The organism is Streptomyces sp. NPDC059255 (assembly GCF_042752355.1).
Classification (GTDB): domain Bacteria; phylum Actinomycetota; class Actinomycetes; order Streptomycetales; family Streptomycetaceae; genus Streptomyces.
In genome coordinates this window covers 1-115343 of the sequence record NZ_JBHYZP010000008.1, presented here as the reverse complement: position 1 = coordinate 115343, position 115343 = coordinate 1, and the positions used below count along the sequence as shown (strand labels likewise).

The window sequence follows — 115343 nt, the reverse complement described above, 5'->3', positions numbered from 1 at the left end:
GGAGCGGTCACGGCCCGGCTCCTCGCCGCCCCCACCGCCGCCGTGAAGCAACGGGAGCACGCGCCGCGATGACGCCCGGATCCGGGCACGCCCTGCCGCGTACGATGATGAAGGGATGGAGACCCAACCGACCGGCACCGCACGGCAGATGCCCCCCCGGACTCGTCGCGCTCGCGTTCGGCGGCTTCGGGATCGGCCTGACCGAGTTCGTGATCGCGGGACTGCTTCCCCAGGTGGGCCGCGACCTCGCGGTGTCCGAGGCCGCGGCGGGGTGGCTGATCTCCGGCTACGCCTGACGGTCGCGGTCGGCGCGATCGTGGTGACCGCCGCCACCGCCGGACTGCCCGGCAAGGCGGTCCTCACCGGGCTGGTGGTGCTCTTCGTCGTCGGCAACCTCCTGTCCGCGGTCGCGCCGAACTATCCGGTGATGCTGCTCGGGCGGGTGGTGGCGGCGCTCTGCCACGGCTCGTTCTTCGGTCTCGGCTCGCTGGTCGCCCGGCGCATGGTCGCCCCCGAGCGGGCGTCGCGGGCGGTGGCGGTGATGTTCGCCGGGCTGACGGTCGCGAACGTACTGGGCGTGCCGTTCGGCGCCCTGATCGGTGAACGCTGGGGCTGGCGTGCCACGTTCTGGGCGATCACCGGCATCGGTGTCATCGCCGCGGTCGCCATCGCCGTGCTGGTGCCGGGCTGGGCCGGCGCGGTGAACGGGCCGCGTTCCGCCAAGGATTCCGGCGCGGCCCCCGGCCGGGCGGCGGGGCTCCGTACCCAACTGCGGGCCTTCCGCTCCGGGCAGGTCTGGGGGACCCTCGCGGCCACCGCGCTCGGTTACGGCGGGATGTTCGGCGCGTTCAGCTACCTCGCCTACACCTTCACCCGGGTCACCGGCTTCTCCAGCACGGATGTCGCCTGGCTGCTCGTCGTGTACGGCAGCGGCCTCGTGCTCGGGAACATGGCCGGCGGACGGGCCGCCGACCGCCATCGCGACCTCACCCTGATCGTGTCCCTGGCCGGACTCACCGTCACACTCACCCTGTTCGGGCTGCTGGCCGCCGACCCCACCGCGTCGGTGGTCCTGGTCTTCCTGACGGGGCTGTTCGGCTTCGCGAGCGTTCCGGGCCTGATCACCCGGGTCACCGACCACGCCCACGGGGTGCCGCTCGCCGCCAGTGCCAACGTTTCCGCCTCCAACGTCGGCAACGCACTGGGCGCCTGGCTCGGCGGCCTCGCCATCAGCGCCGGCCTGGGCTATACGGCTCCGCTGTACGTCGGCGCCGCCATCGTCCTGGCCGGGCTCGCCGTGATGTCGGTCGCCGCCCACCGGGCGGGCCGGCCGGCGCCCGGAGTCACGGAACGGGGACTCGCCGAAGGTCCGGCGTCCGCGGGCTGAGGGCCGGTCCGCGGACGCCGGGAACGCGCGGACCGGGCGCCGGCCTGGTCACCGGCAGACTCTAGGCCGTCCCGGTGACGCGCCGGCGGCCGCGGGCGCGCTGGACGAGCAGGCCGGTGATGCCGAGGGCGAGGAGGACGTAGAGGGTGATGGTGATCGGGCTGGAGACCAGGGCCGTGGGGTCGTTCTCGCTGACCGCCATGGCGCGGCGGAACTCGGTCTCGGCGAGGGGGCCGAGGATGACCGCGATGAGGACGGGGGCGACGGGCAGTCCGTAGCGGCGCATGGCGAAGCCGAGAAGCCCGATGGCGAGGACGAGGACCAGATCGAGGATCTTGCTGCTGGTCGCGTAGACGCCGAGCATGGCGAACACGGTGATCCCGCTGTAGAGGTAGTGGCGGGGGATCTTGAGGAGTTTGGCCCAGAGCGGCGCGAACGGCAGGTTGAGTACGAGCAGCACGGTCATGGCGATGAAGAAGCTGGCCAGCAGGGCCCATACGAGGTCACTGGCGCGTTCGAAGAGCAGCGGACCGGGCTGCAGACCGTACTGGCGGAACGCGGCCAGCATCACGGCGGCCGTCGCCGAGGTGGGCAGGCCCAGAGCGAGCAGGGCGCCCATCGCGGTGCCCGCGGTGGCGTTGCCCGCCGCCTCCGGGCCGGCCACACCCTGGATGGCGCCCTTGCCGAACATCGAGCCGGGGCGGCGCGAGCCGAGCCGGCGTTCGGTGCCGTAGGCCAGGAAGGTGGGCACCTCGGATCCGCCGACGGGGATGATGCCGAACGGGACACCTATCGCGGTGCCGCGCAGCCAGGCGGGCATGGCCTGGCGGATCTCCTGGCGGGAGAGCCACAGCCGGCCGGTGGACGGCATGACCCGCAGGTCCTCGTCGGTTCCGCGGCGGGCGGCGACGGAGATGACCTCGCCGAGGGCGAGCAGACCGACGGTGATCACCACGATGTTGATGCCGTCGAAGAGTTCGGGCAGTCCTCCGGTGAAGCGTGCGGCGCCGGACATGCCGTCGATGCCGACCAGCGCGATGGCGAGGCCGATGACCAGGGCGGCCAGACCGCGCAGGATCGAGTCGCTGACCACGGCGGAGATCGCGACGAACGCGAACACGGCGAGCGCCAGGTACTCGGCGGGGCCGAAGAGGGTGGCGAGTTCGGCCAGCGAGGGCGCGAAGAACACCACGAGCACGGAGGAGAGGATGCCGCCCGTGAAGGCACCGATGGCGGCGGTCGCGAGGGCCTGGGCCGCGCGTCCGGACTTCGCCATCCGGTGGCCCTCGATGGATCCGGCGATCGCGGTGCTGTTGCCGGGGGTGTTCATCAGGATTCCGGCGGTCGAGTCGCCGAACAGGCCGCCGAACAGCACACCCGCGAACATGATGAACGCGCCGATGGGGTCGAGCGAGAACGTCACCGGCAGCAGCAGTGCCACCGCCATCGCCGAGCCGAGGCCGGGCAGTACGCCGACGGCCGTGCCCAGCAGGGCGCCGACCAGCACCCACAGCATGTTCATGGGTGTCAGGATCGTCAGGAACCCGTCACCGAGGTTGCCGAGTGATTCCATCAGAGCACTCCTGCCAGGATGCCCGGGGGAAGGCTGAGGCCCAGTCCCGCGGAGAAGGCCAGTTGGACGGTGGACGAGATGGCCACCGACAGGAAGATGTCGAACACCGGACGGCGGCTGCCGAGCGCCCGGGCCACGCCCCAGAAGAGCAGTGCGCCCGAGAGCAGCCAGCCGAGCGGGACGAGCAGGGCGATGAAGGCCCCGATCGTGCCGACCAGTCCGGCCACCGCCCATCGGTTGCTGCGGGTCCGGACCGCCGCGGGGGTCTCATCGGCCGTGGTGCCGGTGGCGTCCGTGGGAGTGGTGGCGTCCGTGGCCGCGGTGGTGTCCGCGGAGGAGACGGAGAGCGCGGCGGCCTGCTCGGGCTCCGGGCGGCGCAGTACGTCGACGCCCAGAAGGACGGCGAACACCAGACACGCGACCGCGACCACGGTGGGGAACATCTGCGGGCCCGGCGAGGCGACGTTGGCCGGCACGTCCATGGTGAGGGTTCCGGCGCCCAGCACGATGCCGGTGACGAGCAGCAGCAGCGGAATGATCAGGCCGGTGCGGCGGCGCAGGAAGGCGGCCGGGCCCGGGTCCGGCGCGGGGTGGGTGGTCACAGACCCAGCTCCTTGATGATCGTGTTGACTCGCGCCTGGTCCTGGCGGATGAAGTCGGCGAACTCGTCACCGGTCAGGAGGCTCTTCACCCACTTGTTGCGGGTGAGCGCGTCCTCCCACTCGGGGGTACGGGTCGCCTCGGTGACGATGTCGGTCAGTTCGCGGCGCTGTGCGTCGCTGATGCCGGGCGGCGCGACCAGGCCGCGCCAGTTGGGCAGCGACACGTCGACGCCCTGCTCGATGAAGGTGGGTGTGTCGATGCCCGGCACCGGCTTGTCGGCCGAGACGGCCAGCGCCCGCAGGTTGCCCGCCTCGATCTGGTCGCGGAAGTCGTTGTAGCTGCTGACCCCGATCTCGACGGTGTTCGACAGCAGCGCCGTGAGCACTTCGCCGCCGCCCGCGAACGAGATGTAGTTGACCTCCTTCGGGTCGATGCCGGCTTCCCGCGCGGCGAGCCCGGCGAGCAGGTGGTCGGTGCCGCCGAGCCCGCCGCCGCCGACGGCGTGGCCGTGCGGATTCTTCTGCCACGCCGCCATGAAGTCCTGGAGCGTCCGGTACGGGGAGTCCGCGGGGACGATGAAGACCTGGTAGTCCTCGGCGAGCCGGGCGATCGGTGTGGTGTTCTCCAGGTCCACCCGCGACTTGTTGACCGTGATGGCGCCTTCCATCACGGTGCCGGTCATCATCAGCCGTGTCGGATCGTCGCCGAGCTGGACGAACTGCCCGAGCCCGATGGTGCCGCCGGCACCGGGCACATTGACGACCTGGACGTTGTTGACGATCGAACCGGCCCGCACTGCCTGCTGGAACTCGCGTGACGCGAGGTCCCAGCCGCCGCCGGGTGCGGCCGGGGCCGTGACCGTCAGTTTCGACCTCGCAGTGGCGCCCGAGGTGGAGTTGCTGGCGTCCACGACGGCGGCCCCGGCGAGCACCGCGGTGCTCAGAGCGCCGGCGACGCCGAGCATGAAACGTTTCCTCTGCACGACCACTCCCTTGTGATCTCGTACCGAGCTGATTCCGAGATGGCCGGTTACCCCGGTGTGTCCATCTGGTGGATATTCATGACCGCCAGATGGTAAACATCATCTCCGGGACGAAGCAATGGAGACGACACGGCGAAGAAAGGAAACCGATGTCCGCGACGACCGACGGCGGCGGCATCCGGGCGGTGAACCGGGCGTGGCAGGTGCTTCGCGCGTTCACCCCGGAGCGCATGTCACTCACACTGACCGACCTCGTCCGTGAGACGGGCCTGCCGAGGACGACCGTCCTGCGGCTCGTGGAGACGCTGGCCGGGGAAGGACTGGTGGAGTCCGGGGCGGACGGGCGGGTCCGGGTCGGCACCAGCCTGATCGCCTTCGCCGCCTTCGCCGAGACGGCCTGGACGGTCCCGCCCGCCTCGCTGGCACGCATGCGGGCCCTCGCTGCCGAGACCGGTGAGACGGTGAGCCTTTACGTCCGCCAGGGCACGCGGCGGGTCGTGGTCGGCCAGGCCCCCAGCCCCAACAGCCTGCGCCATGTGGTGGAGCCGGGCGACTCGCTCACCATGTCCGTGGGGTCCGCCTCCTACGTGCTGCTCAGCCTCGAACCGCCCGAGGAGCGGGACGTACTCGTCACGCGCATCGCCGCGGAGTGCGGCAGTGACCCCGAGGCGCTGCGCGCCGGAGCGCGGGCCGCGGCGGAGCGGGGCTGGTGCGTCACCCACGGCGAGCGCGAACCGGGCAACAGCGGTCTGGCGGTTCCCGTCCCGTTCCCCGGCGGTGCCGCACCCGCCCGCCCGCCGGTCCTCGCCGTCGGCGGCCCCACCGTGCGGTTCACCGAGGAGAAGATCCCCGGCTTCGTCCACGCGGTCCGCCGCTGCGCGGAGGACATCGCCCGGACCGGTCTGCCGCCCGCGCTGTACTGACCCGGCCGGTCCCACGCTGACCCGGCCGGTCCCGCACCGACCCGGCCGGTCCCGAACGCACACCGCGCCGACTGAACCACACCGCGCCGACTCGACCACACAACGCACCGACTCGACCACACAACGCACCGACTCAATCACTCCGCACTGACTCGACCGAAGGAGAACCGTGCACGACTATCCGCCCCCCGGGGCGTTCCCCGTCGCCACCGTGTCCGACGCGATGGACCGGTTCGGCGTCGCCGACGGCATCCGCCCGCTGTGGCCTGGGGCCGTCCTGTCCGGCCCCGCCTTCACGGTGTGGACCCGGCCGGGTGACAACAAGGGCCTGCACGCCGCGTTCGAGACGATCCGGCGCGGGGAGGTGCTCGTCGTCAACGGGGGCGGGGACACGACCCGCGCGCTGATCGGGGAACTCGTGGCGCAGAAGGCGAAGGCGCTGGAGATCGGCGGCATCGTCCTCGACGGCGCGGCCCGGGACGTCGTCGAGCTGGCGCAGCTCGGCGTCCCGGTGTTCGCCCGCGCCGTCACCCCCGCCGGACCGTGGAAGACCGGCCCGTACCGCATAGCGGGCCCGATCGCCGTCGGCGGGGTGCCCGTCGCCCCCGGGGACTGGGTGCTCGGTGACGACGACGGGGTGGCCGTCGTCCCGGCCGCCCAGGCCGAGGACGTCGTCGCGGGGACGCGCCGGCTCATCGAGGGCGAGGCCGAGCGCCGCGCCGCCAACCAGAGGCTGGTGCCCCGTGACTGACCGCCCGCTCGTCTGGATCCCCCGGCCGGTCCACGCCGACGCCCTGGCCCGCCTGCGCCCGCACGCCGACGTACGTCCCGGATACGGCGCCGACGGGGCCGCGTTCGACGAGATCAGCGACCGGGTCGCGGCCATTCTGCTGCGCACCGAACGCGTCGACGGCGCGATGATGCGCCGCGCTCCCCGTCTGCGCATCGTGGCACGGCACGGCGTCGGCCTCGACACCGTGGACGTCGACACCGCGCGGGAGCTGGGGATCACCGTCACCACCACCCCGGCGGCCAACAGCCGGTCCGTCGCCGAGCACGCCATGACGCTGCTGCTGGCGGTGCGCCGGGGCATCGGCATCGCGATCCGCGACGAGGGGGACACCCGCGCGGCGATCCGCGGCCGGGAGCTCTCCGGCGGGGTGCTCGGGCTGGTCGGCTTCGGCCGTATCGCCCGCGAGGTCGCCGCGATCGCGGCCCACGGTTTCGGCATGCGCGTCCTGGCCCACGACCCGATGGTGCCCGTCTCCGTCATGACGGACGCCGGTGTCGAACCCGCGGACCTCCCGACGCTGCTCTCCCTCGCCGAGAACCTCAGCCTGCACATCCCGCTGGTCGAGGAGACCCGCAACCTCATCGGGCTGCCCGAACTCATGGCGCTGCCCGAGGGCGCGGTGGTGGTGAACACCTCGCGCGGGGGCATCCTCGACGAGTCCGCCCTGCTCGACGCCGTCCGGCGGGGCCATCTCGCGGGCGCCGGCCTCGACGTCACGACGGTCGAACCGCTCCCGTCCGACCACCCCCTGCGCGCCGAGCCGTCGGTCGTCATCACCCCCCACATCGGAGCGCAGACCACACAGGCGCTGCGCCGCATGGCGACCGAGGCCGCCGACCACATCATCGCCCGCATCACCTGACCCCCCCGTGCACCCAGGGCCCACGCCTGCCCACAGCGAACCACCAGGTGGTTCGCTTGTGCCGCTGGATGGTTCCGTGATGTGATGAAACGGCCCACTCACCGGCGAGGCGTCCGCCTCGCCGTGTGCCGAGACACGAAGGAAACGGCATGCCCGAATCCGACGCAGGCGGCGTCCGCAGTGTGCAGCGCGCGGTGGAGCTGCTCGCCCTCTTCGACGCCGACCACCCCAGCCGGCCCGTACGCGAACTGGTCGACGCGACCGGACTGCCGAAGACCACCGTGGTACGGCTGGTCCACACACTGGAGCAGTGCGGCCTGCTCTGGAGCCGGGGGGACGGCCACCTCGTCCCCGGCACCGGACTCCTGCGCTGGGCCGAACTCGCCGGCCGGACCTGGCGGTTGCCGGAAGAGGCACTGCGCCGCCTCGCCGAGCTGAGCGAGGCGAGCGGCGGGGAGACGGTGTCGGTCTACGTCCGCCAGCAGAACACCCGTGTCTGCATCGCCCGCCACGAAGGCACCCGTACGTTGCGCCACGTCGTCCACATCGGGGCGGAGATGCCGCTCTGGTCGGGGGCCGCGAGCCACGTCCTCCTCTCGCGTTCGGACCGCGCCGACATCGCCGCCGTGGCCGCCCGCGCACCGGGCGGTGACACGGACGACCGGCTCGGGGAGCGCGTCCGGAGGGCCGCCGAGGACGGCATGGCCGTCAGCCACGGCGAACGCGAGCCCGGCGTCTCCGGCGTCGCGGCCCCGGTCTTCGCCCCCGCGTCGGGCCGTCTCACCGCGGCGGTCGCGCTCGGCGGCCCGACCACCCGCTTCACCGACGAGGCCATCGCCGGTTTCACCCCGGCCCTGCTGGACACCGCACGGGCCCTCACCGCGCTCGACTGCATCGGAGGCAGCGCCTGATGACGACCCCTCTCCTGGAGGGCGTACGGATCCTCGATCTGACCAACGTCCTCGCCGGCCCCTTCGCCGGCTATCAGCTCGCTCTGCACGGCGCCGACGTCATCAAGGTCGAGCTGCCCGCATCAGGCGATCTCGCCCGCCAGTTGGGCGCGGACCGCGAACTCGGGGAGGAGCTGCTGGGCGCGTCCTTCCTCGCCCAGAACGCCGGCAAGCGCTCACTCACCCTCAACCTGAAGGACCCGGACGGACGGGAGGCACTTCTGCGCGCCGTCCGTGAGGCGGACGTCCTGCTGGAGAACTTCCGCCCCGGCGTGATGGACCGGCTCGGTGTCGGCTGGAAGACGCTGAGCGCCGAGAACCCCCGGCTCGTCTACTGCGCCATCTCCGGCTTCGGACAGACGGGCCCGTTGCGGGACCGCCCGGCGTACGACCAGATCATCCAGGGCCTCAGCGGGATGATGAGCGTCACCGGCACCCCGGGGACCGCTCCGCTGCGGGCCGGATTCCCCGTCGCCGACACCCTCGGCGGCATGGCGGCCGCGTACGCGGTCGCGGCCGCGCTCGTACGCCGCGGACGCACCGGGGAGGGCGCCTTCGTCGACGTCTCGATGCTGGAGTCCGCGCTCACCGCCATGGGCTGGGTCACGTCCAACTATCTGATCAGCGGGCGCGTACCTCACCCCATGGGCAACGAGAACTTCACCGCGGCCCCCTCGGGCACCTTCCGCACCGCCGACGGCCACCTCAACATCGCCGCCAACCGGCAGCAGCAGTTCACGACCCTGTGCCGGCTCATCGGACGCGAGGACCTGACGACCGACCCGCGCTTCACCCACCCCGCCGACCGCAAGACGCATCGCGACGCCCTGCGCGACGAGGTCGAAGCGGGGCTGGCCGCCCGGCCGGCGGCGGAGTGGGAGGAGATCCTCTCCGACGCCGGAGTCCCGGCGGCGCGCGTCCTGTCGGTACCGGACGCGCTGGGCCTCGACCACCTGGCCACGCGCGGCTTCGTACACGACCTGCCCTTCCCCGACGGCCGCGAGCGCCCCCTGCGCGTTCTCGGCAGCCCGGTGCGCGTGGACGGTGAACCCGCCGTGACGCCTTCCCCGCCACCGCTGCTGGGGGAACACACCGACACCGTGCTGGGGGAACTCGGCTACACCGCGGCGGAGATCACCGCGCTGCGCGAAGGCGGTGCCGTATGACCGGGGCACCGGTACCCGCGGGCGACGGGCAGGCGCGGGACACCGCCGACGGGGGAGAGAAACTGATCGCCGAACGCACCGTGACCGACTGGTGGTCCACGGCGGTGAGCGAGATCCACCCCGGCGAGATCCGGCTGCGCGGCTATCCGGTGGAGGAATTGATCGGCCGGGTCACCTTCGCCGAACAGATCTGGCTGATGCTCCGCGGCGAACTGCCCACGCCCCGCCAGGGACGCCTCCTGGAAGCCGCGCTGGTCGCCGCCGTCGACCACGGCCCGCAGGCCCCCTCGATCGCCGCGGCCCGGATGGCGGCCACCTGCGGCGTGGGACTCAACAGCGCCGTCGCGACCGGCGCCGGCCTGCTCGGCGACGTCCACGGGGGAGCGGGGCAGCAGTGCATGGAGGTACTGGAGCGGGTCGCCGACGGTGAACCGGCCTCCGACGTCGTCGCCGAATACCGCCGTCGCCGCGCCTACATCCCCGGGTTCGGCCACCGCTTCCACCCCCGCGACCCGCGCCGGGACCCGCTGCTCACGCTGGTCCGGGAGACCGTCGAGGCCGGCGAGGTCCCCGGCCGGGCCCTCGCCGCCGGACTGGCGCTGGAGGCCGCGCTCGCCGAGGGCCGGGAGCGTCCGGTCCCGATGAACATCGACGGGGCCACCGCGATCATCTACGCGGAACTCGGCTTCCCGTCCCAGCTCGGCCGGGGCCTGTTCGTCCTCTCCCGCAGCGTGGGTATCCTCGCCCACGCGTGGGAGGAGACGGAGAACGGAACCCGCATCAAGGGGCCGCTGCCCCGGCCACTCCTCGCGGGCTACCACGGCACACCCGAGCGCCACCTGGACCGGGACGCCTGACCCGTGGACGGGGGGAAGCCGGAGGAGGGCCCTAGCCGGTGGTGGCCGGGGCACGTGCGGTGAGGAGCCCGTCCTCGTAGGTGTGATGGCGGCGGGTGGCGGTGCGGTGGTGCAGCAGCGCGGCCGCGCGCACGTGCTCGCCGGCGTCGACGAGGGCGCGCGCGAGGGTGTCCTGGATGATCTCGCGTTCCACCCGCACTCCGCCGATGCGCTCCGCGTGCTCGCCCAGACCGCTCAGCAGCTCCGCCGCCGCGCGGGGGCGGCCCGCGGTGATCTCGGCCAGCGCGTCGACCACGGGGGCCAGCACCTCGCGGTAGTCGGGGCGTTCGTCGGCGGCGGCCCGGCGGGCGAGGACGCGCAGGTCGTCGGTGGCGGCCTCCACGGCCAGGGCCAGGGCGAGGTTGAAGGTGTGGAAGATCTCCGCCATCCCGCCCGGCGCGGCAAGCAGTTCACGCACCTGGTCCGGATCGCTGCGGCCGGCCGGCGACTGCCCGATCAGGAGCAGGCGCCAGTTCGTCGCGGCCCGCATGCCGACATCCGTACGGGCCAGTGCCGTGTCCGCCCGGCGGCGCGCGTCCGGGAAGTCGCCGCAGGTGAGGGACTGCAGCGCGGCATGCCAGTTCAGGTGGCGTGACTGCACCGCCTGCGGGTCCTCCTGGAGCCACTGGTCCAGGAAGCCGACGCAGGCGCGGCCGGCGCCCAGCTCGTGTTCGGCGTGCGCGAGGGCGTGTGCGGCCACACCCGAGCGCGGGTGCAGGGCCAGGGCCCGTCCGGCCAGCTCGTGCGCCTCCCGCACCCGGCCCTGCTCCGCCCGGGCCGACGCCAGCCAGCCCGTCCACGGCCAGCTCTCCGGGCCCGCCACCGCCGCCTGTTCCTCCGTCAGGGCGTCCCCCCGTGCGCGGTAGCCGGCGTCCTCGCAGGCGTGGAACGCGCCAAGGAGGAGACCGGCCGGCTCATCGGCGGGCCAGCGGGCGAAGTGTCCCACCAGGTGATCGGCCGTCAGCCGGTACTGCCGGTGCGTGTGGAGGAACACCCCGTACACCAGACTCGCCTCGCGCTCACCGGCGGCCAGCGCGTCCCGGTGCGCGATCGCCAACTGCTCCTTCAGTACGGCGTCGTCCCACCGGTCCCCGGTCGCCAGCGACAGGAGCGCCCGCGCCACACCACAGCCCGGATCCGCCCCGACCCACTGGCGCAGCAGGGGCAGCGTCCGCCCGCTCAGGGACAGCAGCGCGTCCACCGCCCGCTCCCGCACCGGCACATCCGTCGTCCCGCTCATCGCCGCCCCGCTCACCGTCGTCCCGCCGGTCACCCGCCGCTCACCGTCCCGTTCAGTACGCTGCCCTGAACACGGCGGTGCAGACGATGCCGCTGTTGCCGCAGTGGTTACGCGGCAGGCTCAACGGCAGGCCGACCTGGTTGCCGCTCGCCACCCCGCTCCCGGCCACCGTGGCGCCCACGGCCCGGGCGCCGCCCTGGTTGACGCAGGTGTTGCCGAACACCGCGTTCCCCACCCCGACGACGTTCGCGTGCGCGGTCCCGGCCGGAAGCAGCGCCACCCCGGCCACCGCGCCCAGCACCGCGACCCGTACGCCCTGGCTTCTCGTACCGTGCGTCTCCACGCCCATCGCGTTCCTCCCTCATCCGGGACCGTTCCCCGGTGCCCGTGCGGATCGCGCCCGGCCCGGACGGACCAGGACGCACTCCTCTAACGACAGAACCCCGCTCCCGACACGAGGACACCGCACGGGCCTGTCCGGTGTGACCGGCGTCGCCGCCGACGACCGGCCGGCGGCCGCCGGGTCAGGACGGTTCCGGCCAGGGACCCACGGTCAGCACCGCCCCGGTCGTACGGTCGGCGGACGGGCCCGTCGCGATCTCGAACGTCCCCGGTTCCACGGCCTGTTCCAGGGAGCGGGTGACCGAGGCCAGGGTCTGCGCGCCGATGGTGAAGGAGACCTCGGCCCGTTCACCCGGCGCCAGCGCCGTCCGTACGAAGCCGCGCAGTTCGCGCACGCGCGGCCACGACGAGCCGCCCAGCACCCGGCGCACGTACAGCTGCACCGTCTCGTCCACCGGCCGCGCCCCGGTGTTGGCGACCTCCACCACACAGGTCAGCGGAGGGACGGCGCCGGACGGGGACACGGTGACCGCGTCCCGGGAGAGCCGGGGCGCGCCGTACTCGACCGTCGTGTAGGACAGGCCGTGCCCGAACGGGTGGCGGGCGGTGGCCGGCTGGTCGACGTATCCCCGGTAGCCGTGGTCCTTCCCGTTGTAGAACACCGGCAGTTGCGCCGCCGAGCGTGGTACGGAGACCGGCAGCCGGCCCACGGGTCCGGCCGCGCCGAAGAGCACCTCGGCGATCGCGCGCCCGCCCCAGGGACCCGGATACCAGGCGCTGAGCACCGCCCCCGCCCGTGCGGCGAGGTCCTCCGGCACGGCGTGCGGACGGCCCTGCACCAGCACGACCACGACCGGCGTCCCGGTGGCGGTCACGGCGCTCAGCAGCGCCGACTGGCCCTCGGGAAGCCCGAGTTCGGCGAGGTCGACGCCCTCGCCGCAGGTCATGTCCACCGGAAGGCCGGAGCTGACCACCGCCGCGCCGTTGGAGTCGAAGCGGGTGGCGGACTCCCGCGCGCTCGATCCGCCGAGCACCAGGACCGCCACCTCGCAGGAGGCGGCCAGCGCGACCGCCGCCGGGATGCCGGACCGGTCGCCGCCGACGAGTTCGCAGCCGCGCGCGTACGAGACCTCGCCGATCGCCGCCGCCCTGATCCCGTCCAGGACGGTGACCCCGGCCCCCGGGCGCTGGGGCGCCGTGTAGTCGCCGATCTGCTGCGGTACGGAGTCGGCGTTCGGGCCGATGACGGCGATCCTGCGGAGATGCTCCGACAGGGGCAGTGTGGCGCCGTCGTGCCGCAGCAGCACCACCGACTCCCGCGCGATCCGCTCGCTCAGCTCACGCAGCCCGGCGGGCGCCCGCCGCTCGCCGGTGTACGGCCGCTCGAACAGGCCGAGCCGGAACTTGAGCGCGAGCACCCGGCCGACCGCCGCGTCCAGCACGCTCTCGCGGACCAGACCACGCCGTACCGCCTCGGCCAGCCGGGGGAAGCTCTCGTCCCACAGGCTCAGATCCGTCCCCGCCGCCAGGGCGAGCGCCCCCGCCGCCACCGGATCACCCGCGAGCCGCGTCAGCCGGTCGAGCGCGCACCCGTCCGCCATCACCAGGCCCTCGAACCCCCAGCGTTCGCGCAGCAGCCCGGTCAGCAGCTCACGGTTGGCCGCGCAGGGCACCCCGTCGAACTCGTTGTACGCCGCCATGACGCCCGCCGCTCCGGCCCTGACCCCCGCCAGCGCGGCCGGGAGATGGATCTCGTGCAGCTCACGGGCACCGAGTTCGGTGGCCGCGCTGTTGCGCCCGCCCACAGTGGCGCCCTGGCCCGCGAAGTGCTTGAGGACCACCGCCGCCCGGTCCGCGCCGTACGACACGGGCCCGCGCCCGGGCGCCTCGCCGGGGCCCTGCGCGCCGCGCACCAGCGCCTCGGTGAACCGGGCCGCCAGATAGGGGTCCTCGCCGAAGCACTCCTCGGCGCGCCCCCAGCGCGGGTCCCGTACGAGATCCAGCGCGGAGACGAGCGCGACATGGCCGCCGCGCGCCCGCAGTTCGGCCGCCGCGAGCGCCGCCGCCTCCTCGTACAGCCCGGGGTCCCAGGTCGCGCCCACCGCCAGGTTCACCGGCAGCACCGTGCCGTCCAGCGCCTGATGGCCGTGCGGCATCTCCTCCACCATGAGCACGGGGATGCCGAGCCGGGTGTTCTCCACGACATGCCGCTGCACCGCGTCGGACACCCGGGCGCCCTCGGCGGCTCCGATGCCCGTCCCGAACGTCACCCCCGACCAGGGATCGGCCCGTTGGAGCCCGTAGAGCGCGCCCATGCCGTCGTACGCGGCGACCTCGGCCCGGAACGCCTCGGTGAGGCGGTGGCCGGCGGGGGTGCGCTCGTACGCCTGCCAGCCGTACATGCGCTGGTTGACCTGGCCCACCTTCTCCGTGAGCGTCATCCGGGAGAGCAGGTCGCGCACCCGGTCCGCGACGGGCGCGGCGGGATCCCGGTACCGGGGCTGGGGCATGGGACGGATCTCCTCGACTGCTTCGACGGGACTGGCGGGACTGACGGGACTGACCGAACGGGCGGGACTGGCCGAACGGGCGGGACTGACAGGACTGACGGAACGGGCGGGATCGGCGGGGCTGACCGGACTGCGCGATGCGGTCAGTCCAGCTCCAGGACGCGCACCCCGTACGGGGCGATCACCACGTCCCGCACCGGCTCCCCGCCGTCCAGGTCGCGCAGTTCACCCTCCGCGCGGGGGCGCACGGTCAGCTCCCGCTCCGCCTGGCTCACCAGCCAGACGAAACGCTTCCCGTCCTCCCGTACCAGCGTGTCCGCCGAGACGTACGGCGTGTCGACGGTCACCGGCCGCGCCGCGCCGGCGATCCCCGCGAGCGCCGCGTACAGCCGGTGGGTCTGCTCCGGATTGACGCGGGCGGTGCGGGCCGCCATGTGCTCCAGCGGATACGTGGCCAGGACAGTACGGCCCCGCCCCGTCTCGTGGACCAGCAGCGCCGGGCGGCCGTGCGCGTCGGTGGCGACGACCCGCGCCCCGGCCGGGACGACCGGCAGATAGGCGCGGCTGTCCTCGTTCCCCGCGACCGGGAAGCGCAGTGTCTCGCCCGCCGCGACCGAGCCGAAGTCCTCGGTGAACGTCATCTCCAGCACCTCGTCCTCGATGGGCTCGGCCACCCCGTACGAGAGCTGGAGCTCCACCCCGAAGAGCCCGTCCAGGTCGTGGAACCACGGGCCGCGCGTCGTCGGGTGCTCGCCCGAGCAGAACGACAGGTACACCGTCGCGCCCTCCCGCGCCCGCCGTTCCAGCTCCCGCCGGGTGCGCGTGGTCAACTGCCGCGTGGCGGGCAGCAGATAGAGCGAGGCGTCACCGGGCAGCCCGTCCGCCTCGCGGACCAGGGCGACGGGCAGATCGGCGCCGCGCGCGGCCACGTACCCCTGGTGCAGCGAGGTGAAGATCAGCGGGCGGTCGGCGGGCCGGCTGTAGGGGTAGCCGCGTTCCAGGAACGCGGGCACCACCAGCGCCGCGTCGGCGTCGCCCCGGCGGCAGCGCGCGAAGTCGACGCGCTCCAGTACCTGTGCGAAGGCGGCCAGTTCACGCAGCGGTTCCTTGGGACGCCCGGTGTGATCGGTGATGCCGAAGTGCATCTCGAAGGGGTGGTGGTCGTACGGCGACCGCTCCCACAGGTCGTCGTAGTCCGTGTTGTTCCAGGCGATCCAGCCGGTGGCACCGCCGAGCAGCGAGTTGTGCAGCGTCTGCCGGTAGAAGACCCCCGCGTTCGCCGCCGAGACCGTGTCGGTGGACAGGCCGAACTCCTCCAGTACCACCGGCTGCCCGGTGACGGCGGCGAGTTCGCACTCGAAGGCGGCGCGGTAGTGCTGGCGCGGCCGGTCCGTGTCCGAGCGGTACACGTGCGGTCCGACGAAGTCGACGTACTCGGCGGTGTCGCGCAGCGAGAAGCCGTTGTCCCGGCCGGTCACCTCGATGCCCCAGGCGCCGTCGCCCAGCGACACCGGCTGGGTGCCGCCCGCGGCGCGCACCGCGTCGCACATGAACTGCGCCCAGGCGGTGACGACGTCGGAGGAGGGCGGGTCGACCTGGTAGATCCGGCCGTACCCCGGCATCTCGTTGGTGATCAGCCAGCCGGTGACGGCGGGATGGTCCTTGAAGCGCCGGGTCATCTGCGAGACGAACCAGGCCTGGCGGCCGACGAGCCAGACGTCCTCGTACAGGTCCCGGCCGCCGCGCCACGCCGGGTCCCAGTTCTCCCCGGACATGTGGCCGACGATGAAGGTGGGGACCGTGCCCATGCCCGCCTCGGTGTGGGCGTCGAGGAAGTCACGGAAGTGCTCGCACAGTTCCTCGTCGATCCGGTGCGGCTCCGGGTGGAAGTCCGGCCAGTAGAAGAAGGACCGGGTCATCGTCAGGCCGTGGTCGCGCAGGACGGCCAGTTCCTCGCGGACCGTCTTCGGCTGATAGTCCCGCCACATCAGCGGACCGCCGCTACGGGACCAGAAGTTGGCGCCGAGCCAGGGCAGAACGGCGGAGTCATGGGTGAGCTGGGCGCTGTGGCGTCGCATGGGGTCTTTCTCTGGATCTCGGCGGGTGGACAGTTCAGGACGGGGCGGGGTGGGTGAGGCGAGAGGCGGTCAGGGCGCTGTCGGCGCCGGGCCCGTGGTCTCCCGTACGACCAGCCGGGGCCGGCCGTCGAGCACGGGCGCCGGTACGTCCTCACCGCACTCGGCGAGCAGGGCCCGGGCCGCGGCGGCGCCGACGGCCTGCACCTGCTGGTCCACCGTGGTCAGCCGGGGGTACATCCAGCGGCCGAGCGGCAGGTTGTCGTACCCGACGACGGACAGGTCGCGCGGCACCCGGAGCCCGGCGCGCTGGGCCGTGCCGATCCCGCAGACGGCCATCGAGTCGTTGGAGTACACGACGGCCGTGGGCCGGTCGGCCAGGGCCAGCAGTTCCTCGGTGGCGGCGACCGCCGCCGCCTCCGTGAAATCGGTCTCGCACACGGCGACCGGCCGTACCCCGGCCTCGGCGAGCGCGTCCTCGAAGGCCGCGCGGCGCAGCCGGGTGTGTATCAGCTCGGCGGGGCCCGTGACAGAGGCGATCCGACGGTGGCCCAGATCCAGCAGGTGCGTGACGGCTTCGCGCACCCCCGCGCCCTGCCGGCCGAGTCCCACGTTCACCACCGGGGAGGCGGGGTCGGGCGCGCTCAGCAGGACGGCCGGCAGCCCGAGCCCGCGCAGCAGCGGCGGGCGCGGATCGTCGGCGCGCGCGTCGGTCAGCACCGCTCCGTCGACCCGGCCCTCGGCGACCAGCCGTTCGTACAGCGCGCTCTCCTGCGTCATGTCGGCGACCAGGTGGAGCAGCAGACCGTAGCCGCGCGGGGCCAGTTCGCCCTCCAGGCCCGTGATCAGCTCGCCGAAGTGCGGGTCGGCGCCGAGCACATCGGTGGCGCGGCGCACGACGAGCGCGATCGTACGGGTCCGGGCCCGGCGCAGCGCGGTCGCGGACGCGCTCGGTGACCAGCCCAGCTCGGCGACGGCGTCGAGCACGCGGCGCCGGGTGGCCTCGGTGATCCGGCCGGTGCCGTTGACGGTCTGGGAGACCGTGGCGGTGGAGACGCCGGCCGCGGCGGCCACGGCCTTGATGGTGGGGCGTTCCCGGGCGAGCGGGGTGTCCCGTTGCCGGGGTGCCCTCTCGGGATGCTGGGTCACATCTTCACCGCCCCGTTGACGAGAGCCTGTTGCATCCGCTTCTGGAGCACGGTGTAGACGATCCACACCGGCACCAGTGTCAATACCGTACCGGCGGTCAGGATCCCGTAGTCGGTGCCGGTCACGGACTTGAGGGTGGGCAGTGCCACCTGCACCGTGCGCTGCGCGGGATCCGGGCCGATGATCACGAGCGAGTAGAGGTACTCGTTCCAGAAGGTCAGGAAGTTCAGCAGCAGCACCGTCGCGATGCCCGGCATGCACATCGGTGTGTAGACGTGCCGCAGTACCGCGAACGTGGACGCGCCGTCGATCCGCGCGGCCTCCTCCATCTCGCGCGGGATGGTCCGCATGAACTGGACGAGGATGACGACGGAGAGCGGCATCGCCGTGGCCGGGAGGAACAGCACCATGAAGGAGCGTGTGTGGAACAGCCCGGTGGCCGCGGAGAGCAGGAACGTCGGGAAGAGCGCGGCGAACGTGGGCACCAGGAACCCGAGGGAGAACACCCGCTCCACCAGCAGCCCCAGTGGCCCCTGCGCGCGAGCGATCGCGAAGGCCGCGGGGATGGCGAGCAGCAGGGTCAGAACGAGCGCGAACACGGTGACGAGCGCCGAGTTGACCACGGCCAGGCCCAGGTCGGCGGAGGAGAACGCCTCGTCGAAGTTGTCGAAGGAGAAGGAGGTGGGCAGCGCGAAGGGGCTGCCGAAGACCTCGTCGTTCGTCTTGAACGCCGAGACCAGCAGGTAGTAGAGGGGGACCACCAGCAGCACCGCGTACAGCCACGCGAGGATGTGCGCGGGCAGCCAGGACTTTCCGAGTTTCGTGGCACTGGGCTTCATGGCACGGGCTCCAGATCTGCGGATCGGTTCAGTAGTTCTGGCGGAAGACACGGCGGATGACCAGCAGACCGGCCAGCCCGACCAGGAAGAGGATCACACCGACGGTCTGGCTGTAGCCGAGGTCCGCCGCGATGAACGCCTTCTGGTACACGAGGAAGGACAACGTTGTCGACGAGCTTCCCGGGCCGCCCAGCGTGAGCAGCAGTACGTTCTGGGCGGAGCCGAACAGCGTCCACAGGAACTGGAGCATCGTCACGACGCCCACGAAGTCCCGGATGACGGGGAAGTGGACGCGCCACATCGTGCGCCAGTGCCCGGCGCCGTCGAGCTGCGCGGCCTCGCCGATCTCGTCCGGCACACTGCCCAGGCGCGCGGCGAACAGGACCGCCGTGAACCCGATGCCGCTCCACACGTCCACCACGATCAGGCAGAGCAGCGCGGTGGAGGGCGAGGCCAGCCAGGCGTCGGCGAGCGAGCCCAGACCGACCTTGGCCAGGGCCCCGTTGAACAGCCCGTCCGGGGAGAGGACCGCGTAGAACACCATGGCCTTGGCCGGGGTCGAGATCAGACCGGGGATGAAGAGGAGGTAGCGCAGCACGCGGTGGCCCGGCGGCCGCTGCGCCACGTAGTAGCCCAGCATGTACGCGGCCACGATCATCACCGGCAGCGCGACGGCGAGCTGGACGGCCGTGTTGGCCACGGCGTCCCGGAAGACCGGGTCGGCGAGGACCGTACGGACGTTGCCCAGCCCGGCGAAGGAGACCGGCTGGAGCATGCCGGGCCAGTGCAGGGCCGCGATGACGAAGATGGCGACCAGCGGGCCGACCATGAAGACCAGGTACCAGAGCAGCGCCGGAACGGCCAGGATGACGCCGCCCTGGTGACGGCGGTCGCGGCCGGCGGGGGAGGGGGACGGACGGGCGGGGGTGCGGTGGGCCGTGGTGCCGCCTGGGGTGGCGGACGAGAGCATCGTCATGGCCTGACTTTCCGGAGGCTCGGGCGAGGGATTCGGAGGCCGCTCGGACGGGCGGGACGCCGCTGCGCCCGTCCGCGTCACCTCTCAGGCCCCGCGGTACGCGGATTCGAGGGCGGAGCGTACGGAGGCGGCGCTCGTGCCCCGGGTGAAGGCGGTACTGGTCGCGGTGATCAGCGGCTGGGTGGCCGTCGGGGGCACGTACAGATCGGGCAGCAGCACCTGGCCGACCCGGTCGCCGAGCCGCTGCGCCGCGGCCACGAGCGGGAAGTCCGTGCTGACCGTGTCCGTCACCAGCGCCATGTCCCGGCCGCTCTCGGTGATGAAGCGGGAGACCACGTCGGGCCGGTACATGAAGCGCAGGAATTTCTCCACGGCGGGCAGTTTCCTCGTGCCGTTGGGGCTGATCCAGAAGCCGATGAGGGTGAAGGCGCGCATGATCGTCGGCTTGTCGTGCGCGGCGCCGGGCGCGAGCGGCCAGCCGCCGACCTCGGTGTGCGCGGCCACCTCCGCCGGCACCTTCGCGAGGGCCGAGGACATCGCGGACGCCATCGCGGCGGCCTGCGTGTTGTACTGCGTGGTCATCGTGTCGGAGGTGAGCCCCTGCGCCTTGTCGGCGAAGACCCCGGCGTCCCGCAGGGAGACGAAGTACTCGATGCCCTCGCGGACGCCCCTGCCGCCGAAGTCGCCGGTCGCGTAGACCTGTTGGGCCTCCTCCTGGGTGAGGAAGGTCTGGATGATCTGGGCGAGCAGCTTCTGCCCCGTCCAGTCGTTGCCGCCGACGGTGACGGGGGCGATGCCTTTGGCGCGCAACTTGCGTGCCGCGCCGATGAGTTCGTCACCGGTGGTCGGTATCGCGCCGACCCCGGCCCGGTCGAGCAGAGCGGTGTTGAAGGCGACGGGCCAGTTGGTGGCGAAGTACGGGAAGCCGCGCAGCCGTCCCTTCCCGTCGGTCCAGGCCGACAGTGCGGCGGGGAGGACCCGCTTCCGCAGCTCCCAGTCGTCGAGATACTCCGTGACGTCGACCGTCGCCCCGACATCGGTCCAGGCCAGCGTCTTGTCGTACAGGTTGACCATGACGACGTCGGGTTCCTTGCGGGCCAGCCGGGAGGTCTCGTACACCTGGCCGAGGTCGTCGCCGTTGACGAGGTTCTTGACCCGGAGCCCCGGATTCTCCTTCCGGAACTGTTTCACCATGGCGGTGTACGTGACCGAACCGGGCGCGGTGGTGCCCAACTGGGTATGGACGAGCAGGGTGTCGGGATCGGAGTCGGCCGCGGCGATGGAGGAGCAGCCGGACAGGGCGGGAAGAGCGGTGGCGGCGGTGATACCGGAACCTGCGGCAAGGAAGCCACGCCGACTCAGGGGTGAGCGCACAGCGGGATATCTCCAACCAGAGGACGTCAACCAGTGTTGGTTAATCGATGTACCAGCGGGTTGCGAGAAAGGTAGGGGCACTTGCGGGTACGGTCAACCCCTCGCGCTGCCGACGGGACGCGTGCGCCGTGCGCGGGCATCCGGCGTGACGGTGGGGCGGGGGCGAGAACACCGGCGTGATGTGGGGTGCGGGTTGCGAGAGCAACGGCGTGACGGTGGGGCGGACTTCCGCGTCACCGCGGCGAGGACCAGGTCGCGAAGCCGGCCCGGAGCGCGGCCGAGGCCCTTCGGTCGGCCGCTTCTCCGGGCTGCTTCTCCGGGCCGCTTCCGGCACCCGCCGGATGCCACTTGCGTGGTGTCCGTGCCCGGGGCGGTGTGGCCGTTCGCGCCGCTCCGGGCACGGTCAACTGCTGCGCCGGGTGAGGCTGTAGACGAGGATCAGCACAGCCGCCGCCATCACCAGCACGTGTAACCACGCGGGGGCGGCGGAGGCGCCGGCGGCCGAGATCGTCGTGAGTGAGGTCGTCATCATGTCTCCTTCGGCGCGGTCGTCCAGGACGGAACCGCGATCGTCGTGTGGGTCCCTGCCGCACGGGAGCGGGCCCGGATCGGCCCGCCGGCGGCGTCCGCGGGACGCACTCAAGGGCGTTGCCGCGAGATGGGGCGGGACGTCCGTCCGGCCTCACCTCGCGGAAGGTACGGGTCTCCGTACGGCCGAGGGGGCGGCGGGGGCGGCCAGGCCGTCACCGGCCGGGGTGCGGCCGCCACCCGCACGGCCAGCGGTACCGGCCCGAGCGGCATGGTGTTCACGGACGCGACGACCTCGTCCGACGCGATGTCCGCGGCGTCGATCGGAGAGGCGGCGCCCAGCAGTATGCGGCTGTCCCAGCATGACCGGCTCCTTCGGCAGTCTCTCTGCGTGTGCCCCCATATCGCGAAGACAGACCTGTTCCGGCCCGATCCCGGTCCCGCCGGTGCCGCGGCCCGGCGCCACGCTCAGTGCGTGAGCCCTGATCCCAGCAGCCGTCCCACCGGTCGGCGCCCGGCGTACAGGGCCAGCCCCAGCCCGATGCCGCAGGTGGCGGTGACGGTGAGGTACGAGGCGCTGTCGATGGCGGTGAACAACTGGCCGAGCAGGCCCGCCAGGGACGAACCCAGGGCGAGGGCGAGGAAGTTGAGTCCGACCATCTGGGAACGGAACTTCTCCGGGCCCATCCTCGTCGCCAGTGACAGCCCGATCGGACCGACGAAGACCTCGGAGGAGCCGGCCGCCATCATGAACAGGAGGATGAGGACCAGCGGGATCTCGGCGTTGCCGGTGGCCTCCGAGATGACGAGCAGGAACAGATAGGCGCAGCCGATCTGGATCAGCCCGATCGCCACCTTGGTCACCGGGCCGGGCCGGGCCGGCGTTCCCGGCGTATCGGCCTGTGTCCCGTCGGCCCGTGTCTCGTCGGCCCGTGTCCCGTCGGCCCGCGGGTCGACGGGGCCTGTGGTGCGGTCCGGTGTCGTCCTCATTCGCCGAGTCCTGCCAGTCGTGATCCGAAACGGGCGAGGAGAGAGGTGCTCCGGGAGTGCCGGAACTCCTCCCATCGGTCGGCGACGGCGAAGAGCCGGTACATGCCGTGAACGCCGATCCAGCGGAGCGGTTCCGGCTCCCAGCGTCCCGAGTCGTGGTCGTTCCAGGGCAGCCGGGTCAGCGCGGTGTCGCGACCCGCCGCCCGGTCCAGCAGGGTGCGTGCCGCGAGGTGCGTGGCCGTCACACCGTGGCCCGCGAACCCCCGCGCGACACCGATCCTCGTGGCGGGATCGAAGGTGACGCCGGCGCACCAGTCGCGGGTCACGCCGATGGCGCCGCGCCAGGCGTGCTCGATGGTGAACCGCACGTCGGGGAAGAACAGGTGGAGTCGCTCGCTCAAGGCGCGCACGGTGCGGGCGTCGACGCTCCCCTGACCGGGGGTGCCGGAGTTGAAGGCGTACGGCGTGCCGCGGCCGCCGATGGCGATGCGGTCGTCGGCGGTGCGCTGCGCGTAGACGAAGGTGTGCGCGGCGTCGCCCAGGCACTCCCCGCCCTGCCAGCCGATCCGTTCCCAGACCTCGGCGGGGAGCTGACCGGTCACGACCATCGAGGAGTTGACGGGGATGATGTCGCGCCCGCCCAGGCCCCTGGCGTCGCTCGTGACCTGCCCGGAGTAGGCCTCCAGGCAGGTCAGTACGGTCGCGGCGGTCACGGTCCCGCGGGTGGTGGTGACGGCGCCGGGCGCGACGCGGGTGGCGCGGGTGCCCTCGTGGATACGGACGCCCCTGGCCTCCGCGGCCGCCGCGAGGCCGTGGACGAGTTTGGCCGGGTCGACGCGGGCGGTGGTGCGGGTGAGCAGGCCGCCCAGCGCCGGACCGATGGCGATCCGCTTCTTCACCGCCTCGGCGCCGAGGAGTTCGAGGTCTTCCGGGCGGTACCCGCCCGCCAGGTCCGCGGCATGGGCGACTTCGAGGCGCTTCAGCGCGGCCGGCGTGGTGGCCACGCGCAGATGCCCGCCCCGCCGCTGATCGGCCTGGATCCCCTCCTGTTCGAGGACGCGCAGGGTGTCGTCGACGGCTCCGTCCATCTCCCGCTGGAAGGAGGCGACGGCGGCGGCGCCGTCCTCGCCGCGCCGGCTCGCGGCCCTGGCGTAGACGGCGCGGTTGCCCGGGATGAGCGGGGAGAGCCAGCCGCCGTTGCGGCCGGAGGCCCCGTATCCGACCTCCTCGGCCTCCAGGACCGAGATCCGCGCGCCGGGACGCTCCACGGCGGCGTGGTAGGCGGCCCAGAGCCCGGTCAGGCCCCCGCCGACGATGACCAGGTCCTGTTCTTCGCCGGGCAGGCCCATGGTCCGGCGAAGGTTCTGGTCGGCCGGCCCGCCCGCAGTGCGGGAGGCCCTCATCCAGTGCGAGATCTCGCCGTTGCGGTAGGGGATCATCAGCCTCTCCGGGGGACGCGCGGTGGTTCGGTGGGCCGGTTCCGGTATGCGGTGGGCCGGCTTCAGTAGGTGGGGGGCGCCATGGCCCACAGCACGCGGGCCTCCTGCGTGCCCGTGCTCTCCGCGACACGGTGCGGGTCGCTGCCGAGGTAGTGGACCGAGTCCAGGGCGGACAGCCGGTGGTGCCGCTCGCGGACCCACACGTCCACCTGGCCGGACAGGACCAGGAGCAGTTCCTCGGAAGCGCCGTGGGTGTACGGCTCGACACCGGTGGAACCCCCGGGGGCGAAGTGCCCGAGGAGCACCTCCAGGTGGTCGAACGACCCGGGAGTCAGCTTGATCTTCGTGGCTCCCTCCCCGAAGGACATGCCGCGGGCGTCACGGAACCGGAGCACCGGGCTGGTTTCGGAACCACTCTGTTCGAAGAGGCCGCCGACGGTGAGTTTCAGTACGTCGCAGATCCGCTGCAGGGTCCGCACGCTCGCGTTGACCTGATCGCGTTCGACCTGGGAGAGGTAGCCCTCGGTGAGACCGGTCCGGTCCGCCACGTCCTTCAGCGTGAGGTGGAGTGCCCGCCTGCGGCGGCGCAGCCGGGCACCTATGCCGGCCGCCGGGCCGGACTGCTCGTTCGGCATGGGGAGGAACGTAACAACGCTGTGCCCGCACCACAATGCCTATCGCCATCAGAAAAGTTTTCTTTGATGAGCGTGACGGCGCGGACGGCCGGGGCCCGCATCGGCGTCGGTGGCCCGGCGCCGGACGGTCCCCGGTTCCGTACTGGGTAGACTGACCTACCTAATAGCGGATGGAGGAGCTGATGAGCGAGACCGGCACCGCGGCGGAGCGCCCCCGCGGACGGCGGGGGGCCGCGCGGGAACGGCTGCTCGCCGCCGCGTCCCGGCGCTTCTACGCGGACGGTGTGACGGCGACGGGGATCGACGCGATCACCACCGAGGCGGGCGTCGCGAAGATGAGCCTGTACAACAACTTCTCCTCCAAGGCCGACCTGGTGAGGGCCTACCTGGACGCGCGCCACGAGGAGTGGCTGGAGCTGTACCGGCGGCGGCTGGAAGGGGCGCGGGACGGCCGTGGCGGGGTGCTGGCGGTCTTCGACGCGTACGCCGATCACGCGGCCTTCGCCTACGAGCACGGCTTTCGCGGCTGCGGCCTGCTGAACGCGGCGGCCGAGCTGCCCGCCGGGGACGAGGGGCGTTCCGTGGTGCGCCGTCACAAGGAGGAGGTCGAGTCCCTGCTCGCCGGGCACGTCGGGGAGATTCTGCCGGGGCGGCCCGAGGAGGCGCGTGCGATCGCGGAGCATCTGGCGTTCCTGCTGGAGGGGGCGATGGCGCGGGCCGGTCTGGAAGGCGGGGGGACGCGGGTGCGGCATGCCCGGGCGATGGCGTCGGACCTGCTGGAGCGTCTGTGAAGCGGGCCGGCGGGGAGACATCCGCCGCGGCGGGCGCGGGGGCGCTGTGCATTCTGGTCGCGTCGGTGCTGTGGGGCACGACGGGTACGGCCGCGACCTTCGCCCCTGACGTGGGCCCGCTGGCGATCGGGGCCGCCGCCATGGGGTTGGGCGGACTGCTCCAGGCTCTCGTCGCCGCCCGCCCCGTGGCCCGGCAGGCGTCCGCACTCCGGGCGCGGAGAGGGGTGGTGCTGCTCGGCGCCCTGGCGGTGGCGGTCTACCCTCTGGCGTTCTACAGCAGCATGCGCCTGGCCGGAGTGGCCGCCGGCACCGTGGTGTCGATCGGATCGGCCCCGCTCGCCTCGGCCGTCGTCGAGCGCGTGGTGGACGGACGCCGCCTCACCCGCCGCTGGACGACCGGTGCGGCCCTGGGGCTGTCCGGAACCGCACTGCTGTGCCTGGCCGAAGCGGCCGGCGCGCACGACGGCTCCGGGGCCCGGCCGGTGGGCTCCACGGTCCTCGGCGTGGGACTGGGTCTGGTGGCCGGGGTCACCTATGCCCTGTACTCCTGGGCGGCCCACCGTCTGATCAGCCGCGGTGTCGGCTCGGGCGCGGCGATGGGGGCCGTCTTCGGAATCGGCGGGCTGCTGCTCCTGCCCGTGCTGGCGCTCACCGGCGCTCCGCTGGTGGAATCCTGGTCGAACGCGGCGGTCGGCGCGTACATGGCCCTGGTGCCCATGTTCCTCGGCTATGTCCTGTTCGGCTGGGGCCTGGCCCATGTCCCGGCGAGCACCGCGACCACCCTCACGCTCCTGGAGCCCGCTGTCGCGGCCGTCCTGGCCGTGCTGGTCGTCGGTGAACGCCTGCCCCTCCTGGGGTGGTTCGGCATCGGCCTGGTCATCGGCTGCCTCGCCGTCCTCACCGCCCCGTCGCGCGCCCCCGCCCCGTCGCCCGCCTCAGCACCGTCCCGCGCCCCCGCCCCGTCGCACCCGGCGCCGGCCCCCGAGCCCGGGCAGGTCACCACGGGCTGACCGAGCGGTCCCCGGGCGGCGGATCCGCCGCCCGGGGACCGGCCGTGCCCGGCCGGAACTCAGTCCACGGTCGTGACGGGGAACGGCACCGCTCCGGCCGTCGGGGCGAGCGCGCCGCCGAAGTTGCCCTCGACCTCCGCCTTCTCGGCCGTGTCGGGGTAGGGGTTCGTGCATGTGGTTCCCGCGCTGGACCCGGACATCAGGCTGGAGCAGGGACCGGGCTTGCGGTCCGGCAGGCCCAGGATATGGCCCAGTTCGTGGGAGGAGATGCGGATCGTGTTGTGCCCCTCCGTCACGGCCTGCCGTCCGATGTAGACGGTTCCGTTGCCCAGCGACGTGGTGATGGCGCGTGGCCAGCCGTTGTCCGCCAGAACCCGTATGTTGGCCCGCTGGCCGGCCGCGGCGGGCCGCAGTTCGACCGCGTCGACACTCTCGTTCCAGATCGCCGCGCCCCGGTCGACCGCGGACCTGAACTCCGCGGAACCGCTGGCGTCGTAGGTGACGACCCGCGCGGCCAGGGCGCTGTCCGAGGCCGCGGACGGAGCAGCCGATGCCTGGCCACCCATCAGGGAGAACGTCACCGCCACAGCGGCAGCGAGCCCGCCGGTCACCGTGCGAACGTGCATGGTCGGCCTCCTTGCGGAAGAGTTAGTCGTGCACATGACAGATGATTCCTCTGCTCACTGCCCAGCGAAGAGTGCCACCAATCCGTCAATCGGGCAGCCCGCCGAAGTCCTCGGGTGGAGAGGGGAGTTGCCGGGGCGCGCGCCTGAATGGTCCACCCACGTCCTGGACTGCGGGCGGGAACGTCACCGGCGGTGCGGAAACGCCGTCAGGCGCTCTTCCGGCAGGCGTGGTTCGACACCTGCCGTCCGTGACGCCGCCGTGTTCCCCGAACGTCGAGAGCCCGGCGGAACACCTCCGGTTCACCCTCTTGACGCGAGCTTCACCGAGGCCCAGAGTACGCAGTTAATGCGCATTACTAATGCGCATTAACAGGCCGGAGTCACGCCGGAGTCGCGCAGAGAAGGAGTAAGGAGTGCCGGTGGAGCAACCACGCAAGCGGGCCAGGCCAGGACGGGCCGCCACGCCGCCGGGCCGTACCTCACGGCCTCGCCAGGCCGAGGTGGCCCGGCTGGCCGGCGTCTCGCAGGCCACGGTCTCGCTCGTGCTCGGCGGCAAGAAGCAGGGCGCCGCGATCTCGCCGGAGACACGGCAGAAGGTGCTCGACGCGGCCCGCAGCCTCGGCTACGTACCGGACCCGGCGGCCCGCAGGCTCGCCGCCGCGCGCAACGACCTGCTCGGCGTCTTCAGCTTCACCGCGACCTTCCCCACGGACGTGCAGCACTCGTACTACCCCTTCCTGGTGGGCGTGGAGCGGGAGGCGGCCGCCCGCGGCTACGACCTCGTGCTCTTCACCGGCTCCAGCTCCGGCGGCGCGGGGGCCGCCGGACCGGACGCGCTGAGCCGGGTCCGGCTCGCCGACGGCTGCCTCTTCCTGGGGCGGCATGTGCCCACCGAGGAACTGCGGCGCCTGGTCGGAGACGGCTTCCCCCTAGTACACGTGGGCCGCAGGGACGAGTTGGAGGGCCTGGCCTGGGTCGGTGCCGACTATGTGAGCGCCAGCCACGAGGTCGTCACCCGGCTCGCCGCGCTCGGCCACCGGCGCATCGTGCTCGTCCGCGAGGACGACGACGCGCCCGCCTCCACCGACCGTGAACACGGCTTCCTCAAAGGGCTGGAGGCGGCCGGTCTGCCCGCCGGCCCCGACGCGGTCTTCCGCACCGCCGACCCCGTGCGCGCGCTCTCGCCCGAGCGGCTGCGGGACTGGCTCGACGACGGGGTGACCGCCCTGGTCGCCGAGGAGACCGACAGCGGCGGCCCGTGGCGGGCCCTGCGCACCGCCGTCGACGGGGCCGGCCTCGACTGTCCCCGCGAGCTGAGCCTCGCCCTGCTCGGCAGCCCGCCCGCCGATCTCGCGGCCGGGCCGGTCCCCACCGGGTTCGACATCCCCCGCCCCCAGCTCGGTGCCGCCGCCGTCCGGCTGCTCGCCGCCCTGGTCGCGGGGGAGGAGGCGGACGAGCCCCTCGTGGCCTGCCCCTTCAGGCCCGGCGCCACGGCCGGGCCCCCGCCCCGCACCACCTGACCCCCACGCCCGTACGACCGCGTCACCCGTACCGGAACGAAAGGCACCACCAGGCATCACCCGAACCACTGGCATCACCCGAACCACCAGACATCACCCGCACTACCCGCACTACCCGCGCCACTTGCATCACCCGCGCCACCCGCATCACAGCGCATCACAAGGAGAACCGTGACCAGCCAACCTGACATCCTCGTCGTCGGCGGAGGACTCGGCGGGGTCGCCGCCGCCCTGGCCGCCTGCCGCGCCGGCCGCACGGTCGTCCTCACCGAGGAGACCGACTGGATCGGGGGCCAGCTCACCTCCCAGGCCGTCCCGCCGGACGAGCACCCCTGGGTCGAGCAGTTCGGCGTCACCGCCTCCTACCGCGCGCTGCGCGAGGCCATCCGCGGCTACTACCGCGACTGGTACCCGCTGCGCGCCGAGGCCGCCGCCCTGCCAGGACTCAACCCCGGCGCCGGCCGCGTCAGCAAGCTGTGCGCCGAACCCCGCGTCGCGCTCGCCGCGCTGGAAGGACTGCTCGCCCCGCACCGCTCCGCCGGCCGGCTGACCCTGCTCACCGAGCACCGCCCGGTGGCCGCCGAGACCGAGGGCGACACCGTACGGTCCGTCACCCTGGAGGACCTGCGCGGCGGTGGCCGCCGTACCTTCACCGCCCCGTACGTCCTCGACGCCACCGAGACGGGCGAACTGCTGGAGCTGGCCGGGGTCGAGCACGTGCTCGGCGCCGAGTGCCGCGACGAGTTCGGCGAACCGCACGCCCCCGAGCAGGCCGACCCCCGCAACCAGCAGGGCATCACCTTCTGCTTCGCGCTCTCCCACCACGAGGGCGAGGACCACACGATAGACAAGCCCGCCGACTACGACTTCTGGCGCGGCTACACCCCGGAGTTCTGGCCCGGCCCGCTGCTCGGCTTCCTCGCGCCCGACCCGCGCAGCCTGGAGGCGGTTCCGCGTACCTTCGTACCGAACCCGGACGTCGATCCGCTCGCCGTCAGCGCCGACCAGTCCGCCGACGCGGGGGACAAGGAACTCTTCGGCTTCCGCCGCATCCTCGCGCGCGGACTGCACCAGGACGGCGCCTTCGACTCCGACATCACCCTCGTCAACTGGCCGCTCAACGACTACTGGCTCAAGCCGCTGATCGGCGCCGGGGAGCAGACCACGGCCGAAGCCCTGTACGAGGCCAAGCAGTTGTCGCTCTCCGTCCTGTACTGGCTCCAGACCGAGGCCCCGCGCCCCGACGGCGGCGCCGGCTTCCCCGGGCTGCGGCTGCGCCCCGACGTCATGGGCACCGAGGACGGCCTCGCCAAGGCCCCGTACGTACGCGAGTCCCGCCGGATCAAGGCCGTCACGACCGTCACCGAACACGACGTGGCCATCGACCTTGTCGGCCCCACCGGCGGCACCCGCCACCGGGACTCCGTCGGCGTCGGCAGCTACCGCATCGACCTGCACCCCTCGACCGGCGGCGACAACTACATCGACATCGGCTCCGTGCCCTTCGAGATCCCGCTCGGCGCGCTCGTCCCGCGCCGGACCCGCAACCTGCTGCCCGCCGGGAAGAACATCGGCACCACCCACATCACCAACGGCTGCTACCGGCTGCACCCCGTCGAGTGGAACATCGGCGAGGTCGCCGGCGCGCTCGCCGCCCACTGCCTCGACGAAGGCGTCGAACCGCGCGAGGTGCAGGCCGAGGACAAGCGCTTCGAGACCTTCGCCGCCCTCCTCGACCGCGCCGGTGTCGAACGGCACTGGCCGCAGGTACGCGGCTACTGAACCCCACCGGAGGCCGGGAAGCAGTACGGCGCGCCCGGCCGCCCGGCGGCGGGACGGCCGGACGGGAGCAGCTCCACCTGCCCCGCCCGGCCCACCGCCCGCGTACGCGCCGACCCAGCACAAGGAGGTGCCCAGACCATGACCACCCACCGCATCCGCGTCGGCATCGACGTGGGCGGAACCTTCACCGACGCCGTGGCCGTAGACGCCACGACCCTCGACCTGCTCGGGCAGGTGAAGGTTCCCACCAGCCACCATCACGAGGACGGGGTCGCCCACGGCATCGTGGAAGCGCTCGACCGCCTGCTGGAACAGACCGGCCACGCCCCTGAGGACGTCGCCTTCCTGGCCCACGGCACGACACAGGCTACCAACGCCCTGCTGGAGGGCGACGTGACCACCGTCGGGCTGCTCGGCATCGGCACCGGCGCCGGAGCCGCCTTCACCCGCCGCCTCGCCGCCCTCGCCAAGCTGGAACTGACGCCCGGCAAGCGGTTCCCGCTGGTCTACGCCCATGTCTCCGACCCCGAGGACCGGAGCGCCGTCGAACGCGCCGTCGACGAGGTGGTGCGCGGCGGCGCCCAGGTCCTGGTCGCCACGGAACCCTTCGGCGTGGACCGCCCCGAAGGGGAGGACGCGGTGCGGAAGGTGGCGGCCGGGCGCGGCCTGCCGATGACCGCCGCGCACGACATCACCTCGCTCTACGGCATCCAGAAGCGCACCAGAACCGCCGCCGTCAACGCGGCGATCCTGCCGAAGATGTTCGCCACCGCCGACCTCGTGGACGCCTCCATCACCAAAGCCGGCGTCACCGCCCCGCTCATGGTGATGCGCTGCGACGGCGGCGTCATGTCGCTCGACGAGATGCGCCGCCGCCCGCTGCTCACCGTGCTCTCGGGACCCGCGGCGGGCGTCGCCGGGGCACTCATGCAGGAACGCGTCAGCGAGGGCGTCTTCCTGGAGACCGGCGGCACCTCCACCGACATCAGCGTGGTGCGCCGGGGCAAGGTCGCGGTGCGCCATGTGCCGCTCCTCGGCAGGTCCTCGTATCTCTCCGCGCTCGACGTGCGCACGGTGGGCGTCGGCGGCGGCTCGATGATCCGGACGAGCGGCGGGAAGATCACCACCGTCGGCCCGCGCAGCGCGCACATCGCCGGACTGCCCTACGCGTGCTTCGCCACCGCCGAGGACCTCGCGGGCGCCCGGGTCGCCACCGTCCGCCCGCTGCCCGAGGACGCCGAGGACCACGTCGTGCTCGACGCCGCGGGCGGGCGCTACGCCCTCACCCTGACCTGCGCCGCCAATGCCCTGGGCCGGGTCCCCGAGGGCGACTTCGCGCACGCCGACCGCGAGGTCGCCCGCGCCGCCGTCACCCCGCTGGCCGCGCTCCTCGGCACCGACGTCGACACGGCCGCCGGCCGGATCCTCGACGCGGCCGTCGCACAGGTCAGGAGCGTCGTGGACAGCATGATCGACGAATACCGCCTCGACAAGGACACCGTCCTGCTCGTCGGCGGAGGCGGCGGCGCCGCCTCCGTCACCCCGCACCTGGCCGCCACCACCGGCCTCCAGGGGCGCATCGCCGCCCACAGCGAGGTCATCAGCCCCATCGGGGTCGCCCTCGCCCTCGTACGCGAACAGATCGAGCGGATCATCCCCGGCGCCGGCCAGGAGGACATCCTCGCGGTGCGCTCCGAGGCCGAACAGGCCGTGATCGCCCAGGGAGCCGTCGCCGACGCCGTCGAGGTGGAGGTCACCGTCGACCCGCAGACCAACACCGTGCGCGCCGTCGCCACCGGCGCCACCGAACTGCGCACCCAGGACCGCGCCCACCGGGCCGACGACGCCGAACGCCTGCGGCTGGCCGCCGCGAGCCTCAAGGTCCCCGAGAACCAGGTCGACATCCTCGCGGGCACCCCCGCCTACACCGTCTACGGCACCGAACAGCGCCGCAGGCTGCGCGGAGTGCGCCACCCGGTGCGCGTCGTCGACGCCGACGGCGTGGTCCGGCTGCACGCCCCCGACGCCCGCGTGCGCACCACCGTCGTCAGCTCCGCGCAGCAGACCCTCGCCACCCTCGTCGACAGCGCCACCGCCTACGGCGACGGCGGCGTACGCGCCCCGGCGCTGCGGCTGCTCATCGGCTCCCGCATCGCCGACCTCTCCGGGGTGCTCGATCCGCAGCCCCTGCTCGCGCTGGCCCGTACCGAGATGGAGGGCCGCCCCGGCGACGAGCCCGTCGTCGCGATCGTGGAGGAGCGGCCATGACCCGCCGTACCGCCACCCGCGCGGGCACCGGTCTCGCCGCCGTCGAGGACGTCGAGTACGGCGCGCGTCTCCTCGGCTCGCTCACGCTGCACGAGGGCCGCGACCCCGCACTGCTGCGCCACTGGGCCGCGACCGCAGCCGAGTTCGGCGCCGCCCTGGTCCCCGCCGCGATGCCCGCCTCGTTCCGGATCGTGGAGCGCGGGGACGGCCTGGAGCGCGGGCTCCTCGCCCGTTACACCTCCAAGCCCCCCACCGTCGAGCTGTACACGGACTCCGTCGACGCGGCGGAGCGCCTGGTGGCCGCGTACGGCTGGCGGGAATGGTTCCCGGCCGGCTCGGTCCGCGCCGCCGCCCTCGCCCACGAGGCGGTTCACGAACGGCTGCACCACGGCCCGGAGCGCACCGCGCTCAAGGAGGCCCTCGGCCACATCGCACTGCGCCTCGGGCGCCTGCGGGTCCTCGCACATGTCGCGGGCGCCGAGGAACTCGCCGCGCACGCCTACGCGCAATCCGTCTGCGGCCTGGGCCGCAGCCCGCTCCTGCTGTCCGCCGCCCTGGCCGCGTCCGCCGCCCCGGCAAGAGAGAAGTAAGTCATGGGCATCGTCATCCTGATCATCATGGCGGCCGGTGTCGCCGCGATGCTCACCAAGAAGCTCCCCACCGCCTTCGCGCTCGTCCTGCTCGGCGTGGCCATCGCCTTCGTGTCGGGCGCCCCGGTCACCGGCGAGAACAGCGTCCTCGACACGGTCCTCCAGGAGGGCGTCGCCACGCTCGCCGCGACGATGATCGCGATCCTGCTGGGCTCCTGGCTGGGGAAGCTGCTCGACGAGACCGGCATCGCCGGCACCCTCGTCCGCAAGATAGTCGAGTTCGGCGGTGACCGGCCCACGGTCGTCGCGCTCGGAGTGCTCATGGTCTCGACCCTTGTCGGCACCGTGACCGGCTCCGCGCCCGCGGCGATGCTCGCCGGCATCATCGGCATCCCCGCCATGATCGCTGTCGGCATCCCCAAGGTGACCGCCGCCGGGACGATCCTCATGGGCATCGCCGCGGGGATCCCCTTCGAACTGCCGGTGTGGCAGTTCTTCTCCAGCGCCCTCGACCTGCCGGTCTCCGACGTACGCGACTTCATGATCAAGCTCTTCCCGTTCGCGCTCGCCGCCGCCGTCACGTTCGTCCTCGTCGAGTCCCGCAGGCGCGGGGTCGAACACGCCTGGGCCTTCCGCACCGAGGAACCGCGCACCAAGGCCGGCAAGCGGCGCGCCCGCCTCGGGGACGCGCCGTGGTACGCGCTGCTCACCCCGGTCGTCCCCCTCGTGCTGGCCCTCGGCTTCGAGATCGCGATCATCCCCTCGCTGCTGGCCGGCGTCCTCTACGCGCTCGTGACGACCACCCGCCCGCGCGACATGAACCGCCGGCTGCTGCGTACCCTCTACAACGGCTTCGAGGTGGCCGCCGCGCCCATCACCCTCTTCGTGGCCATCGGCATCCTGCTCACTGCGGTCAAGCTCCCCGGCGCCGTGACCGCCCTCGAACCCCTCGTCAAGGCCGTCAGCCCGCAGAACCCGGTGCTGTTCGTCGTGGTCTTCACCCTGCTGGTGCCGCTGTGCCTGTACCGCGGGCCGCTCAACGTGTACGGCCTCGGCGCCGGCATCGCGGGCGTCCTCATCGCCGCGGGCATCTACCCGGCCGTCGCCGTCCTCGGCATCACCGCCTCCTACAACCAGGTGTTCGGCGTCGCCGACCCCACCAGCACCCAGACGGTGTGGAGCGCGCAGTACGCGGGGGTCAGCGCCCCGCAGGTGATGACGCGCACCCTGCCCTACGTCTGGTTCGTCGCCCTCGGCGGTTTCTGCGTCACCGCGGCCACCGCACTGTGACCGCTCAACTCCCGCACCACGCACCCCTGCCACCTCTCGGGACGGAGTACTCCATGCACGAGACACCCCAGCCCAGCCGCCGCATCCTCCTCAAGTCGGCCGTCGCGACGACGGCGGCCCTCGCCGCGGGCTCCGCGGCCTCGTCGGCGCTCGCCGCCGACTCCACGGCCTCCCCGGCCCTCGCGGCGGGGTCAGGGGCCTCCCCGGCACTCGCCGCCCAACCGGCCGCGGCCCCCGGCGGATTCCCCGACTACCGCTACGTCAAGACCCTCCTGACGCCCGGGCAGCTCAAGTACAACCCCACCGGCGAGATCATCTTCCCATGCATCCGGGGCACCAAGGACCGGCTGTCCGCACCGCTGGGCCGCTACTACCTCTACTACGCGCCGCACGACGCGCCCGGCGGGATCTGCCTCGCCTACGGGGACCACATAGAAGGACCCTTCACCGAGTACCCGCGCAACCCGATCGTCTCGAACACGTGGCAGCCGCACTACTCCGTGAGCCACGTCTCGTCCCCGCACGTGATGTGGAACGAGAGCGCGAAGGAGATGTGGCTCTACTTCCACGGCGAGAACACCACGACACGACTGGCCCGGTCCAAGGACGGCATCAACTTCACCTACGACAAGGTGGTCCTCACCACCGCCATGCTGCCCGCGGGCACCACCGAGACCTCGTACGCCCGGGTCTTCCCGTACGAACTGCCCGCGAAGAAAGCCCACTACGTGATGTTGTTCATGCTGAACAACAAGACCAACCACCGGGACATCCACTGGGGCTGGTCGGCCGACGGCCGCAACTGGACCTTCGACCAGACGGCCCTCGTCAAGCACACCGACGTGTCGGCCGTCAACATCGGCGGCCCGCACCTGCTGACCCGTAACGGCAGCGCCTTCGTCGTCTACAACAAGGACAAGGCGAGCGGCGGCGACCTCATGATCACCGAGGTCGGGAAGGACTTCACACTCCGCCGCCACCTCGGCCGCTTCTACGACTCCGGGAACGGCGCCCCCGACAACGGCCGCAGCGCCGCACCCAGCTTCGGCACCGAAGGGGGAGTGCCCTACATGGTGTACGAGGCCGGTGAACGCCTCAAGGGCAGCATCGCGGTGGCCAGGGGCTGACCACGCGGCGCGGACCTTCCCGCACCAGGGCGTGTCCTGGTGCGGGAAGGCCCGGCGCGACGCGACGCGGTACGGCGGCGCGGGGCCGGGAAAAGGGTTCAGCGATGCGGGGCGGGCGATCCTGGGGTTACGACGGCCGCCCGCCGAACTGCCAGTTGCGCACCTCGACGTCGGCGTACCGGCTCGGGGTCGGAACGGCGCCCGCCGTGTCCGCGTCCGGCGCCCGGACCAGCGCCGCCGTACCGAGCCAGGTGGCACCGTCGTCGGACAACAGCGGCCCGTAGGCGATCAGTTCGTCGCGGCCGGGCGGCACCGCGAGGTCCGGTGCGAGAAGTTGTCCCGTCCCAGGAGATCTTGCCTCTGTCTCAACCGGTCTTGTTCGGTTCGCGTATCAGGGACAAGGTGGGACGAGACAGGTCAGGCGATGAGCGAGCGGCCTGTGGGCGCCAGCCGCAGCATCGATGGGGCTGCTGTCTGTTCCCGCTCGATGCCCGGCAGGATCTCGTTCCGTGCGAGGGGATGGGCCCGCACATCGGCAAGGTGCCGTCGGTGAGCGCTCTCATCGGGGTAAGAGGTAAGGACCGCGACGACGTTCTCCCCGGTGCGGACCGGCAGCCTGGGGAAAGTGTTGTGCGCCGTTTCGGTGGTGAGGGCGGCGAGCGGCGCGGGGCCCGTCCTGTGGAGCAGGGGGAGGAGGCCGTCCCGGATCAGTGCGACGCCGTCGTGTTGTCCGGGAGGGAAGGACCACAGGGTGGCGGACACGAATCTCTCCGGTGCCGGACCACCGGCCTCGGGCCGCTCGGCCGGGGAGGCGGCGAAACCTCTTCCGTCCGACAGGGGACGCAGAAGGAGGACATCGTCGGAGCTGATCATTGTGGCGTTGGCCCGGGGACCGTGTTCGGCCCAGACAGGGCCTTCATAGAAGGCCGTCAGGGCGCGGTGCCGTACTGCCATGTCCCGGAACCCGCGCAGCCAGACGAAGCGATCCGGATCGTCGAGGTCCCGGAACTGGCCGAGCACGACCATCCCGGTCTCTTCCTGGGTTTCGACGAACTCCCTGTCGAACAGCTCGATGAGCTCGTCGCGCCGGCCGGATTGCAGCGTGTACCGGCGAAGCTCGATCACGGCGGGGCGGCTGAGAGAGGCGGTGGAGGGCATGGCAGGCTCCTGTTCGGTTTCTCTTCTCCGGGTGCGGGACTCCGGCTCGTTCGGCCGGGGCCGGGCGCGAACCCGACGGTAGGGGAGCTCTGTGCCAGGTGCTGTCAGGGTTTGCGGGGAGAGTGCGCCCATGTCTGCCGGTCGACTGTTGTCGGTGCTGCTGTTGCTGCAATCCCGTGGCCGGATGTCCGCGCGAGGGCTCGCCGAGGAACTGGGCGTGTCTGTGCGGACGGCCTACCGTGACCTGGCGCGTCTGCAGGCCACCGGGGTCCCGGTCTATGCGGAGCCGGGCCGCGGGGGCGGCTACCAATTGCTCGACGGCTACCGCACCCGCCTGACCGGGATGAACGAGGGCGAGGCACGGGCGCTGTTTTTCGCCGGGCTGCCCGGCCCCGCCGCCGACCTGGGGCTCGCGGCGGAGGTGACGGCGGCACGGCTGAAGCTGCTGGCCGCGCTGCCGACGGGCCTGCGCGAGGAGGCGGCGCGGTCCGCGGCGGTGTTCCACGTGGATGCTCCGGGCTGGTACCGGGAGCCCGAACAGACGCCGTATCTGTCCCTGTTCGTCGACGCGGTGCTCACTCAGCGTGTGGTGAGCGTGCACTACCGCCGTTGGCGCGCGCCGCAAGAGGTGCATCGCCGTCTTCGCCCCTACGGCCTGGTGGTCAAGTCCGGTATCTGGTACCTGGTGGCCGCTGCGGAGAGCCGGATCGCGACGTACCGGGTCGCCCAGGTCCTCGACGCGATGCTGAGCGACGAGCGGTTCGACCGGCCGCAGGACTTCGACCTGGGCGCGTACTGGACCTCCTACCTCGACGATTTCCAGACACGCCGCTACACCGGCACGGCCACCATCCGGCTGTCCCCACGGGGACGTCGACGCCTGCCGGACAGCCTTCCCCCGGAGGTGGTCCGGGCGGTCGACGCCACCGCGACCGCCGTCGGCGACGACGGATGGGTCGAGGCGGTCGTCCCGACCGAGAGCACCGGGCACGCGTGCGGTGAGTTGCTGCGGCTCGGCATCGACGTCGAGGTCGTCGCGCCGACCGAACTACGCCAAGCCATGGCCGACACGGTCGGCGTACTCGCCGGAGCCTACGGACTTGCCTGACCCACCAGGACGTCGTGGTCGCCGGGGTCCCCGGCTGCGGCGAAGTACCGCTCACCACGACGCAGCAATTGCCCCGGTGCGAACGCGCGGTGAAGCCGACCGGCTCACTCGTCGACAACACCAAGTGAGACAACGGCGCAGAACCTGGGGCACAGGTCAGGTACGGGTGCCGGATCCGTCCGTACGTGCCGACGTGCGGCCGTGGTCCCGGCGAGCGTCCGCCGGGGACGTGGACCAGTCAACCCGGCACCCCTGCGAACCTGAAGGACCGATCCGGGCGCCATTGATACCGTGACGGTATGAGTGATCTCCACGTGCGACAACTCCGGTACTTCGTGACCGTCGCCGAGGAGTTGCACTTCGGGCGGGCGGCGCGGCGCCTGGACATGGCGCAGCCCCCGCTGTCCCGGGCCATCCGGGAGCTGGAGCGGCAGTTGGGCGTTCCGCTGCTGGAGCGCACCACCCGTCAGGTCCGGCTCACACCTGCCGACGAGGTCCTGCTCCGCGACGCCCGGACCGTGCTCGATGCCGTCGCGGCGGCCGTCCGGCGCACCCGGCACGCGGGCCGGCCGGAGCCGGGCCTGCGGCTGGCGCTGAAGGCCGACTACGACGGCGGGCTCCTGCCGCGGATCCTCGCCGCGTACCGGCAGGAGGCGGCGGCGCTGCCGGTCGAGCTGGTACTGGGCGGGAAGAACGAGCAACTGCCCGCACTGCGCGGCGGCCTGGCGGACGTCGCGCTGCTGCCCATCCCCTTCGACACCCGGGGCCTGGACGTCGAGCCGCTGCTGACCGAGCCCCGGCTGGTCGCCCTGGCGGCAACCGATCCGCTGGCCGCCCGTCCGGGCCTGCGCCTGGCCGACCTGGCCGGCCGGACGCTGCCCGACGGAAAGCCCGCCGACCGGGAGGGCCTGCCCCCTCCCGGCGCCGGCGGCGGGGATTCTCGTCGGAGCACCGGTGGCGGGGACCCCCGTCAGAAGCCGACGGTCGACGCGCCGCAGCCGTCGCTCGCCGCGGCCCGGCCGAGGATCATGGACCTGGCGCAGATCTTCAGCCTCATCGAGCTCGGCAGCATCATCTGGTTCCCGCCCGCGTCCGTCGCCCGCCGCCACCTCCGCCCCGGCATCGTCTACCGGACCGTGGGCGACCTCCCGCCGCTCACCCTCGCCTTCGCCTGGCCGCAGGAGTCCCGGTCACCGGCCATCGCCGCCCTCGTCCGTACGGCCGTCGCCGTCGCGGAGGCCGTCCGCCCCGCGGACCTCGTCACCCCCTCGGCAGACGGCGGAGCGGCGTAGGAGGTCGCGTGCTTGACCTTGACACGGTGACAACGTCTTCACTGTGGCCGAGGAGGTGATCCCGATGACCTTGCCGAAACAGGACACCGACAGGATCCGAGTTCTCCAGGGGCTGGAGAACAGCAGCGCGTCGACGCGGCTGCGGGCGGCGCTCGCGGTCGGCACGACCCCGGACCCCCGGTTCATCGAGGGACTTGTCGAACGATGTGCGATCGAACCCGAGTTCCACGTACGGGAGATGCTGACCTGGGCACTCACCCGCCACCCGCCGTCGATGACGGTCCCGGAGCTTCTCCACGCACTCCGCTCGGAGCACGCTCAGGCACGAAGCCAGGCCTTGCACACGCTCTCCAAGATCGGAGACCGGCAGGCGTGGCCGGCGATCACCCGGGCGCTTCTGACCGACGCCGACGACGAGGTGGCGCGGACCGCCTGGCGGGCGGCGGTCGTGCTCGTACCCGAAGGCGAGGAGCCCGGGCTGGCCGCAGTATTGTCGACACAGCTCGGGCGGGGTGAACGTGAGACGCGGCGGAGCCTCAGCCGGGCACTGATCGCGCTCGGTGAGGCGACGGTGCCGGCGCTGCACGCGGCGATGACGGATCCCGGGCCTCACGTGCGGCAGCACGCGATCGCCACGGAACGGCTGTTGCGCGACCCGGACGCCGGATTCGAGTTCGCGGTCGAGGAGGCGAAGCGCATCGTGGCCCTCGGCGGGACCGGCACTCAGGAGGGGTGACAGGCAGTGCTGATCGGTGAGGTGGCACGACGCTCCGGGGTCAGTGCCCGCATGCTCCGGCATTACGACTCCCTCGGCCTGGTGCGGCCGACGGGCCGTACCGACGGCGGCTACCGGGAGTACTCCGGCGAGGACATCCGGCGGATCTTCCACATCGAGAGCCTGCGGTCACTGGGACTGTCGCTGCGTGAGGTCGGGTACGCGCTGGACGATCCCGGCTTCACGCCCTCGGAACTCGTCGACGACCTCATCCGCCAGACGCGGGAACGCATCGCGGGGGAGACGGCGCTGCTCACGCGACTGTGCCGGATCGGCGCAGCGGAGCCCGCCGGCTGGGAGGACGTCCTCCAGATCGTCGCGCTGCTCCAGGCGTTGGGATCGACGAGCGCCGGGACGCGCCAGCGCGCGGCCCTGTCCTCGGCCGAAGAGGGCTCCCTGCCGGTGGAGACACTGGTCGAGGCGGCGCTGAGGGAGGCCGACCCGCACGTCGCCGGAGCCCTCCGATGGGCCTTGGCGCAGTCGGGCGGCGGAGCACTGCCGCTGCTGGCGGAAGGACTCGGCTCACCCGTGGCCGAGGTGCGCCGACGCGCCGTCCGGACCATTGTGGAGATTCCGGACGGTGAGGCGACCGTCCTGCTGCGGGACGCGCTCACCCACCCCGACCTCGTGGTCCGCAGGTACGCGGCCCTTGAGCTCGGAACACGGGGGGTGCCCGACGCGGTGCCGACGCTCATCGACATGGTCGTGGAGGAGACGCTCGACGTCGACGCGGCCGACGCGCTGAGCGTGCTGGCGAGCTGTTCCGCTTCGGCGGATCGCATCGCCACCGGGCTCGTCGACGGCCTCGCCACCGGTGAGCCGTCCGCACGCCGCCGGCTGGCACAGGCGCTCGCGGACATCCCCGGAGTCGCCGCGGCACGGGCCCTCACGGACCTGTCACATGACGGAGACCGTACGGTCGCGCTGACCGCGGCGTACGTTCTCGGGCTGCGAGGCCCGTGATGAACGGCCGGGCGCGGTCGGCACGTACCGGACGCCGCCGCCTCAGGCCGGGCCCGGTGGGACGCCGTCGGGATCCGTGGTCAGGGCTTGCAGCATCCGGAGGATCTCGGTGCTGATGTCCTCCGCGGTGGCCCGGTCGAAGAGCGCGGTGGCGTAGGCGAGCGTGCCGGTGACACCGCCGAGGCCGGGCTCCTCCGTGAGGTGGAACAGCAGGTCGAACTCGGTGTGCGGTACGGGTACGGGGCGCGGCCGGGCGGTCAGCCCCGGGAGGCGGGGCGCCTCGTCGCCGCGGAGCGCGGTATGGGTGACGGCGACCTGGAAGAGCGGGTGCCGTGCGGCGGAGCGCTCCGGGTTGACCAACTCGACGAGCCGGTCGAAGGGATACTCCTTGTGGTCGTGCGCGGCCAGCAGACCGTCCCGGACCCGCCCGATCAGCTCGCGGCCCGTCGGCCGCCCGGAGGTCGCGGTGCGCAGCACCACGGTGTGCACGGCGCAGCCCACCAGGTCGTCGAGGGCCTCCGTGCCCCGGCCGCTGACGGCCACGCCGACCGGAATGTCCGTACCCGCGCCGAGGCGGGTGAGCGCGGCGGCCAGGGCGGCGTGCCACACCGTGTAGGGGGTGGCGGCGCACTCCCGCGCGACCCGGTGGATCCGCTCGTGGGCCGCGGCGTCCACGGAGAACGCGAGCGTGGCCGCGCCCTTGCCGGCCGCCCTGGAGCGGGGCCGGTCCCGGGGCAGCGGCAGCTCGTCCGGGAGCCCGGCGACGGCCGCGCGCCAGTACCGCGCCCCGGAGGCGGCGGTACTGCCCGGGTCGGCCTCGTCGCCCGCCCGGTCGCGCAGCCACCGGGCGTAGTCGGCGTACTGCGGGGCGGGCGCGGCCCAGGCGGGGGGCGCGCCCCGGAGCCTGCTGCCGTAGGCGGTCGCGAGGTCCCGCAGGAGAGGGGAGAGCGACTCGCCGTCCACCGCGATGTGATGCATGACCAGGAGCAGCAGGTACCGGCCGTCGGTGACGCGGAAGAGCCGCACGCGGAACGGCGGCCGGCGCAGGAGGTCGAATCCGGTGCCGAGTTCGGCCTCGACCGCCTCGTCGAGCCCGGCGGCCGGCACATCGGCGCCCTTCAGGTCCAGCTCCGCGGACCCGGGCGGCAGGATCCGCTGGACCGGGCCCCCTTCCGTGTACGGGTAGACGGTCCGCAGGACCTCGTGGCGGTCGACGACATCGCCGACGGCCGCCCGCAACGCGGCGGTGTCGAGTGTCCCCCGCAGGTCGAGGGCCGTGGTGGTGAGGTAGTCGGGCCGGTGGTCCGCGAGGTAGTGGATGGTCCACAGCCGTTCCTGCGCGGGGGAGAGCGGCGCCTGGTCCGGGCGGGGGCCCGGCGGCGGCACCGCCGGGAACGCGGCCCCCGTGGCGGGGGCGTCCGGAGTGCCGGCGAGCCGCCGCTCCAGCGCGGAGACCGTCGGCGCGTCGAAGAGGTCCCGCACGCCGACCCGTACCCCCCAGTCCGGTACGGAGACGGCCCACGAGCCGCATCGCGGCGAGCGAGTTGCCGCCGAGCGCGAAGAAGTCGTCGTCGGCGGCGACGGGCCCGGTACCGAGCGTCTCGGCGAACAGTGCGGCGATGACCTCCTGACGCGGGGTGCGCGGACCGCGCGTGCCCCCCGCGCCGGGCGCGGGCAGGGCGGCCGTGTCGACCTTGCCGTGGGCGGTCAGGGGCAGGGCGCCGACCGTGACGACCGTCGCGGGGACGAGATAGCCGGGGAGCACCGCGGTGAGCCGGTCGCGCAGCGCCGCGGGGTCGACGGGGGTACGGGGGACGACGTACGCGGTGAGCGTCCTGCCGGTCCCCGCGGCGTGGGCGGTCACGGCCGCGGCGGCGACCTCGGGTTCGCGGCACAGCGCCGCCTCGACCGTCCCGGGCTCGACGCGGAACCCGTTGACCTTCAACTGCCGGTCGGCCCGGCCCAGGAAGTGCAGCCGACCCTCGGCGTCCCAGCGCCCGAGATCGCCGGTGCGGTACAGGCGCGCGCCGGGCGCGCCGAACGGGTCGGCGACGAACCGTTCCGCGGTGAGCACGGGCGCGCGGTGGTACCCGGCCGTGAGCCCGGCCCCGGTGAGATAGATCTCGCCGGGCGCTCCGGTCGGCACCGGCCGGAGCGCCGTGTCCAGCAGCGCGACGGACGTGTTGTCGATGGGCCTGCCGATGGGCAGCGGCTCGTCGCCGAGAGGGCCCTCAGGGATTGGATGGCCGAGGGCGAAGGTGGTCGTCTCGACGGGACCGTAGTAGTTGACGATCCGGAGGCCGGGGGCCGCCCGCCGGGCACGGCGGACGGCGGCGGGCGCGACGACGTCACCGCCGGTGGACACCTCGCGCAGTCCGGCGAGGACGCCCGGGGTCTCCTCGCTGATCAGCGCGAACAGACCGGCGGTGAACCAGGCCGCGGTGACCCGGCCCGCGGCGACGACGGCGGCGTAGTCGTCGAGGTCCAGGTCGCCCGGGGGAGCGATCACGGCCTGACGGCCGGTCAGCAGCGGCATCCACAGCTCGTGGACCACGGGGTCCCAGCTGTGCGAGGAGTGGAAGAGCACCCGCGCGTGCCCGTCACCGAGGAAGGCACGGTCGTGGACGCGCGCCAGGATGTTGCCGTGGGTGACCGCGACCCCCTTGGGGACCCCGGTCGAGCCCGAGGTGAACATCAGACAGGCGGGCGCGTCCGGCGGGATCCGCAGCCCGGGGTCGGTCGCGGGCCCGCCGGCCGCCTCCGCCGCCGCGACACCGGGGCCGTCCAGGACCAGTTCCGCGCCGGCCCGGGTGAGCAGGTCGCCGGCCGCCGCGGGCGGCAGGTCCTCCCGCAGCGGAACGCAGACCGCGCCCAGCTTGGCGAGGGCGAGGAAGACGACCGCGACCTCGGCGGACCGCTCCAGGCGCACGCCGACCGGGGTGCCGGGGCGCACGCCGCGGCCCAGGAGGTGGTGGGCGAGCCGGTTGGCGCGGGAGTTGAGCTCTCCGTAGCCGGTCGTCCGGCCGGCCGACCAGAGCGCGGGCCGGCCGGGACCGGCACGGACGACCGCCTCGAACGCCTCCGGAAGCGAGCCGTACGGCACCGGGCGGTCCGGGCCGCGCCCCCGGGCGGGCAGCCGCTCCCGGTCCTCGGGGCCGAGGAGGCCGATGTCGCCGACGCGCGGGGCGCCGGGCCCGGCGAGCGCCCGGCACGCCTCGGTGACGAGCCGCCGGATGTCCTCGGCGCCGCCGAACCGGGCCGCGCCTCCCGGCTGGAGGTAGCAGCGGAAGTCGAGCCGGCCGGCACGGGGCAGCACCGCGAGGGCGAGGGGGTAGTGCGTGGAGTCGTGGACCTCCGCCACGGTGACCCGCAGCCCCTGTCCGGGATCGCCGAACTCCTCCGACTCCAGCGGGTAGTTCTCGAAGACGAGCAGTGTGTCGAAGAGGCCGCCGGAACCTGCCGCCTCCTCGACGGCGGCCGGACCGAGGTGCTCGTGGCCGAGCAGCCGGACCCGGGCGGCCTGGACGGAGGCCGCGAGATCGGGGAGGGGAAGGGCGGCGGGGAGCCGTACCCGGACGGGCACGGTGTTGATCAGCAGGCCGACCATCTCCTCGGCCCCGTCGAGTCCGGCGGGCCGGCCGGCGACCGTCACACCGAAGACCACGTCGTCCCGGCCGGTGAGGTGGCCGAGCACCAGCGCCCACGCCGTCTCCACCAGGGTGTTGACGGTGAGTCCGTGGCGCGCCGCCGTCGCCGTCAGCGCCGCGGTCGTCTCCTCCGGCAGGGTGAAGGTGTACGGCGTCGACGGCTCCGGCCCGGCGTTCCGGTCCCCGTCGCCCACCCGGGTCGGCTCGGCACCGGCCAGTTCACGGCGCCAGACCTCCCGTGCCCGGTCGGCGTCCTGGGCCGCCAGCCACGCCAGATGGCGCCGGTACGGGACCGTGGGCGGCAACTCGGTGCCGTGGTACAGCGCGAACAGCTCCCGGAGCAGGATCGGCACCGACCAGCCGTCGAGCAGGGCGTGGTGATGGGTGAAGGCCAGGGACCAGCGCCGGGCCCCGGTCCGGGCCAGGGTGAAGCGCAGCAGCGGCGGCCGGTCCGGGGAGAACGGCTTGCGGTCCTCCGCCAGGTGCTCACGGAGCGCTTCGGCGCAGAGCGGCCCGGACTCAGGGTCCAGGGTCCGCCAGGGCGGGGTGACCCGCTGGGGGATCACGCAGAGCGGTTCCGCCGCCTCGCCGGCCCGGAAGGCACCGCCGAGATGGGGGTGCCGGCGGAGCAGGGACCCGGCCGCCGCCCGCAGCCGCCCGGGATCGACGTCCCCCGCCGGCCCTTCCAGATCGAGGACGAGCTGGACGACGTACGGGTCGTGGTGGGCGGTGCCGTCCTCCGGCGCGGTCAGCGCGTGGAACAGCAGCGCCGACTGGAGCGGCGCGGTGGGCAGGAGGTCCGCGAGGGGCCCCAGCTCGGCCTCGAAACGGTCGAGGCGCGCCTGGGAGACGGACACCAGCGGGAAGTCGGACGGGGTGTGCCCGCCCCCGTCGGTGTCCGCGTGGTGCTCGGCGAACGCTTGGAGCGCCGCGCGCCAGGAACGGGCGAGCGCCTCGGCCCCGGAGCGGTCGAGGACTCCCTCGGCCCAGGTGCACGCGAAACGGAACCGGGGCCCGTCGTCACCGGGCTCCACGAAGGCCTCGGTCTCCAGGGCGTGGGCGACCGGCAGCGCCGGGTCGGCCTCGCCGCGCAGCGATCCCGGCAGCGGCTCGAAGGCGCCGTCGCCGGGGCCGTCCTCCGTGTCGAAGCGGCCCAGGTAGTTGAAGCCGATCGGCGGGGCGCCGGCCGGCCGGGCCCGGAGCGCGGGGTCGGCGCCGTGGCGCAGCAGGCCGTACCCGATGCCCTGGTGCGGTACGGCGCGCAGCCGCTCCTTCATCCGCCGCACCGCGTCGCCCAGGCCCGCGCCCCGGGCCGTCAGGCCGTCCCAGTCATCGGCGCGGACGTCGAGCAGCGCCGGGTGGACGACGGTGAACCAGCCGACGGTGCGCGACACGTCGAGACCGGCCACCTCCGCCAGGCCGGGATCGCGGCCGTGGCCCTCGACGTCGACGAGGACGGGCCCGCCGCCCCGATCGCCGGACCAGCGGTGCACCGCCAGGGAGAGGGCGGTCAGCAGGATCTCCGGGACCTGGGCGTGGAAGCGGTGGGGGACCTCGGTGAGCAGGGCCCGGGTGGCGTCCGCGTCGAGGGAGAAGCGCACGGTGCCGGTGGCGCCGACGGTGCACCCCGAGGTGTCCGCGAGCCGGTGGCCCTGAGGGGCGCGCTCGAGGATCCCGGCCCACTGTTCGGCTTCTTCCGGCGACGGGACCGCTTCGGCGAGCCTGCGGGCCCAGGCGCGGAACGGGGTGGGCACGGGCGGCAGTTCGGCGGGACGTCCGGCGACGGCGGCGGCGTGGGCCGTCGCCAGGTCGGGCAGGAGGACACGCCAGGACACCGCGTCGACCGCCAGATGGTGAACCACCATCAGCAGCAGACCGCCGCCGTCCTCGCCGGACGCCCGCCGACCCGCTTCGCCGTCGTCCAGCCAGACGGCGTGCAGTACGACACCCTCGCGGGCCGACAGCCGGCGCCGGGCCCGCTCCCGCTGCCGCTCCACCTCGGCCCGCGGCTCGTCGGTCGGCACCCGGGTCAGGCACGCCTCGGCACGGACCGCCCCGGCGGGCCGGATCGTGATCGGACCCGCGGAGCCCGGGGCGCCGGGCGCGATCAGACGCAGGGTGTCGTGATGGTCCAGCAGGGATTGCAGCGCCGTGACCAGGGTGGCCGCGGTGGCGTCGGGAGGTACCCGGCAGAGCACCGACTGGGCGAACGAGTCGCCGGGCGCGCCGGCACCTGCGAGCCAGTGCATGACCGGCGTACGGGGGAACGCGCCGACCGCCTCCTCGCCGGGCCCGGGCCCGGCGGGCGCCACGGCCTTCCCGGCGGCCCGCGCCAGCGCCCGCGGGGTCCCCCACTCGAAGACGTCCCGGGGGGTGATCAGCACACCGGCCGCGCGGGCCCGGTTGACCAGGCGGATGGCGAGGATGGAGTCCCCGCCGAGCCGGAAGAACTCGTCGTCGGGGCCGACGCCTTCGACACCGAGGAAGGAGCCGAACAGGGAGACGAGCAGCTCGGCGGCGGGCGCCTCGGAGGAGAGCGCGGCGGGAGTGGGCCTGGCGGAAGCGGGTCGCGAGGAATCAGGCCCGGACGAATCAGGCCCGGAGGAAGCGGGCCCGGAGGAATCGGGCCGGGCGGGAGAGGGCCCTGAGGAAGCGGGCCGGGCGGAAGCGCCCGGCCCACTCCCGTCCGGCGCGGGCTGGGCGGGCTCCGCCGGGCGCAGGGCGTCCCGCTCCTCCGGGGAGAGGACGGTCACCGCGTCGTACGGCCGCTCCGGGTCCGCCACGACGGCCGCGGCCAGCCGCTCCAGCGCACGCAGGAGGAGTTCGGCGGTCCGCCGCTCGAACGCCTCGGCGTCGTACTCCAGCACGACGTCGAAACCGCCGGCCGCGTTCTCCGTGAACTCGAAGAGCAGCCCGAACTTGGCCATCGACCGGCCGAGGACGAGCGGCGCGCAGCGCAGCCCGGGAAGCTCCGGCACGGTCGGTGCCCCGGAGTGGAGCGTGACCATGACCTGGAACAGCGGGTGGCGGCCGAGCACCCGGGGCGGACCCACGGCGTCGACGACCCGGTCGAACGGCACCGGGTGGGCGAAGGCCGTGAGATCGGTGTGGCGCGCCCGGTCGATCACCTCGGCGAAGCCGGGGGAGCCGGAGAGATCGGTGCGCAGGACCACCGTCTCGGCGAAGAACCCGACGAGGTCGTCGAGGCCGGCGGCGTCGCGGCCGGCCACCACGGTCCCGACGGGGATGTCGGTGCCCGCGCCGAGCCGGCTCAGCAGACAGGCGACCGCGGCGTGCAGCACCATGAACGGGGTCGCGCCGCGCTCGGCCGCCAGCTCCGCCACGCGGCGGCCCAGCGCGGGTTCCCACACGAGGCCGACGGCGTCGCCCCGGTGCGCGGGGGCGGGCGCCGGATCGTGATCCGTGGGCAGCCGGAGGGCGTCGGGCAGGCCGGCCAGCACGTGCCGCCAGTGGGCCAGTCCGGTCGCGAGTCCGCTCCCGGGCCGGCCGGCGTCGCCGAGCAGCCGCCGTTCCCACAGCGCGTAGTCGGCGTACTGGACGGCGAGCGGGGGCCAGGCCGGGGCGCCGCCCCGGGTTCTGGCCGCGTAGGCGGCGGACAGATCCCGGGCGAGAGGGCGCAGCGAGTGCTCGTCGGCCGCGACGTGGTGCAGCACGACCAGCAGCGTGTGCTCCTCGGGCCCGGTGCGGAACAGCGTGACCCGCCAGGGGAGTTCGGTCGTGAGATCGAACCCGTGGGTGGCCTCGGCACGTACCGCCGCGTCGAGCGCGGCAGCGGGCACGGCGCGCACCGTGAACGGCGGATCCGGCCGCTTCAGCACCGCCTGGCAGGGTTCCTCCGCGGTGTCGGGGAAGACCGTGCGCAGGCTCTCGTGCCGGTCCTGGACGTCGCCGAAGGCGGCGCGCAGCGCCGCCGGGTCCAGGGGACCGTCCAGCCGGACGGCCAGCGGGATGAGATAGGTGGCGGCCCGGCCCTCCAGCCGGTGCAGGAACCACAGCCGGCGCTGGGCGTACGACGCGGGGACACGCGCCGGGCGGGGCCCGGCGACCGGCCCGCGGGCCGCCCCTGCCGGGCCGTCGTGCGGACCGCCGGCCGGGCTGTCTTCGGAGCTGCTGATCAGAGCGGCCAGGCCCGCGACGGTCTGCCGCGCGAACACGTCACGCACCGAGACGGCCGCGCCCGTCCCGGCGGAGATCAGCCGCGCGAGCCGGTTGGCCAGCAGCGAGTCCCCGCCGAGCGCGAAGAAGCTGTCGTCGGCGGTGAATCCCCCGCCGCCCAGGACCTCCGCGAACAGCCGGTACACAGTCGCGGCGGGCCCGTCCACCGGCCCCGGCGCCCCGGCGGCCCGCCCCGCCGGATCCGGCCGCCCGGCGCGCAGCCGCCGCACGTCCAGCTTCCCGTTGGGGGTGAGCGGGAAGGCGTCCACCACATGCACGGCGGAGGGCACCAGATGGGCGGGAAGCACCGCCGCCACGGCGTCGCGGAGCCCCCGCGCGTCCGCCGCCGGGGCGACGCCGTCGGCCACCACGTAGCCGACGAGACGCCGGTCGCCCGGCCGGTCCTCCGTCACCAGTACGGTCGCGGCCGTGACGCCGGGCAGCCCGCTCAGCGCGGCCTCGACCTCTCCGGGCTCGATCCGGAACCCGCGGATCTTGACCTGCCGGTCGGCCCGGCCCAGGTATTCGAGCCCGCCGTCCGCGCGCAGGCGCGCCAGGTCGCCGGTGCGGTACATCCGCTCGCCGGGCGCGCCCGACGGGTCGGCGACGAACCGCCGCGCCGTCAGGCCGGGCAGGCCGTGGTAGCCGCGGGCCACCCCGGGGCCCGACACGTACATCTCACCCGGAAGACCCGGCGGTACGGGCCGCAGCGCGGCGTCGAGCACCTGGACGCGCAGGTCGGGCAGGGGCGTTCCGACGAGGCTGCCCGCCCCCGCCGCGGCGGCGTCGGCACCGAGGCGCCGTACGGTGACATGGACCGTCGTCTCGGTGATCCCGTACATGTTGACCAGCCGGGGCGCGGTGTCGGCGTGCCGGGCGTACCAGTCGACCAGCCGCCACGGCTCCAGCGCCTCGCCGCCGAAGACGACGTACCGCAGCGCGAGCCGGGCACCCGCCGACGGGCGCCGCGCATCGGCCTCGACGAGCTGGGTGAACGCCGAGGGCGTCTGGTTGAGCACCGTCACCCCCTCCGCGACGAGGAGGTCGAGGAAGTCGTCCGGGGATCTGGCGGTGTCCTCGCCGACCACGACGAGGCGGCCCCCGTACAGCAGGGCGCCCCACAGTTCCCAGACGGAGAAGTCGAAGGCGGTGGAGTGGAAGAGGGTCCACACGTCGTCGGCGGAGAACCGGAACGCCTCCTCCGTCGAGGTCAGCAGCCGTACGACGTTGGCGTGGGTGACGACGACACCCTTGGGCCGCCCGGTGGAGCCCGAGGTGAAGATGGTGTAGGCGGCGTCACCGGGACGCGGGCGCCGGGCGGGCCGTCGCTTCTCGCCGGCGCCGGACGGCTCGTCCAGCCGCAGGACCGGCACGTCCGGGTGCGGGGAGGCGCCCCCGCCACGGGTGATCAGCAGCGCGGGCGCCGCGTCGGCGAGGGTCGCGCGCAGCCGCTCGGCGGGGTACACGGGGTTCAGCGGTACGTAGGCCGCACCGGCCTTGAGGACGCCGAGCACCGCCACGACCAGGTCGAGCGAGCGGGGCAGCGCGATGGCCACGAACCGGCCGGGGAGCACTCCGCGCCCCGCGATCCTGCGGGCCACCTCGTCCGACCGCTCCGCGAGCTGCCGGTAGCTCAGGGACGCCCCGTCGTGGACGACGGCCGTCGCGTCGCCCCGGACACCGGCCTGCCGCTCGAACAGGTCGACGAGGGTGTGGGCCGGCCGCTCCGCGCCGGGGGAGGGAAGGGCGGGAGCGACGGGCAGGCCGGGCGCCCCGAGCCGGCCGGCCGGCAGGGTGTCCGGCGCGTCGGCGACGGCGGCCAGCGCCGCGAGCAGCCGGTCCCGGTGGGCCACGACGTCCTGCTCGGTGTGGCGGGCCGCGGAGGCGTCGATGTCGACCCGGAGCGCCGGCTCCCCGTTGTCGTAGACGCCCACGGCCAGCCCGTCGGTCCGCCCGGGTGAGCCCTCGTGCACCGTCGCCCGGCATCCGGCGAACTCCAGGCCGGTGTCCATGGACATCAGGTTGACCGTCGGACCGGTGATCCGGCGGCCGCCGTCGAGCGCGCCGGCGTCGCGGAGGATGTCCTCCATGCGGTAGCGCTGGTGCCGGAGCACGGCCGTGATCTCCACCCCCGTGGCCCGCGCCAGCTCCGCCACCGGGCGCGCCGGATCCACCGTCAGCCGGACCGGCACCACGTTGGAGGCGGTGCCGAGCGCGTCGCGCGCCGCCCGGCCGGCCCGGCCCGGCACCGAGAGGCCGAGGACGACATCCCGTCGCCCGCTGTCCGCGTGCAGCAGCAGGGCGGTGGTCGCGCAGACCAGGGCGGGCCACCGTACGTCCCACGCGGCGGCCCGCTCCCGCAGCCGCGCCCACCGCTCCGGCGCCAGCCGCGCGGAGCGCCGGAGATGGCCCGAGGCGCCCGGCGGCACCGGGCCCTGCGCCAGGACCGGGGCGTCGTCCAGGCCCGCGAGCCGCTCCGCCCAGAACGCGGCATCGTCGGCGAACCGCGCCGAGGCCCGGTAGCGGGCGTCCTCGGCGAGCAGGGTCTCCACCCGGTCGAAGACCCCGTCGTCGACGGGGAGTCCGGCGCAGAGCGCGGTGTACGCCCCCGCCACCCGGCGGAGGAACGTCGCGAGCCCGGCGCCGTCGCACAGCAGGTGGTGGAAGCGCACGCACCACAGGTAATCGCTCTCGGACACCTTTACCAGTGCGTGCTCGAACAGCGGAGCCACCGTGAGGTCGAACGGCCGCTCGTACTGCGCCGCGACGAACCGCTCCGCCGCCTCCGCCGGCCGCTCCGCCCCCGACACGTCGACGCGGCGCAGCGCCCAGACCGGGTCCGGCTCCACGAACTGGCGCGGCCCGTCCGGGGTCCCGGCGAACCGTACGCGCATCGTCTCGCTCCCCGCGACGACGAGGCGCAGCGCCCGCTCGAACCGTTCCGCGTCCACCGGGCCGTGGATGTGGACGTACTGCCCGACGACGTAGCGCAGCCCCTCCGGATCCAGCTCCTGCCCGAACCACAGGCCCGACTGCGCCGCCGACAGGTTCCGTCCCGCTTGGCTCGGCACGCTCTACTCCCCCTTCAGCAGGCCGAGTTCACCGGCCAGCACTCGGCCCACCTCGAACAGCGATTCGGGGCTGCCCATGTCGGCATGGCGGAACTCGCCGGGGACGACACGGATCCGGCCGTCCGTCACGTACGGCTGCCACGAGTCGACGGTCATGGGGACCGACGTGTCGTCCGCCCGCTTCTCGAAGAAGAGGACATCGCCCCGGAAGACATCGGGCCGGAAGACCCGCCCCAGCTTCAGGTTGTTGCTGTACACGTTCCCCATGCCGATCAGATGCCGCTCGGTGAAACCGGACAGCAGGCTGTCGGTCTCCCGGACGATCTCCAGGAACCGCGCGGTGTCCAGCTCGTCGAGGCGCGGCACGGCCGATCGGATCCCGGCGAACGACAGGAGCGCGGCGTACATCATGCGGGCCCCGCCCAGCTCCTCCTCCGACGGCGGCGCCGGGTGGTCGGCCATCACATAGGCGTCGATGAGCGCCAGCAGACCGACCTGTTCGCCCGCCGCCTGCAGCCGGGTCGCCATCGCGTGGGCCACCACCCCGCCGAACGACCAGCCGAGCAGGTGGTACGGCCCCTTCGGCTGGATCGTCCTGATCTGCTCCAGGTAGTCGTCGGCCATTGCCGAGACATCATCGGGGAGCGGCTCGTCGCCGCCGAGACCGCGGCCCTGGAGCGCGTAGACCGGCTGGTCCGCGCCCAGCCGTCGCATCAGCACCGAGTACATCCAGCCGACCCCGCCGGCCGGGTGCACACAGAACAGCGCGGGGCGCTCCCCGGTCCGCCGCAGCGGCAGCACCACGTCGAACGCGAACCGCTGGTCGTCGGCGCCCAGCCGCTCGGCGAGCGCCGCCACCGTCGGCGCGACGAACAGCGTCGCGGTGTCGACGTCGGTGCCCCAGGTCGCCTCGATCCGCCGGGCCAGCCGGGCGGCGAGCAGCGAGTGACCGCCCAGATCGAAGAAGTTGTCGTCGATGCCGACGGCCGGCAGGCCCAGCGTCTCGGCGAACAGCTCGCACAGATGCTTCTCCTGGACGGTCCGCGGCGCCCGCCCCGCCGGCCCCGCGGCGGCCTCCGGGTCCGGCAGCGCGCCGTGGTCGGTCTTGCCGCTGCGGGTGAGCGGCAGTTCCGGCAGGACGACGACCGCGGCGGGCACCTGATGGGCGGGCAGCACGGCGCGCAGGCTCCGCGCCAGCTCCGCCGGGAGCGCCGCCGCCACGCCCGCCGTGGCCGGTTCGTGCACGGCGCCGTCCGTCGGGTCCCCGGCGCCGGCGTACACGTCCCGGACCACCCCGTCGCACGGCGCGGGGAGCAGCACGGCGTCGAAGCGGCCGGGTGCGGCGCCCGGCGCGGCGAGCACCCGGTAGCCCAGCCCCCGCCCCAGCTCCTCCAGTTCGTCCGGCCGGACGCCGGGATCCCCGGAGACCCGTAGGTCCAGCGCGCCGATCGTGGTTCCCGGCGCGGCGGCGTCGAGCGCCCGCACCACGGCGAGGTCCGCGGCGGGCCGGGCGTCGGGGATGCCCGTGACCCGCAGCGGCAGCACCCCGCCGGCCGAGGAGAGCAGCGCGGCCAGCTCCGCCGTCCCGCCCACGTCGGCGCCCCAGGCGAGCCGGGTGGCCCCGGCCGCCGAGACACCGGGCAGCGGCGCCTTGTACAGCGTCACGTCGTAGCGGTAGCGGGTCAGCTCGTTGTCGTGGCGGCCGGACTTCACCCGGACATCGGCCGCGTCCCCGAAAGCACCGAAGAACCCCGGCGCCACCGCCAGCTCCTTGTCCAGCAGCAGCTTCCGCCCTGCGGCGAGCCGCGCCCGGGCCACCGTCGTCAGCGCGCCCGCCGCCCCGACCCCGGCCGCCGTGAACAGCACGGGGCGGCTCCTGGTGTCCCTGACATCGCCGACGAAGACGGCCCCGCCCGGCGCCAGGAGACGCAGCGCGCCGGTCAGCACCCGCTCCAGATACGCGCGCGAAGGGAAGTACTGCACCACGGAGTTGAGGACCACGGCGTCGAAGTGGCCTTCCGGCAGCCCCGAGAAGTCGTCGGCCGCCCGGTGGGAGAACGTGACCCTGTCCCGCAGCGCGGGCACCCGCGCCACCTGCCCGCGCAGGGTCTCGACCGCGACGGCGGAGAGGTCGGTCGCGTGGTAGCTCACGCAGTGCGGGGCCAGCTCGGCGAGGACCGCCCCGGTGCCCGCGCCGATCTCCAGCACCCGGCGCGGAGCCGACTCCCGGACGCGCGCGACCACGGCGTCCCGCCACTCCCGCAGCGCCTCGCGGGGCAGCGGCGAACCGTCGTACGAACTGTTCCACCCGGCGAAGGAGTCGCCGAACGGGGCGCTGTCCGGGCTCTTCCGGTACGCCCCGGCCTCGATGTCGTAGACCCGGTCGTGCACCGCCGCCCACTCGGCGAGCACATCCTCCTCCGCGACCGTGCCGAGCCCGGCGGACACCTCGGGCACGACATAGGCGACGAGCCGGGCCCCGCCGGTGCCGCCCGTCCACGCGCGCACCGCGGCCTGCGCCACGGACCCGTGCGCCAGCAGCGCCGACTCCACCTCGCCGGGCTCGATCCGGAACCCGCGGATCTTGATCTGGCGGTCGGCGCGGCCGGTGAACTCCAGCTCACCGCCGGAGTTCCACCGGGCGAGATCGCCGGTGCGGTACATGCGCCGGCCCGGCGCGCCGAACGGGTCGGCCACGAAGCGCTCGGCGGTGCGCGCCGGCTGCCCGATGTACCCGCGGGCCACGGCGGGGCCCGACAGGTAGACCTCGCCCTCCAGACCGGGCGGCACCGGGCGCAGCGCCGCGTCCAGCAGATGGATCCGGGTGGGGGCGACGGGCCGGCCGATGGTGGTCCTGGTGCCGGTCAGCTCGTCGCTGACGGTCGCGCAGACCGTGGCCTCGGTCGGCCCGTACGCGTTGATCAGCGGATGGCGGGCGGCCCAGCGGGCCACCAGCTCGGCGGGCAGCGCCTCGCCCGCCACCCGGATCACACAGCCCTCGGGCAGTCCCGCGCCGGGATCGAGCACGGCCAGCGCGGACGGCGGCAGGGTGAGCGCGGTGATCCGCTCCTCGTGGGCGAGGCGTTCGAGCCCACGGCCCGGCATCAGCCGGTCCGGGGCGGCGACGACCAGCGTCGAACCGCTGCACAGCGCCTCGAACATCTCCAGCAGCGCGGCGTCGAAGGCGGGCGCGGCGAACTGGAGGACCCGGGCGCCCGGGCCGAGCCGGGACCGTACGACGGTGGTGCTCAGCACCCCCGCCACCCCGGTGTGCTGGACGAGAACGCCCTTGGGCCGCCCGGTCGAGCCCGAGGTGTGGATGATGTACGCGGCGTGCGAGGGCAGCAGCGGGCGGGTCCGCTCCGCGTCGGTCACGGGCCCGTCGTCGCGCCCGGCGATCCGCCGGGCGGTGTCCGGGTCGTCGAGCACGAGAAGGTCCTCGCCCAGCTCCGGACGGACGGCGTGGGCCCGGTCGGTGACCACGACGGCGGGCCGGACGTCCCCCAGGACGAGCCGCAGCCGCTCCTCGGGATGGTCCGGGTCGACGAGCATCACCGCGGCGCCCGCCGCGACCACCCCGAACAGCGCCGTCACCGTCCGCGCCGAACGGGGCAGCACCAGCGCCACCGCCGCCTCGGGACCGACGCCACGGGCGATCAGCTCCCTGGCCACCCGGTTCGCCCCGGCGGACAGCTCGGCGTACGTGAGATCCGCGCCCTCGCCCCCGGCGCTCCGGACGGCCGTCGCGCCGGGGGTCGCCGCCGCTTGCGCGGCGAAGAGCGCGGCGATCGTACGCGGCGTCACCTCGTGGCGGCCGCCGCTGTCGCTACTGCTGCCGCTGCCGTACGAGGCGAGCGCCGCCCGCTCCGCGTCGTCGAGCAGATCCACCCGGGACAGCGGCGTCCCGGGCGCCTCGACCAGCAGGTCCAGCAGCCGGAGCGCCCGGGAGAGGAAGCGCTCCGCCGTCGCGCGGTCGAAGACGTCCGCACGGTGCAGCAGGTTCAGCAGCATCCCGCCGGACGACCGCGGTACGGCCATCAGGGTCAGCGGGTAGTGCCCCGCGGTCTCGTTGCGCGCGGCGAGGAACGACAGCTCGGGGACGTCCGCCCACGGATCCCGGTCGACCGGGAAGTTCTCGAACACCATGGCGGTGTCGAAGAGCGCGTCCACGCCGACGGCGTGCTGGATCCGGGTGAGACCGAGGTGATGGTGCGGCAGCAGCCGCGCCTGCTCGTCCTGCACCCGGCGCACCAGCTCGGCCGGTGACTCGGCCGGGGACACGGTGACCCGCATCGGGATGGTGTTGACCAGGAAGCCGACGACCGACTCGACACGGGCCACCTCCGGCGAGCGGCCGGACACGGCCACCCCGAACACCGCGTCGCTCCGGCCCGTCCACTGCGCCAGCAGCAGCCCCCAGCAGACCTGGAACAGCGTGTTGACCGTGACACCGAGCCGGCCCGCCAGCCCGGTCAGCCCGGCCACCCGCTCCGCGTCCAGCTCGTGCTGGATCCGCGCGGGCCAGGCGGAGCTGCGGCGCAGCCCCGCGGGGGCGAGCAGGGTCGGCCGGACGGGCTCCAGCGCCCGGCGCCACGCCCGTACGGACTCCTCCTGATCCCGCTCCGCGAGCCAGGCCAGGACATCGCGGTGACGCGGCGCCTCACCGAGGGCGTGCGACGCTTCCGGACGGGCGTACAGCTGGAACAGCTCACGGGCGACGATCTGCACCGACCAGCCGTCGAGCAGGATGTGGTGCGTGGTGATCAGCAGCCGGAACCGCCGCCCCGCCCGGCGGATCAGGGTCAGCCGGAGCAGCGGCGGCCGGCCCGGGTCCAGCGGTGCGGTGCGGTCCTCCGCGGTCAGCCGCTCGGCCTCCGCCTCCTGCCGCTCCTCCGGAACACCGGTCAGATCGACCACGGTGAGGGGAGGTTCCGCGTCGGCGCGGACCACCTGCACGGCCCGCCCGGAGGGCAGCCGGAGGAAGCCCGCCCTGAGCCCGCTGTGCCGGCCGCAGAGCAGCGCGGCGGCGCGCCGCAGGGCGTCCGGATCGAACGGGCCGGCGAAGTCCAGGGCCGCCTGCATGACGTAGACGTCCTGGTCACGCTGGTCGTGGTGGCTGTGGAAGAGCAGCCCCTCCTGGACGGGGGAGAGCGGCAGCACCTCCTCCACCCCCGAACAGGCCGCGGCCAGCCAGGCGCGCTCCTCCGCGTCCAGCTCCACCAGCGCCCGCTCCCCGGACCCGGCCGGCGGCTCCGGGACCGAAGCCAACTCCACGGCCACCTCGGCGAGGAGACGGGGCGTGCCCCGCTCGAACACGTCCTGGAGGGAGACGACCAGACCGGCCCGGCGGGCCCGGCGCACCAGCCTGATGGAGGCGATGCTGTCGCCGCCCACCGCGAAGAAACTCTCGTCCGGGCCCACCTCGGCGCGGCCCACGACCGCGGCGAACACCGCGCACAGCACCTCGACCGGGCCCTCGGCGGCCCGCTCGGGCAGGGGCGCCGGCTCCGCCGCGGCGGCCAGGGCGGCCAGCGCGAGCCGGTCGGCCTTGCCGTTGGGGTTCAGCGGCAGCGCGTCCAGCAGCCGGATCCCGGACGGCACCAGCGGCTCGGGCAGTTCGGACCGCAGCGCCCCTTCGAGCGCGTCCGGGACACAACCGCCGTCCCCCGGTACGACGAAGGCGGTGAGCCGGCGGTCGCCCGCACCGTCGCCGGTGGCGACCACGACGGCCCGGGCGACTCCCGGCTGCCGCAGCAGGGTGGCCTCGACCTCACCGAGTTCGACCCGGTGGCCGCGCACCTTGACCTGGTGGTCGGCCCGGCCGGCGAACTCCAGGAGCCCCTCGGGGGACCAGCGCGCGAGGTCACCCGTCCGGTACATCCGCCCGCCGGGCTCGGCGGAGAACGGGTCGGCGAGGAACCGCTGCGCGGTCAGCCCGGCGCGGTGGGCGTAGCCGCGGGCCAGGTACTCCCCGGCGAGATACAGCTCGCCCACGTCGCCGGGCGGCACCGGGCGCAGCGCCGAGTCCAGGACGTGACAGCGCACGTTGGCCACCGGGCGGCCGACCGGCGGGTCGTCGGGGGAGCGCGGATCACACTGCCAGGCGGTCGCGTAGACGGTGACCTCGGTCGGGCCGTAGATGTTGAACACCCGGGCGTCCGGGGCGTGCCGGTGCACCTCCCGGACCAGTTCGGCGGGGAGCGGCTCGCCGCAGAAGACGTAGGTGGCCGCCCGCTCGGCCACCCACTCCGCCTCCCGCACCCGCCGGTAGACCGTGGGCACCGTATTGACGAGCGTGCCGCTCCAGTCGGGGGTGTCGACCAGCGACAGCAGGTTCGGCACCAGGTCGACGCTGCCACCGGTCATCAGCGGCACCAGGATCTCGAACACCGACATGTCGAAGCTCAGCGAGGTGGAGCCGAGCACCCGCTCGAACGCCTCGGCGCCCAGCGCGGCCACCGACCAGGCGGCGAAGTTCACCACGTTCCTGTGGGTGACCACCACGCCCTTCGGCCGCCCGGTGGAACCCGAGGTGTAGATGACATAGGCGGCGTTCCCCGGCCGCGGCTCCACAGGGGCCGGTACGCCGCCGGAGCGGGCCGCGGGTCCGGCGCCGTCCGCCGTGCCGTCCACCACCACCAGGGGTACGGAGAGCGTCCCGGGGAGCCGGTCCAGCAGCGCGGAGGTGGTGAGCACGGCCGCCGGGCGCGCGTCGTCGAGGAGGTAGCGGATCCGGCCGTCCGGGTGGTCGGGGTCGATCGGCAGGTAGGCGGCGCCGGACTTCAGCACGGCCAGGACGGCGACCACCATCTCCGGCGTCCGGGGCATCATGACGGCGATCACCCGCTCCGGCGCCGCGCCCCGCTCGGCCAGCAGCCGGGACAACCGGTCGGCCCGCTCGTCGAGTTCGGCGTAGGTCAGCTCGCTTCCCGGGTGGCGGACCGCCACCGCGCCGGGGGCCCGGCGGGCCTGCGCCAGGAACGCGCCGGGTACGGTGCCCTCCCGTACCGGCTGCGCCGTGTCGTTGAACTCCTCGCGCAGACGCCTGAGTTCCGCCTCGTCCGCGAGGTCGATCCGGGCGACGGGCAGGCCGGGTTCGCGGGCCATCCGCTCGAAGAGGGCCGCGAACCGGCGCTGGTGGTCGCCCGCCCCGCCGGCCCGGACCTCGATCACCCACGCGCCGTCGGCCCCGGCGTCCGCCCGCACGTCGAGGCCGCCCGCAGGGGCCCAGACCGACACCACCGTGGCCGCACAGGGCCCGAACGCGACGGAACGGCGGTGATCCACCAGCTCGCACACCAGCTCCGGGCCCGCCTCGGTACCCGGCTCCACGGGGCCCGGCGCCGGACCGCCGGATCCGGCGCGTACGCCGCCCCGCCGGGCGCGGCGCAGCTGGGCGCCCGCCGCCGCGACCACCTCGGCGAAGGTCCGGCGCGGCGTCAGGACCAGCCGGACCGGAACGGTCGTACCGGCGCTCCGGCAGCCGACCACCACGTCGTCCGACCCGGTTCTGCGGTAGGCGTAGACGGCGAGCGCGGCGACCAGCACGGCCGCCTGACCGCCGCCGCCGCGGCGCGCGGTCGCGGCCAGCGCCGGGCCGGCCGTGACCCGGGCCCGCGCGGACGCGTCGAAGCGGGCCACCTCCGCGGGCGCGCCACCGGCCCCGCCACCGGGCGCGTCCCCGCGGCGACTCCGGCCCGCGCGGCCGCCGGTCGCCGGGGCATCGGAGACCGGGACGCCGCCGCCCGGGGCGGCGCACCGCGCGCCGTAGCCGTCGGCGGCCCGGCGCAGCACCGCGTCCATCGCCTCCTCACCGGCGGACGGCCCACGGCGCAGCTGGAACCATCCGTACCGTTCGGCCGCCAGCCGGAAGACGAGATGGACGGTGTCCGGCGCGCGGTCCCCGTCGTGCGGGGAGCCGAGTTCCCGCTCGATCCGCGCCTCGGCGAAGGCGTCCGGGTCGGCCGCGCCGGCGGCGTCGACCAGCTCGCACCCGGCTCCGGCGTCCGTCACCGCGGCGAGCAGCGCGGACTCCCGCACCGGTCCGCTCAGCCGGACGTACTGCGCGGTGTACGGTACGGCGCCCCCGGAGGCGGCCCCGGGCGCGCCGTGGCGGGCCGGTTCAGGCGTAGACATGGAAGCCCCTTCCGGTCTTCCGGCCGAGGTGCCCGGCCGCGACGAGCGCCGTGAACGAGGAGGGCGGCCGGTATCTGTCGTCGCCGGTCTGCTCCCCGAGGACGGCCAGGGTGTCCAGTACGTTGTCCAGGCCGATCAGGTCGGCCGTGCGCAGCGGTCCCATCGGGTGGCCGAGACACTTCTCGAACACCGCGTCGACGGTCGCGGCGTCCACGGACCCCTCGTCGACGAGAGCCGCAGCCTCGGCGACGCACATCATCAGCACCCGGTTCAGGACGAAGCCGGGTCCGTCCGCCACCACGACACCCTGCTTGCCGAGGCGGGCCAGCAGGGCCAGCGCCCGGTCCATGGTCTCCGGGGAGGTCGACTCCGCGCGGACCACCTCGACGGTGTCCTTCAGCGGCACGGGGTTCATGAAGTGGAGTCCGAGGACGCGTTCGGGGCGTCCGGTCCGGGCGGCGAGCAGCGCGACGGGAATGGCGGAGGTGCAGGACGCGAGCACCGCGTCCGGCGGACAGACCCGGTCGAGCTCCGTGAACAGCCGCTCCTTGAGGCCGAGGTGCTCCGGGGCGCACTCGACGACGAACCCGGTGCCGTCCAGTTCGCCGGCCGCCGTCGCCCAGCGCACCCGGCCGGTCTCCCCGGCCGGCCCCCGGCCGAGCAGCCTGGCCAGCCGGAGGGACTCGGCCAGCCGGTCACGGGCCGTGTCGGCGGCGCGGCGGTCCGGCTCGACGACCACGACGTCACAGCCGGCCCGGATCAGGCTGTGGCAGACGCCCACGCCCATGGTCCCGGCGCCGACGACGCCGACCGGTCCGGTGGGCTCCGCCGCACTGTCCTGGGTGTTCCTGGTCATCGTGGTGCCTCCGCCGGGTTGTCGGGGTCGTCGGACCGGTCGTCCTGGGAGCCGGCGATGGCGTCGAGCGCCACCTCGTGCACGGGCACCCCGGGGCGGTCCACCAGCGCGGCCAGCAGGCGCGCCAGGTCGGCGGCGACGGCCGCCGCGGTGCTCCCGTCGAAGAGTTCCGGCGCGTAGTGGACGGTGAGCGCCGACCCGGTCGCGCCGGAACCGGAATCGGCCCCGGAACCGGAATCGGCCCCGGAACCGGAATCGGCCCCGGACCCGGCCTCGGCCCCGGAACCGGAATCGGCCCCGGACCCGGCCTCGGCCCCGGAACCGGAATCGGCCCCGGACCCGGCCTCGGCCCCGGACCCGGCCTCGGCCCCGGAACCGGAATCGGCCCCGGACCCGGCCTCGGATCCGGACCCGGCCTCGGATCCGGATCCGGACCAGGACAGGCTGAGTTCGGCCCCGCTCCGGTCCGCCCCGGTGCCGTTCCCGGCGTACCGCACCGGAGGCGGTACGGCCCCGGGCGCGAGGGGCTCGTACGGCGTACGGGCCAGCCTGGCCGTCAGCTCCGTGAGACAGGGCTCGTCGGACAGGTCGGCGCGCACCGCGGCCGGCCCGCGCGGGGTGTGAACCAGGACGGCCACCTCGTCCTGGCCGGTGTACCAGGCGAGCAGGGTCAGCCAGGCGGCGAGCAGGACACCGTCCGGCTCCTGGCCGGCGGGCACCGGACGTCCGGCCACCGCCGTGGCCGAGGCGGACGCGTCCACCGGCCGGGAGGGGCGCGGCCGGTCGGCCGGGACACGGACCTCCGGCAGGGGGCCCGGGCCGGAGGGCGCGTACGGCTCCGGCCGGGGTGTCCCCCCGTCCCCCGGACCGGGGACGGGACGGCCGGTGTCGGTCACCCCGGCGAGGTCGTCGAGGATGCCGAGGTAGGCGGCGGTCAGCTCCCCGGCGGTCTCCTCGGTGAACAGCTCGGTGCTGAACTCCAGGCAGGCGGCCATGTCCTCCTCGCCCTCCCGGTCGGTGGTGACCAGGGTCAGGTCGAACTTGGCGGTCCCGGCCGGCATGCCGCCGAACCGGTTGATCACGGTGTCGCGCTGGTCGAAGAAGTCGCCGACGGCGGCGCCGATCGGCTGGATCGGCGGCAGTTGCTGATGCACGTAGAACACGTCGAACAACGGGGTGCGGCTCAGGTCCTTCTCGACGCCGAGGGCGTTCACCACCAGGTTGAAGGGGATCTCCTGGTTCTCCAGGGCGCCGAGCACCACCGACCGTACCCGGCGCAGCAGTTCGCGCAGGCTCGGTCCGCCCGAGAGGTCGGCGCGCAGCGCCACCGTGCTGTTGAAGAAGCCGATGAGCCCTTCGAGCTCGGGCCGGTTGCGGCCGGTCGTGGGCGTGCCGACCACGAGGTCGCGCTGCCCGCTGTACCGGCCGAGCAGCAGGTACAGCCCGGTGAGCAGGACGACGAAGAGGGTCACGGACTCGCGGCGGGCCAGCTCCCGGAGCGCCCGCACCACCGGCGCAGGGACGGTGAAGGGGCGCAGGTCGCCGACGAAGGTCTTCCGCGGCGGCCTGGGGTGGTCGGTGGGCAGCGCGAGCACCGGGGCGTCGCGCAACCGCTCGGTCCAGTAGGCGAGTTCGTGGTCGAGCGTCGAGCCTGCCACGAGGTCGCGCTGCCAGCGGGCGTAGTCCCGGTAGCGCACCAGCGGCGGGTCGAGCTCCGCCGGGCGTCCCTCCTGGCGCGCGGCGTAGAGGACCGGGAGTTCGCGCTGGAAGACCTTGGGGGAGTGGCCGTCGTTGACCGCGTGGTGGACCGTGACCTGGACGACGTGCTCGTCCCGGCCGAGCCGGACGACGAGGACCCGCAACAGGGGATCGCGCTCCAGGTCGAACCGGACCCGCGCGGCCTCGCCCACCAGCTCCCGCGCGGCGCCCACCGGGTCGGGCGCGTCCGAGACGTCGGCGAAGCGGAAGAAGTCCCCGAGCGCCGGCCGGATCCGCAGCGCCGGACCGTCGTCCAGCTCGACGAAGTTGGAGCGGAGCACCTCGTGACGCTCCGCCAGGTCCTCCCAGGTGCCGCGCAGCGCGGCCACGTCGAGCGGACCGCGGACCTGGCTGACCATCGGCAGGTTGTAAAGGGTGGTACCGGGGTCCAGCTGGTGGTGGAACCACATCCGTTCCTGGCCGAAGGAGAGCACGGCCGCGTCCGCGCGGACCACGGGCGGCAGTACGCCGGGCGCCGTGGGGGCCGGGGCGAGCAGCCGGGCGAGATCGGCCGCCCGGGGGCGCTCGTAGACGTCGATCAGCTTGGGGCGTACGCCGTACCGGGCCTGGATACGGTCGACCAGCTGGAGGGCGATGAGGGAGTTGAGGCCGAGCGCGGAGAAGTCGTCCTCGGGGCCGATCGGCTCCTCCGCGTGCAGCAGGTCCCGCAGCGTCTCCCGCAGCCAGCCGACCCCGTCCCCGGCCTCCGCTGCCCCGGCGGGCGCGGGGAGCGACGGGCCGGAGGCGGTCGCCGCCGTCGGAGCATGCCGTACCGGAGCGGACTGTACGGGGCCGGACCGTACGGAGGCGGACCGTACGGGGGCGGGCCAGCACGGTGTACCGAGCATCGGGTGGCCGGGCAGCCGCACCCGCCGGGCGCCGGGGGGAGCCGGCTGCACCGCTGCCCAGTCCACGTCGACCCCGTGCTCGTACAGCGCCCGTACGGCGTCCGTGAACCGGTGGGCGACCCGTACCAGCGCCCCCTCCCGCCCGGCCAGCCGCTCGGTGAGCAGCCGGCCGAGCGCCCCGTCCGGGCTGGGTTCGAGGAAGAGCACCGGTCCGCCGGCGAGCAGGGCCCCGGCCGCGCGGACCAGTTCCTCGGCGTCGACCGGAGCGGCCCGCGCGGCGTCGAACTCGGCGGGCCCGACGCGGGCGGGGAGCAGACCGAGGGCCTGCCGGGCCGCGAACCGTGACGCTCCGGCACCGAGCACGGCGTCGAACACGACGCCGCGGTCCCGGAGCGCGTGGAACACGGCGAGCTGCGCGGCGAGGACCCGCCCGGTCCGCCCGGTCGCGGGGATGCCGGACGGCGGCTCCCCCTCCGGCATGTCCGGGGGCAGCGCGTCCGGCGAGAGCAGCAGGGCGACGGCCGGCGGTCTGCCGCCGTCGTACGGGCGGTGGTCACCGGCCCGCAGCCGGTCCGCCCGGTCGGCGAGCCGCCCGGCCAGCTCCGCGGTGCTCCGGGCGGTGACCGTGGTGCGGTACGCGTGGTGCGTACGGCCCTGGCCGAGCGTGAACACCACGTCGTCCAGGTCCGGTTCGCCGTCCCGCAGCGCCCGCGCCAGGTCGCCGCAGAGCAGGGCCAGGGCCTCGGGGCCGCGGGCCGACACCCCGACGAGCCGGGGCTCACCGGCGGGCGCCCGCCGCACGGCGCGTCGGGGCGGCGCGGGCGGCTCGGCCACCACACAGTGCGCGTTGACACCGCCGAGGCTGAACGAACTCACCCCGGCGAGCCGGGGCCCGCCGTCCTCGACGGGCCAGGAGCGCGCCTTGGTGACCACGTCGATCCCGGCCGCGGCGAGATCGAGGCCACCGGTGGGCCGTTCGAAGTGGAGGGAGGGGTACAGCTCGCCGTGGCCCACGCTGAGCACGGCCTTGACCAGTCCGGCGATCCCGGCGGCGTGGTCGAGGTGGCCGATGTTCGTCTTCACCGAGCCGATCGGCAGCGGTTCCCCGCGGCCGGCGAACGCCTCGGCGATCGCCTCCAGTTCGACGGCGTCGCCGAGCCGCGTCCCCGAACCGTGGGCCTCCAGGTAGCCGGCCCGTACGGGATCGGCGCCCGCGGCGGCCCACGCCTTCGCGATGACACGCCGCTGGGCCGCCGCGCTCGGCGCGCTGATGGTGGCGGCGGTGGGCCCGTTGTGGAGCGTGGCACTGCCCCGGATCACGGCATGGACCGGGGCCCCTTCCGCCTGGGCCCGGCGCAGTGTGGTGAGCAGGAGTACGGCTCCTCCCTCACCGGAGACGGTTCCGTCGGCGTCCGCGTCGAAGGCCCGGCACCGGCCGCTCGACGACACCAGTTCGCTGAAGCCGGCCGCCTCGGCGGCGGGGAGCCCCTCCACCCGCAGGCTTACACCGCCCGCGAGGGCATACTCGGCGTCACCGGAGGCGAGTTCGCGGCACGCGTGGTGCACGGCGATCAGCGAGCCGTTGCAGCCGGTGTCGACCGCGTGGCACGGCCCGGCGAGGCCGAGCGTGTGCGCGATCCGGGCGGGGAGCCCGAACGGCACGTTGCCGAGGGTGCCGAGCGCCCCCTCCTCGCCGGTCAGGGCCTGGTAGCCGGACCACGCGGCGCTGAACACCACGGCGGTCTCGCTGCCGCGCAGCCCCGCCGCCGAGTACCCGGCGTCGTCGATCGCCCGGTGGGCGAGGGTCAGCGCCATCCGGTGCTGCGGGTCGATCAGCGTGGCCTCCCGCCGGGAGAGGCGGTGGAAGGCGTGGTCGAACGTGTGGATGTCCTCGATGTGCCCCATGGGGAGCCGGCGTACGGCCGGGTCCAGACCGGTGGCCTCGGCACGCTCGGGCGGCATCGGGCCGACGGAGTCGCGCCCCGCGGCGAGTTGGGCCCGGAACTCCTCCAGGCCCGACGCCCCGGGGACCCGCAGGCCGATGCCGACGATCGCGATGTCCTCGCGGTCCGCCCCCGTACGCAGCACGGTCATCCCGGCTCCCCCGTCCTCTCCCGAAAAGCCCGAAAAGCGTCATATCTCGAACAGGGCGGGCCCGCCGGTGCCCGTCCCGGAACATCCGCGGCCGTCGCCGTCGCCGTCGCCCTCGCCCTCGCCGTCGCCGTCGACCTCGCCCGGCTCCGGACGGCCGGGCCGCTCCGCCCCCGCCGCGGCCTCGTCCAGGGCCGCGGCCTGCTCCGCCACGGTGAGCAGCTCGAAGAGCTGCCCGACCCGCAGCGCCCCGGGCCGGGCGCGCTCCATCCGCAGATGGAGCTCGACCACCCGGCGGGAGTTCCCGCCCACCTGGAAGAACCTGTCGTCGAGGCCGAAGTCGTCGTGCTGCAGCACCGCCGTCCACATCTCGGCCAGCGACCGCTGCGTCGGTGTCCACCGCTGCCGCCCGGCGAGGGGGGCCTGTGTCCCGGCGCCCCGCAGCAGTGCCCGGAGCGCGGCCTCGTCCGCCTTGCCGCTCGGCCCCAGCGGGAACCCGCCGAGCGCGACGAAGCGTTCCGGCACCGCGGCGGGGATCATCCGCTCGGCGCAGAACGCCAGCAGCTCCCTGGTGCCGGGCAGCGGCGTGGCGTTCCCGGCCGGTGTCCAGAACGCGACGAGCGAGATCTCCGCGTGCGCGTCGGACACGCCGAGCACCACCGCCCGGCCCACGGCGGGATGGCTCTCCAGCGCGGACTCCACGGCCCGGCACTCGACCCGGGCACCCCTGACCTTCAGCTGGCCGTCGGTCCTGCCCCGGAACTCCAGATCCCCGTCCGGCTTCTCCCGGGCCAGGTCACCGGTGCGGTACATGCGCGCTCCCGCCCGCCCGGTGAACGGATCGGGGACGAACCGCGCCGAGGTCTCGGCGGGGCGCGCCGCGTAACCGGCGGCCACCTGCGGGCCGCCGATGTACAGCTCGCCCACCTCGCCCGGCCGCACGGGTGCCAGCCGCCCGTCCAGGACGTACGCCGTGGAACCGCTGGTGGGCCGGCCGATCGGCACGACCGGCTCGTCGGCCGCCCGGACGGGGTGGGTCACACAGCTCACGGTCGTCTCCGTGGGCCCGTACTCGTTGCGCAGCTCGGCTCCCGGCAGCAGCGCGCGGTGCCGCTCGGCCAGCGCGACCGGCACGGACTCGCCGCCGAGGACGACCAGCCGCGGGCGGACACCGGCGGACGCCAGGGCGGGCAGCATGAGCCGGTAGAACGACGGCGTGGCCACCAGGTGCGACGCCCGCCAGGCACCGGCCAGCCGGGCCGCCGCGTCGGCGTCGGACAGTTCCCCGTCGCCGGGGAGCACGGCCGTTCCGCCCAGCCGCATCGCCCACAGGGTCTGCATCAGCGAGCCGTCCCACGTCAGCCGCATCGCGGAGAACGTGACCAGGCGCGACTCCTCGTAGGGGTAGTTCCGGGAGCCGTGCATCGCCTCCAGGTTGGCCGCGGTGACGACCACGGCCTTGGGCACACCCGTCGAACCCGAGGTGGTGATCACGTACGCGGGCGTGCTCCCCGGCACGGACCTCGTGGGGTCGGTGAAGGGCGACGCGGGCCCCGGCGCGTCCTGTTCGAGCACGGCGGGGGCCGGCCCGCGGGCGCGGGCGGCCAGCGCGGCAACCGCGTCGGGCGGGGTCGCCGGGTCCTCGGGGTCGAAGACGACGGCCCCGCAGTCGATGTCGTCGAGCAGCGCGCGCACCAGCCGCGACGGATGCCCGGCCGCCATGACACACCAGGCCGCGCCGATCCGTGCCGCCGCGACCATCCCCACGACGGTCCGCACGGTCTGCCGCTGGTACAGCACGACGGTCCGGCCCGGCCGGACACCGGCGGCCGCCAGCCGGGCGGCGAGCGCGGCGCTCGCCGCGTCCAGCTCCCGGTAGGTGAGCGCCTGCGCGCCGACCACGATCGCGGTACGGTCCGGCACCCGCGTGAACTGCTCCACGAGCGCCTGCAGCGCGCCGCGCCCGGCCCCCGCCTCAGCTCCGGTCGCCGCCCCCGCCCCCGCCCCGGTCGCCGCCCCCGCCCCGGCCGCCGCCTCAGCCCCGGTCGCGCCCGTCGACCCGGTCACAGGTGCTCCTCCCCGACAACCGTGACATGACCGGTGTGCGGCGGTACGGAGCCGTCGTGCGCGAGCAGCACGCGCTCACCGTCCGTGCCGGTCACCGCGAAGCCCGCGAATCTGAGGGTCACCAGCATCACCCGGTTGACGTCGGTGGGGACGAACTCGGCGAGTGGGCGCCGCCCCGCCGCACGGGCGCGCCCGACGGCATGCCCGATCAGTGCCGTGCCGACGCCGCGGGACATCACCCGGCAGGACATCAGCGACAGCAGCAGCACGGAGTCGGCGCCGCGGAACTCCGACACCGTGAGCCCGATCGTCCCGTAGCCGCCGAAGCGGTCCCGGAGTTCGGCGACCAGCACCTCGTACCGGTCGGAGGCGCACAGCCGCCGCAGCTCCGCCCTGCCGTACGTGCGGCCCGTGGTGTTGAGCTGATGGGTACGGACCGTCAGTTCATGGGCCCGGGCCAGATCCTCCTCGGAGGCCCGCCGTACGGTCATCACCAGGCCCAGCGATGCCAGGAAGTCGGAGCCGGTCCCGGTGAACCCGTCCTCCGCGTCGGTCCGTCGGCGCTCCGCGCGGTACAGCTCCCGGCGCTGCCGCGCCTCCCGGGTGACGACGGGCGGGGTGAACTCGGGCAGCTCGGGCAGTCCGGCGAGCCGGTCGGCCGGATAGCACCGCACCTCGGGGAGGACGGCGGCCACCTCGGCCCGCTCCACCGGGTCGTTGTCCACGAACGCCACCGTGTCCAGGCCGATGTTCAGCCCTTCCGCGATCCTGCGCACCGCCGCGGACTTGGGCCCCCAGCCCACCTCCACCGCGCAGAACAGGTCCGCGACGCCGTGCTCGCGCAGATGCGCGGCGGCGGGACCGTACTCGCCCCGGCTGGCGACCGCGTGCAGGATCCCCCGTTCGTCGAGTGTCCTGAGCACCCGCAGCGCCTCCGGTGTGGGCGCGGCGTCGTCCCGCTCCAGCACGACACCCTTCCAGAGGGTGTCGTCCAGGTCCCACACCAGGCACTTCACCGTCGGCGTCAACGGATCGCACCTCCTGTCCGGTCGTCGAGACGGCGCAGCAGCCAGGTGCTCCAGGCCGCCACGGGACTGCTGTTCATCACCAGGGAGTAGGCGCCCGGAGCCTGGGAGTCGGCGGCGTCCGCCAGGTTGACCAGGACATCCATGGAGCCGAGATGGCCGTACGCCGCGAGGTTGCGCCGGCAGACCGGATCGATCTCCGCGTCCAGCGCCTCCTGCCAGAAGGCGAACGCCCCGGCGGCGAGGTTCTGCGTCAGACGGGCGGCGATCCGGTCCGGGCCCAGTCCGTTGCGGGCCAGCAGCTCCGCGTTGAGCGCGGCGAAACGCTTGCGGCTCTCCACGGCGAGCCGGAACGAGTACGTCGGTTCGTCCGCGCACTCCTCGGTCCACTCCCGCTCGGGGACGTCGCGGTAGTCGATGCGGAACAGGTCGGCGTACCCACCGTCGCTGCGGACGGTCTGGTCGACGAGTTCATGGGTGCCGTCGCCCGACGTGGTGAGCAGGACCGCGGCGGCGCCGTCGCCGAGCAGTGTCATCGGCGGCCGGTACCTGGCCCGGGTCGGGGTCCGGGCCGTGGTGACGACGAGGACGGTACGGCACCGGGGGTCGCCGCGCAGCAGCGCCGAGCCGAGGGCAAAGGCCGCCGAGACCGAGACGCAGCCGAGATCACCGACGCCGGTCGTGAACGCCCGTTGCGCGCCGATCCGGTGCTGGAGGCGGGTCGCCTCCGAGGCCAGCAGATACTCCGGGACCCGGCCCTGCACCAGCAGCAGCGCGTCGAGGTCGCCGGCGTCGAGCCCCGCCCGGTCCAGCGCCGCGCGTGCCGCGTGTTCCGCCAGGTCCACCTCGGACGCTCCGGCGGCGTCCCGGACGGTGTCGACGCCGAGTGACAGGGCGTGGGCCCGCCGCGCCGCCGGGAGGCCGGCCAGCTCCGGGAGTCCGGCGACGGGGAGTTCCCGCTCCGGGAACCAGGTGGCGACCGGACCGATGATGACGCGCCGTGGTGTGGTCACCGCGCACCGCCTCCCCGCGGGCGGCCCAGCAGATGGTCCCCGATGGTGGCCTCGGCGACCTCGTCCGCGCCCTCGATGATCTGCATGACCTTGGCGTCCCTGAAGAAGCGGCCCGCCCGGCTGTCCGGCGCGCAGCCGGCGGCGCCGAGCAGTTGCACCGCCCGGGCGCTGACCGACGCGGCGGCCCTGGCGGCGGCGTACTTGGCGACCACGGAGGCGAGGATCGCGTCGGGGGAGCCGTCCTGCCGCAGCCCGGCCGCCCGCGCGCACAGCGCCTCGGCCGCGAGTGTCTCGGCCGAGCAGCGGCCGAGCGCGGCCCGTACCGCCCCGTGCCCGGCGAGCGGGGTGTCGCCCTGTCTTCGCCGGCCGGCGTGTGCCACGGCGTCGTCGAGGCAGGCCCGGGCCATGCCGACGCAGCCCCAGGCGACCGTGTACCGGCCGTGGTCGAGCGCGGTGCCGGCCACATGCGAGAGCCCGAACCCGGGCGGCGCGATCAGATGGCTCGCGGGCAGGACGACCTCGTCGAAGGAGACGTGCGCGAGCCGGGCGCCGCGCATCCCGAGCTGGCCGGACACCGGCTCGACCGTGACCCCGCGCCGGCCGGTCTCGACCAGCCCGGTCACCAGCCCGCCGGGGGCGCGGCCGAGCACCAGGAGCACATCCGCGATCTGACCGAACGTCACCCACACCTTGCGTCCGGACACTCGGAGGTCACCGCCCCGCGGCCGGAACTCGGTCGCCACCGCCGAGAGTTCGGTCCCGGCGCCCGGCTCGGTGGCGGCCAGCCCGGCGATCAGCTCACCGCTCGCGAGGCGCGGCAGCCACGCGGCACGCTGTTCGGCGGTACCCCACCGGTCCACGGCGGCACCCACCATCCCCTGAACGGTCAGCAGGGCCCGCAGCGATGTGCACACCGCGCCCAACCGGGCGGCGACATCGCCCAGTTCGCGCGCGTCCGCACCGCCTCCGCCGACCTCGGCGGGCCGGTCGAGGCCCAGCACACCGAGCCGGGCCGTCAGCCGGACCGCCTCCGTGGGCAGACCGGTCTCGTCCCAGGCGCCCGCCTCGGCCAGCGCCGTCTTCACCAGCGGCTCGACATCGATCACGACGCCCCTCCGCCGGTCCGCTCCCCGCGCTTGCGGCGTACGAAGCCGGCGACCCGCGCGGCGGTGCGGAAGTTGTCCAGGTCCAGGTCCTCCACCTCCACGGTGATCTCGTACGTCCGCTCGACGTACGTCACGATCTGCAGCGCCTGCAGAGAGGCCACGAGCCCGAGCGCGAAGTAGTCGTCGTCCGGTCCGAGTTCCGTGTCGGTGAGTGAGCTGAAGTACTTCCGCAGCTCGACGACGAACTCGTCGTTCCGGCCGGGCGCGGCCACATCGGAGATGTCGTTCACCATGCCTCCTGGGCATCTCGCTCCGTATCACGCGTGTGAGCAACTCGCCTGGTGCCATGGTTAGTTGTCGCGGAGAAGCGTCGTGTTGTTTCCTCTCCGAAATCCGTCGGGAGCGTGGCGAAGGGCGTCCCGCGGAATGGCAACCCTAGTTGTCGATTTCCGGGGAGGTAAAGCATTTTCCGGGTCCGCTCCGAAAGAAAAAACTGAATTCAGCCGTGAATAAAATACGTTTGGCCCGGCTCCTTTCCATGGTCCGCGCCCAAGACCTGGTGGGGCCGCCCCCGGGCCGGTTATTCCGGTCGGTTGAAGCGGTGGGCGGCCCACAGCAGCGCCATCGCGCCACCGGACAGGAGCAGGGCGGCTTCGAGGGGGAGCGGAGGCGGCCCGCCGGCCCATTCGATCCCGCCGGCGGCCGCCTGGTCCGGCGCGCGCAGGGCGATGCAGCGGCGGAGCATGTCCACCCCGTAGGCGAGCGGATTGACATCGGCCAGCGCGTGGGCCCAGCCGGGCAGGGACCGGAGGGGGAAGAAGCCTCCGGAGAGGAACATGAGAGGCATCATCACCACACCGAGGAGCGTGTGGAACGTCTCGGCTCTGCGGAGGCCGACGGCCAGCGCCAGGGCCAGGGCGGTGATGGTGAAGGAGACCAGGATCATGCTGCTGAGCAGCAGCACCAGCAGCAGCGGGTCGTAGGGCAGGCCGACCACACCGGCCAGACCGAGCAGTACGGCACCCTGGACCGTGGCGACCAGGGTGCCGCCGGCACAGCTTCCCAGGAGCAGGGTGGAGCGGCCGACCGGGGCCATCAGGAGTTCGCGCAGATAGCCGCTCTGCCGGTCGGTGATCAGACGGATGCCGACCATGATGGCGGGCGCCTGCACCGTCATCATCAGAATGCCGGGGAAGAGGTACGTCTGATAGCCCACGCCCAGGGACGAGTCGGGGATGAGAGCGGTCAGTCCGCCGCCGAGGATGAGCAGGAAGAGCACCGGGTGGAGGAGCATCAGCGCGGTGTGGGCGCGCTGACCGGCCAGGCGGAGCAGATCGCGGTAGACCAGCGCGTGGACCGCGCGGAGTTCGTGCCGCAGACGGGTCGGCCGTTCGCTGCCGGAGACAGCGGAGACAGCGGAGACGCCGGAGACGCCGGAGGTGCGGACAGCGGGTGTCGTCATCGGCCGCCCCCGCTCTCCGCCGTGGTGCCGCCCGGGGCGGGGCCGGCCCCTTCCCGGCCGGCCTGCGCGGCGTGGAGGCTGCGGCCGGTGTGGTGGAAGAAGACGTCGTCCAGGGTGGGCCGGGTCGCGGAAGCCGCGTGCACGGCGATGCCGTGGCCCTCCAGCGCCGCGCACAGGCGGGGAATCCAGGAGCTGCCGTCCGGCACCCGCAGACAGATCCCGTCGGCGTCCACGGTGAGGGAGTGCTCCGGCGGCGCGACCCGGCGGACGACCTGTCGTGCTGTCGCGTCCTCATCGGTGCGCAGCACGACCCGGTCGTCGCCGATCGCCGCCTTCAGCGCGAGGGGCGTGCCCTGTGCCACGACGCGGCCGTGGTCGATGATGGCGATGCGATCGCAGTTCTCCGCCTCGTCCAGATAGTGGCTGGTGACGAAGACCGTGCGGCCGTGCCGCTCGCGCAGGGCGCGCAGATGCTCCCAGATCTGCGCACGGGCGTGCGGGTCGAGACCGGCGGTCGGCTCGTCCAGGAACAGCACACCGGGAGCGTGCAGCAGCTGACGGGCGATCTCCAGGCGACGCCGCATACCGCCGGACAACGTGCGTACGGGAGAGCGCCGCCGGTCGGTCAGTCCGGCCGCCTCCAGTACCTCGGCGGCGCGCCCGCGGGCGTAACGGGATCGCATCCCGTAGAGGCGTGCGTGGATGTGGAGGTTCTGTTCCGCCGTCAGGTCCGGGTCCAGGGCGCTCTGCTGGAACAGCATGCCGACCCGTCGCCGGACCTGGTGGGGCTGGGTGAGCACATCGGCGCCCGCCACCGTGGCGTGACCGGCGGTGGGCCGGGCCAGGGCGCACAGCAGGGCGATGGTGGTGGACTTTCCGGCGCCGTTGGGGCCGAGGAAGGCGAAGGTCTCGCCCTGTGGCACATCCAGATCCAGACCGCGTACGGCGTGGGTGGTGGTGCCCTGCGGGCCGGGGTAGCTCTTGACCAGTCCGCGCGCGCTGACGGCGTACTCGGGATCGGGCTCGGGGGAGTGGTGTGTGGCGTGCGGACCGGTGAGGGAGCCGGTCACGGGGACCGCTTGGGCGAGATCGTCATCACCTGCGTGAAGCTGCATGTGGTCTGGTCCTCATCCGGAAGTCAGGGCCTGTCGATCAAGGCGGTGCTCCGGCCGGCGGCTGTCCCGGGACAGCCACCGGCCGGATGGTTGGTGCTGCCTGCCCTAGGCGCAGCTGATGCCGATACAGATGGTGTTGAGCAGCGTCAGGAGGCCGACGCACTCACACGTCGCGGCGAACGGCGCTCCGTCGGCCCCGACCGGGTCGGTCTCCGGCAGGGCGTGGAGCTGGGCCAGCAGTTCGAGGTCCTGGTTCTCCATGACTTTCTCCTTATCTCAGAGGTGGCGGCAGACTTCCTGCCGCTCGGACCGGCAGCTGGACCGTCCAGTGCCGGGGATCGGTGTGACGGGCCCGCAGGAGGAAGGCCAGGATTCCGGCGGACCCGTCGCTCCAACTGGCCGAGACATCCCCGTACTCGTTGGGGAAGACCACGTGGCCGCGGCGCTCGGCCCGCTCGGCGACGATGAGGCGGGCCAGTTCGTCGGCCGTGGCGCGGTAGGCGGGATCGCCGGTGGCGTCGGCCATGTCGAGCAGGAAGTCACCGTTGCCCGCCAGCCCGTGGCACTGGGTGAGGGCCGCGCGGGAGGCGCGTTCGGTGACGGCCAGGGTGCCGCGCCGGGCGAGGTCGCCGAACCGGTCGTCACCGGTGACCTGCCACAGCCGGACGAGGAAGGCGCCGATGCCCGCCGCGCCGTGGCACCAGTACGGGGCTGTCGGCACATCCGCGGTCTGGGCGGGCCACTGGGCCGCCTCGCCGACGCGTACGGCGTGGGCCAGCAGGTGCTCGCCGACCTCCACCGCCAGCTCCCTGTGCGCGGGGCGCCGCGTGACGACCGCGGCGGAGAGGAGGAAGCAGCCGATGCCGGCCGCCCCGTGGGCGAAGCCGAGGTAGCGCTTGCCGGCCTCCGCGGAAACGGCGTTCGCGGAGTCGGCCTCCGCGGAAATGACCTCCGCGGAAGCGGCCTCCGCGGGAATCGCCCAGCTCACTCCGGACGGTTCGCGCCGTGCGGCGGAGGCCAGCCGGTCGGCCGCGTCGGCGGCCAGTTCGGCGAAGCGCGGGTCACCGGTCCGGTGCCACAGGTGGAGGGCGGCCATTCCGCTGCCCGCGGTGCCATGGGTGATGTCGTGGTGGGGCGTGGACTGCTGAGGTGCCAGCGCCAGCGCCAGCGCGTGGTCCATGAGCCGCCGGTCGTCGACGGCGCGTCCGGCGTCGTACAGCGCCCAAGCGGTTCCACGGCCGCCGAAGTGCAGACCGGGGCGGGTGGAGCGGGTGTCGGTGCGGTCCGCGATCCAGTGGCCCGCGGTGGAGATCAGCTCGGGGAGGCGGGGGTCGCCGGTGAGTTCGCCGTACCGCGTCAGTACCGCCAGGACACCGGCCGCGCCCTGCTGCACGGTGCAGGGGCCGGTCTCCCCGGCGAGGGTGGACACGGGCCACAGCCGTCGGTCGTCGGCCGGGGTCATCGACTCGACGAGGTGGTCCACGATCCCGGTCACCGCGTCGTAGGGATCGTACGGGTCGTACGGCTCGTCCCGCCGTGCCGATCGGTCGGCGGAGCGGGAGCCGGACCGTACCGGGTCCGCCGTCCGGAGAGCCTCGCGGGCCCTCGCCGGGCACCAGCGCTCGGCGGGATCGTCCTTCATCAGCCCGAGGATCATCTCCGCCACGCTGTGGGACAGTTGAAGGGGCCGGGCGCAGGCGGTCAGCCAGGCGGCGAGCCGCTCCTCGGCAGGCCTGGTGTCCGGCTCCTCGGGCAGCAGGTTCGGTACTTTCCCGGCCAGGACGAAGCACGCGGTGGCGCCGAGGCTGTAGTAGTCGGCCGTCGCGGAGACGGGGGCGTCGGCCAGGCGCTCGGGGGCGCTGAAGCCAGGGGTTCCCACCCGGGTCGGCAGGGGGGAGTCGTCCTCCAGGACGGCGAGTTCCAGGTCGATGAGACGCAATTCGCCGTCCGGAGTGACCATGACATTGCCGGGTGTGAGGTCCCGCAGGACACAACCGTGGGCGTGGGCCGCCGCGACCAGGTCCACCAGACGTGCGACCTTGGCCGCCGCGTCGACGCGGTAGCGCTCGCCCCCGGTGTCGCGGAAGTGCTCGGCGACCCATGTGTGCAGGCTGACACCCGGGACCTCGCTCTGCGCCAGGAACAGATGCCGGCCGTGCTCGAAGAGCGCCAGCGCCTCCGGCGCCAGCCCCGTGCCCTTGAGCTTCTCCAGCGTCCGGGCCTCGGCCCGCAGCCAGTCGCGGACGTCGCGGCCGGAGGCGTCGGCCTCCACGTGCGGCCGCGTCTCCTTGATCACCACGGGGGCGCCCGTGCGGACGTCCGTACCCCGGTACACGCCCCCCTTGTTGGTGTGCCGGATCGCCTCCCGTACGGCGAAACGACCGCCCAGCAGCACCGGACCGCTCGGCGTGTCCGCCGTGCGCGACGGGACGGGCACCACGGTGGGAAACGGGGAGACCGCCCAGGGCGGCGGAGAATACCGGCCGGTGCGCTTGTCCTCCACGGGATTGCCGTCGGGGTCCTCGATGAACCACACCAGCAGTCCCTCGTCCGACAGCCGCCGCCGCCCGACGAAGGAGCCGTAGCGGTAGTGCACCAGGCTGTACGGGGCATACGGCTGGTCGGACAGGATCCGGGGGCCGGCCAGCCCGGCGGTGGCCCGGTGCAACTCCCGGGCGAGCCGCGCCGCGTCGGCGTCTGAGTACGGGTAGACGGTGATGAACTTGCCCGAGCTTCCCCGGGGCGTGGCACGGGAGTTGAGCGCACTCACCTGGTCGACCGACCGGGCGAACTTGAACGCCGACTCGTCCCGCAGGAGTACGTCCAGTGCCTTCGCGAGGACCGCCGGGGCGGAGGCGGCCGTCGCCGACACATGCAGTTTCCAGCCCTGTTCCCGCCGGTTGCCCGACCGCGGGGCGGCCCGGCACCACATCTCGTCCGTGTCGGTGGTCCAGCGCGCGCCCGTACCCGTGGCGTGCAGCGCGTGACGGAGAAGGCTTTCCAGCTCGGCTTGGGTTGCGTGGCTCGTCATGAGTGTCCCTCTCAACGGTGAGAACCGCTGGTTCGGAACGTGCCCATGTCACATGAGGGGACAACACGCGCCCGGCCGGGATCACTTGAATCAGCGAGCGTGCGTGTTGTTCTCCCGCCGGGCGGCGCCGCCCGGCGCGGGAGGGGCGCACGGACACCCGCACCGGAGGCCGGGCACCGAAGGCCGGGTACCGGAGGTACGCCGCCCCCAGGAACACAACCCCCCGTTGTGGCCGACGGCTCCGCGGTTGTTTGATCCCGGGCCGCAAGGCTCGCTTTGATGCTCCTGCACCGCGGATCGGTGATGCGGCGTGAGGGGCGAGGGGGATATCAGGCATGAGGAGCGGGCACCGGCCGGGACATCGGCCCGGACACCGGCTGGGGCGGCGGTTCGGATGGCTCTGGGGAGCGTACGGGACCAGCGCGCTCGGCACCTGGCTCGCCTTCGGCGCGTTCCCGCTGATCGCCATCGAGGTGCTGGACGCCGGACCCGCCGAGGTCGCCGCCCTCTCCTCCGTGGCGGCCGCGGTGGGCGCGGCCGTGGCGGTGCCGCTCGGCCCGTGGGTGGAGTTCCGCCGCAAGCGGCCGGTGCTGATCGCGATGGACCTGGTGCGGTGCGCCGCGCTGCTGACGATCCCCGCCGCGTACGCGCTCGGCGTGCTCACCTTCCTTCAGCTCCTGCTGGTCTCGGTCGTCGTCGCGGCGGCCGACATCACCTTCCGCGCCGCCTCCGGCGCGTACCTGAAGACGCTGCTGCCGGCCGAGGACCTGCTCGTCGCCAACGCCCGGTTCGAGTCCACGGCCTGGACCACCACGATCATCGGACCGCCGCTGGGCGGCGCGGCGATCGGGCTCCTCGGTCCGTTGGCGACGGTGGTGGCCGACGCGGTCAGCTACCTGCTCTCGGCCCTGGGCATCCGCGCGATCGGCGGGCACGAGCCGCGGCCCGAGCGCCGGGAGGCGGCGCGCATGCGGGCCGGGGACCTGCTCGACGGCTGGCGGTACATCCTCGCCGACGCGACGCTTCGACCGCTGTTCTTCAACACCGCCGTGTTCAACGGCCTGGTGATGGCCGCCCAGCCGCTGCTGGCCGTCCTGATGCTCGGCGACCTCGGGTTCACACCCTGGCAGTACGGCCTCGCCTTCGCGGCGCCCTCGATCGGCGGGCTGCTCGGTTCGTGGCTGGCCCGCCCGCTCGTCACCCGGTTCGGACCGCACCAGGTCCTCGTCGTGGCCGGGGCGCTGCGCGCGGTCTGGCCCGTCGGCCTGGCCTTCCTGGGGCCGGGCACCGGAGGGCTGCTGCTGGTGATCGGCGTCGAGCTCGGACTCATCCTCTGCTGCGGGCTCTTCAACCCCGTCTGCGCCACCTACCGCCTCGAACGCACCGCGACCGACCGGGCCGCCCGCACCCTGTCCGCCTGGGCGGTGACGACCAAGGCCACGACCGCGCTCCTGACCGCCGTCTGGGGCGTCCTCGGCAGCCTGCTCGGCCCGCGTACGGCCATCGGCCTGGCCGGCGTCCTCCTCCTGGCGACCCCGCTGCTGCTGCCCCGCCGCACCGCGGCGTGCCCCCGCGCGGCTACCGATCGCCGCGCAGATACCGCGTGACCATATCCACCAGTTCGTTCTCGAACGTCTCGACCGGGACCTTCCGCGGGTCGGCCATGAGCCGGTGCGTATTCACCTCCACCGTGAACACGATCAACTCGGCCGCGGTGTCGAGGTCCTGTACGCGGACGTCCGGATGCCGGGAGAGAACGTCGCGGACCTGCTCGTTGCGTTTCTTTCCGTGCCGGTCGACCGTGTCGATGAGTTCCTGCGAGAGCGACGCCTCCTCCATCATGATCCGCAGCAGCTGCGGATCGTCGCGGTGGTTGTCGATCGCGTCGCGGACCAGCGCCCGCACCGTCGTCTCCAGGCTGCCGGCGGACAGATCGAGCTGGTCGGCCTGCGTCCACACACCGCGGTCGATGTGCCGGACCAGCAACTCGCCCAGGATGGCGTCCTTGTTCGGGTAGTACTGGTACAGCGAACCGATGGAAATACGCGCGTGTCCGGCGATCCGGTTGGTGGTGCCGGCGGCGTAGCCGTACTCGGCGAAAACGTGAGCAGCGGCGGTGAGGATGCGCTCGCGGGTGAGCTCGGCACGCACCTGGCGGGGCGTGCGACGTGGCTGAAGCCGACGGTCGGCTGACGGCATGGGGGAAGCCTCCTCGGGCGCGAAAAGCGAGTAGCCAGAGAGCTGAGCTATTGCTCACAATACTGCCATGAACTGCGAAAACACTGCCGCGCCCGATGCGGGTGGCGCCCCGTGAAGGAACCCTCCCGGCCGAGCGGAACTCTCGCGAAGCAACCACACCGGCCCGACACCCCGCGCCGGCTGACGACGGTGGACGAGGTCGAGGCGGTCGTCGGCCGCCCGGCGCCGGTGGTCATGCTCAAACAGATCAGCGGACTCGACGAGGGCTGCCGGACCGTCCTCGCCCGGTGTCCGATCGCGGCCTTCGGCCACCGGGACGCCGACGGCACCGCCAGGACGGCCTTCATCGGCGGTACGCCGGGGTTCGCCCGCGTCCACTCGCCGACGCGGATCTCGTTCTCCCTGCCCGGGCCCGGCGATCCGTACGGTCCCGTCTCGCTCTTCTTCCTCCTGCCGGGTGTCGGGGAGATCCTCCGCGTCAACGGCTCGGTGGCCGGGCGGAAGGGCGCGGAGACGACCGTCGATATCGAGGAGGCGTACGTGCACTGCGCGCAGGCCGTCCTCCGGTCCCGCCTGTGGCAGCCGCCCGCCCCGACCGCGCCGCCCGCCCCGGCCACCGCCGAACTCTCGGGAGACGGGCCCCTGCGCGGCCCCGGCGTCGCCGAGTTCCTGGCCACGGCACCGTTCCTCGCCCTGTCCACCTGGGACTCCTCCGGCGGCAGCGATACGAGTCCGCGCGGCGACCGGCAGGCGGTGGCACGGATCCTGGACAGCCGTACGCTCGTCATCCCGGACCGCAAGGGCAACAAGCGCGCCGACACCCTCCACAATCTGCTGCGGGACGACCGGCTCTCCCTCGCCGCGCTCGTCCCCGGTCGCAGCGGTGTGCTGCACGTCCGCGGCCGTGGCGCGATCACCGACGATCCCGCGCTGCTGGAGACGATGGCGCTGCGCGGGATGCCCCCGCACCTGGCACTCCTCATCGACGTCGAGCACGCCGAGGTGACCGGCAACGACGCCGTGGCGCGCGCACGGCTGTGGACTCCGGGAGCGCACCTGGACCGCGCCACCACGCCGGACCTGATGGCCATGGCGGGAGAACACCTCGCAGCCAACGCGTCGAAGGCCGAGGGCGGCCCACCCGCGTTCCTGCTCAAGGCCGTCGGGGCGATCCCGGGGATCGACCGGTTGCTGCGCCTGGTGATGAACCGCGCCTACCGCTCCGGACTGCGCAAGGAGGGGTACGAGGACACCGGAACCGGCCCGGGCGGCCGGCGCCGTGGCCTCCCGCGGCGCCGCCCCGCCGGCGACGGCGCACCGGAGACCCCCTTGCGGGAGGTACGCGTCGCCGAGGTGCGCCGGGAGACACCGAGTGCGGTCACCCTCGTACTGGAGGACGCCGACGGGAAGCCGCGGCCGTTCGCGTTCCGGCCCGGCCAGTTCTTCACGCTCGTCGCCGACATCGACGGCCGTCCGGTGCGGCGGGCCTACTCCGCCTCGTCGGCGCCCGGGGCGTCCCGGCTGGAGGTCACCGTAAAGCACGTCGCGGGCGGCCGGTTCTCCACCCACGTGCACCAAGGTCTTCGCGCGGGGGACCGCCTCGCGGTGCGCGGTCCGTCGGGGTCCTTCCACGCCGGCCCGCGGCCCCCGGGCGAGACCGTGCTCATCGCGGCGGGCAGCGGTGTGACGCCCATGATGAGCATGATCCGTACGCGGCTCGCCGTCCGTCCGGGCCGCGACCGGATCGCGCTGCTCTACAGCAGCCGCAGCGCGGAGGAGATCATCTTCGCCGACGAGCTGACCCGGCTGGCGAAGGACCGTCCCGACCGGCTCTCGGTCACCCACGTCCTGACCCGCACGGACGGCCGGCTCGACGCGGCCGGCGTGCGTCGCTGGGTCACCGGCCTGTCGCCGTCCCGGGACGCCCACTACTTCGTCTGCGGTCCCGAACCGCTGATGGACGCCGTCCAGGGCGTCCTGGCCGGGCTCGGGGTCCCGGACGGGGCGGTCCACCACGAGCGCTACGCCGGCGGGGCGGACACCGGGACCACGACGACCGTGCCGCAGCGGATGACCGTCGAGAAGGACGGGGAACCGGTCGGCACGGTGGTGGTCGAGCCCGGTCAGACGCTCCTCGCCGCGGGACTCGCCGCGGGGCTGCCGATGCCGCACTCCTGCACGGTGGGGAACTGCGGCGACTGCATGGTGCGGCTGCGCGGCGGAAAGGTCGCGCAGAACGGGCCGAACTGCCTGACACCACAGCAGAAAGCCGACGGCTACGTGCTGACGTGCGTGGGCTGCCCGCTGTCGGAGGTCACCCTCGACATCGCGGACCCGTGACCCCCGGCCGGCGGCACGAACAGCGCCCGGACGGTGTCGCTGGCCAGGTCGCGCAGCCAGGTGTGGGCGCGGTCGTCGTCGTAGCGCTGGGAGCACCACCTCATGACCAGCATCGGCATCCTGGGCACCGGCCGCGTCGGCGCCGACGCGGCCGGACACTCCGTCATCCTCGGCAGCCGGAACCCGAAGGAGAAGAACGCGGCGCCCGCCGGAGACCTCGACCCCGGCGTCTCCGCCGCCGACCGGCGTACGACCGCCCGTACCGCGGATGCCGTGATCAACGCGACGCCCGGGGACAGCGCCCTGGACCGCCTCACCGGCCTGCGCGCCGAACTCGCCGGAAAGATCCTCGTCGACGTCTCCAACGCCATCCGCGCAACCGACGACGGCCTGCCCGGCGACCTGTGCTACCCCGGCAGCAGCCTCGCCGAGCGACTCCAGGCCGCCCTTCCCGACACCCGTGTGGTCAAGACCCTCAACGCCATGTTGTTCATGGTCGTGACCGCCCCCGAAACACTGGCCACCCCACCCACCGTCTATGTCTCGGGCAATGACGGACCCGCGAAGCGGACCGTCACCGTGCTCGGCGACCTGGGCCGGCAGCCCGGATGGATCGAGGACCTCGGCGACATCACCACGGCCCGCGCCACCGAGGCCATGATCCTGGTGGTACCCCCCGTCCTGCGCCGACACGGTTTCCGGCCCTTCGCCGTCTCCCTCGCCCGCTGACCCAGGTCGCGCGGCCTCAGCCCTGGCCCCGGGTTCTACGCGTCCTTCGGCGCCGCCTGCTGCACGACCTCGAAGGACCACAGGGTGGATCCGCTCGCGGCCGGCTTGGGACGTTCACCGCTGTCCGCGCCAGCGCCCTGGTGAGCCGCCTTCATGGGGCCTTCCATCCAGGCCTGGAAGGACGCCTCGTCCCGCCACCGTGTGTAGACGAGGTACTGGTCGGTGCCTTCGACGGGGCGGAGGAGCTCGAACCACTCGAACCCGTCGGAGTTCTCGACGGCGTGGGCACGGGAGGCGAAGCGCTTCTCCAGCGTCTCGCGCTGCTCGGAGGGGACGGTCAGTACGTTGATCTTGACTACGCTCATGGACCCCATCCTGCCGCACGCCGGGCGGGAGGCGAGGAGCGGCTCGTGCGTACCGACGGGAACGCGGTGCTGTCATCGCCGACTTGGTATGGTGCGTGGGTTCACGCTCGGGAAGGTGTGACCGTGCTCAAGGGAGAGGGGGTCGGGCGACGTTGCAGGCGTCAGAGGCCTCGCGTGCGGCGGCCGCGGCCAGGTCGACCGCCTCGTCGCTCGGTCTGACCGCCGACGACGTGATCGTCCTCCATGACTCGAACAAGCTCACGCTGCGCCTGCTGCCGTGTGATGTCGTGGCCCGGGTGGCACCCGCGGCGGACCAGGTCGCGCGGTTCGAGGTCGAACTCGCTCAGCGGCTCGCAGCGTCCGGGTGTCCGGTGGCTGCTCTCGATCCCCGGGTGGAGCCGCGCGTCCACGAGCGTGACGGTTTCGTGATCACACTGTGGACCCACTACGCACCCGTGACCCGCGAGGTCTCACCGGCCGACTACGCCCACGCGCTTGAGCGGCTGCACGCCGGCATGCGCGGACTCGACGTCCCGACCCCGCACTTCACGGACCGGGTCGAGCAGGCTCAGCGACTCGTGGCCGACCGCGACCGCACTCCGGCGCTCGCCGACGCGGACCGGGAGCTGCTCGGCGACACGCTGCGGAACCTGGGACGAGCGATCGGCGAGCGCGGCGGCGCCGAGCAGTTGCTGCACGGCGAGCCGCACCCGGGCAACGTGCTCACCACGCGGAACGGCCCGCTGTTCATAGACTTCGAGACATGCTGCCGGGGGCCCGTCGAGTTCGACCTCGCCCATGCCCCCGAGGAAATCGGCGCGCACTATCCAGGCGTTGACCACGACCTGCTGCGCGAGTGCCGGATCCTCGTTCTGGCGATGATCACAACGTGGCGCTGGGACCGGGGGGACCAGTTCCCCGACGGGCGCCGGCTGGGCACGGAGTGGCTCGGCCAGATCCGGGCCGCACTCGATCGCAACGGTTGAGACCCTCGGGGCTGATGGCCTGGCCTGGAGGTTCTCCGGACGCCGGGACGGCCTCCGTCCGATCGGTGCGTGCCGGCGAGGCGCACCGATCAGGACGAAGGCCGTGATCAAGGCCGTGACCAAGAGGTCAGTTGGGGTTGCTCGCGTGCGTGAGCGTCGTCCAGGCGTTGAAGTAGTTGTCCGTGCCGGACGGCCGGTGTGCCTCGGTGTATTTCTGGGTGTTGGACATGGCGATGCCCAGGCGGTTGTTCAGGGCGTTGAAACCGACCTCCGTGACCTGTCCGAGCCCTGTGCTCACGGAGCCGCCGCACAGCCAGGACGGCACGGCGGTGCCGTTCTCGTACGAGGTGTGGAAGCCCAGCGCGTGGCGCAGCCGCTCCTGGATCTTCGGGTAGAGGTCCTGGCCCTGGATGCGGCTGGTCTCCGCGATGTCCGCGATGGAGGCGATGCCCCAGCCCGTGTGGCCGAAGTCGCGGCAGGTCTCCTGCGAGAGGCCGTCGGTGAAGGTGCTCTGCCCCTGCCAGTACTTGATGATCTCGGCGCTGGTGTCGATGCTGCTGCCCGCCGGTGGGTGGGGCAGGTCCCCGTCGCCGTTCACGTACACGTACGCCGGGACCCGGGCGAGGTAGGTGGCGACCGCCTTGTCGTAGGCGGCGCGGTCCTCGATGAAGACCGAGATGCCGATGGCCGCCTCGGTCATGACCAGTTCCCAGTTGCCGTTCTTGGTCGCCGCGCCGTTGATCACCTCGGGCAGGTACACGTCGCGCAGCATGGTGGCGAAGCGGTTGGCGTTGGGCCAGCCGCCGTCGTAGGTGTACTTGATGATCTCGGCGGCGCGCGGCCACGTCGACCCGGACCAGCCGCTCTGCAGCGGGGCGTTGCTGTTGGTGTGGTCCGTGATGGTCGCGGACCAGGCGTCCATGATCTCGATCGACTTCTTCGCGTACCGGCTGTCCCGGGTGAAGTACCAGGCGAGCGCGTCGGTGTAGGCCGCGATGGCGTCCTGACGCTCGTCGGTGCAACCGTAGTTGGGGTTGGACGACGAGCCGCACTCGACGACGGCCCGCGGCTTGGCGGTACGCGACAGCGAGGCGTACGAACTGGCCATCATGCCGTCGTACGCGGCCTTCCAGGGCTGCTGGCCGGCCTGCGCCTTGGACCGGGCGAAGTCGAGCTGGGCCCGGCTCACCAGCACACCGGGGTGGGTGAAGGCGGCGGGAGCGGCCGTCGCCCCCGGGGCGGGACCTGTGAGCTGGAGACTCAGCACTCCGGCCAGCAGGGCGAGCACGCTGAGCAGTGCGGTTCTGGTTCGTGTCATTCGACGATCCCTCGATTCACGAATGAGAACACAGTTCCTCAATACGGACGAGCTGGCCTGGACCATAGAGACGGTTCGTGGACATGTCAATGCATGCCGCAACTATTCCGGGAGAAGACGGATGCGGACGGGCGGGACGGGCCGACGGGCGGGCCGACGGACCGGCGGACCGGCCCCGGGAAGACGCTCGTACGATCGTCAGCGGGCGTCGCGGTCGTCCTGCGTGTGGTGATGGGCCCAGGGGTGCCGCAGCCGGATCCATACGTCCCTCGCCCGGCGGCCCGCCTCGGTCCTGCTGCGGGCCACCAGTTCCTGGGCTTGTTCCTCGCTCTCCACCATCGGCCCGGACCCCCTCAGCGGCTTGCCCGCCGTCTCGTGCAGGAAGAAGGTGGAGATCAGTCCGACGACCCCGGCTCCCATGAGGTAGTAGGCCGGGACCATCGTGCTGCCCGTCGCCTCGACCAGGCTGGAGACGACCAGCGGAGTGGTGCCGCCGAAGAGGGAGACGGAGATGTTGAAGGAGATCGACAGAGCCCCGTAACGCAGCCGGGTGGGAAAGAGCGCGGGCAGGGTCGAGGCGGACGTTCCGGCGAAACACACCAGCAGCAGGCCGAGGATCAGACAGCCGAGGGCGGGCAGCAGAATGCCACCGGCCCTGATGAGCAGGATCGCGGGCGCGGCGAGCGCGATGAGCGCGATACTGCCCGCCATGAACACGGGGCGGCGGCCCCAGCGGTCGGAGGTCCGGCCCACGGTGGTGACGGTGAGTACCACCACGATCATGGTGCCCAGGATCAGCAGTTGGGCGATGAGGGGGTCCTCGCCGAGGGTCTCCGTCATGAACGTCGGCAGGTAGGACGTCACCATGTAGTTCGTGACGTTGTAGAGCAGCACCAGCCCCATGCAGATCAGGACGGCTTCCCAGTGCCGGGTGAAGATCTCCTTGAGCCGTCCCTTGCCGGACTGCCGGGCGTCCTCGGTGGGGTCCTCCGCGCCGGACTGCCGCCTCGCCTGCTCGGCCTGCTCGGTCGCCTGCTGGAAGGCGGGGGTCTCCTCCAGCCGCAGCCGCATGTAGAGGCCGATGAGACCGAGCGGCCCGGCGACCAGGAACGGCAGCCGCCAGCCCCACTGCACCATGCCGTCGTTCCCGAGGAGGGCCGTCAGGAGGGTGACGAGGCCGGAGCCGAGCGAGTAGCCGACGAAGGTGCCGAAGTCGAGCCAGCTGCCGAGGAATCCGCGCCGTCTGTCGGGGGCGTACTCGGCGATGTAGGTGGTGGCACCCGCGTACTCGCCGCCGGTGGAGAAGCCCTGGACCAGGCGGCAGAGGAGCAGCAGGAGCGGCGCGGCCAGGCCGAGGGTGGCGTATCCGGGCAGCAGTCCCACGGCGAAGGTGCTGATCGCCATCATGATCATGGTGGCCGCGAGGACCCGCTTACGGCCGATACGGTCGCCGAGCGGGCCGAACACCAGCCCGCCCAGCGGGCGCACGAGGAAGGCCGCGGCGAAGGTGGCGAAGGTGGAGACCACCTGGGTCGCGGGCGAACTCGACGGGAAGAAGACCTTGCCGAGTGTGCCCGCCAGATAGGCGTACACACCGAAGTCGAACCACTCCATGGTGTTGCCGAGGGCCGCCGCGGACACCGCCCTGCGCACCTCGGGACGGTCGGTGACCGTCACGTCCTCGGCGCTGAGCGGCTGTTTGCTCCGGCGCAGCAGGATACGGAGCAGCCGGTCGGTGGCGGCGCTGCCCACCCCGCCCGGCCGACCGCCTCGCCGGGGTGGCCTCTTGCGGTGTCCCGTCCTCATGCCATCCCGTCCGCAGGGCCCATGTGTGGTGACGCATTATTCCCCTGCCGCTCCCTGCCCCCGGGAACGACGGCGGGGACCGCGTGTCCCACCCGGTCCGGTCGCGCCGAGGGCGGTCACAGTGCGGCGGTGGCGGCCCCGGCGTGTTCGGCGCGCGCGAGCGGCCGGGCGGGTCCGCCGGCGAGTTTGCGGACGAAGGCCGAGCGCAGCCTGTGGTACGGCGCCGTCGGGTCGAAGAAGATCCGGTGCATGCGGGCGAGTTCGTCGCGGCGGTGGTCGGCCAGGGGCCGGACGCTCTCGTCCCGCTCCCGCCGCGCCCGCTTGGCCGCGATCCGCTCCGGCAGATCGGCCGCAGTCGCCACCGCGGCGGCCATGCGCTCCACCTCGGCGGAGAAGTCGTACGGGGATACGGGGACCAGGCGGTCCACGAGGCCCATGCCGGCACCCGCGGAAGAACTGACCGGCAGCGCCTCCGTGGTGAGTCGCTCCGCCGTCCCGGGGCCGACCCGGCGGGGCAGTGAGTACGTCCAGTATTCGGACCCGTAGAGCCCCATCAGCCGGTAGTGCGGGTTCAGGACGGCGCCCGTGCGGCACCAGACCTCGTCGGCCGCCAGGGCGAGCATGGCCCCTCCCGCGGCCGCGTTGCCGCCGAGCGCGGCGATCACCAGCCGGTCCGTCGTGCGGAGCACCGCCTCGACCAGGTCGTCCATCGCGTTGATGTTCGCCCAGGACTCGGCGGACGGATCGGCCGCGGCCTCGATGGTGTTGAGGTGGATACCGTTCGAGAAGAAGTCGCGGGTGCCACCGAGCACCAGGACGCGGGTGGGCCGGGTCAGCGCGAACCGGTAGGCGGCGAGCAGCCGTCGGCACTGGTCCGTGCTCATGGCGCCGCCCGGGAAGCCGAAGTACAGAAAGCCCACGTCCTGGTGGTGCCGGTAGCGGATGTCCGCCCAGGTGCGCCGCCGCGGGGGGAGTTCCAGCGGCGAGGGCACCTCGGGCACCCTCGTGAGCCGCTCGCCCAGCACCAGGGCCGCGGGGAGCCTGAACGTCGCCGGACCACCTGGCCGCCGCCGGGGCCGGAGCTCGGGAATCCACACCGCCCCGTCGCACGTGGCCCGGCACACCGCGCCCGCACGGGTCGCGAGGACGTCCCCCGGGCGTCCGCGCAGCTGGTCCTCCGGGTGACCGCCGTGCAGGAAGAACTCGTCACCGAAGAACTCGTCCAGCACGCCCGGGCGCGAGTCGGCTCCGCGCAGCTTCCTCAGCACCGCCTCGGTGCTGTTCTGCCGCCAGTCGATCCGCCGGCGCTCCTGCCGGAAGACGTCCCGCCACACGATGTCCACCGAGTGATCGTCCTGGGCCAGGGGCTTGTACGAGCCGCCGGCGTACCGCTCGACGGCCAGCAGGACCGCCGCCACCGCCGCGTCGGACGCCTCGTTGCGGTACAGCTCGCTCTTGCCGACCGGCGCCACGTCGAACGGCACCGTCGCCCAGATGTCACCCGCGTCCATCCCCTCCTTGGCCTGGAGCACGGTCACACCCCACCGTGTCGCACCCGTGGCGATCGCCCAGTCGAGGGACGAGGGACCACGATCCCCGGGCGGGCCCGGATGGACGATCAGACAGGTATGGGCCGACCACACGTCTCTCGGGAGAGCGGTCCTGAGCATCGGGGCGATCACCAGCTCGGGCCGCGCCTCGCGCACGGCCTCGCGGACGGCGTCGTCCCCGTGCGTGGCCAGTACGACGTCCACGCGGTGAGCCCGGTCGGACAGTTCGGCGTACACCCGCTGGGACAGACTGTTGAAGGCGCTGGCGACGAGGAGGATGTTCATGGTGCACGATCCTCACCGCGCTTCCCCCGTGCCGGAGGAACCACGCCGGGCGCCGCGGCCGGGTTGCGCCGGACGGACGCCGCGGTGGCACTCGGTGTCAGCGCACCGGTGGCGGCCAGTTGAGGATCTTCTTGGGCCGTGGTGACGCGTAGGTGCGCACCTTGGAGGTGGACAGGCCGAGCCGGACGAGGGACTCGGCGACCGTCACGGCCGCGGTCACTCCGTCGACGACGGGGACCCCGGTACGTTCGACGACGCGTTCGGTGAGGCCGGCCATGCCGCCGCAGCCCAGGCAGACCACCTCCGCCCGGTCGTCCTCCACCGCACGGGCGGCCTGCTCGACGATGGCGTCCACGGCGGCCGCCTCGTCCCGTTCCAGATCGAGTACGGCGAGCCCGCTGGCGCGCACGGAGGCGCACCGGGCACTCAGACCGGCGGTACGGAGACGGTCCTCGATCAACGGGACCGTACGGTCGAGGCTCGTGACGACGGAGTAACTGCGGCCGAGGAACTGGGCGGTGCTCGCGGCCGCCTCGGTGATGTCGACCACCGGAACGTCGAGGAGTTCCTGCAGCCCTTCCCGGCCGTGTTCGCCGTACCCGGCCTGGATCACGGCGTCGAACGGCTCCGGGTGGGCGCGTACGGCTTCCATCACGGCGACGGCCGCGAGGTAGCTCTCGAAATTGCCCTCGACCGACTCCGCCCCGAACGCGGGAGTCAGCGGAACGATCTCGGTACCGGGTGATGCCGCACCGGCTGCCTGCTTGCCGATGGAGTCGGTGATGGACGCCGTGGTGTTGACGTTCACCACGAGGATGCGCATGGTTCGGCCTTCCGCTCGGTGGTTCATTCGGCGGCGACGGCGATGGACTCGCCGTCCACGTCCCGGAACAGCGAGGTGCGGTCGGCGATGACCGCGTACACCGTCGCGGCGAGGAGGGCGCCGATGAACCAGGAGAACCCGGCCACGGAGTGGAAGACGGGCGCCAGGGCCATGGTGACGGCGATCGCCGCGCTGGGGACGAAGGCCGCGACGGCCCGGGGGTTGTAGCCGCGGCGGTAGTGGTAATCGCCCTGTGCGTCCTCGGTGTAGAGGTCGGGCACGTTCACGCGGGACTTCCGCAGCAGCCAGTAGTCCGCCATGATCACACCGAACAGCGGTCCGAGCAGGGCGCCGAGCCCACCGAGGAAGTAGTTCACCACGACCGGGCTGTCGTAGAGGTTCCACGGCAGGATCGCCAGACCGATGACCGCGCTCACCAGGCCGGCCCGGCGGAAGTTCAGCCGGCGTGGGAAGAGGTCGATCAGCGCGTAGATCGGTGCCACGAAGTTGGCCAGCAGATTCACCGCGACCGTCAGGGCTATGAGCGCGAGCGAGGCCGTGGCCAGCAGGAACATGTTCGGGATCGTCCGGACGATGTCCGTGGGACTGGTGATGACGTGCCCGTCGAGCTTGAGCTGTGCCCCGCTGAGGACCACGACGATGACGGCGAAGAAGAGCATGTTCACCGGGATACCGGTCACGTTTCCGCGGACGATGGAGCTGCGGTCCTTGGCGGACCGGGTGAAATCGCAGAAGTTGAGCACGAACGTTCCGTAGATCACCACCCACAGCGCGGCGCCCTGCAGGATCTGCATCCACATCGCGCCGCCGATGAGCGGCTCGTCGATGGACAGCGAGATCGAGCCGTCGGCGCGGACGAACATCCAGACCGCGAGGGCACACATGGTGATCAGCGTGGTGGGCGCCGCGAAGGCCATGTACCGCCGGATCATCTGCATGCCGTAGCTCACGATGAGGACCTGGAGCATCCACAACGCGAGGAAGGTGATCCAGCCGAGCGTCGACTGGCCGAGCAGGGAGTTCCCGGCCAGGGTGCGAAGGCCGGGAAACATCGCGATGAGCAGCGCGCTCAGCACGGAGGAGGCGAGGTAGGTCTGGATGCCGAACCAGGCGATGGCGACAACGCCCCGGACGACAGCCGGAATCCTCGCCCCTTTGACACCGAACGCCATGCGGCCCATGACGGGGAAGGGGACGCCCGTCTTGTGCCCCATGAAGCCGGACAGTGTCAGCAGGAGGAAGAGCAGAATGGAGGCGAGTGTGAAGGCGGCCAGGATGCCCCACACGTTCAGCCCCAGGGCGAAGAGGCCGATGGCGAATGCGTAGTTTCCGAGGCTGTGCACATCATTGGCCCAGAGTGTGAAGACGTTGTAGGCGCCCCAGCGGCGCCCTTCCCGCTTCGTCGGAGCGAGATCGTAGGTGTAGAGGCCGGAACTCACACCGTTGCCGGTGTCCACGCGTGGTCGGTCAGCCGTAGCAGTCATACGGAGCTCCGGGGGAGAGGGAAGGCGGCACACTCTTGAAGTTTCCACAAAGTGGAAACTGTTTTCCGTGAAGGAGAACGTAGTTTTCGCCACCCCCACCGTCAAGGGCTCGGAAGCAGGGACTTCGAGCGGGGACTCGTCCGGGATTTCGGTCGCCCGCCGACAACCCCCTCGTCCCGGAGCAGGGTTGTGGAAGGCGGGAACGGCGGGCGATGGGTCGGGCCCGTAACCCCCTCCGAGGACCGGACCTCGGCGCGCGCTCTAGGCTGTGCTGAACCGGCCCTCACCGCTTACAGAAAGTCACTGTCATGAAGAACGAGCGGGAATTCTTTTCACCGGACACCATGCAGTGGCACGGCGGGCCACAGCCCGGAACCGTGGAGAGGATTCTGAGCAGGGACGAGGCCGATCCGGAGGTGCTGACCCGGCTGGTGCGGTGGGAACCCGGCCTCGACACCTCGCTCTCCGGAGTGATCCGGCACGAGTGGGTCGAGGAGGTCTATCTGCTCGAAGGCGACCTGCACGACCTGACCCTGGATCAGACCTTCCGCGCCGGAGAGTTCGCCTCCCGGCCCCCGGGCATGGAACACGGCCCGTACCGGACAACCGGAGGCTGCCTGATGCTGGAGATCCGCTACCGGCGATGAGTTCGGGCCGCGCGTCGGGTCCAACCTGGCATGACGCGCATCATCGCTGACATCTCGGTCTCCCTCGACGGCTTCGTCACCGGACCTGACCCCGGCCCGGCCAACGGTCTGGGCACCGGCGGCGAGGCCCTGCACACCTGGGCGTTCTCCGACGACCCGGACGACCGCCGGGTCCTGCGTGCGGGGACCGCCCGCTCGGGCGCCGTCGTCCTCGGCCGCCGGCTCTTCGACGTGGTCGACGGGCCGGACGGCTGGGACGACACGATCGGCTACGGCGCCGGCGAGGTCGGCAGGCCCGCGTTCGTCGTCGTGACGAGCTCACCGCCGGAGTCGGTGCGGCTCACCGGCCTCGACTGGACGTTCGTCACCACCGGTCTGCCGGACGCCGTCGCCGCCGCGCGCGAGCGCGCCGAGGCGGCGTCGTCGGAGAGCGGCAAGAACCTCGACGTCGTCCTCATGGGCGGCGGCGCCACGATCGCCTCGGCGCTCCACGCCGGGCTGGTCGACACGCTGTCCCTGCACCTGGCGCCGGTCGTGCTGGGCGCCGGGACGCCCCTGTTCACCGGTGGAGCGCCGCGCACACTGGTGCGGCGGAGCGTGACCCCGACATCGACCGCGACGCACCTGAGCTACGACATCCTCTGACGACGTCGTTACGTGACGGGCGGCGGCGGTCCGCCGAGGGCGCCTGGTGCGGGCAGCCGGGCCGTGGAGTCCGCGTACTTGAGGAGGAGGCGCGCGAATTCGAGCCGCTCGGCTTCCGGCCAGTCGCGGGTGATGTATTCGAATGCCTGCCGCTGCTGGTGGCGGAAGCGCTGGAGGAGTGCGATGCCTTCTTCGGTGAGGTGGAGCACGGTGCGGCGGCCGTCCTGCTGCGAGGCCGCGCGGGCCAGGTAGCCGTGGGAAATGCAATCGCTCACCATGCGGCTGGCCACCGACGGGTCCACCAGGAGGTGTTCGGCGAGTCCGCCGACCGTCATCTCCGTCTTCGCCTCGGTCGCCTCGTCGACGATGTTGAGGACCAGATTGCGCTTGAGGTCCTTGGGCCCCACCGGAGGGTCCACCGGGGCCTGCATGGTGCGCCGCCTCAGCCGGGCGAAGGCCGTGCCGACGGCATCCAGGAGGGCCTGGCCCTGCGGCATGGAGGCGTCCGTGTTGGTCACCCCCGCAGCCTAGCGCACGTATCTGCACACTCGCAGAAGCATGCGAATGTGCATGGAATTGCAAGTTGCATTAATGTGGCCGTCGCGGTGGGGAGAACTCGGCATCAGCGGAGCGGCGGGCCTGCCCGGAGAAGAGGGAGTCATGATCACAGCCATCATCAACGGCCGTGTGTTCGACGGCGAGCACGTGCTGGAGGACACCACCGTCGTGCTGAACGGCCCACGGATCGCCGCCCTCGGAGGTGAACCGCCCGCCGGGGCGGACATCGTCGACGCCAGGGGCGGAACGCTGCTGCCCGGTCTGTTCGACGCCCATGTCCACACCTCCGAAGAGGCACTCGCGCTGGCGCTGCGGTTCGGGATCACCACCGAACTGGAGATGCAGGGCATGAATACCAAGACCCGTCGCACGCACATCACGGAGAACGATTCCGTCGCCGATGTCCGCTCCGCGGGGTTCGGCATCACTCCTCCCGGCGGCCACCCCAGTGAACTCATGCCCAAGGACTTCAAACCGGCGGGTCACCGCGCACCGGACGACCGGGGCGATCGGCCCGGTCCCCGCGAGATGCCCCTGATGCCGTTCTCCACCACGCCGGAAGAAGCGGTCGCTTTCGTCCCCCGGCTCGTCGCGGCGGGCTCGGACTACATCAAATTCATGGTCGACGACGGTACGGTCGAAGGCCATCCCGGTCTGCCCATGCTCGACCAGGCAACCCTGAACGCCGGTGTCGCCGAGGCTCACCGGCACGGGATGCTCGCCATCGCCCACACCCTGACCGTCGACGCGACACGGATGGCGGTCGAGGCCGGCGTCGACGGCTTCGCCCATCTGTTCATGGACCGGCCGCACACCGACGAGATCATCGGCCTCATCGCCGCCTCCGGCGCGTTCGTCGTCCCCTGCGTCGTCCTGAACGCCTCCATGATGGGCATCACCGGCTCATCCCTCACCGAGGACCCACGCGTCGGTTCACGCCTGACCGAGGCATGGACGAACACCCTGAACAGCAGCTACGACCGCTACCCGCAGGGCAGGCTGGAGGATGTCCTGGCCTCGGTCAAAGCCCTGCACGACGCCGGCGTCGACCTGATGGCGGGCACCGACGCGGCCCCCCTGCCGCTGCCGTTCCTGGGCGGTGTGGTCCACGGCGCCAGCGTCCACCAAGAGCTCCAGTACCTCGTCCAGGCCGGCCTCGCCCCGGCCCAGGCCCTCCGCGCGGCGACGCTCACCCCGGCACGCCGCTTCGGCCTGGAGGACCGTGGCCGTATCGCCGAGGGCCTGCGGGCCGACCTGCTGCTCGTGGACGGCGACCCCACCACCACGATCAGCGACACCCTCAACCTGCGTGACGCGTGGCGCCGCGGCACCCGCACCACACTCTCCGCCTCGTAGAAACCCGCTCCCGGCGAACAACCGCTGCCCACCACGGGGAACGTGGCGGGCAGCGGTTGTTCGGCGAGGACTGAGCCCGTTGCGGGCCGGTGTGGCCGACCCGCAACGGGCTGTCCCGGAAGAGTCTGTCCCGGACGGGCCTGGTATCCCGGGGGCGGATCAGTCGGGCAGGCGGTCGAGGATCCACTCGCCGAGTTCGGCCGTCATTCCGGCGTGCGGATCATTGCTGCCGGAGAGCAGGTAGCCGTCGAGTTCGGACTGGTCCGGGGGCAGGGAGCCGATGTTGGTGTACAGGTCTTCCTGCTGGCCAGGTCGCGGATGGCGACCGCGCTCACCGAGGGCACGAAGCACACGGACCGGTGGGCCGTGTCCACGCTCTCGCCGGATGCGGTGAGAGCGTCACCGAGGATGCCGAACGATTCGAGGGTCCCGCCCGGCGCTCCGTCCAGTTCGGCCAGGCCGCTCGTGGTGATCGAGTGCGGGCCGCCGAGGACGCCGCTCAGTACGGCCGCCTCCGCGTCGCCCTGAGACTGGGCGAGGAAGTGCGTACCGTCGAAGAGCGGTCCGGCGCAGGTCAGCGCCTTCGCCCCGGCCCGCACACCCGTTGCCCACGCCGTCGCCGCGTCCGCTGGAGACCCCGAGCAGCATCGGGATACGCGGCCACGAACCGACCTGCTGGAGCCGCTCCTTGAACTCGGTGCGCAGCGGGCTCTCCTGTGGTGTGCCCTTGACGCCGTCCAGGTACCGAAACAGCATCTGCTGCGCGGCGGGGCTGCTGATCTGCCGCAGGTACGTGTCGTCGCCGGTCTGCGCGAGATAGTGCGCGAACGCCTGCAGCCCGATCGGCACCCACGCGCCCCGGTGCGGGCTGTCGAAGGACAGATGGACGCCGGTCCGGTGGTCCATGCGCTGCATTTCCATCTTCGCCAGCGCGTACCGGGTGACGAGGCCACCCATGCTGAACCCGCCGACGAGGAGCCGGGTGTCGCCGAGTTGCTCGGCGATGGTCCGCAGGATCGCGGCGGTCACCGTCTCGGCGTTCCGCAGGATCGACTCACTGTGCTCGTCGAACCCCACGAGGACCAGCGTGCGTGCCCGGCGCCGCAGTTCGCCGACGAACGGGTACTGCCCGTTCTTTAGCGCGTCCCGGAGCCGGCCGAAGTCGGTCGGGCCCGAGGTTGAACCCGTCGGCCAGAACGACCGGCCGGATCACGCCCTGCTGCCCCTCCCCGTAGTACACCCTGGCGCTGCCGCCCGGCAGCGCCACTCCTCGTCGGCGGCGGGCGCCTGGGGCGCTGCTGCTGTGCCTACCGGGGTCACGAGCCCGATCGCCCCGGCGGCTTTCCTGGCTGTCTCAGTCCTGCTGTCGGCCACTGACGTCCCTTTCCGTACCGCTGTAAAAGATCAAGGGACATGATCCACTCGTGAAGCCGGTAATTGCATGCATACCGCGTGTACTTCGCCATATCGGGTAGTTCCTCGCGTAGCGGGCGCTCATCGATGCCCTCACATGGTTCGCACCCACCAATCCATGGTGAAGTGTGGGCGTTGACCCTATCGGTGAGGCTTCGAGCGCTGCTTAGGGTGCGCACTATGACCGCCCCCACCACACCAGGTCCTTCTCCGCGTACGCCGGGCTCCCGCACCGCGGGCGGCAGCCCGGCCGCCAGTGGTCCCGCCACCGGCGGCATCGCCGCCGCTCCCGGCGGGTTCGCCTCCGTCGCGCTCGATCTTGAGGGCCGCGTCGCGCTGGTCACCGGTGCCGCGAGCGGCATCGGCCGCGCCTGCGCGCTGCGGCTCGCGGCGGCCGGAGCCAGGGTCAGAGCGGTGGACCGGGACGGTGAGGGGCTGGCGTCCCTGGCCGGGGAAGCGGAAGGAGCCGGGGCCGCGGGGGCCTTCGACACGCGGGTCCTCGACCTGACCGACCTGGACGCCGCGGAGACGGCGGCCGAGGGCGCGGACATCCTGGTCAACAACGCCGGGCTACAACTGGTCCGCCCCATCGAGGACTTTCCGCCCGATGTCTTCCACACCGTCCTCACCGTCATGCTGGAGGCGCCCTTCCGGCTGATCCGGGGCGCGCTTCCCCACATGTACGCCGAGGGATGGGGCCGGATCGTCAATGTCTCCTCCGTGCACGGGCTGCGCGCCTCCCCCTACAAGTCGGCCTATGTGGCCGCCAAACACGGTCTCGAAGGACTCTCCAAGACCGCAGCTCTGGAAGGCGCCTCGCACGGGGTCACCTCCAACTGCGTCAACCCCGGCTATGTGCGTACGCCACTGGTCGAGCAGCAGATCGCGGACCAGGCGCGGACGCACCGGATCCCTGAGGAGAGGGTCGTCGCGGAGGTCCTGCTCCAGGACTCCGCCCTGAAACGTCTCCTGGAACCGGACGAGGTCGCCGAGGCGGTCGCCTATCTCTGCACCCCGCAGGCGTCCTTCATCACGGGCACGTCCCTCACGCTCGACGGGGGCTGGACCGCGCATTAGATCCGGTCCGGCGGATCCCTCCGCTCCCTCCCATCCCTCCGCTCCCTCCGCGCCCGCGCCGCCGGGTACGTACGCTCGCCTCGTCGCCGGAGCCACGTTCTCCGCATCGCTTCCGTTGTCCACAGGCCGGCGCGGCCGGCCGAATGACAGGTCATGCTGTGTCCATGTCCCAGCCGCAGCCCAACTCCCATGTCACCCACCACGATCAGGTCTCCTACCTGGAACTCCTCGCACGCGGCGCGGCGGCGGAGGCGTACGACCGGCCCGCGCTGCTGGCCCGCGCGGACGGCGGGGGTCCGGAGACGCTGGCCGCACTGGAGCACGCCAAGCGGCTCGCCCTGAGGGTACGGGCCGAGCTGGCGGAGCGGCGGCGCCGGGAGGCCGAGCTGTCGGCCCTCTTCGAGACCGCGCACGACCTCGCCGGACTGCGCGATCTCGACGCCGTGCTCCGGGCCATCGTCCAGCGCGCGCGCTCCCTGCTCGGTACCGAGGTCGCCTATCTGTGCCTGAACGACCCGGCCGCGGGCGACACGTACATGAGAGTCACCGAGGGGTCGGTGGCGGCCCGCTTCCAGCAGCTGCGGCTCGGGATGGGGGAGGGGCTCGGCGGGCTCGTCGCCCAGACCGCGCGGCCGTACGTCACCGACAGCTATTTCGACGACCCGCGTTTCCGGCACACCGCGGCCATCGACTCCGGCGTACGCGACGAGGGGCTGGTCGCCATCCTCGGTGTGCCGCTGATGCTCGGCAGTCAGGTCATCGGGGTGCTCTTCGCCGCGGACCGCCACGCCCGGGTCTTCGAGCGCGAACAGATCTCACTGCTGGGTTCGTTCGCGGCCCATGCGGCGGTCGCCATCGACACCGCGAATCTGCTCGGGGAGACCCGCTCGGCGCTCGCGGAACTGGAGAGGGCCAACGAGATCATCAAGGAACACAGCGCGGCCATCGAGCGTGCCTCGGACGTGCACGACCGGCTGACCGAACTGGTCCTGGGCGGAGGCGGTGTCCATGACGTGGCGAGTGCCCTCTCCGAAGTGCTCGACGGCACGGTCGAGTTCGCCGGGCCGGACTCCCCTTCCGTGACCGCGCTGGACCTGACCGGCACCGAAGGCCGTGCCACCCGCCACGGCGAGGTCTGGGGAGCCGCGGTCTGGGCAGGCGGCGAACTGCTCGGCGCGCTCGTCCTGCGCGGTCATCCCGGTCTCGACTCCGTCGACCAGCGCACCCTGGAGCGTGCCGCCATGGTCACCTCGCTGCTGCTGCTGGCCCGTCGCTCCGCCGGCGAGGCCGAGCAGCGGGTGCGGGGCGAGCTGTTGGACGACCTCCTCGACGCTCCCGACCGCGACCCCCGCCTGCTGCGCGAGCGGGCCGCCCGGCTCCCCGCGGACCTCGACGCGCCGCATGTGGTGCTGGCCGCCCGGATCGACGGCCCCGCCCCCGGCACGTCCGGAGCCACGGAACGGGAGACGGCCGACCGGCGCAGGCTGTGGTCGGCCGCGTCCCATCTCGCCGCCACCGGACAGGGACTGGCCGCCACGCGTGACGGAGGCACCGTCCTCCTCCTGCCGCTCGCCCCTGACGACACCGCCGCCGGTCTCGCCCGCCGTACGGCCAAGCAACTCGGCGGGGCCCTGCGCGAGCCCGTCACCGTAGGAGCCTCCGCCGCCGTCGCGTCACCCGCCGCGCGGCCGGGCGCGATAGCAGAGGCCTACGCGGAGGCCCGGCGGTGCCTCGACGCGCTCGGGCTGCTCGGCCGCTCGGGCGACGGCGCCGCCGCCCAGGACCTCGGTTTTCTCGGACTGCTGCTCGCCGACGCCCGGGACATCGAGGGTTTCGTGCATCGCACGATCGGCGAAGTCATCGCCTACGACCTGCGTCGCTCCACCGACCTGGTCCGCACCATGAGGGCCTACTTCGCGTCCGGGATGAGCCCGGCCCGTACGAAGGACGCACTGCACGTCCACGTCAACACGGTCGCCCAGCGTCTGGAACGCGTCGCCCGGCTGCTCGGCGCGGACTGGCAGTCACCGGCCCGGGCCCTGGAGATTCAACTGGCCCTGCGGCTGCACGCCATGTCCGACGCCGTCATCCGCTGAACGGCGAACGGTGATGGTGGACGGTGAACGCGCAGTTCACCGTCCATCATCCACCGGCCGTCGGCCGCTTCAGGCGCTGGAAGTACGGGAGTCGGCGTCGGCCTGTTGCCGTGGCGCGGGCGCTCCCGGCCGCGCGGTGTCCGCGTCGACGTCCGTCAGATCGCGGTGCCGGGTCTCCCGCGCACACGCGATGGCGACGACAGTGATCAGCGCGGCGGCGATGACGTACAGGGCGATCGGCGTAGAGCTGTCGTATTCGGCGAGCAGCGCCGTCGCGATCAGCGGCGCCGGCGCACCTGCCGCGACGGAGGAGAACTGCGCGCCGATCGACGCGCCCGAGTAGCGCATCCGGGTCGCGAACATCTCCGAGAAGAAGGCCGCCTGCGGTGCGTACATCGCACCGTGCAGCACCAGTCCGACGGTGACGGCAAGGATCAGATTGCCGAATCCCGCGCTGTCGATCAGGGCGAAGAACGGGAACATCCAGGCCCCGACCCCGACCGCGCCGATCACATACACGGGCCTGCGGCCGATACGGTCCGACAGCGCGCCCCACGCGGGAATGACCGCGAAGTGGACGGCGGAGGCGATGAGTACGGCGTTGAGGGCGGTCTGTTTGCTCAGCCCCGCCGAGTTCGTCGCGTACACCAGGATGAACGCGGTGATCACGTAGTAGCTGATGTTCTCCGCCATGCGCGCGCCCATGGCCACCAGCACGTCCCGCCAGTGGTGCCGCAACACGGCGACCAGCGGCATCTTCTCGGCCTCCGCCTCGGCCCCGCCGGCCGCGGCCCTGCGCTCTGCGGCCTGGGCCAACGCGGCCTTGAAGACCGGGGATTCGTCGACGGAGAGCCGGATCCACAGGCCGACGATCACCAGAACACCGGAGAGCAGGAACGGTATGCGCCACCCCCACGCGACGAACTGGTCCTCCGAGAGCAGTGCGGTCAGCGCCGACAGCACCCCGGTGGCGAGCAACTGCCCCGCCGGAGCCCCGGTCTGCGGCCACGAGGCCCAGAACCCACGCCGCTCGGCGTCCCCGTGCTCCGACACCAGCAGCACGGCCCCGCCCCACTCACCACCGAGTGCGAACCCCTGGATCAGCCGCAGCACGGTCAACAGCACGGGAGCGGCCGTACCGAGGGTGGCGTGCGTGGGCAGCAGCCCGATGACGAACGTCGCCCCGCCCATCATCAACAGACTGAGAACCAACAGCTTCTTGCGCCCGATCCGGTCCCCGTAGTGGCCGAACACCAACGCCCCGAGCGGCCGGGCGGCGAACCCCACGGCATAGGTGAGAAACGACAGCAGTGTTCCGACGAGCGGATCGGAGTCGGGGAAGAACAGCTTGTTGAACACCAGGGCCGCTGCGGATCCGTACAGGAAGAAGTCGTACCACTCGATGGTGGTGCCGATGAGGCTGGCGGCGACGATGCGCTTCAGGTTGGCGGGTGTCGGGGGAGCAGATGCTGCGGAGGCCATGTGCGCCACTTCCTGGTGTGAGGTGGGGACGGGTACGTGTCGGCACACGGTAGAAACACGCAGGTCAGGCGCACATGTGGTGGGGCAACACAGTTCGAGGGTCAGCTATGCGCGCAGTCACCATGACGGCTTACGGAAGGGCGGTTCAGGGCTCGAAGGCGGTCGAAACGAGTGCTGTCCAGGACGCGCAGTTCGGGCTGATTTGGCGGTACGGTGCTGACTCCCGTGCTGACTACGCTCCGTTGAAGTAGGACATCTTGGGGCTGATCGGCTCAGGGCTGTTGCGTGGTGGCGACCTGACCGCGAGGCCGACCCTGCTTTGTCGCCCGGCTCTGCGGCACGGACGAGGGGTTGCGCCTGCGCGTGGTGTGCGTTCGTCCCAGCAGATTCTTCGTCTGCTGGTGGTGCAGGGCTGGCGTGCAGGTTGACCTGCTTAAATGCCCGAACTGGACCTGGATGATGGCTGCTCGGTCCGTGCATGGTCCGGATCTTGGTCCGCGCTCTGGGCTTGGACGAGGATCCAGGGGGCGCGGACAGCTCCGCTTGCAGAGCGGCTTCGTGTAGGGGCCCAAGACCGCCGAGTGGGTCTGGGGCGAAGTGGCTGGGCTGTGGGCTTTACGTACCCCCGAGTTTTCGGTGTGCTGATGGCCCCGAGACTTCAGTCGGCACTTCAGTGGACGGCTCTGGCATCATGAGTGGTGATGGCGACAGGCGACGGTCCAGGAATGGCAAAGCGCCTCTGAAGCCGCAGGTCAGGAAGAGTGCTTCCCGCGCGAGGGGGGCAACGCCCTGCCGCGACATGGTGAACGGACGTTCCCCGCCGGACGTCCAGGGCGTGCCAATCAGCCGGGCGCGGCCCGTGGCACCTCGCCCGGGTCTCTCTGCAACAGGCCCGGTTGGCCGCCAGGAAGAACGGCAGCGAGGTCCGTGCCCCGCGCCGGCGCCGCCTGACCACCGGGAAGCGGGACGGGCGCGAGCCCTCCGGGCCCGGCGCGGTGCTGGCCGGGCTGATGACCGACCGGGCCTGGGAATTCCCCTCCGCGGGCGGCCGCGTCCTCAATGCCTGGCCCGACCTCGCCGCGGCCGTCGCCCCGCAGTTGCCCGCGCACGTCGCGGCCGCCGCCTTCCCCCCGGAGACCGGGCAACTGGACCTGCGCCCGGACTCACCCAGCTCCGCCTCATCACCACCCGGATCGTCACCACCGCGAACAGCACGATCGGTACCGAAGCGGTCCGCAGCGTTCACGTCCTGCCCGTCGGCACGACCGCCCTCGCGCCTGTACAACCGACACGGCCCCGACGGCCGCACCCGCGCCCACCGGCCCGGCGGCGGCCAGACAGCCAGCGTACGAGGGTTACCGCCGCGCGCTCGCCGCCCACCGGGCCGTCGCCCTCTGCTGATCACCAGCCGGTGATGCGTTCCCAGGTGGACTGGACAGCGGGTGCGGGGGCTGTGGGGTGGGTGCTGTCGATGACGTGATAGCCGCGGTGCTGGGCGGCGGTGGCGCACGCGTGGTTGGGCAGGATGCGCAGCCGGGTGCCGACCGGCAGGTCGGGCAGGTCGGCGCCGTCGCGGGCGGTGAGGGTGCCGTGCTCCTGGCTCGCCGCGCTCATGACCAGGTTCGGGATCGGGTCACCCGCCAGATCGAGGACCAGGCCGTAGCCCTGGTCCGTCGGCTGGTTCGCGGTGCCGCGGTCCCGGGACATGGCCATCCAGCCGCCGTCGGTCACGATCCAGCCGTACTCGGGGCGGTGCCCGATGACGGTCACGACCACCGACAGGGCGAGATCCTCCACACGGCAGACGCCCAGGCCGGCCATGACGAGGTCGAAGAAGACGTAGTTTCCGGCGCGCAGTTCGGTGACGCCGGTGAGGTTCTCGGCCGCGTGGGCGGTCGGTGTGGAGCCGACGCTGACCGTGCTGACGGGCAGCCCGGCGGCGCGCAGCCGCTCCGCTGCCGCGACCGCGGTGTCGCGTTCGTTCTCGGCTGCCTGCCGCTGGTCTTCCGGGGCGTAGGCGAAGTAGGACTCACCCGCGTGGGTCAGGACGCCGTCGAGGCAGCCGGCCTCGTGCAGGATGCGGCCGATGCCGACGAGTCCGGGGGCATCGGCCTTGAGGCCGCCGCGGTGGCCGTCGCAGTCGATCTCGATCTGCGCCGGGACGACGAGACCCGCTTCGCGGGCGGTACCGGCGACGAAGACGGCCTGTTCGCGGCTGTCGAGCAGGACGCGCAGGGTGACGCCGCGGCGCAGGAGGGCAATGACCCGGGGCAGCTTGTGCGGGTCGATGCCGACGGCGTACGTGATGTCGGTGTAACCGCCGTCGGCGAACGCCTCGGCCTCGGCGAGGGTGGAGACGGTGACCGGACCCGTGGTACCGCCGTGCATCAGGGCGGCGACGTCGCGGCTCTTGGCCGTTTTCATGTGCGGCCGGAGAGCGACGCCGAGCCGGTCGGCCCGCGCTGCCAGCCGGTCGATGTTGCGCAGGACCTTGTGCACGTCGACGACGGCGAACGGGGTGTCGGGGTCGGCCAGCGTTGTCACGGCATCCGGGGGCGGGGTGGTGTTCACAGGGTTACGTCCATTTTCTTGAGGAGGGCCAGGCCCAGGTAGAGGTCCTGCAGACCGATCCCGGAGCTGTCGAAGACTGTGATGTCGTCGTTGGCGTCCCGCCCCGGGGCGCGCCCGGTGAGGACAGTGCCGAGCGCGGTGAGCACAGTGTCCTGTGGGGCGTGCTGGCTCTCGCCCATGCGCCGGGCCTGCTCAGGAAGATCGCAGAAGACGTGGGCTCGGGCGAACAGTTCGGGCGGGAGTTCCCGCTTGCCGGGGGCGTCGGCGCCCATGCAGGAGATGTGGGTGCCGGGGCGGACCCACCGGGCTTCGAACAGCGGCGGCGTGTCGGCCCGGGCGGTGGTGGCGGTGACGATGACGTCGGCCCGTGCGCAGGCTTCCTCGGCGCCGATGGTCTGCGCGTCGTGGCCTTCCGCTGCCAACTGCGCGGCCAGCCGGCCGGAGCGGTCCTTGTCCCGTCCCACGACCAGCACCGTGCTGATGGGCCGTACGCGGCTGACGGCCCGGACCTCGTAGGCGGCCTGGTGACCGGTGCCGAAAACGGCCAGGGTGGCGGAGCCGGTGCGGGCAAGGAGGTCGACGGCCAGGGCATCGGCGGCGGCGGTCCGATAGGCGTTGGCGGTGCCGGCCTCCAGGACTGCCGCGATCCTGCCGATGGTCTGGTCGAACAGCAGCAGGGTGGAGTGGTGCCGGGGCAGACCCTGCGCCGGGTTGTCCGGCCAGAAGGTGCCGATCTTCACGCCCGCGTGGGTCGCGGAGGCGGACGGCTTGAGGCTGAACCGATTACGCGGGTCGGATCCGTGCACGACAAGGCTGGGGAGAGCGGCGGCTTCCACGGTGGCGGCGAACGCGGCGCGGGCCGCGTCGAGGGCGAGGGACTCGTCCACCAGCACGGCGGTCTGTTCTTCGGTCATGTACAGCAGGCCGTGCGCTCCCGGCTTCGGGTCCGCGTACGGCACGGGACGGCGGTCAGACGAGGGCTGCAATTGCGTGCGCCTCCACCGCGGATCCATAGTGCAGTTCGTGGGCGCCGGCCACGGCCCGTGCGGGCCTGTTCGCACCGAGCCAGTCCTGGTAAAGCCGGTCGAAGGCGGGCCAGTCACCGATGTCCGTCACGTGGACAGTGACCGACATCAGCCGCTCGCGGCTGGTGCCGGCCGTGGCCAGACAGGCGTCCAGGTTGCTCAGCACCTGCTGCGCCTGGACTTCGAACGGCTCGCCAGCCAGACGGGCCCCGTCGGGCGTCACAGGGAGCTGGCCGGAGATGTAGGCCACGCCCCGGTGGGTGGCGATGTGCGAGTAGCGGCCTGCCGGCGGGGCCAGCTGCGGGCTGTCGAATGTGTCGATCAGATGAGTGCCGCCCGTGTGGGGGCGGTCGTTCCCCGTGGTGATCTCGCTGGTGGTCATCGTCTCACTTCGTGTAGGAGTAAACGCTGGCTCGGGAGATGCCGAGCAGATCGGCGATGGTCTGGGCGGCATTGCGGGTGTCGAAGTAGCCGTCCTCGTGCAGGCGCCGCACCAGGTCCTTCTTCGCCTCCCTGGACAGGGCCCGCGGAGTGGTGGAGCGCTCGGCGGCGGCCGTCTCGATGACTTCGCGCAGTTCCCGGCGGCTGCGGTCGCTCAGTCTCTCCAACTGGACGTCCCGGTTCTCGGGATCGGTCGCGACCAGGTTCGACAGCGTCAGCGTGAGGGGCGAGAGCGTCGAAATGTCCAGATTCAGGCAGAGGGCGGCGATGTACTGCCCAGCGGCGTTCTTGATCCCGATCGAGGTGCTCTTCGCGGGGCGTCCGTCGGGGAACTGGTTGGCGTAGTTCTGGATGACGCTGGGGTAGTGCGGATCCTGGATGCGAGCGAGACCCAGTTCGGTGGCGGAGTCACCCACCTGACGTCCCGACAGGTTGTTCTCGATGGAGCGGATGGCGTGGTCCGGGTCCCGCAGGTCGTGCAGCACGACCTCGCAGATTCCAGGGAACATGCGGCCCAGCGCCTGGGTGATCTTCTCCGCCTCGGCCAGGAGGTGCTCGTCCTCCAGTGCCCCGGGCGCCGCCGAGCCGAAAAGCTGCCCGTCTCGTTGCCGCCTGTCATGCCGGCCGCTTGTGTGACTCGTGCCTTCAGGGGGCACTGCCTGCCCCCCATTCCGTGGTGCTGTCACTACCGCTCATTCCTTGCTTCCTGCCTCGGTTCGGCACTCCGCGCAGGCATCAACCTGGAGGCCCGAGATTCAGCCGTGCGCGAGGGCGGCAATCCAGAAGCATCTTGATTTTCCGTCTACCTCTAAACAGATAATCTATCTATCTCTAGAGTTTCCGTCCAGTTCTGGTCCGGTCAGCGTCGGCCGACCACCACGGAGGCAGGCCGGTACCGCTTCGCTCGCAGAAACATCCGTGCCGCCCCCACCGACAGCCGGCTTCCCGGCCCCTGCGCCTCGGCGGAGACAGGCCAACCAGCGGGTCTGGCACTACCGGCCCGTTCACACGCGCCCTGCGGTATCCCGCCCGTTCGTCATCGCCGGCTTCAGCCGACGGCCCGCTGTACAGGCTCCGGGCAGACCGCCCTCTTGGGACGCGCTCCCAATCACCCACCCGCCCCATCCGGAGGCACATCGTGACTGCTCCATCGCCCCAGGCCACCAGCACAGACCCAGGTTCCGACCCCCGGCCAGGGTTTCTGCGGCGATGTCTGCGGATGCCGATCGACATGCAGTCGGTCATCGCCGTCGGTCTCGGCGCCCTCATCCGAGCCCTCGCACCGGCCGCTGGCGACAGATGAAGATCCTCGGTGGTCTCCTCCTCAACCTGGTGCAGGTCGTGGTTCTGCCCCTGGTCTTCCCGCTGATCGTGCTGAGCATCGCCCGTAAGGAGTCGGTCAAGAAGGTCGGCCGGATCGCGGGGAAGGCCATCCTCTACTTCGAGGTCGTCACCACCGTCATCCTGCTGATCGCCGTGGGGCTGGCCAGGTTCACCGGCAGCGGAGTCCATCCCGACGCCCGTGGCCGGAGGCGAGTTCCTCACCACAGCGGCGGAGTTCAACGAGTTTATCCGGGCCACCCGCCCGCAGATCGTCCAGCCCGACATCACCCGCTGCGGCGGGATCACCGAGATGCGCCGCATCCACCATCTCACTGCCGCGACAGGGGTCCGGTGCGTACCGCACGGCTTCAGCACCGGCGTTCTCCTGGCCGCGACCGTCCACTTCCTGGCCAGCATCCCCGATGGCGACCTCATCGAGCACACGCAGAGCATCAGACCGCTCGCTACCGACCTGGTCGCCAACAAGCTGCCGCTCATCGACGGCCGGGTCCCGGTCAGCGACGCACCCGGCCTGGGCGTCTACCTCGACGAGGACCTCATCAACGCCTACCGCGTCGATGTGACGTACGGCCAGTAGCCCGGACCGCCGGGGCGTGCAGCACCAGGACGACCCTCCCAGGTCAACCGTCCGCCAAGGGCTCCTCGAGCGACCCGAACGCGGCGGCGTGGGGGAGGCCGCCGCGTGGGTCATGGGTATGGCGGCCCGGGGTGCCCGCGCTCGGCGGCCCCGGTCACTTGTCTGCGTGAATCTTGGCGGTGCTGGTCGCGGCCTCGGTCTCGTCGGTGGGCGCAGCGGCGGGCAGCGGGGTGGCCTCGCCGGACTTCAGAATCTCGCGGGCCCGGTCCGTGTCGATGTCGTTCTCCCACTTGCCGATCACGATGGTGGCCACCGCGTTGCCGAGGACGTTGATGAAGACGCGGCCCTCGTTGAGGATGCGGTCGACGCCGACAATCAGGGAGAGCGCGGCCAGCGGGATGTGCCCGACGGCGGTGACGGTGCTGGCGAGCACGATGAACGCGCCGCCCGCGATGCCGGCAGTGCCCTTGCTGGTGAGCATCATGACGCCGACCATGACCACCTGCTGCTGCCAGGACAGGTCGATGCCCATGGCCTGGGCCAGGAACAGGGAGGCCATGGTCAGGTAGACCGCGGAGCCGTCCAGGTTGAAGGAGAACCCCGAAGGGATCACGATGCCGACCACCGGCCGGCCGATGCCCAGGATCTCCAGCTTGCGCACGAGCTGCGGCAGGACGGCCTCACTGGAACAGGTGCTCAGCGCGACCAGGAGCTCGGCCTTGAGGAAGCGCATGAGGCCGAACAGGCTCAGCCGGCAGGCGCGCATGATGGCCCCGAGCACGACCAGGACGTAGACGACGCAGGTCGCGGTGAACAGGATGATCAGGTAGCCGAGCTGCTTGAGGCTCTCGGCGCCGTAGGTGGCCACCACGGTGGCCAGGGCGCCGAAGGTGCCCAGCGGTGCCAGACGCATCACCCAGCCCACGATGCGGAAGACGACGTCCGACAGCGCCTTGATGCCCCGGTTGAGCGGCGCGCCGTCCTCGCCGGCCATGTTCAGGGCCACGCCGAAGACAATGGAAACCATCAGCGCGGCCAGGATCGCGTCGCCGGTGATCGCGCCCAGCAGGGACCTGGGGATCAGGGAGGAGACGAAGCCGGTGAGGGTGGCGTGCTCGGTGGCGGTGTCGGGCACGTCGTCGGCGTTCAGCGAGGCAGGGTCGACATGGAGGCCGGAACCGGGCTGGAAGATGTTGGCGACCACCAGCCCGATCAGCATGGACAACAGGGACAGCACCAGGAAGTAGCCGATCGCCTTCACGCCGATCCGGCCCGCCTTGCGCAGGTTGTCCATCGAGGCGATGCCGGTGGTGACCACGCAGAAGACGACCGGGACGACGATCATTTTGACCAAGTCGATGAACCAGTCGTTGAGCGGCTTGAGTTCCTTGCCGAGCCCGGGGGCGAGGATGCCGACCGCGATGCCGAGGACTGCGCCCAGCAGGACCTGGAACCACAGCTCACGCAGCAGACGGTTCAGCCGTGACTGCTGCGGGCGGCCGGCGGCAGTAGTAGTGGATGTCATCGATGGTGCTCCCTTGCACGACGATCGTGTCTAGCCCTGTCCCGTGGGGGGTGTGCACGGGGGACGCGAAGCGGCTCGCGCCCCCCGGGGTCGTACGTGGCGCTTTGATGGAGCTGCGCCGTCACGGTGCGATGTGGCAGCGGTCAGCTGTGCAGGTTGCGCAGCACCTGGTGGAAGGCGGCCTTGCGCTCGAAGCCGATGCCGGGGGTGTCGGTCAGGCCGACGCGGCTCTTCTCGACCACGGCGTCGTCGGCGAAGCCGCCGGTGGGCTGGAACTCGCCCGGGTAGGACTCGTTGCCGCCGAGCTTGAGGGCAGCGGCGATGTGCAGGGAGAACTGGTGCCCGCCGTGCGGGATGCAGCGGCGCGACGACCAGCCGTGCCGGCGGAGCATGTCCTGGATGCGGAGGTACTCGACCAGTCCGTAGCAGAGCGCGGGATCGAACTGCAGGATGTCGCGGTCGGGGCGCATGCCGCCGTAGCGGATCAGGTTGCGGGCGTCCTGCAGGGAGAAGAGGTTCTCACCGGTGGCGATGGAGCCGCTGTAGTGCTCGGCGACCGTGGCGTTGAGGTGGTAGTCGAGCGGGTCGCCGATCTCCTCGTACCAGAACAGTCCGTACGGCTCGATGGCCCGGCCGTACTCCAGTGCCGTCTTGAGGTCGAAGCGGCCGTTGACGTCGACGGCGAGCCGGGAACCGTCGCCGTCCAGGACCTCGATGACGGCCTCGATGCGCCGCAGGTCCTCGGCGAGGCCGGCGCCGCCGATCTTCATCTTGACGACGTCGTAGCCCAGGCCGAGGAAGCCGCGCATCTCGTCCTGAAGATCGGAGAGGGTCTTGCCGGGGGCGTAGTAGCCGCCCGCGGCGTAGACGAAGACGGAGTCGTCGGGCTGCCCGTCGCCGAAGCGTTCGGACAGGTACCGGTAGAGCGGCTTGTCCTCGATCTTGGCGGCCAGGTCGAACAGGGCCATGTCCACGACGCCGACCGCGACCGAGCGCTCGCCGTGGCCGCCGGGCTTCTCGTTGTTCATCATCACGTCCCACGCCTTGGCGTGGTCGAAGCGGCCCTCCGCGTCCAGGAGGCTGCCCGGCTCGGCCGCCGTCAGGCGGGGCAGGACGCGGCGGCGCAGGATCTCGCCGGCGCTGTAGCGGCCGTTGGAGTTGAAGCCGTAGCCGACGACCGGCTTGCCGTCGCGGATGACGTCACTCTCGATCGCCACGATCGAGCAGTCCATGGAGCTGAAGTCGATCCAGGCGTTGCGGATCGAGGAGCTGATCGGGACGACGCCCTCGTACACGTTGGTGATCTTCATGGAGCCTTCCTTCTAATATCTTATAAGATGCCTCGCTGATAGGCTGAGGTGACATCACGGGAACTGTCAAGGGGGGTGCGAGCACCCGGGAAGGATGCACAGGGCGCAATGGCCGGCACGAACCTGTTCGTCAGCAAGAGCGACCTCGCCTACGCGGAGCTCCGCAACCAGATCCTCACCGGCACACTCCCTGCAGGCACCCGGCTCGCGCAGTACGCGCTCGCGGAGTCCCTCAACATGAGCATCACGCCCCTGCGCGAGGCGATCCGGCGCCTCAGCAGCGAGGGGCTGCTCACGGTCGAGACCCACCGCGACGTCCGGGTCTCCGTGATGAACTCCGACGAGGCCCGCCAGCTGTTCGAGGTCCGCCTGTCCCTGGACCCGACCGCCGCCGAACTCGCGGCAGCGCGCCGCACGGCCGACGACATCGCCACCACGCGGTCAGCCCTCGACAAGCTCCTGCCCGTCACCCGGCAGTGGGGGGAGGAGGCCCTCACCGCGCACCGGGCCTTCCACCAGGCGCTCTACCGTGCCTCGCACAACGACGTCCTCATCCACCTCCTGGACGACCTGTGGGACAAGTCCGACCGCTACCGGCGCCTCGGCCTCGAACTCCCGCCGGGCGACGAACCCCGCACCCGCGACCTCCAGGAACACCACCAGCTCGTCGACCTCATCGAGGACGGCCGGGCCGCCGAAGCCTCTCAACTGATGCGCGATCACATCACCCACAGCCTTACCGCCACCGCCATCAGCGCCCTTGAGGACCGCGAAGGCACCCGCACGACATGACGCGTTTGTGCGGCGGGCGCCCGGACCGGTGTGTCCTCGGGCCCGGCTTTGCCGGTAGCGTCGCCGGAGGTGTGGGTGCCAGCCAGCTCAGCCACGGCCAGCTCGCCGGGCCGGCCACCACCGCCTGATCCTCCGTCAGTGCGTCACCGTGCGCGCGGTAGGCGGCGTCCCCGCTGGCGTGGAACGCGCCAAGGAGGAGACCGGCCGGCTCATCGGCGGGCCAATGGGCGAAGTGTCCCACCAGGTGATCGGCCGTCAGCCGGTACTGCCGGTGCGTGTGGAGGAACACCCCGTACACCAGACTCACCTCGCGCTCACCGGCGGCCAGCGCGTCGCGGCGGGCGATGACCAGCTGCTCCTTGAGTACGGCCTTGTCCCACCGGCCGCAAGTGGCCAGGGCCAACAGGGCCCGTGCCACACCGGAGCCCGGATCCGAGCCGACCCACTGGCGCAGCAGCGGAAGCGTCTGCCCGCCCAGGGACAGCAGAGCGTCCACCGCCGCCTGCTCCCGCGCCGGGGTACCCGGCGCCACCCCGCTCCCAGCCACCGTGGCGCCCACCGCTGATCCCTCACCACCGGACAGCACAGGTTCCGGCATGCCGCTGGCGTGAAGTTCTGTAGTCAGGTCCGTACCGACAGACCCCGGAATTCCTCACCGCTCAGGTCTGGCTGACAAGTCGACGGACGCTGTGCCGTGTGTCGACCTGAGCCTCGCCGGTTGGCCCTCTGCACGTCCTTCACCTTGGTACCGCCTCGCCGGGTCCTCTCACCGGGCGGGGCGGCGCGAGGCATGGTGCTGGGACCACGGCGCCGACGGCCCGAGCCGGCGAGAGGGACAGGGGCGAGGGCGGCTTCGAAGGCTGTAGCGGAATCGCGTGGTTCAGCGGGCGCCGGGCTCAGAATTGGTCGTAGTTCCAGTACTCGTCGAACTGTGGGGCCCATACCTCGGGTCCCGGGGTTGTGGTGCTGCCGCAGGCGCCCAGTACGGTCTGGGAGCGCCGTCCTGTGTCCCGGGTGCACTGCCCGGTGCTCGTCTCTGCGATCTCCCAGCGGTTGGGTTGCTCCGGGGTGCCGCGGTAGTTCCAGGTGAAGGTGGAGCAGCCCGAGCCGGTGGTCAGGATGACCGGGGCGCCGGGTGTGGGGCTGCCGCCCTGCGGGCCGAGGCAGTAGGTGCCGAAGGCGCCGATCGTGAAGTTGCCGTTGCCCAGGCTCTGGAAGTGGAAGCGCTGGTGCAGCGCTTTCTTGCAGTCGAAGGTCTGGACGACGGTTCCGAGTTTGGGACGGCCGCCGCCGCGGAGGTCGAGGCACTTCCCGCCGGCGGAGGCGCGCAGTTCGTAGATGGCCGCGTTGCGGAAGCTCGTCGTGTACCGGATGCCGGGGTTCTCGGCGGCCTGCGCCGAAGCCGGGACGAACAGAGCGAACAGTCCCGTCAGGGCAGCCGCCACGCTGTGCCTGCCGAGTCGGCCTGACTTTCGAGCCATGCGATCTCTCCTGTCTCATAAAGGCATGTCTTCTGTGTACGGGCGGAGCGGGGTTCACTTTCCGGGTACGACGGCCTGGGCCCCGTGCCGTACGGCCTCGATCACCCGGGTGTGGAGGACGTGCAGTCCGTCCGGTGGGACGGGTGCGGGGCTGCCGGTGAGGGTGAGGTCGCCGGTGATGACGCCTACCTCGTCGGTCATGGCGCCGCCGGGGCCCGCGGTGACCTGATTGGTGTACCGCTCGGGACGGCCGGTGTTCATCCGGGGCAGGTGTCGAGCATGTCGTTCAGGGCGGTCTTCTCCGCCTCGGTGACGTTCAGTTCGTAGACGCTTTTCACGCTGTCCCAGGCCCTCGAGTAGACACACCGGTACGACCGCAGCGGCGGCTTTTACAGGTCGGGAGTCTGGTCACCTTTGGAGCGGTTGGACGAAGCGGAGACCGCGAGAAGCTGCGAGTGCTCCAGGTCGTTGGCGAACGCCTTGCGCCTGGCCGTGTCCCACAGATCGGCTCCGGCGCGCCAGCCGGCGGCCAGGGGCACCATGTGGTCGATGTCGGCCTGGCCGGAGGCCGTGAGCGTCTTTCCGTCGTACTCGCTGTACCAGGTGCCGCTCACGGCGCGGCACTGGTCGTCCCGGCCCACGTCCTGACTGTCACGCTGCAGCACGACCTCGCGGGTGTCGCAGGGCCCGTACTGGGTGGCCCAGTGCGGGAATTTCGTACGGCTGTAGCCGTTCATCGGGTGCGGGGCCTCGACGTTCAGCCCGGCGAGCTCGCCACGCGCGACGTCGGCGGGCGGCCGCTCGGGCAGTTGGAGAAGCGGTGCGGCGTTGGGGGCGGCGAGGGCGGGTCCGGGCGCGGCGGTGCCGAGCACGGCGGTCAGGGTGAGGACACCGGCGGTGGCCCATCGGCGTACGCGTGTCGTGATCATGTGTCACACATCTATCGCAGGGCTCCCGTGCCGCGGAGGAACCCACCCGATCAGGGGCGCGGCGCATCAGCGCGCTGACGCACGGTCAACCCGGGAAGCTGGTGGTCCAGCCACGGGGACCACACCGTCCGGCCGAAGCCCGCGTCCGCGTACCGGCCTCTGCTCCTGCGCCAGGCCAGCAGCGGGACCGCTGCGAAGCCCACGCCGGCCAAGCAGTACATGATGGCGAAGAAGGCGTTGTCGATGAAGCGGCGTCCGTTGGTGATCCCGGGATAGGCGCCCCGGGCGTGAAGAGCACGGCCGCCGCCCGAAGCCGAGCGCGCCTTCGCACCGGCTCGGCCGCCACGTTCCACTCTGTTCTGCTGCCGGCCTGTCATCGGGCACCGTACCGGCCGCAGACAGGGATCCGCCGATCGGCAGGAAGGGCGAGCCGGGGCCGGTTACTTGCGCCGCGCGAGCTCCTAGTGGTCCACGGCGGGGAGGGACGCCTTGAACCGCTCCGTCACGTGGCGGAGCGGTTCGTCCCGCTCGGCCGGGGAGTCACAAGCGGCCTCACTGCCCTCCGGCTCCGGGTCTCCGAGGGCTTTCATTCTCTTACCCCCAACGCGGTCGCGACGCCGTTCATCCGATTCACGGACCATTCCGCGTCCGTCAGATGCCTCCGTTCAAGCGCTCTGTCCCGCGTGACAGGAACCTCTGCTCCCAGCCTCCGAGGCTTTTGCTCTTCCTCCACCCTGGGACCGGGCCGGAGCGAAGGGCGACCTTACCTTGGGGCCACTCCCTTGAATTTCTTTCGGAATTTATTCTTCATTCATCCCTGAATAAGTCGATAAGTGAGTTCCGGTTGCAACTGTGCAGTTCTCCGTCATTCAGGCATTTCCTTTACCGAACATTTGCGCGTTCTTGGCAGTGCGGGGTCTGCACCACAAGCGCACCTTCCGTCACGCAGGCGTCTTCCATAGGCAATGCCTCATGTCTCAAGGATGGTTTGTGAGAGCACGATCTCTCCCGAGGAACGCGCTGTTCGCCGTCCTCGGCGTGGCCCTGTCCGCCGGTACTCTCCTGGCTCCGGGCCTGCAGGCCGAAGCGGCTGAACGGAGTGGACCTTCGTCCCCGCCGCCGGCCACACCGTCGGCGCAGCTCATGGCTCGTCAGGACGCACTGCTGGACGCGGCCAAGAGCATTCGCGCCGCAGTCGCCCAAAATCCGCGTTCAAATTTCAGCGGTATCAAGCTGACCGTGGAGGAGTCCGTACTCGACCTCTACTGGAAGGGTGCGGTCCCGGCCGAGGTGAAGTCCCTGGTCACTCGTTTGAACGCGCTCGGTGAAAGCGCGGTTCGGCTGAACCCGGCCAGGTTCTCGCTCGCCGAACTGAACCACGAGGTCGAGCAGGTGATGGCGCGGCCGGACACGTCGTTCGGCAAGGCGGTCAAGGCAGCGCCGCTGCACGATGGATCCGGCCTGAACGTCGCCGTGGACGGCACCGGGGCGCCGCTGGGAGCCCGCGCTGACCAGCAGCTCGTGCCTTCCGCCGCCTCGGGCATCGACACCGAGGTGCCGGTGTCCCTGGAGGTTGCACCCGAGCCCGCACCGGTGGACCGGATGGACGACAGCAGCCCGTACTGGGGCGGCGCCCTGATGATCAATACCACCGGGAGCAACGCCTGCACCTCCGCTTTCGGGGTGCGGCGCAACTCCGACGGTACGACACGTGTGCTCACCGCCGCGCACTGCGGGAAGACGGGGGACAACTGGGTCGACGGTGGCTACGACACGATGGGGAAGGCCGAGGGGAACTGGCCGGCCTACGAGACTCAGCTGATCAACACACCCGGCGGAGCAGCGGTGTGGCACGGATCGGTCCAGTCCGACCAGACATCCGGCAGCGACGCCACGAGCAAGACTGTCAAGGGCTGGGCCTTTCCCGAAGTCGGACAGCAGGTATGCACCTCCGGATCGTTCTCGGGCTCCCGCTGCGTGGTCAAGGTGACGCGTAACAACGTCACCCTCAATATGGGCGGCCTCATGATTCCCGGCATGGTCCAGGCGGAGCAGCAGGGTCGCACCAACGCGGCAGGCAACGGCGACAGCGGGGGGCCGGTCTACGGCGTGCGCAGCGACGGCGGAGCCACCGCCACCGCCAGCGGCATCATCAGCGCCATCGACACGAACACGGCAGTCACCTGCACGGGAGTGCCCACAGGCGGCGGCAGAACCTGTGCCTGGCGCATGTTCTACGTGAACATTCAGAACGCGATGAGCATCTCGAGGACCACCATCAACACCGGGTGATCTGACAACGGAACGCGGAAACGCCTGGCCCTTCCCGCGGTGGGGAGGGCCAGGCCCATGTCAGGGTCAGGGCTTGGTGACCGCGGCGTGCAGCAGCTGACGTTTGCCCAGCGGCTCCCGCAGATCGACATGGCCCGTACGGGCCAGCAGCATGATCGCCGGGCACGTAGCGTCAGACGATTCCGTCCCGCGTGCCACCGGGGTGAGCTCGACCGCCGTGGGGCTCTCGGTCACCGCGAAACCGAGAAAGTCCTCGGTACATGGGTTTCCCTCCACGTAGTAGACGAACAGTCTCGTGCCGTCCTGAGAGGCCCCTCGATACCACCAGGGCAGCACGACCTCGCCCTGGCCCAAACGCCCGGTCCGCGGAACAGCGCCCACGTCCTTCGCGCTCTGCGGCCGGTACTGGGCAGGAGGCTCGGTCGGCCGCAGCGCATCAGCAGACGACGGCGCCGAAACCCGAGGGGAGGCAGAATGCGGCTCCGCGTTCCCTGTCGGCGGTCCACCTGAACATGCGACAAGCCCCCCTCCGACAGCGCACCCGACGAGAACCGCTCTGGCTATTCGTAAAGTGTTCACCGAAACTCCCTGGCATCCACGTCATTCCCGCCCCGTCCCATTTCCCGTGCCCATGTCTTCCTGCAATTCGTTCGCCCCGAGCAGGAATGCACACGGAACAGCCCTGAGACGGTCTGCTCCAGCTTTTGGTTCACCGGGCGTCGACGACGCTGTCGCTTGGTACCCGCTGGGCTGTCTGCCGGCCAGGGTCGATCCTGGGAGCGATCCACGCGTTCACCGATGCTGACAACCGCGATGTCCTGACCCTGCTACGTGTACTGTGCAACGGAGTCCTGCGAGCTGACTAAACCGGAAAACCGCTTGCCTGCGGCGCTCGCCGTGATCACCCTGGCCCGATGGACCTCGAAGAAGCGGCTCAAGCGTGGCATGAAGACGGCTTCGTCATCCTCCCTGGCTTCATCCCGCACGATGAGTTGAAGCCCGCGGCGGGCGAGCTGGACTTGCTCTTCCCGTCCGCCGCGGGGTTCCACGACGCAACCGATCCGCGACGCGAGCGCTTCGTCGGCGACCAGTTCGCCGGGATCGACTACTTTCCGTTCGCCAGCACGGAGATCAGCCTGCTGGCTGTGAACCACCGGATCCTGGCGCTCGCCGGGACGCTGCTGGAAGACGACGGTTTCCAGATCTCCGGGGCGGAGGCTTGGGCGAAGTACGCCGGCGCCAGCGACTACGACCAGGACCTGCACCGCGACTACCTGGGCCATACCCTCCTGGTGCCCAGCACCGCGCCCGGCTTTCGCCAGTTGGAAATGTTCGTGTACCTGGCGGACGTGCCAGAGGAGTTCGGCCCGGCGCACCTTGTCCCACGGAGGCACACGGTTGACCTCCCGGCCGTGCCCGACAGGTATCTGCGGCCCGGTCTCGAAAGCAGGAGCCGTTTCCATGACGGCAGCGGAAGCCCGCACCTGTACGAAGCGCAGGTGTCCGCAGCCGGCCCCGCCGGGACGGTCGTCGCCTTCGAGATCGGCACCGTGCATCGCGGAACGGCCATGACCGCGCCACGGGGCGCCCGCTACACCATGCATGTGAATTTCCGTCCCTCCGGTGTCCATTGGGGTCAGCGCCGGGGCTGGGCCTACTCCGCCGTACAGGAGGACTGGTTCACGTTCGTCGAGCGGGCCACCCCGCGTCAGCTCCAGGTATTCGGGTTCCCACCGCCTGGGCATCCTTATTGGACACCGGAGACGCTGGCTGGGATGGCGTTGCGGTATCCGGGGCTCGACCTCACGCCTTGGTGTCGGTCTGGTTGAACCCCTGCACTTTCAGAATCGCCAACGGATGGATCATCATGAACCCGGGCGGCGGCCCCACCCCGGACAAGCCGGACGTCACCCTGCGCCCGCCCACCGACCCGAGCACGGTC

Annotated in this window: 86 protein-coding genes and 5 pseudogenes (1 of these 91 running past the window's edge); 35 read left to right on the top strand and 56 right to left on the bottom strand. The window is 72.5% G+C overall.

What is annotated here, in order from left to right:
- On the top strand, positions 1 to 72 hold the final stretch of the coding sequence (locus ACFXKG_RS13325; RefSeq protein WP_384836778.1) for an MFS transporter. It extends 1467 nt beyond the left edge of the window; the window shows 72 of its 1539 coding nt (coding positions 1468–1539); its start codon lies off the left edge, out of view; the stop codon is at positions 70 to 72.
- 35 nt (positions 73 to 107) lie between these two features.
- Positions 108 to 1387: pseudogene (locus ACFXKG_RS13320) on the top strand (MFS transporter).
- Positions 1388 to 1448: 61 nt separating this feature from the next.
- Here ACFXKG_RS13320 and ACFXKG_RS13315 read toward each other — a convergent pair.
- Genes ACFXKG_RS13315 through ACFXKG_RS13305 form a run of 3 tightly spaced genes read right to left on the bottom strand, consistent with a single transcriptional unit; the run spans position 1449 to position 4545 of the window.
- Entirely contained in the window at positions 1449 to 2960 is a 1512-nt protein-coding gene (locus tag ACFXKG_RS13315; RefSeq protein ID WP_384836775.1) for a tripartite tricarboxylate transporter permease, read from the bottom strand.
- Positions 2960 to 3562, bottom strand: coding sequence for a tripartite tricarboxylate transporter TctB family protein (locus ACFXKG_RS13310; protein WP_384836772.1), 603 nt, complete (start codon positions 3560 to 3562; stop codon positions 2960 to 2962). The genes ACFXKG_RS13315 and ACFXKG_RS13310 overlap by 1 nt, the downstream gene beginning before the upstream one ends.
- Positions 3559 to 4545, bottom strand: a complete 987-nt coding sequence (locus tag ACFXKG_RS13305) for a Bug family tripartite tricarboxylate transporter substrate binding protein (RefSeq protein ID WP_382896104.1) — start codon at positions 4543 to 4545, stop codon at positions 3559 to 3561. Before ACFXKG_RS13305 ends, ACFXKG_RS13310 begins: the two co-directional genes overlap by 4 nt.
- 149 nt (positions 4546 to 4694) lie before the next feature.
- Between ACFXKG_RS13305 and ACFXKG_RS13300 the strand changes: the two genes are divergently transcribed.
- The 6 genes from ACFXKG_RS13300 (at position 4695) to ACFXKG_RS13275 (ending at position 10096) form a co-directional block, all read left to right on the top strand.
- Positions 4695 to 5468, top strand: a complete 774-nt coding sequence (locus ACFXKG_RS13300) for an IclR family transcriptional regulator (RefSeq protein WP_384836769.1) — start codon at positions 4695 to 4697, stop codon at positions 5466 to 5468.
- Positions 5469 to 5637: 169 nt separating this feature from the next.
- Positions 5638 to 6219: an RraA family protein gene (locus tag ACFXKG_RS13295; RefSeq protein ID WP_384836766.1), complete on the top strand. Its 582-nt coding sequence runs from the start codon at positions 5638 to 5640 to the stop codon at positions 6217 to 6219.
- Complete coding sequence (locus tag ACFXKG_RS13290) at positions 6212 to 7123, top strand: NAD(P)-dependent oxidoreductase (RefSeq protein WP_384836763.1); 912 nt, start codon at positions 6212 to 6214, stop codon at positions 7121 to 7123. The genes ACFXKG_RS13295 and ACFXKG_RS13290 overlap by 8 nt, the downstream gene beginning before the upstream one ends.
- Positions 7124 to 7272: 149 nt before the next feature.
- The gene (locus ACFXKG_RS13285) at positions 7273 to 8034 is read left to right on the top strand and encodes an IclR family transcriptional regulator (protein ID WP_384836760.1); all 762 of its coding nucleotides are present in this window, start codon (positions 7273 to 7275) and stop codon (positions 8032 to 8034) included.
- The gene (locus ACFXKG_RS13280) at positions 8034 to 9239 is read left to right on the top strand and encodes a CaiB/BaiF CoA transferase family protein (protein WP_384836757.1); all 1206 of its coding nucleotides are present in this window, start codon (positions 8034 to 8036) and stop codon (positions 9237 to 9239) included. Before ACFXKG_RS13285 ends, ACFXKG_RS13280 begins: the two co-directional genes overlap by 1 nt.
- Positions 9236 to 10096 carry a citryl-CoA lyase gene (locus tag ACFXKG_RS13275; protein ID WP_384836754.1) on the top strand — a complete coding sequence of 287 codons (861 nt, stop codon included), beginning with the start codon at positions 9236 to 9238 and terminating at the stop codon, positions 10094 to 10096. The genes ACFXKG_RS13280 and ACFXKG_RS13275 overlap by 4 nt, the downstream gene beginning before the upstream one ends.
- 31 nt (positions 10097 to 10127) lie before the next feature.
- Here ACFXKG_RS13275 and ACFXKG_RS13270 read toward each other — a convergent pair whose 3' ends face one another.
- The 12 genes from ACFXKG_RS13270 to ACFXKG_RS13215 form a co-directional block, all read right to left on the bottom strand.
- On the bottom strand, positions 10128 to 11408 hold the full coding sequence (locus ACFXKG_RS13270) for a hypothetical protein (protein WP_384836751.1): 1281 nt from the start codon (positions 11406 to 11408) through the stop codon (positions 10128 to 10130).
- Positions 11409 to 11427: 19 nt separating this feature from the next.
- Positions 11428 to 11724: a chaplin family protein gene (locus ACFXKG_RS13265; RefSeq protein WP_384836748.1), complete on the bottom strand. Its 297-nt coding sequence runs from the start codon at positions 11722 to 11724 to the stop codon at positions 11428 to 11430.
- A gap of 175 nt (positions 11725 to 11899) precedes the next feature.
- Positions 11900 to 14227, bottom strand: a complete 2328-nt coding sequence (locus ACFXKG_RS13260; protein ID WP_384836745.1) for a glycoside hydrolase family 3 N-terminal domain-containing protein — start codon at positions 14225 to 14227, stop codon at positions 11900 to 11902.
- A 143-nt stretch (positions 14228 to 14370) separates the two neighbouring features.
- Positions 14371 to 16305, bottom strand: coding sequence for a cellulase family glycosylhydrolase (locus tag ACFXKG_RS13255; RefSeq protein ID WP_384836743.1), 1935 nt, complete (start codon positions 16303 to 16305; stop codon positions 14371 to 14373).
- A 69-nt stretch (positions 16306 to 16374) separates the two neighbouring features.
- Positions 16375 to 17376, bottom strand: a complete 1002-nt coding sequence (locus ACFXKG_RS13250) for a LacI family DNA-binding transcriptional regulator (RefSeq protein ID WP_384837032.1) — start codon at positions 17374 to 17376, stop codon at positions 16375 to 16377.
- 71 nt (positions 17377 to 17447) lie between these two features.
- Positions 17448 to 18290, bottom strand: a complete 843-nt coding sequence (locus tag ACFXKG_RS13245) for a carbohydrate ABC transporter permease (RefSeq protein WP_384836740.1) — start codon at positions 18288 to 18290, stop codon at positions 17448 to 17450.
- Between the two features lie 28 nt (positions 18291 to 18318).
- On the bottom strand, positions 18319 to 19266 hold the full coding sequence (locus ACFXKG_RS13240; protein ID WP_384836738.1) for a carbohydrate ABC transporter permease: 948 nt from the start codon (positions 19264 to 19266) through the stop codon (positions 18319 to 18321).
- Positions 19267 to 19350: 84 nt separating this feature from the next.
- On the bottom strand, positions 19351 to 20640 hold the full coding sequence (locus ACFXKG_RS13235; RefSeq protein WP_384836735.1) for an ABC transporter substrate-binding protein: 1290 nt from the start codon (positions 20638 to 20640) through the stop codon (positions 19351 to 19353).
- Between the two features lie 403 nt (positions 20641 to 21043).
- On the bottom strand, positions 21044 to 21169 hold the full coding sequence (locus ACFXKG_RS13230) for a hypothetical protein (RefSeq protein ID WP_384836732.1): 126 nt from the start codon (positions 21167 to 21169) through the stop codon (positions 21044 to 21046).
- A gap of 467 nt (positions 21170 to 21636) precedes the next feature.
- Complete coding sequence (locus tag ACFXKG_RS13225; RefSeq protein WP_384836729.1) at positions 21637 to 22158, bottom strand: hypothetical protein; 522 nt, start codon at positions 22156 to 22158, stop codon at positions 21637 to 21639.
- Positions 22155 to 23597, bottom strand: a complete 1443-nt coding sequence (locus tag ACFXKG_RS13220; protein WP_384836726.1) for an NAD(P)/FAD-dependent oxidoreductase — start codon at positions 23595 to 23597, stop codon at positions 22155 to 22157. The genes ACFXKG_RS13225 and ACFXKG_RS13220 overlap by 4 nt, the downstream gene beginning before the upstream one ends.
- Positions 23598 to 23659: 62 nt before the next feature.
- Complete coding sequence (locus ACFXKG_RS13215; protein ID WP_384836723.1) at positions 23660 to 24232, bottom strand: helix-turn-helix domain-containing protein; 573 nt, start codon at positions 24230 to 24232, stop codon at positions 23660 to 23662.
- Between the two features lie 182 nt (positions 24233 to 24414).
- Here ACFXKG_RS13215 and ACFXKG_RS13210 point away from each other — a divergent pair, with 182 nt between their 5' ends.
- A complete protein-coding gene (locus tag ACFXKG_RS13210) occupies positions 24415 to 25023 on the top strand; it encodes a TetR/AcrR family transcriptional regulator (RefSeq protein ID WP_384836720.1) in 609 nt (202 codons plus the stop codon).
- The gene (locus ACFXKG_RS13205; RefSeq protein ID WP_384836717.1) at positions 25020 to 26033 is read left to right on the top strand and encodes a DMT family transporter; all 1014 of its coding nucleotides are present in this window, start codon (positions 25020 to 25022) and stop codon (positions 26031 to 26033) included. The genes ACFXKG_RS13210 and ACFXKG_RS13205 overlap by 4 nt, the downstream gene beginning before the upstream one ends.
- 59 nt (positions 26034 to 26092) lie before the next feature.
- Here ACFXKG_RS13205 and ACFXKG_RS13200 read toward each other — a convergent pair whose 3' ends face one another.
- A complete protein-coding gene (locus tag ACFXKG_RS13200) occupies positions 26093 to 26659 on the bottom strand; it encodes a snapalysin family zinc-dependent metalloprotease (RefSeq protein WP_384836715.1) in 567 nt (188 codons plus the stop codon).
- A gap of 419 nt (positions 26660 to 27078) precedes the next feature.
- On the opposite strand from ACFXKG_RS13200, the gene ACFXKG_RS13195 reads away from it, so the two are divergent.
- The 6 genes from ACFXKG_RS13195 (at position 27079) to ACFXKG_RS13170 (ending at position 35236) form a co-directional block, all read left to right on the top strand.
- Entirely contained in the window at positions 27079 to 28179 is a 1101-nt protein-coding gene (locus ACFXKG_RS13195) for a LacI family DNA-binding transcriptional regulator (protein WP_384836712.1), read from the top strand.
- A gap of 171 nt (positions 28180 to 28350) precedes the next feature.
- Positions 28351 to 29961, top strand: a complete 1611-nt coding sequence (locus ACFXKG_RS13190) for an FAD-dependent oxidoreductase (RefSeq protein ID WP_384836709.1) — start codon at positions 28351 to 28353, stop codon at positions 29959 to 29961.
- Between the two features lie 138 nt (positions 29962 to 30099).
- A complete protein-coding gene (locus ACFXKG_RS13185; protein ID WP_384836706.1) occupies positions 30100 to 32229 on the top strand; it encodes a hydantoinase/oxoprolinase family protein in 2130 nt (709 codons plus the stop codon).
- Positions 32226 to 32819: a hypothetical protein gene (locus ACFXKG_RS13180; protein ID WP_384836703.1), complete on the top strand. Its 594-nt coding sequence runs from the start codon at positions 32226 to 32228 to the stop codon at positions 32817 to 32819. The genes ACFXKG_RS13185 and ACFXKG_RS13180 overlap by 4 nt, the downstream gene beginning before the upstream one ends.
- A gap of 3 nt (positions 32820 to 32822) precedes the next feature.
- Positions 32823 to 34109 (top strand): TRAP transporter large permease subunit, encoded by a 1287-nt coding sequence (locus ACFXKG_RS13175; RefSeq protein ID WP_384836700.1) that lies wholly within the window; start codon positions 32823 to 32825, stop codon positions 34107 to 34109.
- Between the two features lie 53 nt (positions 34110 to 34162).
- Complete coding sequence (locus ACFXKG_RS13170; RefSeq protein WP_384836698.1) at positions 34163 to 35236, top strand: hypothetical protein; 1074 nt, start codon at positions 34163 to 34165, stop codon at positions 35234 to 35236.
- Positions 35237 to 35363: 127 nt separating this feature from the next.
- Here the strand turns inward: ACFXKG_RS13170 and ACFXKG_RS13165 are convergent.
- A pseudogene (locus ACFXKG_RS13165) lies at positions 35364 to 35582 on the bottom strand (hypothetical protein); the annotation flags it as partial.
- A gap of 71 nt (positions 35583 to 35653) precedes the next feature.
- Positions 35654 to 36394, bottom strand: coding sequence for an NIPSNAP family protein (locus ACFXKG_RS13160; protein WP_384836695.1), 741 nt, complete (start codon positions 36392 to 36394; stop codon positions 35654 to 35656).
- A 130-nt stretch (positions 36395 to 36524) separates the two neighbouring features.
- On the opposite strand from ACFXKG_RS13160, the gene ACFXKG_RS13155 reads away from it, so the two are divergent.
- The 4 genes from ACFXKG_RS13155 to ACFXKG_RS13140 all read left to right on the top strand — a co-directional run bounded on the left by ACFXKG_RS13155 (position 36525) and on the right by ACFXKG_RS13140 (position 40532).
- Complete coding sequence (locus tag ACFXKG_RS13155) at positions 36525 to 37502, top strand: helix-turn-helix transcriptional regulator (protein ID WP_384836693.1); 978 nt, start codon at positions 36525 to 36527, stop codon at positions 37500 to 37502.
- Between the two features lie 299 nt (positions 37503 to 37801).
- Positions 37802 to 38794 carry a LysR family transcriptional regulator gene (locus ACFXKG_RS13150; RefSeq protein WP_384836690.1) on the top strand — a complete coding sequence of 331 codons (993 nt, stop codon included), beginning with the start codon at positions 37802 to 37804 and terminating at the stop codon, positions 38792 to 38794.
- A gap of 64 nt (positions 38795 to 38858) precedes the next feature.
- Positions 38859 to 39530 (top strand): HEAT repeat domain-containing protein, encoded by a 672-nt coding sequence (locus ACFXKG_RS13145; protein ID WP_384836687.1) that lies wholly within the window; start codon positions 38859 to 38861, stop codon positions 39528 to 39530.
- Between the two features lie 6 nt (positions 39531 to 39536).
- Positions 39537 to 40532, top strand: a complete 996-nt coding sequence (locus ACFXKG_RS13140) for a HEAT repeat domain-containing protein (RefSeq protein ID WP_384836685.1) — start codon at positions 39537 to 39539, stop codon at positions 40530 to 40532.
- Between the two features lie 42 nt (positions 40533 to 40574).
- On the opposite strand, the gene ACFXKG_RS13135 is transcribed toward ACFXKG_RS13140, so the two are convergent.
- The 14 genes and pseudogenes from ACFXKG_RS13135 to lanL form a co-directional block, all read right to left on the bottom strand.
- A complete protein-coding gene (locus ACFXKG_RS13135) occupies positions 40575 to 41918 on the bottom strand; it encodes a condensation domain-containing protein (RefSeq protein ID WP_384837029.1) in 1344 nt (447 codons plus the stop codon).
- A gap of 169 nt (positions 41919 to 42087) precedes the next feature.
- Positions 42088 to 51426, bottom strand: a pseudogene (locus ACFXKG_RS13130) (amino acid adenylation domain-containing protein); the annotation flags it as partial.
- Positions 51427 to 51429: 3 nt separating this feature from the next.
- Positions 51430 to 59562, bottom strand: a complete 8133-nt coding sequence (locus tag ACFXKG_RS13125; protein ID WP_384836682.1) for an amino acid adenylation domain-containing protein — start codon at positions 59560 to 59562, stop codon at positions 51430 to 51432.
- On the bottom strand, positions 59549 to 60418 hold the full coding sequence (locus ACFXKG_RS13120; protein WP_384836679.1) for a 3-hydroxyacyl-CoA dehydrogenase family protein: 870 nt from the start codon (positions 60416 to 60418) through the stop codon (positions 59549 to 59551). The genes ACFXKG_RS13125 and ACFXKG_RS13120 overlap by 14 nt, the downstream gene beginning before the upstream one ends.
- Positions 60415 to 65118, bottom strand: coding sequence for a condensation domain-containing protein (locus tag ACFXKG_RS13115; protein ID WP_384836676.1), 4704 nt, complete (start codon positions 65116 to 65118; stop codon positions 60415 to 60417). Before ACFXKG_RS13115 ends, ACFXKG_RS13120 begins: the two co-directional genes overlap by 4 nt.
- A 39-nt stretch (positions 65119 to 65157) precedes the next feature.
- Positions 65158 to 67182 carry a non-ribosomal peptide synthetase gene (locus ACFXKG_RS13110; protein WP_384836673.1) on the bottom strand — a complete coding sequence of 675 codons (2025 nt, stop codon included), beginning with the start codon at positions 67180 to 67182 and terminating at the stop codon, positions 65158 to 65160.
- Positions 67179 to 68210 carry an HAD-IIIC family phosphatase gene (locus ACFXKG_RS13105; RefSeq protein ID WP_384836671.1) on the bottom strand — a complete coding sequence of 344 codons (1032 nt, stop codon included), beginning with the start codon at positions 68208 to 68210 and terminating at the stop codon, positions 67179 to 67181. Before ACFXKG_RS13105 ends, ACFXKG_RS13110 begins: the two co-directional genes overlap by 4 nt.
- Positions 68207 to 69220 carry a 3-oxoacyl-ACP synthase gene (locus ACFXKG_RS13100; RefSeq protein ID WP_384836669.1) on the bottom strand — a complete coding sequence of 338 codons (1014 nt, stop codon included), beginning with the start codon at positions 69218 to 69220 and terminating at the stop codon, positions 68207 to 68209. The genes ACFXKG_RS13105 and ACFXKG_RS13100 overlap by 4 nt, the downstream gene beginning before the upstream one ends.
- Complete coding sequence (locus ACFXKG_RS13095) at positions 69217 to 70326, bottom strand: acyl-CoA dehydrogenase family protein (RefSeq protein ID WP_384836667.1); 1110 nt, start codon at positions 70324 to 70326, stop codon at positions 69217 to 69219. The genes ACFXKG_RS13100 and ACFXKG_RS13095 overlap by 4 nt, the downstream gene beginning before the upstream one ends.
- On the bottom strand, positions 70323 to 70619 hold the full coding sequence (locus ACFXKG_RS13090) for an acyl carrier protein (RefSeq protein WP_384836664.1): 297 nt from the start codon (positions 70617 to 70619) through the stop codon (positions 70323 to 70325). The genes ACFXKG_RS13095 and ACFXKG_RS13090 overlap by 4 nt, the downstream gene beginning before the upstream one ends.
- 287 nt (positions 70620 to 70906) lie before the next feature.
- On the bottom strand, positions 70907 to 71788 hold the full coding sequence (locus tag ACFXKG_RS13085) for an ABC transporter permease (RefSeq protein WP_384836662.1): 882 nt from the start codon (positions 71786 to 71788) through the stop codon (positions 70907 to 70909).
- Entirely contained in the window at positions 71785 to 72903 is a 1119-nt protein-coding gene (locus ACFXKG_RS13080; protein ID WP_384836660.1) for an ATP-binding cassette domain-containing protein, read from the bottom strand. Before ACFXKG_RS13080 ends, ACFXKG_RS13085 begins: the two co-directional genes overlap by 4 nt.
- 105 nt (positions 72904 to 73008) lie before the next feature.
- On the bottom strand, positions 73009 to 73164 hold the full coding sequence (locus tag ACFXKG_RS13075; protein WP_384836657.1) for a VenA family class IV lanthipeptide: 156 nt from the start codon (positions 73162 to 73164) through the stop codon (positions 73009 to 73011).
- 10 nt (positions 73165 to 73174) lie between these two features.
- Positions 73175 to 75934 carry a class IV lanthionine synthetase LanL gene (lanL, locus tag ACFXKG_RS13070; RefSeq protein WP_384836655.1) on the bottom strand — a complete coding sequence of 920 codons (2760 nt, stop codon included), beginning with the start codon at positions 75932 to 75934 and terminating at the stop codon, positions 73175 to 73177.
- A gap of 335 nt (positions 75935 to 76269) precedes the next feature.
- On the opposite strand from lanL, the gene ACFXKG_RS13065 reads away from it, so the two are divergent.
- Entirely contained in the window at positions 76270 to 77541 is a 1272-nt protein-coding gene (locus ACFXKG_RS13065) for an MFS transporter (protein ID WP_384836652.1), read from the top strand.
- Here ACFXKG_RS13065 and ACFXKG_RS13060 read toward each other — a convergent pair.
- On the bottom strand, positions 77513 to 78133 hold the full coding sequence (locus ACFXKG_RS13060; RefSeq protein WP_384836649.1) for a TetR/AcrR family transcriptional regulator: 621 nt from the start codon (positions 78131 to 78133) through the stop codon (positions 77513 to 77515). The genes ACFXKG_RS13065 and ACFXKG_RS13060 overlap by 29 nt on opposite strands.
- Before the next feature lie 111 nt (positions 78134 to 78244).
- Between ACFXKG_RS13060 and ACFXKG_RS13055 the strand changes: the two genes are divergently transcribed.
- Complete coding sequence (locus ACFXKG_RS13055) at positions 78245 to 80473, top strand: 2Fe-2S iron-sulfur cluster-binding protein (RefSeq protein WP_384836646.1); 2229 nt, start codon at positions 78245 to 78247, stop codon at positions 80471 to 80473.
- A 102-nt stretch (positions 80474 to 80575) separates the two neighbouring features.
- The gene (locus ACFXKG_RS13050) at positions 80576 to 81202 is read left to right on the top strand and encodes an NADPH-dependent F420 reductase (RefSeq protein WP_384836644.1); all 627 of its coding nucleotides are present in this window, start codon (positions 80576 to 80578) and stop codon (positions 81200 to 81202) included.
- Between the two features lie 35 nt (positions 81203 to 81237).
- On the opposite strand, the gene ACFXKG_RS13045 is transcribed toward ACFXKG_RS13050, so the two are convergent.
- Positions 81238 to 81567: an antibiotic biosynthesis monooxygenase family protein gene (locus ACFXKG_RS13045; protein WP_384836641.1), complete on the bottom strand. Its 330-nt coding sequence runs from the start codon at positions 81565 to 81567 to the stop codon at positions 81238 to 81240.
- Between the two features lie 152 nt (positions 81568 to 81719).
- Here ACFXKG_RS13045 and ACFXKG_RS13040 point away from each other — a divergent pair, with 152 nt between their 5' ends.
- On the top strand, positions 81720 to 82553 hold the full coding sequence (locus ACFXKG_RS13040) for a phosphotransferase enzyme family protein (RefSeq protein ID WP_384836638.1): 834 nt from the start codon (positions 81720 to 81722) through the stop codon (positions 82551 to 82553).
- A gap of 127 nt (positions 82554 to 82680) precedes the next feature.
- On the opposite strand, the gene ACFXKG_RS13035 is transcribed toward ACFXKG_RS13040, so the two are convergent.
- The 5 genes from ACFXKG_RS13035 to ACFXKG_RS13015 all read right to left on the bottom strand — a co-directional run bounded on the left by ACFXKG_RS13035 (position 82681) and on the right by ACFXKG_RS13015 (position 89840).
- Positions 82681 to 83871 carry an alginate lyase family protein gene (locus ACFXKG_RS13035; protein WP_384836635.1) on the bottom strand — a complete coding sequence of 397 codons (1191 nt, stop codon included), beginning with the start codon at positions 83869 to 83871 and terminating at the stop codon, positions 82681 to 82683.
- Positions 83872 to 84069: 198 nt separating this feature from the next.
- On the bottom strand, positions 84070 to 85599 hold the full coding sequence (gene proP / locus ACFXKG_RS13030; RefSeq protein WP_384837026.1) for a glycine betaine/L-proline transporter ProP: 1530 nt from the start codon (positions 85597 to 85599) through the stop codon (positions 84070 to 84072).
- Between the two features lie 194 nt (positions 85600 to 85793).
- Positions 85794 to 87512, bottom strand: coding sequence for an enoyl-CoA hydratase-related protein (locus ACFXKG_RS13025; protein ID WP_384836632.1), 1719 nt, complete (start codon positions 87510 to 87512; stop codon positions 85794 to 85796).
- 97 nt (positions 87513 to 87609) lie between these two features.
- Positions 87610 to 88335 carry an aspartate/glutamate racemase family protein gene (locus tag ACFXKG_RS13020; protein ID WP_384836629.1) on the bottom strand — a complete coding sequence of 242 codons (726 nt, stop codon included), beginning with the start codon at positions 88333 to 88335 and terminating at the stop codon, positions 87610 to 87612.
- Positions 88336 to 88358: 23 nt separating this feature from the next.
- Positions 88359 to 89840 (bottom strand): NCS1 family nucleobase:cation symporter-1, encoded by a 1482-nt coding sequence (locus ACFXKG_RS13015; protein ID WP_384836626.1) that lies wholly within the window; start codon positions 89838 to 89840, stop codon positions 88359 to 88361.
- A 308-nt stretch (positions 89841 to 90148) separates the two neighbouring features.
- Here ACFXKG_RS13015 and ACFXKG_RS13010 point away from each other — a divergent pair, with 308 nt between their 5' ends.
- Positions 90149 to 90487: a cupin domain-containing protein gene (locus tag ACFXKG_RS13010; protein ID WP_384836623.1), complete on the top strand. Its 339-nt coding sequence runs from the start codon at positions 90149 to 90151 to the stop codon at positions 90485 to 90487.
- A 30-nt stretch (positions 90488 to 90517) separates the two neighbouring features.
- On the top strand, positions 90518 to 91132 hold the full coding sequence (locus ACFXKG_RS13005; RefSeq protein WP_384836620.1) for a dihydrofolate reductase family protein: 615 nt from the start codon (positions 90518 to 90520) through the stop codon (positions 91130 to 91132).
- An 8-nt stretch (positions 91133 to 91140) separates the two neighbouring features.
- On the opposite strand, the gene ACFXKG_RS13000 is transcribed toward ACFXKG_RS13005, so the two are convergent.
- Entirely contained in the window at positions 91141 to 91650 is a 510-nt protein-coding gene (locus tag ACFXKG_RS13000; RefSeq protein ID WP_384836617.1) for a MarR family winged helix-turn-helix transcriptional regulator, read from the bottom strand.
- A 142-nt stretch (positions 91651 to 91792) separates the two neighbouring features.
- Here ACFXKG_RS13000 and ACFXKG_RS12995 point away from each other — a divergent pair, with 142 nt between their 5' ends.
- Positions 91793 to 93046 carry an amidohydrolase family protein gene (locus ACFXKG_RS12995; protein ID WP_384836613.1) on the top strand — a complete coding sequence of 418 codons (1254 nt, stop codon included), beginning with the start codon at positions 91793 to 91795 and terminating at the stop codon, positions 93044 to 93046.
- Positions 93047 to 93205: 159 nt separating this feature from the next.
- Here ACFXKG_RS12995 and ACFXKG_RS12990 read toward each other — a convergent pair whose 3' ends face one another.
- Both ACFXKG_RS12990 and ACFXKG_RS12985 read right to left on the bottom strand, forming a co-directional pair.
- Positions 93206 to 93397, bottom strand: a complete 192-nt coding sequence (locus ACFXKG_RS12990) for a hypothetical protein (protein WP_384836610.1) — start codon at positions 93395 to 93397, stop codon at positions 93206 to 93208.
- Positions 93398 to 93445: 48 nt separating this feature from the next.
- Positions 93446 to 94123, bottom strand: a complete 678-nt coding sequence (locus tag ACFXKG_RS12985; protein WP_384836607.1) for a hypothetical protein — start codon at positions 94121 to 94123, stop codon at positions 93446 to 93448.
- 516 nt (positions 94124 to 94639) lie between these two features.
- Here ACFXKG_RS12985 and ACFXKG_RS12980 point away from each other — a divergent pair.
- Positions 94640 to 95536 carry a 3-hydroxybutyrate dehydrogenase gene (locus ACFXKG_RS12980; protein WP_384836604.1) on the top strand — a complete coding sequence of 299 codons (897 nt, stop codon included), beginning with the start codon at positions 94640 to 94642 and terminating at the stop codon, positions 95534 to 95536.
- A gap of 164 nt (positions 95537 to 95700) precedes the next feature.
- Positions 95701 to 97632, top strand: a complete 1932-nt coding sequence (locus ACFXKG_RS12975) for a helix-turn-helix domain-containing protein (RefSeq protein ID WP_384836601.1) — start codon at positions 95701 to 95703, stop codon at positions 97630 to 97632.
- A 69-nt stretch (positions 97633 to 97701) separates the two neighbouring features.
- On the opposite strand, the gene ACFXKG_RS12970 is transcribed toward ACFXKG_RS12975, so the two are convergent.
- The 5 genes from ACFXKG_RS12970 to ACFXKG_RS12950 all read right to left on the bottom strand — a co-directional run bounded on the left by ACFXKG_RS12970 (position 97702) and on the right by ACFXKG_RS12950 (position 103717).
- Positions 97702 to 99114 carry an MFS transporter gene (locus ACFXKG_RS12970; protein WP_384836599.1) on the bottom strand — a complete coding sequence of 471 codons (1413 nt, stop codon included), beginning with the start codon at positions 99112 to 99114 and terminating at the stop codon, positions 97702 to 97704.
- 1401 nt (positions 99115 to 100515) lie between these two features.
- A complete protein-coding gene (locus ACFXKG_RS12965) occupies positions 100516 to 101685 on the bottom strand; it encodes a DSD1 family PLP-dependent enzyme (RefSeq protein ID WP_384836597.1) in 1170 nt (389 codons plus the stop codon).
- The gene (locus tag ACFXKG_RS12960) at positions 101682 to 102599 is read right to left on the bottom strand and encodes an ornithine cyclodeaminase family protein (RefSeq protein WP_384836594.1); all 918 of its coding nucleotides are present in this window, start codon (positions 102597 to 102599) and stop codon (positions 101682 to 101684) included. The genes ACFXKG_RS12965 and ACFXKG_RS12960 overlap by 4 nt, the downstream gene beginning before the upstream one ends.
- Before the next feature lie 55 nt (positions 102600 to 102654).
- Positions 102655 to 103092 (bottom strand): RidA family protein, encoded by a 438-nt coding sequence (locus tag ACFXKG_RS12955; protein WP_384836591.1) that lies wholly within the window; start codon positions 103090 to 103092, stop codon positions 102655 to 102657.
- 4 nt (positions 103093 to 103096) lie between these two features.
- A complete protein-coding gene (locus tag ACFXKG_RS12950; RefSeq protein ID WP_384837024.1) occupies positions 103097 to 103717 on the bottom strand; it encodes a transcriptional regulator in 621 nt (206 codons plus the stop codon).
- Between the two features lie 643 nt (positions 103718 to 104360).
- Here ACFXKG_RS12950 and ACFXKG_RS12945 point away from each other — a divergent pair.
- Positions 104361 to 104597 (top strand): annotated as a pseudogene (locus ACFXKG_RS12945) (cation:dicarboxylate symporter family transporter); the annotation flags it as partial.
- A 76-nt stretch (positions 104598 to 104673) separates the two neighbouring features.
- Positions 104674 to 105072: an enolase C-terminal domain-like protein gene (locus ACFXKG_RS12940; RefSeq protein ID WP_384836588.1), complete on the top strand. Its 399-nt coding sequence runs from the start codon at positions 104674 to 104676 to the stop codon at positions 105070 to 105072.
- A 154-nt stretch (positions 105073 to 105226) separates the two neighbouring features.
- On the opposite strand, the gene ACFXKG_RS12935 is transcribed toward ACFXKG_RS12940, so the two are convergent.
- Both ACFXKG_RS12935 and ACFXKG_RS12930 read right to left on the bottom strand, forming a co-directional pair.
- Positions 105227 to 106597: a cation:dicarboxylate symporter family transporter gene (locus tag ACFXKG_RS12935; RefSeq protein WP_384836585.1), complete on the bottom strand. Its 1371-nt coding sequence runs from the start codon at positions 106595 to 106597 to the stop codon at positions 105227 to 105229.
- Positions 106598 to 106740: 143 nt separating this feature from the next.
- A complete protein-coding gene (locus ACFXKG_RS12930; RefSeq protein ID WP_384836582.1) occupies positions 106741 to 107907 on the bottom strand; it encodes a mandelate racemase/muconate lactonizing enzyme family protein in 1167 nt (388 codons plus the stop codon).
- A gap of 108 nt (positions 107908 to 108015) precedes the next feature.
- Here ACFXKG_RS12930 and ACFXKG_RS12925 point away from each other — a divergent pair, with 108 nt between their 5' ends.
- Positions 108016 to 108699, top strand: a complete 684-nt coding sequence (locus tag ACFXKG_RS12925; protein WP_384836579.1) for a GntR family transcriptional regulator — start codon at positions 108016 to 108018, stop codon at positions 108697 to 108699.
- On the opposite strand, the gene ACFXKG_RS12920 is transcribed toward ACFXKG_RS12925, so the two are convergent.
- The 6 genes from ACFXKG_RS12920 to ACFXKG_RS12895 form a co-directional block, all read right to left on the bottom strand.
- Positions 108659 to 109297 carry a hypothetical protein gene (locus ACFXKG_RS12920; protein ID WP_384836577.1) on the bottom strand — a complete coding sequence of 213 codons (639 nt, stop codon included), beginning with the start codon at positions 109295 to 109297 and terminating at the stop codon, positions 108659 to 108661. The two genes, ACFXKG_RS12925 and ACFXKG_RS12920, sit on opposite strands and share 41 nt — an antisense overlap.
- Positions 109298 to 109595: 298 nt before the next feature.
- Positions 109596 to 110180, bottom strand: coding sequence for an RICIN domain-containing protein (locus ACFXKG_RS12915; protein ID WP_384836574.1), 585 nt, complete (start codon positions 110178 to 110180; stop codon positions 109596 to 109598).
- Positions 110181 to 110234: 54 nt separating this feature from the next.
- Positions 110235 to 110441, bottom strand: coding sequence for a hypothetical protein (locus tag ACFXKG_RS12910; RefSeq protein ID WP_384836571.1), 207 nt, complete (start codon positions 110439 to 110441; stop codon positions 110235 to 110237).
- Between the two features lie 128 nt (positions 110442 to 110569).
- Positions 110570 to 111109, bottom strand: coding sequence for an HNH endonuclease (locus tag ACFXKG_RS12905; protein ID WP_384836569.1), 540 nt, complete (start codon positions 111107 to 111109; stop codon positions 110570 to 110572).
- Between the two features lie 50 nt (positions 111110 to 111159).
- Positions 111160 to 111486, bottom strand: coding sequence for a hypothetical protein (locus ACFXKG_RS12900; RefSeq protein ID WP_384836567.1), 327 nt, complete (start codon positions 111484 to 111486; stop codon positions 111160 to 111162).
- A gap of 84 nt (positions 111487 to 111570) precedes the next feature.
- Positions 111571 to 111699 carry a hypothetical protein gene (locus ACFXKG_RS12895; protein WP_384836565.1) on the bottom strand — a complete coding sequence of 43 codons (129 nt, stop codon included), beginning with the start codon at positions 111697 to 111699 and terminating at the stop codon, positions 111571 to 111573.
- A gap of 553 nt (positions 111700 to 112252) precedes the next feature.
- Here ACFXKG_RS12895 and ACFXKG_RS12890 point away from each other — a divergent pair.
- Positions 112253 to 113401, top strand: coding sequence for a hypothetical protein (locus ACFXKG_RS12890; RefSeq protein ID WP_384836562.1), 1149 nt, complete (start codon positions 112253 to 112255; stop codon positions 113399 to 113401).
- 66 nt (positions 113402 to 113467) lie between these two features.
- Here the strand turns inward: ACFXKG_RS12890 and ACFXKG_RS12885 are convergent, their stop codons facing one another.
- Positions 113468 to 113635, bottom strand: coding sequence for a hypothetical protein (locus ACFXKG_RS12885; protein WP_384836559.1), 168 nt, complete (start codon positions 113633 to 113635; stop codon positions 113468 to 113470).
- Between the two features lie 680 nt (positions 113636 to 114315).
- On the opposite strand from ACFXKG_RS12885, the gene ACFXKG_RS12880 reads away from it, so the two are divergent.
- Both ACFXKG_RS12880 and ACFXKG_RS12875 read left to right on the top strand, forming a co-directional pair.
- Entirely contained in the window at positions 114316 to 115230 is a 915-nt protein-coding gene (locus ACFXKG_RS12880) for a phytanoyl-CoA dioxygenase family protein (RefSeq protein ID WP_384836556.1), read from the top strand.
- Positions 115230 to 115343, top strand: a pseudogene (locus ACFXKG_RS12875) (VOC family protein); the annotation flags it as partial. The gene ACFXKG_RS12880 and the pseudogene ACFXKG_RS12875, both read left to right, overlap by 1 nt.

Coding starts and splice junctions, on each gene's coding strand:
- ACFXKG_RS13230 (WP_384836732.1), bottom strand. CDS start 21,169: ATGACGACCTCACTCACGACGATCTCGGCCGCCGGCGCCTCCGCCGCC.
- ACFXKG_RS12920 (WP_384836577.1), bottom strand. CDS start 109,297: ATGCCGGAACCTGTGCTGTCCGGTGGTGAGGGATCAGCGGTGGGCGCC.
- ACFXKG_RS13045 (WP_384836641.1), bottom strand. CDS start 81,567: ATGAGCGTAGTCAAGATCAACGTACTGACCGTCCCCTCCGAGCAGCGC.
- ACFXKG_RS13080 (WP_384836660.1), bottom strand. CDS start 72,903: ATGCAGCTTCACGCAGGTGATGACGATCTCGCCCAAGCGGTCCCCGTG.
- ACFXKG_RS13300 (WP_384836769.1), top strand. CDS start 4,695: ATGTCCGCGACGACCGACGGCGGCGGCATCCGGGCGGTGAACCGGGCG.
- ACFXKG_RS13160 (WP_384836695.1), bottom strand. CDS start 36,394: ATGCCCTCCACCGCCTCTCTCAGCCGCCCCGCCGTGATCGAGCTTCGC.
- ACFXKG_RS13265 (WP_384836748.1), bottom strand. CDS start 11,724: ATGGGCGTGGAGACGCACGGTACGAGAAGCCAGGGCGTACGGGTCGCG.
- ACFXKG_RS13170 (WP_384836698.1), top strand. CDS start 34,163: ATGCACGAGACACCCCAGCCCAGCCGCCGCATCCTCCTCAAGTCGGCC.
- ACFXKG_RS13215 (WP_384836723.1), bottom strand. CDS start 24,232: ATGCCGAACGAGCAGTCCGGCCCGGCGGCCGGCATAGGTGCCCGGCTG.
- ACFXKG_RS13060 (WP_384836649.1), bottom strand. CDS start 78,133: ATGCCGTCAGCCGACCGTCGGCTTCAGCCACGTCGCACGCCCCGCCAG.
- ACFXKG_RS12900 (WP_384836567.1), bottom strand. CDS start 111,486: ATGACAGGCCGGCAGCAGAACAGAGTGGAACGTGGCGGCCGAGCCGGT.
- ACFXKG_RS12890 (WP_384836562.1), top strand. CDS start 112,253: ATGGCTCGTCAGGACGCACTGCTGGACGCGGCCAAGAGCATTCGCGCC.
- ACFXKG_RS13200 (WP_384836715.1), bottom strand. CDS start 26,659: ATGCACGTTCGCACGGTGACCGGCGGGCTCGCTGCCGCTGTGGCGGTG.
- ACFXKG_RS13280 (WP_384836757.1), top strand. CDS start 8,034: ATGACGACCCCTCTCCTGGAGGGCGTACGGATCCTCGATCTGACCAAC.
- ACFXKG_RS12895 (WP_384836565.1), bottom strand. CDS start 111,699: ATGAAAGCCCTCGGAGACCCGGAGCCGGAGGGCAGTGAGGCCGCTTGT.
- ACFXKG_RS13010 (WP_384836623.1), top strand. CDS start 90,149: ATGAAGAACGAGCGGGAATTCTTTTCACCGGACACCATGCAGTGGCAC.
- ACFXKG_RS13050 (WP_384836644.1), top strand. CDS start 80,576: ATGACCAGCATCGGCATCCTGGGCACCGGCCGCGTCGGCGCCGACGCG.
- ACFXKG_RS13125 (WP_384836682.1), bottom strand. CDS start 59,562: ATGTCTACGCCTGAACCGGCCCGCCACGGCGCGCCCGGGGCCGCCTCC.
- ACFXKG_RS13275 (WP_384836754.1), top strand. CDS start 9,236: ATGACCGGGGCACCGGTACCCGCGGGCGACGGGCAGGCGCGGGACACC.
- ACFXKG_RS13065 (WP_384836652.1), top strand. CDS start 76,270: ATGAGGAGCGGGCACCGGCCGGGACATCGGCCCGGACACCGGCTGGGG.
- ACFXKG_RS13220 (WP_384836726.1), bottom strand. CDS start 23,597: ATGATCCCCTACCGCAACGGCGAGATCTCGCACTGGATGAGGGCCTCC.
- ACFXKG_RS13260 (WP_384836745.1), bottom strand. CDS start 14,227: ATGCCCCAGCCCCGGTACCGGGATCCCGCCGCGCCCGTCGCGGACCGG.
- ACFXKG_RS12930 (WP_384836582.1), bottom strand. CDS start 107,907: ATGAAGATCACCAACGTGTACGAGGGCGTCGTCCCGATCAGCTCCTCG.
- ACFXKG_RS13150 (WP_384836690.1), top strand. CDS start 37,802: ATGAGTGATCTCCACGTGCGACAACTCCGGTACTTCGTGACCGTCGCC.
- ACFXKG_RS13015 (WP_384836626.1), bottom strand. CDS start 89,840: ATGACTGCTACGGCTGACCGACCACGCGTGGACACCGGCAACGGTGTG.
- ACFXKG_RS13120 (WP_384836679.1), bottom strand. CDS start 60,418: ATGACCAGGAACACCCAGGACAGTGCGGCGGAGCCCACCGGACCGGTC.
- ACFXKG_RS13115 (WP_384836676.1), bottom strand. CDS start 65,118: ATGACCGTGCTGCGTACGGGGGCGGACCGCGAGGACATCGCGATCGTC.
- ACFXKG_RS12980 (WP_384836604.1), top strand. CDS start 94,640: ATGACCGCCCCCACCACACCAGGTCCTTCTCCGCGTACGCCGGGCTCC.
- ACFXKG_RS13035 (WP_384836635.1), bottom strand. CDS start 83,871: ATGACACGAACCAGAACCGCACTGCTCAGCGTGCTCGCCCTGCTGGCC.
- ACFXKG_RS13255 (WP_384836743.1), bottom strand. CDS start 16,305: ATGCGACGCCACAGCGCCCAGCTCACCCATGACTCCGCCGTTCTGCCC.
- ACFXKG_RS13085 (WP_384836662.1), bottom strand. CDS start 71,788: ATGACGACACCCGCTGTCCGCACCTCCGGCGTCTCCGGCGTCTCCGCT.
- ACFXKG_RS12925 (WP_384836579.1), top strand. CDS start 108,016: ATGGCCGGCACGAACCTGTTCGTCAGCAAGAGCGACCTCGCCTACGCG.
- ACFXKG_RS12910 (WP_384836571.1), bottom strand. CDS start 110,441: ATGAACACCGGCCGTCCCGAGCGGTACACCAATCAGGTCACCGCGGGC.
- ACFXKG_RS13005 (WP_384836620.1), top strand. CDS start 90,518: ATGACGCGCATCATCGCTGACATCTCGGTCTCCCTCGACGGCTTCGTC.
- ACFXKG_RS13285 (WP_384836760.1), top strand. CDS start 7,273: ATGCCCGAATCCGACGCAGGCGGCGTCCGCAGTGTGCAGCGCGCGGTG.
- ACFXKG_RS12970 (WP_384836599.1), bottom strand. CDS start 99,114: ATGGCCTCCGCAGCATCTGCTCCCCCGACACCCGCCAACCTGAAGCGC.
- ACFXKG_RS12915 (WP_384836574.1), bottom strand. CDS start 110,180: ATGGCTCGAAAGTCAGGCCGACTCGGCAGGCACAGCGTGGCGGCTGCC.
- ACFXKG_RS12995 (WP_384836613.1), top strand. CDS start 91,793: ATGATCACAGCCATCATCAACGGCCGTGTGTTCGACGGCGAGCACGTG.
- ACFXKG_RS12960 (WP_384836594.1), bottom strand. CDS start 102,599: ATGACCGAAGAACAGACCGCCGTGCTGGTGGACGAGTCCCTCGCCCTC.
- ACFXKG_RS13090 (WP_384836664.1), bottom strand. CDS start 70,619: ATGGTGAACGACATCTCCGATGTGGCCGCGCCCGGCCGGAACGACGAG.
- ACFXKG_RS13315 (WP_384836775.1), bottom strand. CDS start 2,960: ATGGAATCACTCGGCAACCTCGGTGACGGGTTCCTGACGATCCTGACA.
- ACFXKG_RS12975 (WP_384836601.1), top strand. CDS start 95,701: ATGTCCCAGCCGCAGCCCAACTCCCATGTCACCCACCACGATCAGGTC.
- ACFXKG_RS13155 (WP_384836693.1), top strand. CDS start 36,525: ATGTCTGCCGGTCGACTGTTGTCGGTGCTGCTGTTGCTGCAATCCCGT.
- ACFXKG_RS13020 (WP_384836629.1), bottom strand. CDS start 88,335: ATGCGCATCCTCGTGGTGAACGTCAACACCACGGCGTCCATCACCGAC.
- ACFXKG_RS13225 (WP_384836729.1), bottom strand. CDS start 22,158: ATGAGGACGACACCGGACCGCACCACAGGCCCCGTCGACCCGCGGGCC.
- ACFXKG_RS12935 (WP_384836585.1), bottom strand. CDS start 106,597: ATGACATCCACTACTACTGCCGCCGGCCGCCCGCAGCAGTCACGGCTG.
- ACFXKG_RS12905 (WP_384836569.1), bottom strand. CDS start 111,109: ATGATCACGACACGCGTACGCCGATGGGCCACCGCCGGTGTCCTCACC.
- ACFXKG_RS13175 (WP_384836700.1), top strand. CDS start 32,823: ATGGGCATCGTCATCCTGATCATCATGGCGGCCGGTGTCGCCGCGATG.
- ACFXKG_RS13240 (WP_384836738.1), bottom strand. CDS start 19,266: ATGACGATGCTCTCGTCCGCCACCCCAGGCGGCACCACGGCCCACCGC.
- ACFXKG_RS13075 (WP_384836657.1), bottom strand. CDS start 73,164: ATGGAGAACCAGGACCTCGAACTGCTGGCCCAGCTCCACGCCCTGCCG.
- ACFXKG_RS13185 (WP_384836706.1), top strand. CDS start 30,100: ATGACCACCCACCGCATCCGCGTCGGCATCGACGTGGGCGGAACCTTC.
- lanL (WP_384836655.1), bottom strand. CDS start 75,934: ATGACGAGCCACGCAACCCAAGCCGAGCTGGAAAGCCTTCTCCGTCAC.
- ACFXKG_RS13145 (WP_384836687.1), top strand. CDS start 38,859: ATGACCTTGCCGAAACAGGACACCGACAGGATCCGAGTTCTCCAGGGG.
- ACFXKG_RS12955 (WP_384836591.1), bottom strand. CDS start 103,092: ATGACCACCAGCGAGATCACCACGGGGAACGACCGCCCCCACACGGGC.
- ACFXKG_RS12880 (WP_384836556.1), top strand. CDS start 114,316: ATGGACCTCGAAGAAGCGGCTCAAGCGTGGCATGAAGACGGCTTCGTC.
- ACFXKG_RS13245 (WP_384836740.1), bottom strand. CDS start 18,290: ATGAAGCCCAGTGCCACGAAACTCGGAAAGTCCTGGCTGCCCGCGCAC.
- ACFXKG_RS13210 (WP_384836720.1), top strand. CDS start 24,415: ATGAGCGAGACCGGCACCGCGGCGGAGCGCCCCCGCGGACGGCGGGGG.
- ACFXKG_RS13180 (WP_384836703.1), top strand. CDS start 32,226: ATGACCCGCCGTACCGCCACCCGCGCGGGCACCGGTCTCGCCGCCGTC.
- ACFXKG_RS13025 (WP_384836632.1), bottom strand. CDS start 87,512: ATGAACATCCTCCTCGTCGCCAGCGCCTTCAACAGTCTGTCCCAGCGG.